The 111723-nt window shown below is 75.1% G+C and carries 110 protein-coding genes (2 of these 110 only partly in view); 54 read left to right on the top strand and 56 right to left on the bottom strand.

Annotated features, from left to right (window positions below; translation table 11 throughout):
* From KSE_RS30805 to KSE_RS45130, 4 genes are all read right to left on the bottom strand, one after another.
* On the bottom strand, positions 1-3561 hold the 5' portion of the coding sequence (locus KSE_RS30805; RefSeq protein WP_106437760.1) for an nSTAND1 domain-containing NTPase. It extends 657 nt beyond the left edge of the window; the window shows 3561 of its 4218 coding nt (coding positions 1-3561); the start codon lies at positions 3559-3561; the stop codon falls past the left edge of the window.
* 4 nt (positions 3562-3565) lie between these two features.
* Complete coding sequence (locus KSE_RS30800) at positions 3566-3928, bottom strand: CU044_2847 family protein (protein WP_014139287.1); 363 nt, start codon at positions 3926-3928, stop codon at positions 3566-3568.
* 138 nt (positions 3929-4066) lie between these two features.
* Positions 4067-4852, bottom strand: a complete 786-nt coding sequence (locus tag KSE_RS45135; RefSeq protein WP_014139286.1) for a peptidyl-tRNA hydrolase — start codon at positions 4850-4852, stop codon at positions 4067-4069.
* A 17-nt stretch (positions 4853-4869) separates the two neighbouring features.
* On the bottom strand, positions 4870-5784 hold the full coding sequence (locus KSE_RS45130) for a hypothetical protein (RefSeq protein ID WP_014139285.1): 915 nt from the start codon (positions 5782-5784) through the stop codon (positions 4870-4872).
* A gap of 143 nt (positions 5785-5927) precedes the next feature.
* Here KSE_RS45130 and KSE_RS30780 point away from each other — a divergent pair, with 143 nt between their 5' ends.
* Positions 5928-6299: a YbjQ family protein gene (locus tag KSE_RS30780; protein ID WP_014139284.1), complete on the top strand. Its 372-nt coding sequence runs from the start codon at positions 5928-5930 to the stop codon at positions 6297-6299.
* Positions 6300-6364: 65 nt separating this feature from the next.
* Here the strand turns inward: KSE_RS30780 and KSE_RS30775 are convergent, their stop codons facing one another.
* Positions 6365-7468, bottom strand: a complete 1104-nt coding sequence (locus tag KSE_RS30775) for a vWA domain-containing protein (protein WP_014139283.1) — start codon at positions 7466-7468, stop codon at positions 6365-6367.
* A 217-nt stretch (positions 7469-7685) separates the two neighbouring features.
* Complete coding sequence (locus tag KSE_RS30770) at positions 7686-8906, bottom strand: MFS transporter (RefSeq protein ID WP_014139282.1); 1221 nt, start codon at positions 8904-8906, stop codon at positions 7686-7688.
* A gap of 329 nt (positions 8907-9235) precedes the next feature.
* On the opposite strand from KSE_RS30770, the gene KSE_RS30765 reads away from it, so the two are divergent.
* Both KSE_RS30765 and KSE_RS30760 read left to right on the top strand, forming a co-directional pair.
* On the top strand, positions 9236-10117 hold the full coding sequence (locus KSE_RS30765; protein ID WP_014139281.1) for an ATP-grasp domain-containing protein: 882 nt from the start codon (positions 9236-9238) through the stop codon (positions 10115-10117).
* Positions 10118-10238: 121 nt separating this feature from the next.
* Positions 10239-11327 carry an FAD-dependent oxidoreductase gene (locus KSE_RS30760; protein WP_014139280.1) on the top strand — a complete coding sequence of 363 codons (1089 nt, stop codon included), beginning with the start codon at positions 10239-10241 and terminating at the stop codon, positions 11325-11327.
* Positions 11328-11376: 49 nt separating this feature from the next.
* On the opposite strand, the gene KSE_RS30755 is transcribed toward KSE_RS30760, so the two are convergent.
* Together KSE_RS30755 and KSE_RS30750 are read right to left on the bottom strand one after the other, a co-directional pair.
* Complete coding sequence (locus KSE_RS30755) at positions 11377-12891, bottom strand: hypothetical protein (RefSeq protein ID WP_014139279.1); 1515 nt, start codon at positions 12889-12891, stop codon at positions 11377-11379.
* A gap of 349 nt (positions 12892-13240) precedes the next feature.
* Positions 13241-14272: a helix-turn-helix transcriptional regulator gene (locus tag KSE_RS30750; protein ID WP_014139278.1), complete on the bottom strand. Its 1032-nt coding sequence runs from the start codon at positions 14270-14272 to the stop codon at positions 13241-13243.
* Between the two features lie 139 nt (positions 14273-14411).
* Here KSE_RS30750 and KSE_RS30745 point away from each other — a divergent pair, with 139 nt between their 5' ends.
* Entirely contained in the window at positions 14412-15098 is a 687-nt protein-coding gene (locus tag KSE_RS30745) for an alpha/beta fold hydrolase (protein ID WP_014139277.1), read from the top strand.
* 19 nt (positions 15099-15117) lie between these two features.
* On the opposite strand, the gene paaE is transcribed toward KSE_RS30745, so the two are convergent.
* From paaE to KSE_RS30715, 6 genes are all read right to left on the bottom strand, one after another.
* A complete protein-coding gene (gene paaE, locus KSE_RS30740; RefSeq protein ID WP_014139276.1) occupies positions 15118-16185 on the bottom strand; it encodes a 1,2-phenylacetyl-CoA epoxidase subunit PaaE in 1068 nt (355 codons plus the stop codon).
* Positions 16185-16679: a 1,2-phenylacetyl-CoA epoxidase subunit PaaD gene (paaD, locus tag KSE_RS30735; protein ID WP_014139275.1), complete on the bottom strand. Its 495-nt coding sequence runs from the start codon at positions 16677-16679 to the stop codon at positions 16185-16187. The genes paaE and paaD overlap by 1 nt, the downstream gene beginning before the upstream one ends.
* Positions 16673-17554, bottom strand: coding sequence for a 1,2-phenylacetyl-CoA epoxidase subunit PaaC (gene paaC, locus KSE_RS30730; protein WP_014139274.1), 882 nt, complete (start codon positions 17552-17554; stop codon positions 16673-16675). Before paaC ends, paaD begins: the two co-directional genes overlap by 7 nt.
* A gap of 32 nt (positions 17555-17586) precedes the next feature.
* Entirely contained in the window at positions 17587-17880 is a 294-nt protein-coding gene (gene paaB, locus KSE_RS30725) for a 1,2-phenylacetyl-CoA epoxidase subunit PaaB (RefSeq protein WP_033257582.1), read from the bottom strand.
* Positions 17877-18914 (bottom strand): 1,2-phenylacetyl-CoA epoxidase subunit PaaA, encoded by a 1038-nt coding sequence (paaA, locus tag KSE_RS30720; protein ID WP_014139272.1) that lies wholly within the window; start codon positions 18912-18914, stop codon positions 17877-17879. Before paaA ends, paaB begins: the two co-directional genes overlap by 4 nt.
* 129 nt (positions 18915-19043) lie before the next feature.
* A complete protein-coding gene (locus KSE_RS30715; protein ID WP_197540721.1) occupies positions 19044-20414 on the bottom strand; it encodes a M20 family metallopeptidase in 1371 nt (456 codons plus the stop codon).
* A gap of 710 nt (positions 20415-21124) precedes the next feature.
* Between KSE_RS30715 and KSE_RS30705 the strand changes: the two genes are divergently transcribed.
* Positions 21125-22030 carry an ADP-ribosylglycohydrolase family protein gene (locus KSE_RS30705; RefSeq protein ID WP_014139270.1) on the top strand — a complete coding sequence of 302 codons (906 nt, stop codon included), beginning with the start codon at positions 21125-21127 and terminating at the stop codon, positions 22028-22030.
* Between the two features lie 104 nt (positions 22031-22134).
* Here the strand turns inward: KSE_RS30705 and KSE_RS30700 are convergent, their stop codons facing one another.
* The 6 genes from KSE_RS30700 to KSE_RS30675 form a co-directional block, all read right to left on the bottom strand.
* The gene (locus KSE_RS30700; protein WP_014139269.1) at positions 22135-22401 is read right to left on the bottom strand and encodes a GlsB/YeaQ/YmgE family stress response membrane protein; all 267 of its coding nucleotides are present in this window, start codon (positions 22399-22401) and stop codon (positions 22135-22137) included.
* A gap of 137 nt (positions 22402-22538) precedes the next feature.
* Positions 22539-23609, bottom strand: a complete 1071-nt coding sequence (locus KSE_RS30695; RefSeq protein ID WP_014139268.1) for a terpene synthase family protein — start codon at positions 23607-23609, stop codon at positions 22539-22541.
* A 243-nt stretch (positions 23610-23852) separates the two neighbouring features.
* Positions 23853-24182 (bottom strand): hypothetical protein, encoded by a 330-nt coding sequence (locus KSE_RS30690; RefSeq protein ID WP_014139267.1) that lies wholly within the window; start codon positions 24180-24182, stop codon positions 23853-23855.
* Complete coding sequence (locus KSE_RS30685; RefSeq protein ID WP_014139266.1) at positions 24179-24736, bottom strand: RNA polymerase sigma factor; 558 nt, start codon at positions 24734-24736, stop codon at positions 24179-24181. Before KSE_RS30685 ends, KSE_RS30690 begins: the two co-directional genes overlap by 4 nt.
* A gap of 241 nt (positions 24737-24977) precedes the next feature.
* Positions 24978-25451, bottom strand: a complete 474-nt coding sequence (locus tag KSE_RS30680; protein ID WP_148283180.1) for a MarR family winged helix-turn-helix transcriptional regulator — start codon at positions 25449-25451, stop codon at positions 24978-24980.
* Between the two features lie 187 nt (positions 25452-25638).
* Positions 25639-26007: a VOC family protein gene (locus KSE_RS30675; RefSeq protein ID WP_014139264.1), complete on the bottom strand. Its 369-nt coding sequence runs from the start codon at positions 26005-26007 to the stop codon at positions 25639-25641.
* Positions 26008-26131: 124 nt separating this feature from the next.
* Between KSE_RS30675 and KSE_RS30670 the strand changes: the two genes are divergently transcribed.
* The 14 genes from KSE_RS30670 to KSE_RS38920 all read left to right on the top strand — a co-directional run bounded on the left by KSE_RS30670 (position 26132) and on the right by KSE_RS38920 (position 39124).
* Positions 26132-26548, top strand: coding sequence for a DUF4440 domain-containing protein (locus KSE_RS30670; RefSeq protein ID WP_014139263.1), 417 nt, complete (start codon positions 26132-26134; stop codon positions 26546-26548).
* Positions 26549-26633: 85 nt separating this feature from the next.
* Positions 26634-27371 carry a response regulator transcription factor gene (locus KSE_RS30665; protein WP_014139262.1) on the top strand — a complete coding sequence of 246 codons (738 nt, stop codon included), beginning with the start codon at positions 26634-26636 and terminating at the stop codon, positions 27369-27371.
* Positions 27368-28822, top strand: a complete 1455-nt coding sequence (locus KSE_RS30660) for a sensor histidine kinase (protein WP_014139261.1) — start codon at positions 27368-27370, stop codon at positions 28820-28822. Before KSE_RS30665 ends, KSE_RS30660 begins: the two co-directional genes overlap by 4 nt.
* Before the next feature lie 149 nt (positions 28823-28971).
* Complete coding sequence (locus KSE_RS30655; protein WP_014139260.1) at positions 28972-29352, top strand: hypothetical protein; 381 nt, start codon at positions 28972-28974, stop codon at positions 29350-29352.
* Positions 29349-29561, top strand: a complete 213-nt coding sequence (locus KSE_RS30650; protein WP_014139259.1) for a hypothetical protein — start codon at positions 29349-29351, stop codon at positions 29559-29561. The genes KSE_RS30655 and KSE_RS30650 overlap by 4 nt, the downstream gene beginning before the upstream one ends.
* Before the next feature lie 418 nt (positions 29562-29979).
* A complete protein-coding gene (locus tag KSE_RS30645) occupies positions 29980-30567 on the top strand; it encodes a cysteine dioxygenase (RefSeq protein ID WP_014139258.1) in 588 nt (195 codons plus the stop codon).
* Positions 30567-30959, top strand: coding sequence for a rhodanese-like domain-containing protein (locus tag KSE_RS30640; protein WP_033257579.1), 393 nt, complete (start codon positions 30567-30569; stop codon positions 30957-30959). The genes KSE_RS30645 and KSE_RS30640 overlap by 1 nt, the downstream gene beginning before the upstream one ends.
* An 88-nt stretch (positions 30960-31047) precedes the next feature.
* Positions 31048-32139, top strand: a complete 1092-nt coding sequence (locus KSE_RS30635) for an ABC transporter ATP-binding protein (RefSeq protein ID WP_014139256.1) — start codon at positions 31048-31050, stop codon at positions 32137-32139.
* Positions 32126-32788: an ABC transporter permease gene (locus KSE_RS30630; RefSeq protein ID WP_014139255.1), complete on the top strand. Its 663-nt coding sequence runs from the start codon at positions 32126-32128 to the stop codon at positions 32786-32788. The genes KSE_RS30635 and KSE_RS30630 overlap by 14 nt, the downstream gene beginning before the upstream one ends.
* Entirely contained in the window at positions 32785-33582 is a 798-nt protein-coding gene (locus tag KSE_RS30625; RefSeq protein ID WP_014139254.1) for an ABC transporter permease, read from the top strand. The genes KSE_RS30630 and KSE_RS30625 overlap by 4 nt, the downstream gene beginning before the upstream one ends.
* Positions 33579-34511, top strand: a complete 933-nt coding sequence (locus KSE_RS30620; RefSeq protein WP_014139253.1) for an ABC transporter substrate-binding protein — start codon at positions 33579-33581, stop codon at positions 34509-34511. Before KSE_RS30625 ends, KSE_RS30620 begins: the two co-directional genes overlap by 4 nt.
* A gap of 328 nt (positions 34512-34839) precedes the next feature.
* A complete protein-coding gene (locus KSE_RS30615) occupies positions 34840-36885 on the top strand; it encodes a glycosyl hydrolase family 18 protein (RefSeq protein ID WP_014139252.1) in 2046 nt (681 codons plus the stop codon).
* Positions 36886-37074: 189 nt separating this feature from the next.
* A complete protein-coding gene (locus KSE_RS38925; protein ID WP_051055436.1) occupies positions 37075-38085 on the top strand; it encodes a hypothetical protein in 1011 nt (336 codons plus the stop codon).
* A 145-nt stretch (positions 38086-38230) separates the two neighbouring features.
* On the top strand, positions 38231-39124 hold the full coding sequence (locus tag KSE_RS38920) for an LPXTG cell wall anchor domain-containing protein (RefSeq protein ID WP_014139250.1): 894 nt from the start codon (positions 38231-38233) through the stop codon (positions 39122-39124).
* Positions 39125-39225: 101 nt separating this feature from the next.
* Here KSE_RS38920 and KSE_RS30600 read toward each other — a convergent pair whose 3' ends face one another.
* From KSE_RS30600 to KSE_RS30590, 3 genes are all read right to left on the bottom strand, one after another.
* Positions 39226-40488, bottom strand: a complete 1263-nt coding sequence (locus KSE_RS30600) for a multidrug effflux MFS transporter (RefSeq protein WP_014139249.1) — start codon at positions 40486-40488, stop codon at positions 39226-39228.
* A gap of 108 nt (positions 40489-40596) precedes the next feature.
* Positions 40597-41052 (bottom strand): hypothetical protein, encoded by a 456-nt coding sequence (locus KSE_RS30595; RefSeq protein WP_014139248.1) that lies wholly within the window; start codon positions 41050-41052, stop codon positions 40597-40599.
* Positions 41053-41247: 195 nt separating this feature from the next.
* Positions 41248-42426: an acyl-CoA dehydrogenase family protein gene (locus tag KSE_RS30590; RefSeq protein WP_014139247.1), complete on the bottom strand. Its 1179-nt coding sequence runs from the start codon at positions 42424-42426 to the stop codon at positions 41248-41250.
* Positions 42427-42610: 184 nt separating this feature from the next.
* Between KSE_RS30590 and KSE_RS30585 the strand changes: the two genes are divergently transcribed.
* On the top strand, positions 42611-44023 hold the full coding sequence (locus KSE_RS30585) for a class II fumarate hydratase (RefSeq protein ID WP_014139246.1): 1413 nt from the start codon (positions 42611-42613) through the stop codon (positions 44021-44023).
* A gap of 52 nt (positions 44024-44075) precedes the next feature.
* Here KSE_RS30585 and KSE_RS30580 read toward each other — a convergent pair whose 3' ends face one another.
* Positions 44076-44525, bottom strand: a complete 450-nt coding sequence (locus KSE_RS30580) for an SPW repeat protein (RefSeq protein WP_014139245.1) — start codon at positions 44523-44525, stop codon at positions 44076-44078.
* A 139-nt stretch (positions 44526-44664) separates the two neighbouring features.
* Here KSE_RS30580 and KSE_RS30575 point away from each other — a divergent pair, with 139 nt between their 5' ends.
* The 8 genes from KSE_RS30575 to KSE_RS30540 all read left to right on the top strand — a co-directional run bounded on the left by KSE_RS30575 (position 44665) and on the right by KSE_RS30540 (position 53105).
* Positions 44665-45966 (top strand): phosphoribosyltransferase family protein, encoded by a 1302-nt coding sequence (locus KSE_RS30575; RefSeq protein WP_014139244.1) that lies wholly within the window; start codon positions 44665-44667, stop codon positions 45964-45966.
* A 133-nt stretch (positions 45967-46099) separates the two neighbouring features.
* The gene (gene hppD, locus KSE_RS30570; RefSeq protein WP_014139243.1) at positions 46100-47311 is read left to right on the top strand and encodes a 4-hydroxyphenylpyruvate dioxygenase; all 1212 of its coding nucleotides are present in this window, start codon (positions 46100-46102) and stop codon (positions 47309-47311) included.
* A gap of 34 nt (positions 47312-47345) precedes the next feature.
* On the top strand, positions 47346-48533 hold the full coding sequence (locus tag KSE_RS30565; RefSeq protein WP_014139242.1) for a homogentisate 1,2-dioxygenase: 1188 nt from the start codon (positions 47346-47348) through the stop codon (positions 48531-48533).
* A complete protein-coding gene (locus KSE_RS30560; RefSeq protein WP_014139241.1) occupies positions 48512-49324 on the top strand; it encodes a hypothetical protein in 813 nt (270 codons plus the stop codon). The genes KSE_RS30565 and KSE_RS30560 overlap by 22 nt, the downstream gene beginning before the upstream one ends.
* Positions 49321-50550 (top strand): fumarylacetoacetase, encoded by a 1230-nt coding sequence (fahA, locus tag KSE_RS30555; RefSeq protein ID WP_014139240.1) that lies wholly within the window; start codon positions 49321-49323, stop codon positions 50548-50550. Before KSE_RS30560 ends, fahA begins: the two co-directional genes overlap by 4 nt.
* 276 nt (positions 50551-50826) lie before the next feature.
* Complete coding sequence (locus KSE_RS30550; protein WP_157850033.1) at positions 50827-51006, top strand: hypothetical protein; 180 nt, start codon at positions 50827-50829, stop codon at positions 51004-51006.
* Between the two features lie 92 nt (positions 51007-51098).
* Positions 51099-52184 (top strand): enoyl-CoA hydratase/isomerase family protein, encoded by a 1086-nt coding sequence (locus KSE_RS30545; protein ID WP_014139238.1) that lies wholly within the window; start codon positions 51099-51101, stop codon positions 52182-52184.
* A 144-nt stretch (positions 52185-52328) separates the two neighbouring features.
* Positions 52329-53105, top strand: a complete 777-nt coding sequence (locus KSE_RS30540) for an enoyl-CoA hydratase (protein WP_014139237.1) — start codon at positions 52329-52331, stop codon at positions 53103-53105.
* 45 nt (positions 53106-53150) lie between these two features.
* Here the strand turns inward: KSE_RS30540 and KSE_RS30535 are convergent, their stop codons facing one another.
* The 3 genes from KSE_RS30535 to KSE_RS30525 form a co-directional block, all read right to left on the bottom strand.
* On the bottom strand, positions 53151-54233 hold the full coding sequence (locus tag KSE_RS30535; protein ID WP_014139236.1) for a hypothetical protein: 1083 nt from the start codon (positions 54231-54233) through the stop codon (positions 53151-53153).
* Between the two features lie 138 nt (positions 54234-54371).
* The gene (locus KSE_RS38915) at positions 54372-55466 is read right to left on the bottom strand and encodes a VanZ family protein (protein WP_051055434.1); all 1095 of its coding nucleotides are present in this window, start codon (positions 55464-55466) and stop codon (positions 54372-54374) included.
* Between the two features lie 131 nt (positions 55467-55597).
* A complete protein-coding gene (locus KSE_RS30525) occupies positions 55598-57499 on the bottom strand; it encodes an NAD-binding protein (RefSeq protein ID WP_014139234.1) in 1902 nt (633 codons plus the stop codon).
* A 178-nt stretch (positions 57500-57677) separates the two neighbouring features.
* Between KSE_RS30525 and KSE_RS30520 the strand changes: the two genes are divergently transcribed.
* Positions 57678-58277 carry an HdeD family acid-resistance protein gene (locus KSE_RS30520; RefSeq protein ID WP_033257577.1) on the top strand — a complete coding sequence of 200 codons (600 nt, stop codon included), beginning with the start codon at positions 57678-57680 and terminating at the stop codon, positions 58275-58277.
* Between the two features lie 139 nt (positions 58278-58416).
* Positions 58417-58755, top strand: a complete 339-nt coding sequence (locus KSE_RS30515; RefSeq protein WP_014139232.1) for a hypothetical protein — start codon at positions 58417-58419, stop codon at positions 58753-58755.
* Between the two features lie 29 nt (positions 58756-58784).
* Here KSE_RS30515 and KSE_RS30510 read toward each other — a convergent pair whose 3' ends face one another.
* A complete protein-coding gene (locus KSE_RS30510) occupies positions 58785-60119 on the bottom strand; it encodes a lipase family protein (protein WP_014139231.1) in 1335 nt (444 codons plus the stop codon).
* Positions 60120-60278: 159 nt separating this feature from the next.
* Here KSE_RS30510 and KSE_RS30505 point away from each other — a divergent pair, with 159 nt between their 5' ends.
* Positions 60279-61622 carry a helix-turn-helix domain-containing protein gene (locus KSE_RS30505; protein WP_014139230.1) on the top strand — a complete coding sequence of 448 codons (1344 nt, stop codon included), beginning with the start codon at positions 60279-60281 and terminating at the stop codon, positions 61620-61622.
* Between the two features lie 22 nt (positions 61623-61644).
* On the opposite strand, the gene KSE_RS30500 is transcribed toward KSE_RS30505, so the two are convergent.
* Complete coding sequence (locus tag KSE_RS30500; RefSeq protein ID WP_014139229.1) at positions 61645-62274, bottom strand: LysE family translocator; 630 nt, start codon at positions 62272-62274, stop codon at positions 61645-61647.
* 148 nt (positions 62275-62422) lie between these two features.
* Between KSE_RS30500 and KSE_RS30495 the strand changes: the two genes are divergently transcribed.
* Positions 62423-62893, top strand: coding sequence for an Lrp/AsnC family transcriptional regulator (locus KSE_RS30495; protein ID WP_014139228.1), 471 nt, complete (start codon positions 62423-62425; stop codon positions 62891-62893).
* Positions 62894-62936: 43 nt separating this feature from the next.
* On the opposite strand, the gene KSE_RS30490 is transcribed toward KSE_RS30495, so the two are convergent.
* Positions 62937-63275 carry an antibiotic biosynthesis monooxygenase family protein gene (locus tag KSE_RS30490; RefSeq protein ID WP_014139227.1) on the bottom strand — a complete coding sequence of 113 codons (339 nt, stop codon included), beginning with the start codon at positions 63273-63275 and terminating at the stop codon, positions 62937-62939.
* Positions 63276-63465: 190 nt separating this feature from the next.
* Here KSE_RS30490 and KSE_RS30485 point away from each other — a divergent pair, with 190 nt between their 5' ends.
* Positions 63466-63723, top strand: coding sequence for a hypothetical protein (locus KSE_RS30485; RefSeq protein ID WP_014139226.1), 258 nt, complete (start codon positions 63466-63468; stop codon positions 63721-63723).
* Between the two features lie 19 nt (positions 63724-63742).
* On the opposite strand, the gene KSE_RS30480 is transcribed toward KSE_RS30485, so the two are convergent.
* From KSE_RS30480 to KSE_RS30470, 3 genes are all read right to left on the bottom strand, one after another.
* Positions 63743-66250, bottom strand: a complete 2508-nt coding sequence (locus KSE_RS30480) for a tetratricopeptide repeat protein (protein WP_106973178.1) — start codon at positions 66248-66250, stop codon at positions 63743-63745.
* Positions 66251-66268: 18 nt separating this feature from the next.
* Positions 66269-67477 carry a cytochrome P450 gene (locus KSE_RS30475; protein ID WP_014139224.1) on the bottom strand — a complete coding sequence of 403 codons (1209 nt, stop codon included), beginning with the start codon at positions 67475-67477 and terminating at the stop codon, positions 66269-66271.
* A gap of 65 nt (positions 67478-67542) precedes the next feature.
* Entirely contained in the window at positions 67543-68463 is a 921-nt protein-coding gene (locus KSE_RS30470; protein WP_014139223.1) for an EI24 domain-containing protein, read from the bottom strand.
* Positions 68464-68562: 99 nt separating this feature from the next.
* Between KSE_RS30470 and KSE_RS30465 the strand changes: the two genes are divergently transcribed.
* Complete coding sequence (locus KSE_RS30465; RefSeq protein ID WP_014139222.1) at positions 68563-69024, top strand: nucleoside deaminase; 462 nt, start codon at positions 68563-68565, stop codon at positions 69022-69024.
* A 67-nt stretch (positions 69025-69091) separates the two neighbouring features.
* Here the strand turns inward: KSE_RS30465 and KSE_RS45990 are convergent, their stop codons facing one another.
* Together KSE_RS45990 and KSE_RS30455 are read right to left on the bottom strand one after the other, a co-directional pair.
* Positions 69092-70963 (bottom strand): hypothetical protein, encoded by a 1872-nt coding sequence (locus KSE_RS45990; protein ID WP_157850032.1) that lies wholly within the window; start codon positions 70961-70963, stop codon positions 69092-69094.
* A 271-nt stretch (positions 70964-71234) separates the two neighbouring features.
* On the bottom strand, positions 71235-72722 hold the full coding sequence (locus KSE_RS30455) for a lipase maturation factor family protein (RefSeq protein WP_014139220.1): 1488 nt from the start codon (positions 72720-72722) through the stop codon (positions 71235-71237).
* 316 nt (positions 72723-73038) lie between these two features.
* On the opposite strand from KSE_RS30455, the gene KSE_RS30450 reads away from it, so the two are divergent.
* On the top strand, positions 73039-74058 hold the full coding sequence (locus KSE_RS30450) for an EamA family transporter (protein WP_014139219.1): 1020 nt from the start codon (positions 73039-73041) through the stop codon (positions 74056-74058).
* Between the two features lie 160 nt (positions 74059-74218).
* Positions 74219-75319, top strand: coding sequence for a sugar ABC transporter substrate-binding protein (locus KSE_RS30445; RefSeq protein WP_014139218.1), 1101 nt, complete (start codon positions 74219-74221; stop codon positions 75317-75319).
* On the opposite strand, the gene KSE_RS30440 is transcribed toward KSE_RS30445, so the two are convergent.
* Positions 75313-76665 (bottom strand): MFS transporter, encoded by a 1353-nt coding sequence (locus KSE_RS30440; protein WP_014139217.1) that lies wholly within the window; start codon positions 76663-76665, stop codon positions 75313-75315. The genes KSE_RS30445 and KSE_RS30440 overlap by 7 nt on opposite strands.
* Before the next feature lie 212 nt (positions 76666-76877).
* Here KSE_RS30440 and KSE_RS30435 point away from each other — a divergent pair, with 212 nt between their 5' ends.
* Positions 76878-77369, top strand: coding sequence for a hypothetical protein (locus KSE_RS30435; RefSeq protein WP_014139216.1), 492 nt, complete (start codon positions 76878-76880; stop codon positions 77367-77369).
* On the opposite strand, the gene KSE_RS30430 is transcribed toward KSE_RS30435, so the two are convergent.
* A complete protein-coding gene (locus tag KSE_RS30430) occupies positions 77359-78366 on the bottom strand; it encodes a DMT family transporter (RefSeq protein WP_014139215.1) in 1008 nt (335 codons plus the stop codon). The genes KSE_RS30435 and KSE_RS30430 overlap by 11 nt on opposite strands.
* Positions 78367-78410: 44 nt before the next feature.
* Here KSE_RS30430 and KSE_RS30425 point away from each other — a divergent pair, with 44 nt between their 5' ends.
* On the top strand, positions 78411-79838 hold the full coding sequence (locus tag KSE_RS30425; protein WP_014139214.1) for an aminotransferase-like domain-containing protein: 1428 nt from the start codon (positions 78411-78413) through the stop codon (positions 79836-79838).
* Positions 79839-80008: 170 nt separating this feature from the next.
* Here KSE_RS30425 and KSE_RS30420 read toward each other — a convergent pair whose 3' ends face one another.
* A complete protein-coding gene (locus tag KSE_RS30420; RefSeq protein ID WP_014139213.1) occupies positions 80009-80857 on the bottom strand; it encodes a DMT family transporter in 849 nt (282 codons plus the stop codon).
* A 184-nt stretch (positions 80858-81041) separates the two neighbouring features.
* Positions 81042-81587, bottom strand: a complete 546-nt coding sequence (locus tag KSE_RS30415; RefSeq protein WP_014139212.1) for an NUDIX hydrolase — start codon at positions 81585-81587, stop codon at positions 81042-81044.
* Between the two features lie 356 nt (positions 81588-81943).
* Here KSE_RS30415 and KSE_RS30410 point away from each other — a divergent pair, with 356 nt between their 5' ends.
* From KSE_RS30410 to KSE_RS30395, 6 genes are all read left to right on the top strand, one after another.
* Positions 81944-82876 (top strand): 1-phosphofructokinase family hexose kinase, encoded by a 933-nt coding sequence (locus KSE_RS30410; RefSeq protein ID WP_014139211.1) that lies wholly within the window; start codon positions 81944-81946, stop codon positions 82874-82876.
* A 48-nt stretch (positions 82877-82924) separates the two neighbouring features.
* Positions 82925-83263 (top strand): hypothetical protein, encoded by a 339-nt coding sequence (locus KSE_RS45115; RefSeq protein ID WP_014139210.1) that lies wholly within the window; start codon positions 82925-82927, stop codon positions 83261-83263.
* Between the two features lie 98 nt (positions 83264-83361).
* On the top strand, positions 83362-83493 hold the full coding sequence (locus tag KSE_RS45985) for a hypothetical protein (protein WP_014139209.1): 132 nt from the start codon (positions 83362-83364) through the stop codon (positions 83491-83493).
* 16 nt (positions 83494-83509) lie between these two features.
* Complete coding sequence (locus KSE_RS45110; protein ID WP_014139208.1) at positions 83510-83878, top strand: alpha/beta fold hydrolase; 369 nt, start codon at positions 83510-83512, stop codon at positions 83876-83878.
* Positions 83879-83938: 60 nt separating this feature from the next.
* Positions 83939-84295, top strand: a complete 357-nt coding sequence (locus KSE_RS45105) for a hypothetical protein (RefSeq protein WP_014139207.1) — start codon at positions 83939-83941, stop codon at positions 84293-84295.
* A gap of 81 nt (positions 84296-84376) precedes the next feature.
* Positions 84377-85324, top strand: a complete 948-nt coding sequence (locus KSE_RS30395) for an ROK family protein (RefSeq protein WP_014139206.1) — start codon at positions 84377-84379, stop codon at positions 85322-85324.
* A gap of 27 nt (positions 85325-85351) precedes the next feature.
* On the opposite strand, the gene KSE_RS30390 is transcribed toward KSE_RS30395, so the two are convergent.
* On the bottom strand, positions 85352-86344 hold the full coding sequence (locus KSE_RS30390) for a YdcF family protein (protein WP_014139205.1): 993 nt from the start codon (positions 86342-86344) through the stop codon (positions 85352-85354).
* A gap of 88 nt (positions 86345-86432) precedes the next feature.
* Positions 86433-88496, bottom strand: a complete 2064-nt coding sequence (locus tag KSE_RS30385; RefSeq protein ID WP_014139204.1) for an MDR family MFS transporter — start codon at positions 88494-88496, stop codon at positions 86433-86435.
* 110 nt (positions 88497-88606) lie between these two features.
* Between KSE_RS30385 and KSE_RS30380 the strand changes: the two genes are divergently transcribed.
* Both KSE_RS30380 and KSE_RS30375 read left to right on the top strand, forming a co-directional pair.
* The gene (locus KSE_RS30380) at positions 88607-89134 is read left to right on the top strand and encodes a SigE family RNA polymerase sigma factor (RefSeq protein WP_014139203.1); all 528 of its coding nucleotides are present in this window, start codon (positions 88607-88609) and stop codon (positions 89132-89134) included.
* A gap of 71 nt (positions 89135-89205) precedes the next feature.
* A complete protein-coding gene (locus KSE_RS30375; protein ID WP_014139202.1) occupies positions 89206-90402 on the top strand; it encodes a hypothetical protein in 1197 nt (398 codons plus the stop codon).
* Positions 90403-90411: 9 nt separating this feature from the next.
* Here the strand turns inward: KSE_RS30375 and KSE_RS30370 are convergent, their stop codons facing one another.
* Complete coding sequence (locus tag KSE_RS30370; RefSeq protein WP_051055433.1) at positions 90412-92133, bottom strand: protein kinase domain-containing protein; 1722 nt, start codon at positions 92131-92133, stop codon at positions 90412-90414.
* A gap of 227 nt (positions 92134-92360) precedes the next feature.
* Complete coding sequence (locus tag KSE_RS30365) at positions 92361-93290, bottom strand: helix-turn-helix domain-containing protein (protein ID WP_106438077.1); 930 nt, start codon at positions 93288-93290, stop codon at positions 92361-92363.
* Positions 93291-93377: 87 nt separating this feature from the next.
* Between KSE_RS30365 and KSE_RS30360 the strand changes: the two genes are divergently transcribed.
* Positions 93378-94370 carry a LacI family DNA-binding transcriptional regulator gene (locus tag KSE_RS30360; RefSeq protein WP_106437754.1) on the top strand — a complete coding sequence of 331 codons (993 nt, stop codon included), beginning with the start codon at positions 93378-93380 and terminating at the stop codon, positions 94368-94370.
* Positions 94371-94613: 243 nt separating this feature from the next.
* Here KSE_RS30360 and KSE_RS30355 read toward each other — a convergent pair whose 3' ends face one another.
* Positions 94614-95051 carry an ATP-binding protein gene (locus tag KSE_RS30355; RefSeq protein WP_014139198.1) on the bottom strand — a complete coding sequence of 146 codons (438 nt, stop codon included), beginning with the start codon at positions 95049-95051 and terminating at the stop codon, positions 94614-94616.
* A 280-nt stretch (positions 95052-95331) separates the two neighbouring features.
* Complete coding sequence (locus KSE_RS30350; protein WP_033257575.1) at positions 95332-95814, bottom strand: Lrp/AsnC family transcriptional regulator; 483 nt, start codon at positions 95812-95814, stop codon at positions 95332-95334.
* A gap of 111 nt (positions 95815-95925) precedes the next feature.
* On the opposite strand from KSE_RS30350, the gene KSE_RS30345 reads away from it, so the two are divergent.
* Both KSE_RS30345 and KSE_RS30340 read left to right on the top strand, forming a co-directional pair.
* Positions 95926-97176, top strand: coding sequence for a trans-sulfuration enzyme family protein (locus tag KSE_RS30345; RefSeq protein WP_014139196.1), 1251 nt, complete (start codon positions 95926-95928; stop codon positions 97174-97176).
* Between the two features lie 275 nt (positions 97177-97451).
* Positions 97452-97958, top strand: coding sequence for a fascin domain-containing protein (locus KSE_RS30340; RefSeq protein WP_014139195.1), 507 nt, complete (start codon positions 97452-97454; stop codon positions 97956-97958).
* Positions 97959-97992: 34 nt separating this feature from the next.
* Here the strand turns inward: KSE_RS30340 and KSE_RS30335 are convergent, their stop codons facing one another.
* The 5 genes from KSE_RS30335 to KSE_RS30315 form a co-directional block, all read right to left on the bottom strand.
* A complete protein-coding gene (locus KSE_RS30335) occupies positions 97993-98799 on the bottom strand; it encodes a DUF1028 domain-containing protein (protein WP_014139194.1) in 807 nt (268 codons plus the stop codon).
* 128 nt (positions 98800-98927) lie between these two features.
* On the bottom strand, positions 98928-99239 hold the full coding sequence (locus tag KSE_RS30330) for a GNAT family N-acetyltransferase (RefSeq protein ID WP_014139193.1): 312 nt from the start codon (positions 99237-99239) through the stop codon (positions 98928-98930).
* A gap of 22 nt (positions 99240-99261) precedes the next feature.
* Entirely contained in the window at positions 99262-99894 is a 633-nt protein-coding gene (locus KSE_RS30325) for an FMN reductase (RefSeq protein ID WP_014139192.1), read from the bottom strand.
* Positions 99891-100985 (bottom strand): LLM class flavin-dependent oxidoreductase, encoded by a 1095-nt coding sequence (locus tag KSE_RS30320; protein WP_014139191.1) that lies wholly within the window; start codon positions 100983-100985, stop codon positions 99891-99893. Before KSE_RS30320 ends, KSE_RS30325 begins: the two co-directional genes overlap by 4 nt.
* A 66-nt stretch (positions 100986-101051) precedes the next feature.
* Positions 101052-101672: a PadR family transcriptional regulator gene (locus KSE_RS30315; RefSeq protein ID WP_014139190.1), complete on the bottom strand. Its 621-nt coding sequence runs from the start codon at positions 101670-101672 to the stop codon at positions 101052-101054.
* Between the two features lie 111 nt (positions 101673-101783).
* On the opposite strand from KSE_RS30315, the gene KSE_RS30310 reads away from it, so the two are divergent.
* Positions 101784-102215, top strand: a complete 432-nt coding sequence (locus KSE_RS30310) for a PH domain-containing protein (RefSeq protein WP_014139189.1) — start codon at positions 101784-101786, stop codon at positions 102213-102215.
* A gap of 46 nt (positions 102216-102261) precedes the next feature.
* Here KSE_RS30310 and KSE_RS30305 read toward each other — a convergent pair whose 3' ends face one another.
* Complete coding sequence (locus tag KSE_RS30305) at positions 102262-104268, bottom strand: NADPH-dependent 2,4-dienoyl-CoA reductase (RefSeq protein WP_014139188.1); 2007 nt, start codon at positions 104266-104268, stop codon at positions 102262-102264.
* A 97-nt stretch (positions 104269-104365) separates the two neighbouring features.
* On the opposite strand from KSE_RS30305, the gene KSE_RS30300 reads away from it, so the two are divergent.
* The gene (locus KSE_RS30300) at positions 104366-104758 is read left to right on the top strand and encodes an RNA-binding S4 domain-containing protein (protein WP_014139187.1); all 393 of its coding nucleotides are present in this window, start codon (positions 104366-104368) and stop codon (positions 104756-104758) included.
* Positions 104759-104781: 23 nt separating this feature from the next.
* Here the strand turns inward: KSE_RS30300 and KSE_RS30295 are convergent, their stop codons facing one another.
* Positions 104782-105276, bottom strand: coding sequence for a hypothetical protein (locus KSE_RS30295; protein ID WP_014139186.1), 495 nt, complete (start codon positions 105274-105276; stop codon positions 104782-104784).
* Between the two features lie 194 nt (positions 105277-105470).
* Here KSE_RS30295 and KSE_RS30290 point away from each other — a divergent pair, with 194 nt between their 5' ends.
* Complete coding sequence (locus KSE_RS30290; RefSeq protein WP_014139185.1) at positions 105471-105899, top strand: YchJ family protein; 429 nt, start codon at positions 105471-105473, stop codon at positions 105897-105899.
* A 9-nt stretch (positions 105900-105908) separates the two neighbouring features.
* Here KSE_RS30290 and KSE_RS30285 read toward each other — a convergent pair whose 3' ends face one another.
* Both KSE_RS30285 and KSE_RS30280 read right to left on the bottom strand, forming a co-directional pair.
* Entirely contained in the window at positions 105909-106940 is a 1032-nt protein-coding gene (locus tag KSE_RS30285) for a GNAT family N-acetyltransferase (protein WP_014139184.1), read from the bottom strand.
* 22 nt (positions 106941-106962) lie between these two features.
* Positions 106963-107895: a polysaccharide deacetylase family protein gene (locus KSE_RS30280; protein WP_014139183.1), complete on the bottom strand. Its 933-nt coding sequence runs from the start codon at positions 107893-107895 to the stop codon at positions 106963-106965.
* Positions 107896-108163: 268 nt separating this feature from the next.
* Here KSE_RS30280 and KSE_RS30275 point away from each other — a divergent pair, with 268 nt between their 5' ends.
* Positions 108164-110653 carry an ATP-dependent Clp protease ATP-binding subunit gene (locus tag KSE_RS30275; protein ID WP_014139182.1) on the top strand — a complete coding sequence of 830 codons (2490 nt, stop codon included), beginning with the start codon at positions 108164-108166 and terminating at the stop codon, positions 110651-110653.
* A 93-nt stretch (positions 110654-110746) separates the two neighbouring features.
* Entirely contained in the window at positions 110747-111388 is a 642-nt protein-coding gene (locus KSE_RS30270; RefSeq protein WP_014139181.1) for a hypothetical protein, read from the top strand.
* Between the two features lies 1 nt (position 111389).
* Here KSE_RS30270 and KSE_RS43460 read toward each other — a convergent pair whose 3' ends face one another.
* Entirely contained in the window at positions 111390-111557 is a 168-nt protein-coding gene (locus tag KSE_RS43460) for a hypothetical protein (RefSeq protein WP_014139180.1), read from the bottom strand.
* A 91-nt stretch (positions 111558-111648) separates the two neighbouring features.
* A protein-coding gene (locus KSE_RS30265; protein WP_014139179.1) for a PRC and DUF2382 domain-containing protein crosses the window boundary here: on the bottom strand, positions 111649-111723 show its 3' end. Its footprint extends 987 nt past the window's final position; 75 of the gene's 1062 nt are visible here — the last part of the coding sequence; its start codon lies off the right edge, out of view; the stop codon is at positions 111649-111651.

The following is a 111723-nucleotide window of genomic DNA, read 5'->3' as shown; positions in this document are numbered from 1 at the left end:
GGTGGCGAGGGTCCGCCCGTCGGGGCTGAACGCCACCGAGACGACGGCGATGGTGTGGCCGGTCAGGGTCGCGGTGGTCCGGCCGGCGGCCACGTCCCACAGCAGCGCCGTGCCGTCCTCCCCGCTGGTGGCGAGGGTGCGCCCGTCGGGGCTGAACGCCACCGTCTCCAGCGCGCTGTGGCCGGTGAGGTTGGCGGTGGTCCGGCCGGTGGCCACGTCCCACAGCAGCGCCGTGGTGTCGCCGACGGTGGCGAGGGTGCGTCCGTCCGGACTGAACGCCACCGAGGCGAGGGTGGTGGTGTGGCCGGCGAGGGTGGTGGTCGGGCTGGGGGCCGGGTCCCACAAGCGCACGGTCTTGTCCCAGCTGCCGGTGGCGAGGGTGCGCCCGTCCGGGCTGAACGCCACCGAGGCGACGGTGCCGGTGTGGCCGGCGAGGGTGGCGGTGGTCCGGCCGGCGGCCACGTCCCACAACCGGACGCTGTGGTCCCAGCCGCCGGTGGCGAGGGTGCGTCCGTCCGGGCTGAACGCCAGCGAGAACACGGCGCCGGTGTGGCCGGTCAGGGTCGCGATGGTCCGGCCGGTGGCCACCTCCCACAGCAGCGCCGCGCCCTCGCCGCCGCCGGTGGCGAGGGTCCGCCCGTCCGGGCTGAACGCCACCGCGCCCACGGGGCCGGAGCTGTTGGTGAAGGTCGCGGTGGTCCGGCCGGTGGCCACGTCCCACAACCGCGCCGTGCCGTCCTCGCTGGCGGTGGCGAGGGTGCTCCCGTCCGGGCTGAACGCCAGCGAGGCGACGTTGGCGGTGTGGCCGGTGAGGGTCGCGGTGGTCCGGCCGGTGGCCGGGTCCCACAACCGCACGGTCCGGTCCCAGCCGCCGGTGGCGAGGGTCCGCCCGTCCGGGCTGAACGCCAGCGAGAACACGGCGCCGGTGAAGCCGGCGAGGGTCGCCGTGGTCCGGCCGGTGGCCACGTCCCACAGCAGCGCCGCGCCTTCGCCGCCGGTGGCGAGGGTGCGCCCGTCGGGGCTGAACGCCACCGAGAACACGGGGCCGGAGCGGTCGGTGAGGGTGCCGGTGGTCCGGCCGGTGGCCATGTCGCGCAACCGCACCGCGTGGTCCCAGTCGGCGGCGGCGAGGGTCCGTCCGTCGGGACTGAACGCCACCGCGTCGACGCCGTTCTTGTGGCCGAGCCGCCGGCGCAGCGGCAGGGCGGCGGCGGCGCTGAGGGCCCGGGCGGCCTCCGAGGTCGGGTCGGTGCGGTAGGCGGCGACGGCCAGCAGCGAGGCGAGGTCCGGGTCGGTGGCGAGGAGCGAGCCGGACTCGACGGCGAGCTGCCGGGACTGGGCAGTGTGCTGCCGGGACTGGGCGGTCCCCTGGGCGGCGACGGCTTCCCGCTGGGCGGTGACGGCCGTCTGCCGCTGCCAGAACGCCAGTCCGGAGGCGAGCAGGGCGAGGACGAGGAAGGTCGCCAGGATCGCGTTGAGGCGCCTGCTGCGCCGGACCGCGGCTTGCTGGTGGCGCCGGCCCGCGTCCAGGAACGCCGCGAGCTCGGCGGGCATCGGGTGCCGGCGCGCCAGGTCCGCGCCCTCGGCCAGGAACGTTCCCGCGGGCAGGTCCTGGGGGTTGCGGTGCTCCTGCCAGCGGGCGTACTGGATGCGGGCCCGGTCGAGCCATTCCTGGTACCGGGCGACCGGCTCCATCCAGAGGCGCAGGGTGGGCCACTCGCGGATGAGGGCGTCGTGGATCAGTTCGGCCATCGGTGTCCCGGTCGCCGCGTCGGCCGACCCCGGCGACGCGTGCACCCGGTCGGTCGTGATGACGCGGTGCCGGGAGAGCACGGCCAGGACTTCGTCGACGGCCTGCCACGCCCGGGGCGTGCCGTCGGCGGCGGCGAGTTGGCGCAGTTCGTCGAGTCGGAGCTGCTGGCGTGCCGCCGGGGTGTTCAGGGCCTGGTTGGCGGGGCGGACCAGGGCGGTGAGGACCTGTCGGGCAACGAGCACCTGCTGTCCGTCGAGTTCGCGCAGGGCGGCGTCGCACCAGCTGGCCAGGGCTCCGGTCACGGTGCCGATGCCGAGGTAGGCCTCATGGGTGAGGAGACCGCCGTGGCGGAGGCGGCTCTCCCACAGCCGGCTGAGCGCGACTTCCAGCAGCGGCAGCACGGTGACCGGGGCCTCGAAGCGGGCGGCGCCGCGGGAGGGGAGGGACAGGACGTCGGAGACGATCCGCTGGGCCAGCCCTTCCTCGAAGTCGACCCGCAGGTCGGCGGCGGGCGCCGTGACGATCGCGGCCAGTTCCGTACTGGTCAGCGTGGCAGGCACGTTGAGCACGCCACGCGCACCCAGCAGGGCCTGTAGCAGCTCGGGGGCCAGGACGGACAGCTGGGGGTAGAAGTCGTCGCGCATGACGAGCACGAGGACGGCGTCGGCGGCGGCGGAGCCCGCGGCGGCCGACGCCCCGGCCGCAGTGGAAAGGATCGCGCGGGCGAGCGCGGTGAGTGCTCCGAGGTCCTCCACCCGGGGCTCGCCAGTGGGTGCGAGGGGTTCCTCGGCGGGGGCGAGGAGTTCCTCGAACTGGTCGACGACCAGGACCACACGCTCCCGGGCCGGCCCGGCTCCCGGGCCGCCGACCGGGGGCGCATCACCTCCCGCGAGCGGTCCGGCCGGTCCGAGGGCGGCCCGCAGGTCGGGGCCGGGGCGCACCAGCACCTGGCGCCAGCGGTCGCTGCCCGGCAGCCGCCCGGCAGCCAGCTCGGGCAACACCCCGGCCTGGACCAGGGAGGACTTCCCCGCTCCCGAGGGCCCGAGCAGCAGCAGCACTCGCTGTCCGCCGCCCAGCGCCTCCATGGCCTGGCGCACCGCCTCCTCGCGGCCGCGGAACCAGCGGGCGTGCTCGGCGGCGAACGGCTCGAGCCCCCGGTACGGCGACACGTCGCTCACCCTGAGCGCGGGCCAGGCCTCCCGCAGCACCTCGGTTGGCGTGGCGTAGGCGATGCCCTGGCCCCGGTCGTTGCCGTCAGGCGACGTGATCGCGGTGACCATGCCGACCACCAGGCCGGTCGTCTCGTCGAGGACGGGTCCGCCACTGAACCCGGTGGTCAGGTCGTTGGCGCCGGTCAGTTGCAGCAGGTCGCCGACCCGGTCGGCGGCGGGCAGCAGTCCGAGTACCGCGCCGGAGCCGAAGTGGCCGCCCGGCGGGGCCTGGGTGGGGAAGCCGAGCGAGCGGACCCGATGCCCGCGGCAGCCCGCGGCCGATCCCAGCCGGAGCGGGGCCGTGCCCGTCGGCACGCCGTCCAGCAGGACCAGGGCGGTGTCCTGCTCCTGCGGGTCGCGCCACCCCTCCGTCAACACCCGGCCCGTCGGCTCCGGGGCGCCGGGCAGCCGCGGGAAGCACACCCGCACGACGTGCCCGGGGCGGTAGCCGCCCGCGGCCAGCACGTGCGCGCAGCTGACCAGCAGGTTGTCGGCGACCAGGAAGCCCGTACCCAGGACCTCCCCGTTGGCGCCGCAGATCTGGGCCACCGCGGCTGCCAGCGCGTCGGGCCTGCCGGCCCCGGGCACGGCGTCCACGGGATCAGTCCGTCCCCGCGCTGTCCGGCGCCTGGGCGGGGGCGCTCTCGGCCTCTTCCTTGCGCCAGGTCAGCTTCACGGTCAGGTGGCAGTTGGCGGCCGTCTTGGTGATCACCACCCCGGCCTCCGTGGCGAGATCGACCCCGAACTCGACCTCCAGCTCCGCCGGTCCCGCGTCGCGCAGCCGCGCCAGCACCGTGCGGGCCAGATCGGTGACAGGCTCCAGGGCCGCGCCCAGCCCCACCGGCAGCTCACGGATCGCGTCGCCCATCCGGCTGGCCTTCAGGGGCCCGACCGCACCGTCCACGGCTTCGACCAGGATCGATCCCCCGCCGTCCAGCGGTACCCGCGCCAACTGCTGCCCCATCGGATTCCTCCCCCTGTCGCCGCCCCTCGGCGACCACACCGACAAGCTACTCGCGCCGGGGCGGCGGCACGGAGAAACGGACGAACCGGCGAGAGGGGATCCGTCCGGGCCGTTCCCCTGCTCCGTCCGCGTCGCGCGTCAGCGGGCGTGCAGGGCCGGGTGGTCGGCGACGACGGTGGCGCTGCCGGGGGCGATCTCGGTGAATCCGGCGTCGCGGACGACCGGGAGGCGGCCGTCGGTGAGGGCGGGCCAGGCGGCGGTGGGGGCGGTGCGGACGGCGAGGGGGAAGCCGTCGGCGGCCCACTTCCCGCGGTGGGCGTCGTCGAGGGCCCACCAGGCGAGCTGGGCGGCGTGGCCGGTCTGGGCCATGGTCTTGCCGGCGCTCATCTCGAGGGTGGGGTTGAGCCAGAGGACGGGGACGCCGTCGGGAACGGGGGCGGGGGGCTCGGGGTCGTCGAGGTCGGTGCCGGAGACCTGGAGCTTGGCGAGTTCCTTGGGCCAGCCGTCCAGCGGGATCGGCGGGAAGACCCGGACCTCGGCGCCGCCGGGGCCGGTGACGGTGATGCCGGGGAGTTCGCCCGCCTTGCGCCACTCGCCGCCGCGGGCGCGCCGGACCACCTTGCGGATCCGGGCGTCCTCCCAGGCGGCGACCCGCTCGGTCCACTCGCCGTCCGGGTCGGTGGTCCGGGGGTCGGCGAGCAGGGTGAGGACGGCGCGGGCGGAGGTCTCCAGCGCGTCGGTGCGGGCGGGCGGGTCGGCCCGTTCCAGCCGGACCACCAGCGGCAGCACGTACTGCGGGCGGGTGTCGCGGTCCTCGGCGGCCCCGCCCACGGCGGGCGCGGGCGCGGGCGCGTCGGAGGCGGTAGCGGGCGCGGGCGCGTCGGAGGCGGCAGCGGCGGCGGGCAGGTCGAAGGGTGAGCTCACCCGTCCAGGATGCCAGTTCAGCGGCGGTAGCCCCGGCCGGGGTCGCGTTCCTCGGCGTCCTCGTAGCCGAGGAACCAGCCCTCGGGGTGGGTGGCGGCGAGCAGCCGGTCGATCCGCTGGCCCGCGTCGAGGTCGCTGTCCTCCTCGTCGGGGCCGTAGACGCCGAACAGTTCGTCGGCGCAGCCGTCCCAGTCGTAGTCGTACAGGTCGGCGGGCAGGTCGCCCATCATGTCGGCGACGGATTCGGGCTGGGCGCCGAGCAGGGTGCGGGCGTCGGCCAGCGCGAGGCGCAGCGCGACGTCCTCGGCGGGACAGCGGGGCAGCGGCCACTCGCCGAGGGCGAGGTCGTCGGCGAGGTCGTCGAAGGCGCGGGCGAAGGCGCGCCGCCAGCCGCGGTGGAGGTTCCAGGTGCGCTGCTGGAGCCGGCCGAAGACGGTCCAGTCGCCCTCGTCGGCGACGGTGACGGGGTCGTCGCCGTGGTCGTCGAGGTCCTCGTAGCCGGCGTCGGAGAGGCTGATCAGCTGGGTGTGCAGGAGGCAGGCGGTGCGCGGGGTGAGGGTCCAGTCGCCGGTGTCGCCGTCGTCGAGCGGGAAGAGCTCGGCGAAGTCGGGGGCGAAGTCGTCGGTGACGCTGATCTCCAGGGTGCCGCCGAGCGCTTCGATGCCGGGCAGCGCCGCGACCAGGCGGTCGGGGTGGAGCAGCGCGCCGAGGGCGGCGTTGGGGTCCTCGGCGACTTCGCGGAGGAGTTGGGCGCGTTGGCCCTCCGGGTCGATCCCGGCGAAGTCGAGTTCCTCGACGGCGGTCCTCGCGGCGGCCCGCAAGGCGGGCCAGTCGGTGATCCGCAGGCCCAGTACCACCGTGGCCTCGATCTCCTGTGCGCCGGATTCCTCCGCCGCGTGCGGCCCCTGTGGCTGATCGTTTCGCTCGCCCATGCGACAAGGTTGACAAACCCGGTGCCCGGTGTCCATCAGCTCTCGTGATCCGGTGGGTGGCGGCGGTGGCGCGCGGGCGCGGAACGGCTCCGCCCGGCGCGCCGGGGTAGCCGACGGGCCGGGTCGGAGGGGAGGCTGGGGGCATGAGCGAACTGAACGATTTCGGCGGCGGGCAGGACCCGGCCGGCGGTGTGCTGGTGGTGACCACGAACGACGTGCCGGGGCACCGGGTGGTCCGGGTGATCGGCGAGGTGTTCGGACTGACGGTGCGCTCGCGGCACATCGGTTCGCAGATCGGCGCGGGCCTGAAGTCCCTGATGGGCGGCGAGCTGAAGGGACTGACGAAGACGCTCGTCGAGACCCGCAACCAGGCGATGGAGCGCCTGGTCGAGCAGACGAAGGCCCGGGGCGGCAACGCGGTGCTGATGATGCGCTTCGACGTCACCGAGGCGGCGGACGTCGGCACCGAGGTCTGCGCGTACGGCACGGCCGCCGTCATCGAACCGATCGGCTGACCGGACCGCCGCCGACCCGGACGGCCCCGGAGCGCGCTCGCTCCGGGGCCGTCGGCGATCAACGGCTACAGCATGACGAGCAGCCGGGTGCCGGGCAGCAGCTTGCGGTTGACCGAGGTCGACTGGACGAAGACGGTGTAGGCCGGGTTGTCGCCCGGCTTGACCGCGGCCTCCGCGGCCGGCAGGCCGAGCAGGTCGCGGGCGGCCGGGCCGGAGAACACCCGGCCGGTCAGCTCGCCGGTGACCGGGTCCTTCTCGGCGACGGCGAGCCGCTTGGTGGCCTGGATCCTCTCCCGCTTGGTCAGCTCGTAGTACGAGCAGCCGGTCTTGTACGGGTGGCCGGAGCCGGTGACGAACTCCCGCAGGGCGGCCTGCCGGTCGACCGGGACGAGGGCGTAGGAGTCGGCGGCCAGCGCCTCCAGGCTGGCCTCGACCGCGTCGGCGCTGAGGTCCTGGCCGGTGGTGAACAGCGTCCGCGTGCCGCGCACGCCCTTCTCGCGGCCGCGCAGGAAGCTGGTGGCGGCGGTCTTGACGGTGTCGATCGCCTCCTCGACGCCGCCGCTGGAGTCGGCGTCCCAGATCGCGATGTTGCCGGCCGGGAAGCCGTACTCCTGGGCGGTGCGCTTGGCCAGCGAGTTGGGGACCAGGATCGCCGAGGTCCAGTGCTCGGGGAGGTCGGCCAGCTCGCGGCGGATCCGGTCCATCCAGCCGTGCAGGACGGCCTTGCCCTCGGCCTTCTTCATCCGGGCGTGCATCCGGCCGTGCTCGGAGCAGCCGGAGGCGTTCTCCTCGCCGTCGGTGACGACGACCTGGAGGAAGGAGTGCTCGCCGTAGCCCTCCCAGACGTGCTTCAGGTCGTCGACGGACTTCACCGCCGCCTCGATCAGCGCCGTCGCGCCGTTCTCCACCGCGTAGAGGCCCTTGAGCGACGGCAGGTGCTTGACGTCCATGTCCCACACCAGGTTGTGCACCTCGTGGTCGAAGGCGTAGAGGCTGATCCGGGTCTCGTGGCCGAGGCGGTCGGACTCCTCCTGGAGGCCCTTCACGAATTCGTCCACCACCCGGATCAGCTGCGCCTCGTGGCGCTGCATCGAACCGGATTTGTCGACCACCAGCGAAACGTGGTTGACCTTGTGGTGGATGCGGTTCGCGGAGATGTTCGCGGACATGATTGCGCCCCTTTTCCAACGCCCCTCGCGACGCCATTCCCGGCGCCCCCTCCAGCGTTGTTCCCACACTACGGCCCGCCACTGACAGTCCCGCCGGGGCCGACGGGCCGTCAATTCCGTCGAACGAGTGGGATTTCCGCGGAATATCCGGAGGGGGCCCGGAGAAATCGGGCCAGAGGAGATGAAATGCGGCACGTTCCGGTTTTCCGGTGCGAGGTCACCGGCGCCCGCGGCGGGTACCGGTGGCCGGGGAGAGCGCGGCGGCGGCGAGGGCGAGCAGCAGGACGGGGAGCATCGCGGCGCGCAGGCCGAGGTGTTCGCCGAGCAGGCCGAGCAGGGGCGGGCCGGAGAGCAGGGCGGCGTAGCCGATCCGGGAGGTGAGCGCGATCCGGCCGGTGGTGTCCGGGCCGGAGTCGCCGGCGGCGGAGAGCGCGAGCGGGAAGCCGAGCGCGGTACCCAGGCCCCAGAGCAGGACGGCGCTCCCGGCGGCGGCCGGGGAGTCGACGAGGGAGACCAGGGCGATGCCCGCGGCGGTGAGCAGCGCGCCGCCGCCGAGCACGGCGGGCCGGCCGAGGCGGGCGACCACCGGGCCGCCGGCGAACCGGCCGAGCGCCATGGTGGCGGCGAACCCGGCGTACACCGAGGAGCCGAGGCCGGCGGGCATGTCGTGGCCGTCGACCATGAGCAGCGGCAGCCAGTCGGTGGCGGCGCCCTCGGCGAGCGTCGTCGCGAACACCACGCCGCCGATCATCAGCAGTCGCGGGTCGAGGTACAGCCGGCGCTCGCGGCCGCCGTCCGTCCGCGGCCCGTCCGGGTCGGGGCCTGGCCGGCCCAGGCCGGGGCGCAGGCCGGGGAGCGCGGCGGCGAACAGTCCGGTGACCAGCAGCAGGACGGCCGCCAGGTGCCAGGGGACGGGGAGGCCCGCGGCGGCGCCGGCCACGCCGAGGACGGCGCCGAGGACCGTGCCGAGGCTGTAGCAGCCGTGCAGGGCGGGCAGCACGGGGCGGCCGTACTCGCGTTCCACCAGGGCGCCGTCGACGTTGCTGGCGACCTCGGACAGGCCCATGCCGGCGCCGATCAGGAACAGTCCGGCGGTGACCAGCGGCGCGGAGGCCGTCGCGGTGCCGAGCCCGGTCACCGTGACGCTGGCCAGCACCAGGAGCATCCCGGTGGCGACCACCGGCCGGGTGGCGAACCGGGCCACCAGCGCGCCGGCGACCAGGATGCCGAGCATCGAGCCGACGGCCATGCCGGAGAGCACCAGCCCCATCCCGGCGGTGGAGGCGCCGAGCCCGTCCCGGACGTCGGGGGTGCGGGTCACCCAGGTGGCGAGCGCCAGGCCGGGGATCGCGAAGCACAGTTGCAGGGAGCGGCGGTGGCGGCGGGCCGCGCGGGAGGGGGCGACGGGCGGGGGGCCGAGGACGGAGGTGGCGGGCATGGGGGGGTGCGGCGCTCCGGTGCGGGACGGTCGGGCGGGAGTTCCACGTACCCTAACCATCCGCCGGGGCGCCCCCGCCGGGCGGGGTTCGCGGGGCGGGCGGGCGCTCGCGGGCGGTCACGCACCGGCACCGGCCGACCCCGCAACGATCATTTCGTCAGACCGTATGCCAAATGGATTGACACTGGTCAGGGGCACGTTGGAGGCTCGCACCGCACCGCACCGCACCGCACCGCACCGCACCGCACCGCACCGCACCGCACCACACCGCACCACCCCGCACCGCCCGGGTCCCCTTCCCCCGGACCCATCCGATGCCTGGAGCCACCGTGAGCACCGCCCTGCAGCCGCCCGTCCCCCGTCCCGCCCGGGTCGGGTACGCCACCTGCCGCGGCGTGGAGGACGTCGAGGCGATGCCGGTGCTGGCGGCGTTCGCCCGGCGCGGGGTGAGCGCGGAGGCGGTGTGCTGGAACGATCCGGCGGTCGACTGGGCGGGCTACGACCTGGTGCTGGTGCGCAGCGTCTGGGACTACGTCCAGTGCCGCCCGGAGTTCCTGGCCTGGGCGCGCCGGGTCTCCGCGCTGACCCGGCTGGCCAACCCGGCGCGGGTGCTGGAGCGGAACACCGACAAGGCGTACCTGCGCGGCCTGGCCGCCGCCGGGCTGCCGGTGGTGCCGACGCTGTGGGTGGGCCCGGGCGATCCGCCGGACGCCGTCGCGGCGGCCGACTGGCCGGAGCTGGTGGTCAAGCCGACGGTCTCCTCCGGCGCGCGCGACACCGTCCGCAGCGCCGACCGGGCCGAGGCGCTGGCGCACGTCGCCGCGCTGACGGCGGCCGGGCGGACGGCGATGGTGCAGCCGTACCTGACGATGGTCGAGGACGAGGGCGAGACCTCGCTGCTGTACCTGGGCGGGGAGTTCAGCCACGCGGTGCGCCGCGGGCCGATGCTGGGCGGCGGCTTCGCGGACGTCGCGCGCGAACCGGCCGCCGACCAACTGGCGCTCGCCGAACGGGTGCTGGCGGTGGCGGCGGAGCCGGGCGAGCTGCTGTACTCCCGGGTCGACCTGGTCCGGCTGGCGGACGGCACGCCCGCGCTGATCGAGCTGGAGCTGACCGAACCCCGGCTCTTCCTCGACCTCTGCCCGGACGGCCCGGACCGGCTGGCCGCCGCGGCCTGCGCGCTGCTGCCGCGCCCGGTGGCAGGCCGGTGACGCGTCCGGCACCGCACCCGGCGGCGCGCCCGCCAGCGCGCCCGCCAGCGCGTCCGGCGGCGGGGAACAGCCGGCCCCGCCCCGATGTTTCACCGGTGTGACTGTTGAGCGTGCAAGCACCGTGGAAGCCCCCGCCGCCGCGGGCCCGGCCCGCGAGGTCGACGTGCTGGTGATCGGCGCGGGCCAGGCCGGCCTGTCCGCCGCCTACCACCTGCGCCGCCGCGGCTTCGCCCCGTACACCGGCTTCGTGGTGCTCGACGCGGACGACGCCCCGGGCGGCGCCTGGGCGCACCGCTCGCCCTCGCTCACCATGGCGACCGTGCACGGCTTCCACGACCTGCCGGACTTCGAGCTCCCCGCCACCGACCCGGCCACCGAGGCCCGGGTCGCCGTCCCGGGCTACTTCGCCGCGTACGAGGCGCGGCACGCGCTGCCGGTGGTCCGGCCGGTCCGGGTGCTGGCCGTGCGCGAGGGGACGGACGGGCGGCTGCTGGTCGAGACCGACGCCGGGCGCTGGGCCGCCCGCGCCCTGCTGAACGCCACCGGCACCTGGACCAGGCCCTTCCTCCCGCGCTACCCGGGCAGCTTCGCCGGGCGGCAGCTGCACTACGCCGACTACCGGGGCCCGGCCGGGTTCGCCGGGCAGCGGGTGGTGGTGGTCGGCGGCGGCGCCTCGGCCGTGCAGGTGCTCTCCGAGCTCGGCGCCGTCGCCGAGACGGTGTGGGTGACCCGCACCCCGCCGGTGGTCCACCAGGGGCCGTTCACCGAGGAGTTCGGCCGCGAGGTGGTCGCCAGGGTGGACGAGCGGGTGCGGGCCGGCCTGCCGGTGCGCAGCGTCGTCTCGGTGACCGGCCTGGGCCCGAGCGTCGCCTACCGGCGCGCCGAGGAGCTCGGCGTGCTGAACCGCCGCCCGATGTTCGACCGCCTCACCGAGCACGGAGTCGCCTGGGGCGACGAGGAGTTGCCCGTCGACGCGATCGTCTGGGCGACCGGCTTCCGCCCCGAGCTCACCCACCTCGCCCCGCTCGGCCTGCGCACCGCGGGCGGCGGCATCCGGATGGACGGCACCCGGGTCGCCGACGACCCGCGGATCCACCTGCTCGGCTACGGCCCGTCCGCCTCCACCGTCGGCGCCAACCGCGCGGGCCGCGCGGCCGTCAACGAGGTGGTCCGCCTCCTGGGGGTCCCGACCCAGCCCGCCGCGGTCTGACCCCCGCCCTGCCGGCGACGCCGAAGCACGCCCGAACTCCCTTTCAGGTTCAGCCGATCCGCTCCAGGGACGTCCGGGCCGCCGCGCACAGTTCCTCGTCGAGGGCGATGGTCGCGCCGTGGCGCAGGCCGGCGGCGAGCAGGGCCCGCAGCGGGGGCGCGGCCGGGGCGGCGGGGGTGCCGATCTCGCCGAGCAGCCGGACCGCCCGCAGGGCGGGTTCGCCGTCCTGCGCCCGTGCCGGGCCGGGGAGTTGGCGGAGCAGCACGGGCAGGACGGGGGCCGGGTCGCCGGTGATCCGCCACCAGGCTTCGGCCGCGCCGATCCGGCTGAACTCGCCCGGAGCGTCGAGCAGTTGACGGACGGGTTCGGCGAATTCGGCGGCCAGTGGGCCGAGTTCGGCGAGGTAGCGGTGGACGGGGTGGCCGAGGCCGGCCCGGGCGGCGGTGCCGACGACCCGCAGGGCGAGGTCCGGGTCGCCGGTGGCCCGCCAGTGCGCCCGGGCGGCGGTCTGGGCGCCGTGCCAGCGGTGTTCGGTCGCGAGCCGGGCCAACTGCCTTGCGGCAGTCGCTGCTTGCGGGCCGATCTCGCCGAGCGCCTCGGCCGCCGCCCGGGCGGTCAGGCCGGGGGCGCCCAGCAGTGCGGTGAGTTCCGGGACGGCGGCCGCGGCGGCCGGGCCCCAGCCGCGGGCCACCCGCAGCGCCTCGTCCAGCCCTGGCACCTCGTCCGGCCGGTGGTGCTCCGCCCGCTCCAGGACGGGGCGCACGGTGGGGAGCAACTCCGGTGCCCAGTCCGGCGGGAGTGCGTCGGAGCGCATCCAGTACGCGTCGATCGCGTCCCGGTAGTGCGGCAGCGCGCGCCGGTCGCCGAGCCGGACCAGCGCCAGCAGGGCGCCCTGCCGGAGCCACGACCCGCGCTCCCCGTCCTCCAGCAGGCGGGCCAGTTCGTCGGCGTACGGGGCGGCGGCCCGGCCGCTGCCGGCCAGGACCGTGCGGCACTCGTACCGGTCCCGCCGGGCGTCGAGCAGCACCCGCCAGTGCGCCTCGGCGGGGTGGCGCCGGAGCCGCAGCTGCTCCAGGGCCACCCCGACCGCGGCGTCCTGCCGAGCGGTCGCCACGGTGACGAACCGGGCCGCCTCGCGGGGTCGGTCGCGCAGCGCGCGGCCGAACGGGCCGGCCGGCGGGTGGGGCTTCGCCTCCCAGGTGCCGGGCAGCTCGGCCAGTCGCGCGGCCGACTCGCCGAGCCCCTCGACGTCCTCGTCCGGGCCCGGGAGTTCCAGCAGAGCCAGCACGGCGGCCAGCCGGACCCGCGGCCGGGGATCGTCCAGCCAGGGGCGCAGCCAGGCGGCGGCCGACTCCCCCGGGCCCTGCGCGCCGACGGCGGCGAGCAGCAGGGCCAGGGTCTCCGGCGCGGGTTCGACCGCGGCCCGGGCCTTCAGCGCGGCGGTGGCCGCCGGCTGCCCGGGCCGGGTGGCGGCGAGCAGGCGGGCGGCCTGGCTCCGGGTCGCGGGCCGTTCGTCGTCGAGCAGGGCGGCGGTCCGCCGCCACTCGGCGGCGTACGGCCGCATGCCGGGGGCGTCGCCGGTCGGGTGGTCGCGGCGGAGCAGGGCGGCCCGGTCGGCCAGGGCCGCCAGCAGCGCCCCGGCGCGGGGCGGTGGCGGTGTCCAGCAGCCGGAACAACGCCGTTACCAGCCAGTCCAGTTCGGGCGCGCGGCCGCAGAGCGGGATCGGCCGCCAGGCCCGCTCTCCCTCCCAGCCCCGGCCGGCGGCGAGTTCGCCGACCCAGGCCGCGAGTTCGGCGCGCGACCGCGCCTGCGGCTCCGGCTGCGGCTGCGGCTCCGGCTGCGGCTCCGGCTGCTTCTGCGGCTCCGGCTGCTTCTGCGTCATGACCGCGAGCGTAGCCCGCCGACCTGCGGCTCAGCCCGGCGCGTCGGGCGGCGCCACGGCGGCAGCGGCGGCGGCAGTGGCGAAGCGGTTCGCCAGGTCGGCGACGGCCGACCGGAGTTCGGGGCCTTCCAGGATCCGGAACGGGAACGGGACGGCCGCCAGCCACTCGCCGGCGTACATCGCGGGGTTGCGGGTGCTGCCCTCCAGGACGCAGCGCTCGCCGTCCGCCCGGAGCCGTCCCATGGTCGGGCCGACCCAGGGCGCGACCCGCTCGACGGGTGCGTCGAACAGCACCCGGGTGCGGAACGCCCAGCCGCTGCCGAGGTGTTGTTCCAGGACGGCGACCGGGTCGAGGTCCTCCGGCATGGTGAACGGCGTCGTGCCGTAGGCGGCGGCGCGGACCCGGTCGATCCGGTAGGTGCGGACGGCGTCGGCCCGGTGCGAGTGGCAGAGCAGGTACCAGCGGGCCCGGCGCACCACGACCGCCCACGGGTCGACCTCCGCCTGCCACTCTCCGCCGCCGTCACCACCCCCACCTGCGCCTCCGCCTCCGCCTCCGCCTCCGCCGGGCCGGTAGGTGATCACCGCGCGGCGGCGCGCCGCGATCGCCTCCACCAGGGTGCTGGCGACCGCCGGGTCGGGGTGCGCGGGGTAGGGGTCGGGCGCGGCGGCGGCGTGCGCGCGCAGGGCCGCCGCCTGCCGTCCGATCGCCTCGGGCAGGGCCCGGACGACCTTGCCGAGCGCGGATCCGACCAGGTCGTCCGGGTCGGTCGCGGCGGGGCGGCCGTCCAGCACCGCCATCACCAGGCCGAGCGCCTCCTCCTGGGTGAAGGAGACCGGTGCCAGCCGGGCGCCCCGTCCCAGCCGGTAGCCGCCGTACGGCCCCCGCTCGGAGTCGACCGGCACTCCGGCCTCCCGGAGGATCGCCACGTACCGCCGCGCCGCCCGGTCGGTGACCCCGAGCCGCTCGGCCAGCTGCTCCGAGGTGGTCCCGGGCCGGTCCCGCAGGATCTCCAACGCCCGCAGCGCCCGCGCGGTGGGGCTGCTTCCTGTACTCGCCACAGCGGCCAGCCTAGGGCCCGTCCCCGCAGCCCCGGCGCGGCCCGGCAACCCGCTCCGCATTCAGGAAGCCGATCGTCCGGAACCGCTCCTAGCATGGGCACTGACCTGCTCGAACGGATGAAGAGAAGGGGTCCTCACCATGGACGTCCTGTTGATCGGCGGCCTCTGGCTGGACGGCACCGCCTGGGACGCCGTCGTCCCCGCCCTGGCCGGGCGCGGCCACCGCCCGGTGCCGCTGACCCTGCCGGGGCAGGGCGACGGCCGGTCCGAGGCGGTGCTGGCGGAGCAGCTCGCGGCGGTGCTGGCGGCGGTCGACGCGGCGGACGGGCGGCCGCTGGTGGTGGCGCACTCGGCGGCGTGCTCGCTGGGGTGGATGGCGGTGGACGCCCGGCCGGCCGGGGTGGCGGGGCTGGTGCTGGTGGACGGCTTCCCGGAGGCGGACGGGAACCCGTACGCGGGCCACTTCCCGGTGCGCGACGGCGTGGTGCCGTTCCCGGGCTGGGAGCCCTTCGCGGGGGCGACCGGCGCGGACCTGGACGCGGCGTGGCGGGCCCGGATCGAGGCGGCGGCGGTGCCGGTCCCGGCGGGCGTCGCGCTGGCGCCGGTCCGGCTGGCGGACGAGCGGCGGTTCGGGGTGCCGGTGACGATGCTGTGCGCCGAGGCCCCGGTGGCGGAGGTCCGGGGGTGGATCGCGGGGGGCGCGGCGCCGGAGGTGTCCCGGATGGAGCGGATCGAGTTCGTCGACCTGGACTCCGGGCACTGGCCGATGTTCACCCGTCCCGTCGAGCTCGCCGCCCTGATCGACGCGGCGGCCGCCCGGAGTTGAACCCCGCCGTCGGGAGCCGCTACCGGTCGTAGTCGACGGTGACCCGGTCGGAGACCGGCCTGGCCTGGCAGGTGAGGACGTAGCCGGCCGCCAACTCGGCCTCCTCCAGGGCGAAGTTGCGCCGCATCTCGACCTTGCCGTCGCACACCAGGGCCCGGCAGGTGCCGCAGACGCCGCCCTTGCAGGCGAACGGCAGGTCGGGGCGGGCGCGTTGGGCGCCGTCCAGGATGGAGCGGTCGCGGGGCAGCGCGAGGGTGCTGGCCCGGCCGTCGAGGACGAGGGTGACCTCGCTGGCGGCGGCGTCGGGCCCGGGTTCGGGGTGGCGCTCCTCGGGGCGCTCGTCGTCGGCGTGGAACAGTTCCTGGTGCACCCGCCCGGCGGGGACGCCGAGTTCGGCGAGCAGCCGCTTCGTCCCGACGACCATCCCGTACGGGCCGCAGAGCCACCAGTGGTCGACGGCGGGGGCGTCGACCAGGGCGCCGAGCAGCGCGGCGACCCGGTCGGGGTCGAGCCGGCCGCTGAGGAGTTCGGCGTCGCGGCCCTCCCGGGAGAGCACGTGGACGAGCTGGAAGCGTTCCAGGTAGCGGTCCTTGAGGTCGGCGAGCTCGTCGGCGAACATCACGGTGTCGCTGCGCCGGTTGCCGTACAGCAGGGTGACCCTGGAGGCGGGGTGGCCGGCCAGGACGGAGGCGGCGATGGAGAGCATCGGGGTGATGCCGGAGCCGGCCGCGACCAGCACGTGTTCGCCGGGTTCGGCCGGGTCGGCGGCGAACGCGCCTGCGGGGGGCAGGACTTCGACGCTCTCGCCGGTCTTCGCCTCGCTGACCAGCCAGTGCGAGAACAGTCCGCCGGGCACCTCGCGGACGGCGATCCGCAGCGGGCCGCCGACCGGGGAGCAGAGCGAGTAGGAGCGGCGCTCGTCGGCGCCGTCGACGATCCGGCGCAGGGTGAGGCTCTGGCCGGGGCGGAAGGCGAACTCGTCGGCCAGGTCGGCGGGGACGTCGAAGGTGACGGCGACGGCGTCCTCGCAGAGCCGTTCCAGGGCGCCGATCGGCAGCGGGTGGAACCGCGGGCGGTGGACGGCCATCAGATCTCCTTGATCCGGTCGAAGGGTTCGCGGCAACTGCGGCACCGCCACAGCGACTTGCAGGCGGTGGAGCCGAACCGGGAGAGCTCCTCGGTGTCCTGGGAGCCGCACTGCGGGCAGGCGGCCACCAGCCGCCTGGTCGGGCCGAGTCGCAGCAGCCCGCCGGGAGCGGGCGGGGCGATGCCGGCCGCGGCGAGCTTGCGGCGGCCCTCGGCGCTGATCCGGTCGCTGGACCACGGCGGGTCGATCCGCAGCCGCACCTCGACCTCGTCGAACCCGGCGCCGCGCAGCCGGCGGGCCACGTCGGCGGCCATCTCGGCGATCGCCGGGCAGCCGGAGTAGGTCGGGGTCAGCCAGGCGGTGACCGTGCCGTCCGCCTCCCCGACCTCGACGCCGGCCAGCACGCCGAGGTCCGCCAGGGTGAGCATGGGCAGTTCGGGGTCGGGCACGGCGGCGGCGACCTCCCGGGCCCGCTCCAGCCGGGTGCTCACCACGTCGCCCCCGGGTGGGCCCGGGCCAGCACCTGCAGTTCGGCGAGCAGCGGGCCCATCGCCTCGGTGTGCACGCCGTGCCGTCCGGCCCGCCCGTTCACGTACGCCCGGCCGGGCAGGTCGGGGACGGGCAGCGTGGCCTCCGCCAACACGGCTGCCAGCGCGGCGCGTACGGGTTCGCGCAGCTCGGACGGGTCGACGCCGAGCCGGAGTTCGACCTCGTGCGGGGTGAACAGCTCGTCCAGCCAGGGCCAGAGGGCGTCCAGCGCGTCGCGGGTCCGCCGGTGCGACTCCTCGGTGCCGTCGCCGAGCCGGACCGTCCAGGAGCCCGCGTACTCCCGGTGGTACGCCAACTCCTTGGCGCCGAGCGCCGCGACGGCCGACAGCACCGGGTCGGGGTGGTCGGCCAGCCGCCGGTACAGCACCTCGCGGGCGGTGGCGAACAGCAGCAGCCGGACCACGCACTGCGCGAAGTCGCCGTTCTCCAGTTCGGTCAGCCGCACGTTGCGGTACGCGGACTCCTCGCGCCAGTAGGCGAGTTGGTCCTCGTCGCGGCCGCTGCCGTCGAGCTGGCCGGCCCGGGTGAGCAGTCGGCGGGCCTGGCCGAGCAGGTCGAGGCCGAGGTTGGCGAGCGCCACCTCCTCCTCCAACTCCGGTGCCCGGGTGACCCACTGGATCAGCCGCTGGGAGAGCACCAGCGCGTCGTCACCCAGCATCAGGCAGTACGCGGCGAGGTCGGCCGGGTCGATCCCGGCCGGCGGCGCGGCGTCCACGCCGAGCAGCGGATCGGTGAACCCCGTGCCGTACGCCCAGCGGGCCTCGCCGGCCGGCTCCTGACCGGCCTCGGCCAGCGAGAGGTACACGTGGTCGTCGCTCATGTCGCCTTCCCTGCTCGGTTCCTGACCTGGCGTCAGATGTGCGGGACGTCCTCGGGGATCGGGTAGAACGTCGGGTGCCGGTAGACCTTGTCGCCGCTCGGCGCGAAGAACGGGTCCTGCTCGTCCGGGCTGGACGCGGTGATCGCGTCCGAGCGGACCACCCACAGGCTCACCCCCTCGTTGCGCCGGGTGTACAGGTCGCGCGCCGCGAGCAGCGCCATCCGGTCGTCCGCCGCGTGCAGCGATCCCACGTGCACGTGGTTCAGCCCGCGCCGGGGCCGCACGAACACCTCGTACAGCGGCCAGGAGGCCCGCTCCCCGCTCATCCCGAACTCCCTTCCCACTCAGCCTGCTTGACCTGACCGGCCTTGTCCGCCCGCTCGGCCCGCTCGGCCCGCTCGGCCCGCTCGGCCCGCTCGGCCTGCTTGGCGGCGTGGGCGGTGGCCGCCGCGCGCACCCAGGCGCCGTCCTCGTGGGCGGCCCGGCGGCGGGCGACGCGCTGGGCGTTGCACGGGCCGTTGCCCTTGATCACCTGCTGGAGCTCCGACCAGTCGGGCTCGCCGAAGTCCCAGCCGCCGCGCTCCTCGTTCCAGGCGAGCGCCGGGTCGGGCAGCGTCACGCCGAGGTGCCGCGCCTGCGGGACGGTCATGTCGACGAAGCGCTGCCGCAGTTCGTCGTTGCTGTGCCGCTTGATCCGCCAGGCCATCGAGCGCTCGCTGTTCGGCGAGGCGCCGTCCGGCGGGCCGAACATCATCAGCGAGGGCCACCACCAGCGGTCCACCGCGTCCTGCACCATGGCGCGTTGGGCGTCCGTCCCGGCCATCATGGTCATCAGCAGTTCGTAGCCCTGCCGCTGGTGGAAGGACTCCTCCTTGCAGATCCGCACCATCGCCCGGGCGTACGGCCCGTAGCTGCACCGGCAGAGCGGCACCTGGTTGCAGATCGCGGCGCCGTCCACCAGCCAGCCGATCACGCCGACGTCGGCGAAGGTCAGCGTCGGGTAGTTGAAGATCGAGGAGTACTTCTGCCGGCCGTCGATCAGCTTCTCGGTCAGCTCGGCCCGGTCGACCCCGAGGGTCTCCGCCGCCGCGTACAGGTACAGCCCGTGCCCGGCCTCGTCCTGCGCCTTGGCCAGCAGGATCGCCTTGCGCCGCAGCGAGGGCGCCCGAGTCAGCCAGTTGCCCTCCGGCTGCATGCCGATGATCTCCGAGTGGGCGTGCTGGGCGATCTGCCGCACCAACGTCGCCCGGTACGCCTCCGGCATCCAGTCCCGGGGCTCCACTCGCGCGTCAGCGGCGATCACCGCCTCGAACTGCGCCTCCACGACCCACCTCCCGACTGACCGTTCGGTCGGTTCCATTCTGTACACAGCGGCAGCACCGTGACAAGCAAGGCGGCGGAACGGAGAGCGGCCGAACGGCGGCCGGGGCCCGGAAACGCGGCGGGGGCCGGAAGCGACGGAACGCTTCCGGCCCCCGGGAGGGCGGCCTCAGCGGTCGCGCAGCCTCGGCAGCGGGACGGCCAGCAGCGCGGCCAGCAGCGCGATGCGGGGGCCCAGCTGGTCGACCCGGAGGTGCTCGTGGCGGGCGTGCGGGCCGGCGCCGACCGCGCCGAGGCCGTCCAGGGTGGGCAGGCCGCGGGCGCCGGCCAGGTTGGTGTCCCCGGCCCCGCCGGCGGGTGCGCCGTCGAGGTGCTGGCCGAGAGCGGCGGCGAGCGAGCGAACGTGGCGCAGCAGCGGGTTGCCGGTGCGCTCGGGCCAGGCGGGGCGGCTGGAGAGGACCTCGGTGCGGACGTCCGCGCCCGGCCGGTTCGCGGTCAGGTGGGCGAGGTTGTCGAGGGTGCGGCGCTGGGCCTCGGTGGTGGCGAAGCGCAGTCCGAGTTCGGCTTCGGCGTGTCCGGCGACGACGTTGGCGCGGGTGCCGCCGTCGATGCGTCCGGTGTTGAGTTCGGTGCCGGGTTGGCGGGTGAGGCCGCGGACGGTGATCAGCTGGTCGACGAGTTCGTCGATCGCGGAGACGCCGTCGACGGCGTCGTTGCCGGCGTGGGCCTCGCGTCCGGTGACGGTGAGCCGGATCCGGGTGGAGCCGCGGCGGGCGGTCTTGAGCCGGCCGTCGGGGTGCCCGGGTTCGAGGCCGAGGACGGCGGCGGCGCCGCGCAGGTGCCGTTCGACCAGGCTGCGGCCGTCGGGGCTGCCGATCTCCTCGTCCGAGACGATCACCATCCGGACCGGCCGGTGCGGCCGCTGCCCGAGGTCGGCGAGGAGCGCGAACGCGCCTTCGAGCAGGGCGAGTCCGCCCTTCATGTCGAGGATGCCGGGGCCGGTCAGGCGCCCGTCGCGCTCCTCGATCGGCCAGTCGGCGAGGGTCCCGACCGGCCAGACGGTGTCGTGGTGGCCGACCACCAGCAGGTGCGGGAGGTCCTCCTGCTGTCCCGGCCAGTCGAGGACGAGGTGGTCCCCGTGGTCGCACCGCCGGCGGACGGCGGTGGCGCCGGTCGCCGCGTAGCCGGCGGCGAGTTCCTCGGCGAGGGCGTCGAGCCGGGCCGCGTCGCCGGACGGGGACTCGATCCCGGCGAGGTCGGCGCAGCGCTTGCGGACGGCCGCGGCGAGGGTCCGGGCCCGCGTGGTGAGGGTGCGCGGGAGGCCGGGCAGGGCGGCGGTGGCGGTCGTCGCGGTCGCGGCGGTCGCGGCGGTCGTGTTCACGGCCGTTGCGGCGCCGGGCGGTTCGGTGTCGGCCGCGCGCTCGGCGCGGTCCGCGGCGGGCGGGGTGGCCGCCGCGGTGGCCGTCGCGATGACTGCCGGGGTGACTGCCGGGGTGACTGCCGGGGCGGGCGCCCCGGCCGGGTGCGGATCCGGGGCCACGGTATGGGGACTCACCGTTCACCCCCGGCGGGTCGGGCGGTTCGGGCGGTTCTCGCGGTTCTGGTGGTTCGGTGGGCGCTCGACGGTATCGGCGGGGTGAGCGGCCGGGGGGTCCTGCGCGGCGTCGGGCTGGGTCGCTGCGTACGGTGCGACCTCGGGCTGGGCAACACTGCGTCCTCCTCGCTCGGTCCGCGGCTCCGGCTCGGCCCGGGGCCCGGGGACGTCGGTCTCCGCTCCTCGGCGCGGACGGGCACCGTGGCAGGGGACCGATGAGCGAGCCTAGAAGATCGGTTCGCCTCCCTGCGAGGTGGCCTGCCGCTCAGCGCGCCGCGACGGGCCGGGGGGCGCGTGCCCGGCGGACGGCGTCCGTCGGGGCGCGTGCGCGGGCCCGGACCTGGCACGGCGAGCGGGACGCGATCTTCCGAGTGCGTCCTGCCCCCACCTTGGACCCCCGGGGGCGCTTCGGCAGCACGAACCGCCCACGATCGAGCGAACCCCGTCACATCGGGTGTCCGCGCATCAGCCTTTGGTACCAGTCGGATGGCCCCGGGCGCCGACGGGATGACTCCGGGTAGCGACCGCCGTCGCTCACCGCCGCGGGTCGCCGCCGACCGCCACCGGCCGCCGCGGGCCGGGGAATCCGTCGGCGGGCGGCCGATCCGGAACGGGACAATCCTCCCCACCAGCCCCGATCCCCCCTGGAGTGCCCGGTGTCCGCCGTCCGTCCCGTCCCGCCGCCCGCCCTCGACAGCCTCCGCGGGCTGGCCCTGGGCGACGCGTTCGGTGACCGCTGGTTCCACCCGCCGGTCGACCAGGACCCGGCGGAGGTCGCGGCCCGGACCGTCCGCCCGGCGCCCTGGCCCTGGACGGACGACACCGCGATGGCGATCGTCCTGGTCCGGCACCTGCGGGGTCGCGGCGAGGTCGAACCGGCCGCGCTGGCCCGGGAGTTCGCGGCCGAGTACACGGCGTTCCCGGACCGGAAGTACGGGCCGTCGATGCACCGGGTGCTGCGGGCCGTGCAGGACGGGGCGGACCACCTGGCGGTGACGTCGGCGCTGTTCGGCGGGCAGGGGTCGCACGGCAACGGGGCGGCGATGCGGGTCGCCCCGCTCGGCGCCTGGTTCGCGGACGACCTGGCGGCCGTCGCCGAGCAGGCCGGACGCTCCGCCCGGGCCACCCACGCGCACCCGGAGGCGGCGGCGGGCGCGGTGGCGGTGGCGCTGGCCGCCGCGCTGGCCGTCCGCTCGCGGGGTGCGGCCGCGCCCGGCCGGGCCGCGTTCCTGACCGGGGTCGCCGACCTGCTGCCGGAGAGCGACGTCCGCTCGGGGCTGCGGATCGCGGCCCGCTTCCCGGCCGGGATGAGCGTGCGGCACGCCGCGACGGTGCTCGGCTCCGGCTTCCGGGTCTCGGCGCAGGACACCGTCCCGTTCGCGCTCTGGTCCGCCGCCGGGCACCTCGACGACCCGGTCGAGGCGCTCTGGCAGACCCTGGCCGGCTGGGGCGACCTGGACACCACCTGCGCGATCGCGGGCGGCGTGGTCGCGGCCCGCACCGGCCTCGGCACCGCCCCGGCGGCCTGGCTGGAGGCGCAGGAGCCCCTGCCGCCGCTCTGAACGCGCGGGTGCCCCCGGCCTCGCCCGCCCGCCTCGCGAACGAGCGGGTGGGCGGGCGGCCGGGGGCACCCGGTCAACGGCGCGGTCAGCCAAGCGACTTGCGGTCAGTCGCGCGACCTGCCGAAGACCAGTCGGTAGGCGATGAGCAGGACGAGTGCGCCGGCGATCGCGGAGATCCAGGTCGGCAGGTCGAAGAAGTGCACGTTCACCGACTTGTGCAGGATCTTCGAGGACAGCCACCCGCCGAGGAACGAGCCGGCGATGCCGATCAGGGTGGTGACGATCAGGCCGCCCGGGTCCTTCCCGGGCAGCAGGAGCTTGGCGACGGCTCCGGCGAGGAGCCCGAGGATGATCCAGCTGAAGATTCCCATGGCGTTCTCCTGCCCGGCGTTCCGGCGGGCAACCCCGTGCGCCCGTCCACCCCGGAGGACGCCCGCCCCGACCCGCCCGGTTCCGGCCGCCCGCCGCCCGCGCGAACCGCCCGCCGCCCGCCTGAACGGACCCGCTGTCAGCCGCCCCGGGGCGGCGGCACCGCCTCGGGGCGGTAGCGGACGCTGCTCGCCGTCCAGTGCAGCAGGGCGTGCGCGAAACGGACCAGCGCCCGGACGTAGCAGCGCACCTGGGGCGGCCAGTGCGAGCCGCGGGCGACGCCGTCGGCCAGGAACTCGAACGTGTCGAGCTCGGCCGCGCAGAGCGCGGCGACCTTCGCGGCGGCGGCGCCCCGGGGCAGCCGCTCGTGCACCTCCAGTGCGCTCAGCAGGTTGTTCCCGTGGCCGACGGCGGCCTCCACCCGGTACGAGCAGAGGTCGTTGGCCCAGCCGACCAGGTGGTCCAGCCGGGCCCGCAGGTCGACCAGTTGGGGGTGGTCGTGGAACAGCGCGGACAGGTCGAGCCGGTGCGCCAGCTCGACCGCCCCGGCGGCGCAGCGGACGGCGCCGTCCTGGTCCCGGTGCGAGAGGTACTGCGGGACGGTCGGCGTGGTGCCGTGCAGCCGCCGGAAGTCCAGCGAACTCTCCAGGTAGCTGCGGAAGTCGGCGGTCTGCCGGGCCCGCCAGGCCGGTCCGGCGAGTGCGATGCTGTCCTGCCACAGGGTGCGGAAGGCCCTGGCCAGCGCGGTCCTCGGCGCGGTCGCGACCGCGCCGGGGGCGAGTTCCGGGGCCAGCAGCGCGGCCAACTCGCGTACCGTGCGGTCCGGTTCGTCGGACGGGTCGTCGAGCCACTGCCGGTCGAAGTGGTCGTCCAGGATCCAACCGAGCAGCAGCCACTGCACGCCGGCCCGCAGCGCCGGTCCGAGCGGCACGTCGCCCCAGCAGCGCGACGCCAGCTCCAAGTGCTCCTGCTCCAGCAGCCGTTCGATCCCGTCCCGGTCCAACAGCCCGGTACCGGCGAGCCAGTTCGCGGCCTCGTCGCGCAGCGCCCCGGCGTGCGGGTGCGGCTCCGGCACGGGGATCCGCCCGATCAGCGCGTCCAACACCCCGCCGGAAACGGCCGAAACGGTCGAGCCGGTCGAGCCGGTCGAAAGGGGGTGCGGAAGCTGCGGGGCCTCGACCTGGAGGCGGTACGCGGGGGCTGGGCTCATGGCGGGTCCTCCGGCCGCTCGGCTGCCTCCGCCGGGCGCACTCCGGCCACCCGGCGGGACGGGGGCCGCCCGTCAACCCGAGTCTGCTGGACCACCCGCCCAGGACGACGCAGAACCGTCGGCCGTTCCCCCACCCGGCGGATCAGCCCGCTCATCCGACAATCCGCCCGCCGGCCCCCGGCGTTGCCCCGCCACCGCGCCGCGCACCACCCCCGTCGGCGCGCGGCCGGCGGCGTCCGGCGGTCAGCCCTCCTTCGGCCGGGGCGCCACCCGGCAGACGCCGTCCCGGCAGTCGCGTCGCAGGCGGCCCCGGGAGAGCGTCTGCAGCAGGCCGATCGTCCAGCACATCGGGCAGCCGCGGAGCGCGAACAGGCCGACGGGGACGAGCAGGAGCGCGAACGGGCCGAGGACCGGCACGAGGCCGAGCCCGGCGGCGATCGCACCGAAACCGGCGGCGCCGCGGAGCAGGTGGCGCGCGAGGGTGGCACTGGCGAAGTCGGCGCGCCCGCCGACCGTACGTCCGCCGACCGTACGCCCACCGTCCGCGCGCCCGCCGACCGCGCGGGCGCTCACCGCCGTTCCTCCGGGTCGCCGCCGAGTTCGGCCCGGACGGCGGTCCGGGCCCGGTGCAGCCGGGACTTCATGGCGGCGGTGCTGAGTCCGAGCGCGTCGGCGACGGCGCGGCCGCCGAGGCCCTGGAGGTCGCGCATGATCAGCACGCGGCGCTGGTCGGCGGGGAGCGCGGCGATCGCGGCGGTGACCCGCCGGACGTCGAGCCGCCGCAGGGCCTCCTCCTCGGCGGAGGCGGCCGGCCCGCCGGGGGCCTCGTCCGATGCGGTGTCGGCGGCCGGACGGAGCGTGCGGGCCCGGCGCAGGCACTCGTTGCGGACGATCCGGAACAGCCAGGAGGCGAGCGCGCCGGTCGCCCGCAGCATGCCGATCCGCCGGTAGAGGATGATCAGCGCCTCCTGGGCGGCGTCCTCCGCGTCCTCGGGGCTGGCGCACAGCGAGTGCGCGAAGCGGCGGACGTTCGGGTGCGCGCCCTCGACCAGGACGGTCAGCGAGTCCCGGTCGCCGCCGCGCGCCGCGGCGATCACCTCCTCGGCGGGCCAGCGGGTCTCAACCACGGCTCCCCCGCTTCCGCTTGAGCACCAGCACGCAGGTGCAGAGCAGCACCGCGCCCGCACCGACCAGAACCGCGACCGTCATGGCGTCCTCCGGGTTGTCCGTGCCGTCCGGTGTCCGTGACCGTCGGCGTCGTACCCATGAGAGGACCGGGCCGCCGGAAAGGATTCACCCCGGCCCACCGGACGGCTGCCGGACGGCCCGGGGAGGCGGCGGTCGCGACCGCCGCCTCCCCGGGCGTGCTCACGCCCCGCGCACCACCGGGCCCGCCTTCCCCAGCAGGGCCAGCAGCGCCGAACGGTCGGCGGCCGACAGCGGGCTGAAGATCTCGGCGGCGAAGGCGTCCCTGGCCTCCTCGATCCGCCGCATCAGGGCCTGGCCCCGGGTGCTGACGGTGACCAGGGTGACCCGGCGGTCGGCCGGGTCGGTGGTCCGGTCGACCAGTCCGCGCTTCTCCAGTCCCTCGACCAGCGAGGTCATCGTCCGCGGCGCCACACCGTGCAGTTGGGCGAGCGTCACCATCCGCTGCGGGCCGCCGCGCTCGTGCAGTTCGGCGAGCAGGCCGGCCTGCGAGAACGGCACCTTGTGCGCGGCGAAGATCTCACCCGTCCGTTCGAGCAGTGGCCCGACCAGGCCGGTCACCGCCTTCAACAGCGCGCGCAGTGCTGGCTGTTCCGCGCTGTCGTTCGTCTCCCACGTCCCCATGTGTTCCCCCACGATTCCGAATCCCTGCCCCACGATGGGCAGGTGAACACGCTGAGATCATAGATAGTGACAGTACGTGGTCAAATGCGGGCACGGAAAAGCCGCCAACACCCCACCCCCCGACGGAACTTCGGCCACCCTACGACGGCCCGCCCACCATCCGCGTCCGAAACCCGCGCCCGGGGCCCGGGTCCGGGGCTCAGAGCCCGCGCTCGCCCTTGCTGCGCTCCACGCAGAACTCGTTGCCCTCGATGTCTGCGAGCACCACCCAGCCCGTGCCGTCCGGCCGCCGCTGGTCGGCGACCCGCGTCGCGCCCAGCGCCAGCAGCCGCTCGACCTCCTCGTCCCGGGTCCGGTCCTCGGGCTGGAGGTCGAAGTGGATCCGGTTCTTGCGCTCCTTGCCCTCCGGGACGGTCACGAACAGCAGGCCCGCCGCCTCGATCAGCGCCTGCGGGTCGCCGGGGAAGTCCTCCTCGTGCAGCGGCTGGCCGAGCACCTCCGACCAGAACGAGGCGAGGCGGTACGGGTCGAGGCTGTCGATGGTCACATGGCGGATCACAGAAGTCATGCCGGGGATTCTCGACCGCCGGGGCGGGCACCGGCAACCGGGTTCCCGCCGTTCCGCCGCAGGTCTCCCGCAGGTCTCCCGCAGGCCTCCCGCTCGGCGGGTGTGCAATGTTACTGTGCGGGCCATGTCTGCGAGCGACCCCACGGCCAAGGCCGAACTCGACCGGATCACCGCCGAGTTCTACGCCGCGTTCGACAACCGGCACGGCGGCCCGGCCGACGTCGGGCGGCTGCGACGGCTGATGCTGCCCGGCGGGATCATCGTGGCCACCGGCCCCTCGTACACCGCGTACACCGTCGAGGAGTTCGTCGCCCCGCGCGAACTCCTGCTGTCCGACGGGAGGTTGACCGACTTCCACGAGTGGGAGGTCGACGAGCGCACCGACATCGCCGGCCGGGTCGCCTCCCGGACCGGCGGCTACCGCAAGTCCGGTGTGCTCGACGGCGAGCCCTACGAGGGCGGCGGCACCAAGACCTTCCAGTTCGCCCACACCCCGGACGGCTGGCGCATCACCGCCTTCTCCTGGCACGACGAACCGTAAAGCCCCCGCCCCCGCCGCCCCGCGGCGGCCGGCCCCGTGCGACAGTCGTGGCCGCGGGAACGCGGGCTGAGCGGAGGTGCGGCGGATGGCCGGGCGGGTGCTGGTGGTGGACGACGACGCGGCGATCCGGCGGAGCCTGGAGCGCGGGCTGCGGCTGAGCGGCTTCCGGGTGGAGGTCGCGGCGGACGGCGCGCAGGCGCTGTCCCGGCTGGCCGGGGACGCCCCGGACCCGCCGGACGTGCTGGTGCTGGACGTCGGGATGCCGGGCCTCTCCGGGACGGACGTCTGCCGGACGCTGCGGGCCCGGGCGGACGACACCCCGGTGCTGATGCTCTCCGCGCTGGACGAACTCGCCGACCGGGTCGCCGGGTTGCAAGCGGGCGCGGACGACTACCTGGTGAAGCCGTTCGCACTGGAGGAGTTGGTGCTGCGGCTGCACGCGCTGCTGCGCCGCCGCCCGCCGCAGCCCACCGACCTGATCCGGGTCGGGCCGCTGCGGATCCACCCGGAGACCCGACAGGCTTTCTGGGAGGAGGACGAACTCCGGCTGACCAGGCGCGAGTTCGAACTGCTCGCCCAACTCGCCCGGAACGCCGGACTGGTGCTCTCCCGGGAGGTGCTGCTGGACCGGGTCTGGGGCTACGACTTCGAGGTGCGCAGCGACGCCGTGGACACCTTCGTCTCCTACCTGCGGCGGAAGTTGGAGGCCGGCGGCCGCCCCCGGACGGTGCACACGGTGCGCGGCGTGGGGTTCGTGCTGCGCGCGCCGAACACCGACAGCACGCCGGGCGGGGCAGGCGGCGAGGGCGGGCCGGGCCGGTGAAGCTGTCGACCCGGATCGCGATCGGGGCTGCGGTGCTGGTGCCGCTGCTGGTGGCGGCGGCGGGGCTGTTGCTGCTGCCGCTGGTCGACGCGGACCTGCACCGGCGCCAGGACGCCCAGTTGAACAACCGCGCGGCCGCCGTCCTGCCCAACGCCCGGGCGCTGCTGGCGGCCGACAGCCGGGGGCGCCCGAAGGCCGAGCAGAACCAGCAGCGCAAGCTGATGGACGCGGCGCTGGACGCGGGCATCCGGCTGACCGCCGCGGACGGCACGGTGCTGCTGACGGCGGGCTCGCAGCCGGACGATCCGGGGCTGCTGCCGGACGCGCCGGGCGGGAAGGCCGTCACGGTCGCCCAGGACGGCGCGTCCTGGCGGGTGCTGACCGTCCGGGTGAACAGCGGGAGCACCGCCGGGACGCTCTGGGTGCTGGCCCCGGCCGGGGAGCCGGCCGAGGAGCTGCGGGCGGTGCGGCGGCGGGTGCTGCTGGTGGCGCTGGTCGCGGCACCGCTTTCGGGGCTGGTCGCCTTCGGGCTGGCCGAGCGGGCCACCCTGCCGCTGCGCCGGCTGGGCCGCCGGGCGGCGGCGCTCGACCCCCGGACGGGGCACGCCGCGTTCGCGCACGCCCGGACGGGCACCGCCGAGGTGGACGAACTCTCGGGCGCGATCGCGCTGTTGCTGTCCCGCTACGACGAGCAGGCGGCCCGGACGGCGCAGGCGCTGGACACCGCGCGGTCGTTCTCCTCGGCGGCCTCGCACGAGTTGCGCACCCCGCTGATGAGCCTGCGCACCAACCTGGACGTGCTGGCCGCCCACCCCGGCCTGCCGGCGGACGAACGCGCCGAGGTGGTGGCCGAGTTGCAGCAGGACCACGCCCGGATGCTGGACCTGCTGAGCGCGCTGTCCGCGCTGGCCCGGGGCGACCTGGTGGAGGTCTCGGCGTTCGGCCCGGTCGACCTGGCGGAGCTGGTGGACGGCGCCGTCGCCGAGGCCGCCCGCCACCACCCGGACACCGTCTTCCGCACCGAACTTCCGATCGAGGCACGGGTGTTCGGCTGGGACGCGGGCCTGCGCATCCTGCTCGCCAACCTGCTGGGCAACGCGGCCGTGCACGGCCGGGTCGCCGACCGCCCGGCCGAGGTGGCGGTCCGGCTGCGGGTCGAGGGCACCACCGCCCGCCTCACCGTGGACGACACCGGCCCGGGCGTCCCGCCCGCCGAGCGGGCCGCGGTCTTCCACCGCTTCCACCGGCGTCCGGACAGTCCGGGCTCCGGCCTCGGGCTGACCCTGGTCGCCCAACAGGCCGCCCTGCACCGGGGATCCGCCCTGCTCACCGACCGCCCGGACGGCCCGGGCTGCCGCCTGGAGATCCGGCTGCCGCTGCTCCGGCTCGACGCGCCGACCGTGCAACTCCCCTCCCTCCGCGACTGGTTGAGCGAGGACCGGCGCCCCTGAAGCCACTGCGGCCCGGCTGGCGCGGGTGGACCGCGTCCGGGCGGGCCGCTCGGTGTTCCACAGGGTTTCCACAAGAAGGCTCCCTACTGTCGTGCCCGGCCGGGGGATCCCGGCCGGAGTCCGAGGGAATTCGAGCGAAGGGGACACCCATGCGCATCAACCGTGCGGCGGCGGCCGTCGGGGTGTTGGCGTTGGCGGGCGCGTTGCTGGCCGCGGGGCCCGCGCAGGCGGCCGGCGCGCCGAAGGGAGACGGGGCGAAGGCGGTGTGCAAGCGGCTGCCGAAGACGCAGGAGCGGGTCGACAAGGCGCTGGCGCGGCTGAACGGCGACGCCGGCGTGGTGGGCTCGGTGGCGCGGCTGCAGCAGCGGGTGGACAACGCCCACAAGGCGGGGCACGCCGAGATCGAGAAGTACCTGAACGACCGGCTGACCTTCCGCCGGAGCCTGCTGCCGACGTTGCAGACCCGCAAGGCGGACCTCGGCCAGGTGGCCGACTGGTGCGCGAAGAACGCCCCGGCGGCCGCGAAGTGAGCCGTCGGCCCGCGGCCCGGGCGGCGCTCGCCGCGGTGGCGCTGGCCGCCGTCGCCCTGCTGGCGGCGTGCGGCCCGACCCCGGGCGGCCCGTCCGGTGGCGGCGGCGCCCCGGACGACGCGCAGGTGCAGCAGCAGCGGCAGAAGGTGGACGCGGCGGACAGCGCCGCCGCGCAGGCCGACGACAACGCCACCCAGGACGACCAGTGACCCGGTGAGCATCCCGAGAACCCCCGACGGCCCGCGCCCTCCCCGGAGCGCGGGCCGTCGGCGCGTCCGGGATCCGGGACCGTGGAGTCCACGATGCGGCCATCCGCGTGGCGGAACTTGACGGGCCGCCGTCGGGTCGTGAACCATCGGCGGCATGAACTCCGGCACCTTCCTGGTCTGCCGCCTGCACGTCGATCTGCGACGCCAGGCGAGCGACATGTGTGCCTGCTGTTGTTGACGCTCTCCGCGTAGCCTCCGCGCCCGCCCTGTGACGCCCCCAGGGTCCGGCGCACCCCGTCAGCCGCCCCGAGCAGTCCCTTTCCCGCCGTCCGCGCGCTCCGTCCGCCGTACCGTGCCGTGCCCCGCGCACCCGCACCCGCGGCGGCGGCCGCGCCCCCGGCGCACCCCGGAGGACCCCATGAGCATCGACCTCGCCCCCGAGCGCAGCGGCAGCACCACCGTCGAGCGCGGCAGCAGCGGCAGCGCCGGCGCCGGCACCGCCGTCGAGCGCGGCCCCGCCGCGTACGCGGCTCCCGGCGGTACCGCCCGCCCGCCGCTCTCGCCGAACGCGCTGCGCCGGATCGTCCGCGACCTGGCCGAGCGGCCGGAGCGCTGGCTGCACCGGGTGCGGCTGTCCGCGGAGAACCGCTGGTACGAGCGGTTGGAGCTGGCGGAGGACTACGAGGTGTGGGTGATCAGTTGGCTGCCGGGGCAGTCGACCGGGTTCCACGACCACGGGGGTTCGCGCGGCGCCTTCACGGTGGCGCTGGGAGAGTTGGAGGAGCTGGCGCTGGCGGGTCCGGAGCACGGGTTGACGGTGCGCCGGCTGTCGGCGGGCAGTGAGCGGGCGTTCGGCCCGCAGTACCTGCACGACGTGCGCAACACGGCGCAGGGGCCGGCGGTGACGCTGCACGCGTACTCGCCGCCGCTGAGCGAGATGTCGCACTACGAACTGCGGGTCGGCGGCCTGGTGAAGACCTCCACGGAAGGGGCGGAGCAGTGGTGATGACGGTGGACCAGTTGCTGGCGAAGGCGCGGGTGGGCCTGGACCGGCCGGATCCGGTCCGGGCCCGGGCCGAGGTGGCCGAGGGCGCGCGGCTGGTGGACATCCGGCCGGCGGCGCAGCGGGCGCGCGAGGGGGAGATCCCGGGGGCGCTGCTGATCGAGCGGAACGTGCTGGAGTGGCGGCTGGACCCGACCGGCAGCCACCGGATCCCGGAGGCGGTGGACCACGGGGTGCGCTGGATCGTGGTCTGCTCGGAGGGGTACGCGTCCTCGCTGGCGGCGGCGTCGCTGCGGGAGTTGGGGCTGTACCGGGCGACCGACCTGGACGGCGGTTTCGTGGCGTGGGCGGCGGCCGGGCTGCCCACGCGTTCGGTGGATCAAGGTTTGCGGTGAGGAAGCGGCGGGAAGCCGGACAGACGATGCGCCCATCCATTCATTCGATATCCAGGCCGGCTCAGGCCGGCCCCCCGAGGACCTCCCGGTGATCAGATTCGAGGGCGCCGCCAAGCGCCACCCCGACGGCACGGTCGCCGTCCGCGGCCTGGACCTGGAGGTGCCCGCCGGGAAGACCACCGTGCTGGTGGGGCCGTCCGGCTGCGGAAAGACCACCATCCTGCGGATGGTCAACCGGATGGTGGTACCGACCGCCGGCCGGGTCCTGCTGGACGGCACGGACGTCGCGGGCCTGCCCGCGGCCCGACTGCGGCGCGGCATCGGGTACGTGATCCAGCAGGCGGGCCTGTTCCCGCACCGCCGGGTGATCGACAACGTGGCGACGGTGCCCCGACTGCTCGGCTGGGACCGCAAGCGGGCCCGGGCCCGGGCCGCCGAACTGCTGGAGCTGGTCGGCCTGCCGCCGGAGACGGCCCGCCGCTACCCGGCGCAGCTCTCCGGCGGCCAGCAGCAACGGGTCGGCGTGGCACGGGCGTTGGCGGCCGACCCGCCGGTCCTGCTGATGGACGAGCCGTTCAGCGCGGTCGACCCGCTGGTCCGTTCCGGCCTTCAGGAGGAACTGCTCCGGTTGCAGGCCGAGTTGGGCAAGACCGTGCTGTTCGTGACGCACGACATCGAGGAGGCGATCCGGCTCGGCGACCGGGTGGTGGTGCTCCGCGAGCACGGCGAGATCGCCCAACTCTCGGATCCGCACACCCTGTTGACCGCCCCGGCGGACGCCGGCGTGGCCGCCTTCCTGGGCCGCGACCGCGGCCTGCGCGGCCTGGGCCTGCGCGGCGCCGCCGCCGTTCCACTGACCCCGCTCCAACCCTCGTACGACGGGTGGGAGTTGCTGCTCGACCAGGACGGCCGGCCGGAGCACTGGGCGCGCGGCACCGAACGGCACCCGGCCCCGGCCTTCGCCCCGGCCCGGGACTCACTGCGCGCGGCGCTGGACGCGGCCCTGCTCGCCGCGCCCGGCCACGCCGTCGCGGTGGACGCCGACGGGCGGGCGGTCGGCACCGCGAGCCGCGCCGCCGTCGTCGAGGCCCTGGCCACCACCCCGGCCCCGACCCCGGCCACCGGTACAGCCACGGCCCCGGCCGACGCCCCCGAGCGGGTGCCGCATGCTGGACGGTGAGCCGCTGGTCCGCTGGCGCTGGCTCGGCGACCACCTCGGCTACCTGGCCGACCTGACGGCGGACCACGCGGTGATCGCACTGGTCCCGGTGCTGCTCGGGCTGCTGCTGGCGGTGCCGCTCGGTCTGGCCTGCGCGCGCTTCCCGCGGCTGTACCAGCCGCTGGCGGCGGTGTTCAACGTGGTGTACGCGCTGCCCTCGCTGGCGGTGTTCGTGGTGCTGATCCCGTACACCGGGCTGGCCACCCGGGAGACCGTGATGGTGCCGCTGACCTGCTACGCGCTGGCGGTGCTGCTGCCGACCGCGGTCGACGGGCTGCGGGCGGTGCCGGAGCCGGTGCGGCAGGCGGCCGCCGCGATGGGGTACGGGCCGTGGCGGCGGCTGGCGGCGGTCGAGTTGCCGGCGTCGGTGCCGTACCTGATCGGCGGGCTGCGGGTCGCCGCGGTGTCGTCGATCTCGCTGGCGGCGGTCGGCGCGCTGGTCGGCCGGGGCGGGCTGGGCTACCTGTTCGTGGACGGCTTCCAGCGGACCTTCCCGACCCCGATCCTGGCCGGGATCGCGCTGGTGGCGCTGCTGGCGCTGGCCACCGACCTGCTGTTGGTGGCGGCCCGCCGGGTGCTGGCGCCGTGGGCCCGGGGGGTGGCGCGGTGAACTGGCTGGGCTGGCTGCACGACTTCTTCGCCGATCCGGCGCACCACTCGGGCCCGGACTCGATCGCCCACCGGGTGCTGGAGCACCTGGCGTTCTCCGCCGAGGCGCTCGGCCTGGCCGCACTGGTGGCGCTGCCGCTGGGGCTGCTGATCGGCTACTCGGGGCGCGGCCTGTTCGTGGTGACGGCGCTGGCCGGGGTGGCCCGGGCGCTGCCGACGCTGGGCCTGGTCACGCTGGCGGTGCTGCTGGTGGGCGTCGGTGACGCGGCGGTGCTGCTGCCGCTGACCGCGCTGGCCGCGCCGCCGATGCTGGTGGCGGCTGCCGAGGGGGTCCGCGGCACCGTCCCGGACGTCCGGGACGCGGCCCGCGGCATCGGCCTGACCCATCCGCAGACGCTGCTGCGGGTGTGCGTGCCAGCGGCCGCGCCGACCCTGCTGGCGGGGGTCCGGACGGCGGCGGTGCAGGTGATCGCGACCGCGACGGTCGCCGCCTACGTGGGCCTCGGCGGCCTGGGCCGGTACGTGATCGACGGGCTGGCCACCCGGAACTTCCCGACCACGGTCGGCGGCGCCCTGCTGGTGGTGCTGCTGGCGGTGGCGGTCCAACTGCTGTTCGCCCTGCTCATCCGGCTCGCGTCGCCGCCCGGCAGCCGCACCGGCACGGGCGCCGGAACCGGCCGGCGCCGGAACCGCGACGCGACCCCCGAACCACCCGCAGCACCCGAACCCACCGCAGAACCCGCAGTACTTGACGATCCCGCGGGCTCCCCCGCACTCGCAAAGGAATCCACATGACGACCCGTCCGGTCAGAATCGCCCTCGCCGCCCTGCTGCTGACGGGCGCGGCGGCCTGCTCCTCCTCCGGCGGCGGCGACCCGCTGGCCGCGAAGTCCTCCGCCCCGGCGGCGTCCGGCTCCTCGGGGGCGGCCGCGTCCGGGAAGACCGTGGTGGTCGGTTCGGCGAACTTCCCGGAGAACGTGCTGCTCGCCTCGATCTACGCGCAGGCCCTGAAGGCGAAGGGCGTGAAGGTCGAGGAGAAGTTCAACATCGGCAGCCGGGAGGTGCTGTACGGGCAGGTGCAGTCCGGCGCGCTGACCGTGCTGCCGGAGTACAACGGCGCGCTGCTGGGCTACCTGGACGCGAAGTCCACCGCGACCGGCAAGGACGCGGTGAACACCGAGCTGAAGGCGAAGCTGCCGGCCGGGCTGGCGATCCTGGACTCGTCGGCGGCCGAGGACAAGGACTCGCTGACGGTCACCCAGGAGACCGCCGACAAGCTGGGCGTGAAGTCGATAGCCGACCTGGCGGGCAAGGCCCAGGACCTGGTGGTGGGCGGCCCGCCGGAGTTCAAGTCGCGCCGCGAGCAGCAGTTCAAGGACGTCTACGGGCTGACCTTCAAGGAGTGGAAGCCGACCGGTGAGACCACCGCGAACGCGCTGAAGGACGGCGGGATCCAGGTCGGCAACGTGTTCACCACCGACCCGAAGATCGTCCAGCTGAAGCTGGTCTCGCTGGCCGACCCGAAGAACGTGTTCAGCTCGCAGAACGTCACCCCGCTGGTGAACACCGCCGGGCTGGACGCCACCGGGACGGCGGCGCTGAACGCGGTCTCGGCGAAGCTGGACACCGCCGGGCTGACCGCGCTGATGAAGCGCGTCGCGGTGGACAAGGAGGACCCGGCGGCGGTCGCCAAGGACTGGCTGAAGAGCAGCGGCCTGAGCTGACCCGTACGCCCCGAGTGCCGTCCGTCGGCCCCGCACCGAGCAGTCGGGTGCGGGGCCGACAGCACGTCAAGGGCCTTGTCACCAAGGGTTGGTAAAGCTCTGCCGACCCCTTGGCAGTGAACTGTAAAGAGTCTTGACAGACGCAGTGGTCCAGACCAACCATGAGTCCCGCTGTACTTCCCGACCGGAACGCATCGTGGGGGTGTGACCACCGGCCGGGGCGATGTATTGCCCCGCACCACCCCGGCACTCCCTGTACCAGGCCGAACCCCGCCCCGTGCCCGAACACCGGCACGCGGGCCATCCTCCCATGCCTGATGGAGACTCGATGCGCCTTCACCGACCACTCCAAGCGCTGCTCGCCGCCGGCGCGATGGCGGCCGCCTCGCTGGGGCTGATCTCCGCCCCCGCGCAGGCCGCCACCCCGCTGCCGCAGCACGTCTTCGCCCCGTACTTCGAGGCCTGGACCGGCGAGAGCCCGGCCGCCCTGGCCGCGCAGTCCGGCGCCAAGCACCTCACCATGGCGTTCCTGCAGGCCGCCACCAAGGGCTCCTGCACCCCGCTGTGGAACGGCGACACCGCGATGCCGGTGTCCAACTCGATCTTCGGCGCCGACATCGCGACCATCCGCGCCAACGGCGGCGACGTGATCCCGTCCTTCGGCGGCTACACCGCCGACAACACGGGCACCGAGATCGCCGACTCCTGCACGGACGTCAACCAGATCGCCGCCGCGTTCGAGAGCGTCATCACCACCTACGACGTCACCCGGATCGACCTGGACATCGAGGACAACTCGCTGACCAACACGGCCGGCATCGACCGCCGCAACAAGGCGATCAAGATCGTCGAGGACTGGGCGGCGGCCAACGGCCGCACCATCCAGTTCAGCTACACCCTGCCGACCACCACCAGCGGCCTGGCCTCCAGCGGCCTGGCGGTGCTGAAGAACGCGGTCACCAACAACGCGCGGATCGACGTCGTCAACATGATGACGTTCGACTACTACGACAACGCCGCGCACGACATGGCCGCGGACACCCAGACCTCCGCCCAGGGCCTGTACAACCAGCTGGCGAAGCTGTACCCGACCAAGACCCCGGCCCAGCTGTGGGGCTCGATCGGCATCACCGAGATGGTCGGCATCGACGACTTCGGCGCCGCCGAGACCTTCACCGTCGCCAACGCCACCACGGTCTACAACTGGGCCGTCGCCAAGGGCATCAACACGCTGTCCTTCTGGGCGCTGCAGCGTGACAACGGCGGCTGCGCGGGCACCGGCGGCCGGGACGACTGCTCGGGCATCGCCCAGGGCAAGTGGGACTTCAGCCACATCTTCTCCCAGTTCACCAGCTCCACCGTGCCGGCGAACGACTTCTCGGTGTCGCTGAGCCCGGCCTCCGGCTCGGTCGCGGCCGGCGCGTCCACCTCGGCCACGGTCAACACCGCGGTCACCTCCGGCTCGGCCCAGAGCGTCAACCTGTCGGTGACCGGCGCCCCGGCGGGCGTCACCGCCTCGCTGAGCTCCTCCACCGTCACCGCGGGCGGCTCCGCCACCCTGAACCTGTCGACCACCTCGGGCGTCGCGAACGGCAGCTACCCGCTGACCGTGACCGGCACCGGCGCGAGCGGCACCCACGCGGCGACCTACACCCTGACCGTCACCGGCGGCACCACCGCCTCGGACTTCTCGGTCGCCCTGTCGCCCGCCGCCGGCTCCGTCCAGGCCGGCGCGTCCGCCACCAGCACCGTGAACACCGCGGTCACCTCCGGCACCGCCGCGACCGTCAACCTGACCGTCTCCGGCGCCCCGGCGGGCGTCACCGCCTCGCTGAGCTCCTCCACCGTCACCGCGGGCGGCTCCGCCACCCTGAACGCCGCCACCACCTCGGCGGCGGCCCCGGGCACCTACACCCTGACCGTCACCGGCACCGGCGCGGGCAAGACCCACACCGCCACCTACGCGCTGACCGTCACCGGCACCACCCCGCCCACCGGCCTGGCCAACGGTGACCTGGAGACCGGCAGCCTCGCCCCCTGGACCTGCCAGAGCGGCGGCGCGGTCGTCTCCTCCCCGGTCCACGGCGGCTCCAAGGCCCTCCAGGCCACCCCGACCGCCGGCACCACCGGCCAGTGCGAGCAGACCGTCACCCTGGCCCCGAACCACGCGTACACCCTGACCGCCTGGGTCCAGGGCCCGTACTCGTACGTCGGCGTCAGCGGCGGCGCCACCGCCTCCTCCTGGGCGAACGGCTCCTCCTGGACCAAGCTGACCATCCCGTTCACCACCGGCGCGAACGGCACCGTCACGGTCTACCTGCACGGCTGGTACGGCCAGGGCGCGGTCTTCGGCGACGACTTCTCGATCGCCTGACACCGCCCGGGCAACGCCCGGGCAACGCCCGGGCAACGCCTGAGCACCGCCCGAGCGCGGCCTGAGCACCGCCTGAGCGCGGCCTGACGCCCGCTCAACCGCACGGCCCGGCCCGGACGGTGGCACCCCGCCACCGTCCGGGCCCGGTGCGTTCGGACGGGTGTTCCAGGTGTTCTAGGATCAGCGACCATGACCAACGGGTGGGGAACGAACCAGAACGGGCAACCGCCGCCCCCGCAGGGCGCCGTGCCGGGCGCGGTGCAGTTCGACGAACCGGACTGGGCGGCCCTCGCCGACCAGCACCAGCGCGAGCAGTCGCGCCGCAAGCGGCTGCGGACGGCCGGCATCGTCACGGCGGCCGTCGTCGCGGTCGGCGGGATCACCACCGTCGCGGCCCTCGCCTCCGGGCCCGGCACGCCGAAGGCCGACCCGACCGTGCTGGTCAGGGCCGACTCCCCCTCGCCGGGGCAGCCGGAGGTCGGCGGCGACAGCGGCGGCGACCCGTCCCCGACCGTCTCGCCGAGCGATCCGGGCGCTTCGCTCTCGCCGTCCGCGTCCGGCCCGGCGTCCGGCTCCGCGTCGGCGTCCGCGTCGGCGAGCAGGTCCGCCACGCCGTCGCGGAGCGCGAGCGGCAGCCCGGCGAAGAGCCCGTCCGCCTCGGCCGCCCCCACCCCGTCCGGGCCGCCCGACCCGCTGACGGTGATCTCCGCGGCGGCCACCGACACCGCGCCGCTCACCCCCGCCGGGCTGCTGCCCGCCGCGACGGTGCAGGTCGGCGGCAAGACCTGGACCCGGCTCGCCGACGCCCAGACCGCGACCTGCTGGCAGGCCACCACCGGCGGCCTCGGCAACGTGCTGGCCGCGCAGGGCTGCCGGTCGCTGCTCCGGGTCACCTACACCTCGGGCAACAGCGCCGTCACCATCGGCGTCGCGGTGCTCGACAGCAAGGCGCAGGCGGACGCGGTGGTGGCCGGCTTCCAGGGCCAGGTGCAGGGCCTGGTGCCCAGCGGGCACACCTCGTTCTGCACCGGCTCCGGCTGCGCGGGCACCCACGCCGCGATCGGCCGGTACGTCTACCTGACCGTCTCCGGCACCCAGAACCCGGGCGGCACCGCGGCGGACGCCACCGCCACCGCGGCCGGCCCGTCCTTCGCCGCCACCGCCCGGGACCGGCTGCTGGCCCGGGGCAGCGCGCACTGAGCGCCGCCCGGTCGGCCCGGAGCAGGCGACCCCCCGTCCCGTGCGGTCACACGCGTGTGTATCGTTCACGCGCGCAACACAGTTCGCACAGTGACCTCAACGGGTGAAACACCCGTTCCATCACGCTTCTTGGGGGGATCTTCCCATGCGCCCCATCCGTCTGCTGGCCGCCTCGGCGGCCGTCGCCACCGCCGCGCTCGGTCTCGGCACCGCCACCGCCTCGGCGGCCGTGCCGGTGAAGACGTCGTGCTTCGGCGGCGTCCAGAACCACCCCGAACTCACCACCACCTGGCCGGGGTTCCCGACCGAGCTGGTCAAGGGCGGCCCGGCCGTGGAGTCGACCGTCACCTTCCGGAACTCCGTGAACCACGACGTCAAGGACTTCCGGACCTCGCTCTACGTCGCCTACCTGCACGCCGAGCTGCCGGCCGGCTCCTTCGCCGTCGAGGTCAAGGCGCCCGGCGGCAGCTGGAAGAAGGTCGACTTCGGCACCGGCGACCTCTCCTCCATCGTCAACTCCGGTGAGTACCAGATCCCGAAGGGCGGCTCGCTGACGCTCGACCTGCGCATCGCGGCCACCGCCAAGGCGCTGGTCGGCGACTACCAGGCCACCGAGAGCGGCGGGTCGGCGGTCCTGGAGGACGACAGCGACACGTTCCTGTCCTGGACCGCCCCCTCCGACCAGCCCGCCGCCGACCAGAACGGCACCGGGGTCTGCACGCAGTTCGTCGGGTACGCGACCCACGACTTCGCCGTGGTGGACAGCGCCACCTCGGCCTCCCCGTCGGCCGAGCCCTCGCCCTCTCCCTCGGCGCCCGCGTCCTCGCCCGCCGCCGCGCCCACCAGCACGCCGACCGGCAGCACGCACACCGCCACGCCGACCGCAGCGCCGACCACGCAGGCCGCCCACCAGGGCCCCGAGCTCGCCGAGACCGGCGCGGGCAACACCACGGGGATCGCCGTCGGCGGTGCCGCGGCCCTGGCGCTCGGCGCCGGGATCCTGGTGGCCGTGCGCCGCCGCCAGGGCTCGCACAGCTGATCCGCTCCGGCCCGTCCGCCGCCGACCGGAGCGTCCGGCGGCGGACGGGCCGGCGGACGGGCCGGCAGCGGGTCAGCGGCGGGCGGATCGGCGCCGGACGGTCACTTGCTCCGGCACAGCGGCAGGAACGCGGCCAGCGCCAGCAGGGCGCAGCCCAGCACGACCGTGCCGAGCGCGGTCACGGACGGGTGCCCGCCCAGGCTGCTGAGCGGGGCGACCACCGCGCCGCACAGGTAGGTGCCGGTGCCGAGCAGCGCGGACGCGGAGCCGGCCGCGTGCGGGGCCATGGTGAGCGCCTGGCCGTTGGCGTTCGGCAGGATCACGCCCATCGCACCCATCAGCAGGGTCAGCGCGGGCCACACCCCGGCCAGGCCGGTGTCCCACACGGTGGTGCAGAGCACCACGGTGGCGCCGGCCAGCGCGGCGGCGGTCAGGCCGGAGACCAGCAGCGTCCGCTCGGAGTAGCGCTGCACCAGGACGCGGCCGTTGAGCTGGGTGCCGGCCAGCAGCGCGATCGAGTTGACCGCGAACACCAGGCTGTAGGTCTGCGGGCTGATCCGGTACACGTCCTGCAACACCACCGAGGAGCCGCCGACGTACGCGAACAGCGCGCCGAACGCGAAGGTGCTGGTCAGCAGGTAGCCGAGGAACACCCGGTCGCGCAGCAGCCCGCCGATCGCCCGGACGGTGGTGCCCAGGCCGCCGCCGTGCCGCCGCTCGGGCGGCAGCGTCTCGCCGACGCCGAGCGCGCAGGCGGCGGTCAGCACGGCGCCGAGCAGGGCCAGCGCGACGAAGGTGCCGCGCCAGTCGGTGACGTGCAGCAGTTGGGCGCCGGCCACCGGGGCGACGATCGGGGCGAGCCCGGATATCAGGCCCATGGTGGCCAGGAACCGGATCATCGCGGTGCCCTCCAGCCGGTCGCGGACCACCGCCCGGGCGATCACCAGCGCGACGGAGCCCGCCGCGCCCTGCAGCATCCGGCCCGCGACCAGTACCGGCATCGAGTCGGCGAGCGCGCACAGCAGGCTGGCGGCGGTGTACGCGACCAGGCCGGCCAGCATCGGGCGGCGGCGGCCGAGCCGGTCGCTGAGCGGGCCGAACAGCAGTTGGCCGACCACCATGCCGAGCAGCGAGCTGGTCAGGGTGAGCTGGGCGGCGGGCGCGGTGGAGTGCAGGTCGGCGGTCAGGTCCGGCAGGGCGGGCAGGTACAGGTCGGTGGTGAACGGTCCGAGCGCGACGAGGCTGCCCAGGGTGATGACGGTGGCGGTGGCGAAGGGGGCGCCCTGCGGGGTCGCCGCGCCGTCCCCCTTCGGCCGCAGGGGGACGGTCTGGTCGCCGTCGGGTCCGACGGTCGGGCCTGGCAAGATGGGGCTCCTCTGGGGTGGCGGGTACGCACCCGTCCTATCCCATCCGCCCGTCCGTGCGAAAGCCGGAGCCCGCCTCAGTGGCCAGTCGGCCCGGCCGCTACCCGCTCAGTGCCCGGTCGGCCCGGTGGTCCGGCTGGCCGCGACCACGGCGGCGTCCTGCCAGCCGTACAGCTGGTCGCCGACCAGCGCGACGTCGTACAGGCCGCAGTGCGCGGTGGCCCGCTGCGGGGTGTCGCGCGGGAACCAGGGCGCCCGCAGGTGGACGTCGCCGAGCGGGCGGCCGGCGGTGCAGTCGGCGGGCAGCGCGCGCTCGGGCAGGGTGGCGCGGATCAGCCGGTCGTTCTGCCGGTCGGAGCCGAGGAAGGCGACGCCGGTGGCCGTGTCGGGCAGCCAGCGCGGCACCTCGGTCCGGTCGGCCTTGGCGGCGGCGCCGCTGGCGTAGCGGGCGGTGTGGTCCATCCGGTCCTGCACGCGCTGGACGGCGGCCGGTGCCACCATCACCGCGAGCAGCACCGCGGCCACCGCGCCCAGCACCACCGTCGCCACCCGTCCGCCGTTCATCGCCCCGCGCCCCTTCCGTGCCGTTCCCCGTCCCTTTCCATGGTGGTCGGCCCCGCCGGGAGGATCCATGCGCACCAGGTACCGAACGGGGTCCGCCGGAAGTCTGACCCGGCGCCCCGGATCCCCGACTTCCGGCGGACCCCGGGCCGCCCCGCGGGTGGAGCCGGCAGGGGGGAGCACGGTCCCCCGGCGGGCTCAGCGGTAGGCGGACTCGCCGGTGATCGCCTCGCCGAGGACCAGGGTGTGGATCTCCGCGGTGCCCTCGTAAGTGAGCACCGACTCCAGGTTGTTGGCGTGCCGGAGCACCGGGTAGGCGGTGGTGATGCCGTTGGCGCCGAGGATCGTGCGGGCCGAGCGGGCGATCTCCAGCGCGGTGCGGACGTTGTTGAGCTTGCCGAAGGAGATGTGCGCGCTCTGGGCGCGGCCCTCGTCCTTGAGCCGGCCGATCCGCACCGCGACCAGGTACGCCTTCTCCAACTCCAGTGCCATCTCGACGAGTTTGGCCTGGGTCAGCTGGAATCCGCCGATCGGCCGGCCGAACTGGACGCGGTCGCGGGCGTACTGGACGGCGGTGCGGTAGCAGTCGCGGGCCGCGCCGACGGTGCCCCACAGGATGCCGTAGCGGGCCTCGCCGAGCGAGGAGAGCGGGGCGCGCAGGCCGCGGGCCAGCGGCAGCATCGCCCCGGCGGGCAACCGGACGCCGTCGAAGGCGAGTTCGCTGGTGACCGAGGCGCGCAGCGAGAGCTTGCCGGGGATGTCGCGGGCGGTGAAGCCGGGTGTCCCGCGCGGGACGAGGAAGCCGCGGACGCCCTCCTCGGTGGCCGCCCAGACCACCGCGACGTCGGAGACCGAGCCGTTGGTGATCCACGCCTTGGCGCCGTCGAGCACCCAGTCGGTGCCGTCCCGGCGGGCCCGGGTGCGCATCGACGCCGGGTCGGAGCCGGCCTCCGGCTCGGTCAGGCCGAAGCAGCCGACGGCCTGTCCGGCGGCCAACTCCGGGAGCCAGCGCAGCTTCTGCTCCTCCGAGCCGAACGCGTGGATCGAGCGCATCGCCAGCGAGCCCTGCACCGAGACGAAGCTGCGCAGCCCGGAGTCGGCGGCCTCCAGCTCCATGCAGGCCACCCCGTACTCGGTGGCGGTCGACCCGGTGCAGCCGTAGCCCTCCAGGTGCATGCCGAGGACGCCCAACTTGCCCAGTTCGGGCGCGAGTTCGCGCACCGGGAAGGTGCCGGCCTCGTACCAGTCGGCGAGCCCGGGCCGGACGTGCCGGTCGGTGAAGGCGCGGACGCTGTCGCGGATCAGCCGTTCGTCCTCGGTGAGCAGGTCGTCGACGCCGAGCAGGTCCAGCGGGTCGAGCGGGTCGGGGGTCGTCACAGCGGGGCTCCTCGGAGGGTGCGGGCGGAGTGTGCCACCGCTGTCCCTACCGGCCGGTACGCCGCCGGGTCAAGGGCGCCACGGCGGCGGCCGTCCGCGACGCCGGTCCGCGGGGCCCGGGCGGGGCGCGCCGGGAATGCCGGGCGTCCGTGGAAGGCTGACCGGTCCAGGAGGTGTACCGACCATGGCGGACGGACAGCACGAACAGCAGTGGCGGATCGAGCACGACTCGATGGGCGAGGTCCGCGTCCCGGCGGCGGCCAAGTGGCAGGCGCAGACCCAGCGGGCGGTGGAGAACTTCCCGGTCTCCGGGCAGCGGCTGGAGCGCGCGCACATCGCGGCGCTGGCCCGGATCAAGGCGGCGGCGGCGGTGGTCAACGCCGAGTTGGGCGTCCTGGACGGGGAGACCGCGGCGGCGATCCGGTCCGCGGCCGAGGAGGTGGCCGAGGGCCGCTGGGACGACCAGTTCCCGGTGGACGTGTTCCAGACCGGCTCCGGCACCTCGTCCAACATGAACGCCAACGAGGTGATCGCCACCCTGGCCGCCGAGCGGCTGGGCCGCCCGGTCCACCCGAACGACCAGGTCAACGCCTCGCAGTCGTCGAACGACGTCTTCCCGTCCTCGATCCACGTCGCGGCCACCGGCGCCGTGCTGCACGAGCTGGTCCCGGCGCTGGAGCACCTGGCGCACGCGCTGGAGGAGAAGTCCGCCGCGTTCGCGACGGTCGTCAAGTCCGGCCGGACCCACTTGATGGACGCCACCCCGGTCACCCTCGGCCAGGAGTTCGGCGGCTACGCGGCGCAGGTCAGGTACGGCGTCGAGCGGCTGTACGCGACCCTCCCCCGGGTCGCCGAACTGCCGCTCGGCGGAACGGCGGTGGGCACCGGCATCAACACCCCGCCGGGCTTCTCGGCCGCCGTGATCGCCGAGGTCGCCCGGGCCACCGGCCTGCCGCTGACCGAGGCCCGCGACCACTTCGAGGCGCAGGGCGCCCGGGACGGCCTGGTCGAGCTGAGCGGCCAGCTCCGCACCATCGCCACCGGCTTCACCAAGATCGCCAACGACCTGCGCTGGATGGGCTCCGGCCCGCGCACCGGCCTCGCCGAGATCAACCTCCCCGACCTGCAGCCCGGCTCCTCGATCATGCCCGGCAAGGTCAACCCGGTGCTGCCCGAGGTGGTGCTGATGGTCGCCGCGCAGGTGGTCGGCAACGACACCACCGTCACGGTGGCCGGCGCGAGCGGCAACTTCGAGCTCAACGTGATGCTCCCGGTCATCGCCCGGAACGTGCTGGAGTCCGTCCGGCTGCTCGCCTCCTCGGCCCGGCTGCTGGCCGACCGCGCCGTCGCCGGGATCACCGCCAACGCCGAGCGGGCCCGCGAGTACGCCGAGTCCTCCCCCTCGGTGGTCACCCCGCTCAACCGCTACCTCGGCTACGAGGAGGCCGCGAAGGTCGCCAAGCAGTCCCTGGCCGAGCGCCGGACCATCCGCCAGGTCGTCCTGGACCGCGGCTACGTCGAGCGCGGCCTGCTCACCGAGGCCCAGCTCGACGAGGCCCTCGACGTCCTGCGGATGACCCGCCCGGAGCGGGAGTAGACCCCGCCCGGGGGCCCCGGCCGGGGCCCCCGGGCTCCCCCGCCGTCCCCCGCTACCTGCTGTGCCGCCCGGCCATGCCCATCCCGGCGAAGACCATGCCGACGGCCGCGAGGGCCAGGCAGGTCATCAGGCCGCCGGTGACGGTGTTGGTCAGGATGGTGCGGCGGACGTGCGCACCGCCGTTGACCGCCCAGGGGGCGACGACCGTCCAGGCGCCGATCGCCACGCAGGCCCAGGCGCGGGCGTGGGTGCGGCCGAAGGCGGAGCCGTAGCCGGCCATCAGGACGGCGTAGGCGAGGCCGAGGACCAGGTTGCTGACGGTCAGGCCGGCGAAGCCGGTGAACCCGACCACCCAGGGGGAGATCGCCAGGAAGAGGCCGGCGCAGATGGCGAGCGCCTCCGCGCCCTGCCCGGCGGTGGTGGACGTGACGCGCTCCGCGTGTTCCCGCAGGGCCAGGATGTCCGGATGGTGTTCCATGCCCGACGACATGTGGGTCGACACCGGAACCACCTCCTCGTAGTCGGTGTGTACGAACCACTTGGTCGCTACCCGCCCTGACCGCTCTGTAACGCTACCCACGGGTTTGTCCTTATTTTTTCCTTACCCACGCGCGTACCGTGGAAGGCGGAGAGGTTCCGCCATGCGCTTCACCGACCGCACCGACGCGGGCCGCCGCCTCGCCGAGGCGCTGACCCGCGCGGACCCCGGCCTGCGCGGCGCCGTCGTGGTCGGGCTGCCGCGCGGCGGGGTCCCGGTGGCGGCGGTGGTGGCGGCGGCGCTGGGCACGGAGCTGGACGTCTGCGTGGTGCGGAAGCTGGGCGTGCCGGGGCAGCCGGAGGTCGCGATGGGCGCGGTCGGCGAGGACGGCGCGCGGGTGGTGAACCAGCGGGTGGTGGACGCGGCGGCGGTGCCGCCGGAGGCGTTCGCCGCCGTCGAGGCGCGCGAGCGGGCCGAGCTGGCCCGGCGGGCGGCGGTCTACCGGGGCGGGCGGGAGCCGGTGCCGCTGGCGGGGCGGACGGTGCTGGTGGTGGACGACGGGGTGGCGACCGGGGCGTCCGCGCGGGCGGCCTGCCGGATCGTCCGGGCCCGGGGCGCGGCCCGGGTGGTGCTGGCGGTGCCGGTCGCCCCGCCGGGCTGGGCGGCGCTGCTGGCCGACGCGGCGGACGCGTACGTGGCGGTGCGCACCCCGGCGGGGTTCCGGGCGGTCGGCGAGTCGTACCGGGACTTCCGGCAGGTCCCGGACGCCGGGGTGCTGGCCGCGCTGGAGCGCCCGGCGGCGGGGGCGGCGCCGGAGACCGTCCGGTACGAGCCGGCGTCGGCGTCCGGCCCGGCCGTCCTGGAGGTGCCCGAACTCCCGTCCGGCGTGGTGGTGTTCGCGCCCGGCGACGGTGCGGGGCATCCGGCGGTCGCGGCGCGGCTGCACCGGGAGCGGCTGGCGACCGTCCGGTTCGGCCCGTCGGCGCCCGGCGGGGATGCGGCGGAGCGCCGGGAGGTGTCCGGTCCGGGGCCGGCGGGCGGGCGGTTGGCGGCGGCGACCCGGGCGGTGCTGCGGCACCCGGCACTGGCGGGCCTGTCGTACGGCTGGTTCGGGGCGGGCAGCGGCGCGGCGGCGGCGCTGGGGGCGGCGGCCGGGCCGGACGCGCCGGGCGGCGGTCCGGCCGCGATCGTCGCGTGCGGGGTCCGGCCGGAGTCGGCGGCGGTCCGGCTGTCGTCGGTGACCGCGCCGACGCTGCTGGTCGCGGGCGGGGCGAACCCCGAGGTGGTGGAGTGGAACCGGCGGGCCAGGGCCGAGCTGGGTGGCGAGAGCGCGCTGCGGATCGTCCCGGGCGCCGGACAGCTGTTCGAGGAGCCGGGCGGGTGGGAGGCGGTCGCCGAGCTGGCGGCCGGCTGGTTCGCCCGCCGGCTGCCCGGACGGTCGGGAGGCGAACGAGCCGAACGCTGAGCAATCCGTACAGCCCGGACACCCCGGCCCTGCTCATCTTGTACACATTGAGCAGCCGGAATCGGACCTGTTGCCCACCCCACCGAGCAGGAGCAAGCTCTCCGCAACCGACCTCGACGTGGAGGAATGCCCCATGACCGCCGAAGCCGCCGTTGAACTGACCCCCGAGGAGCTGCAGGCCGGCCTGACCGCCGAGCAGCTGCGGACCCTGGTGGGCCTGGTCGAGTACGACGCCTCGACCGACCCGTTCCCGGTCACCGCCCAGGACGCGGTGGTCTTCGTGGTGGGCAACGCGACCCAGACGGCGCAGTTCTACCAGGCCGTGTTCGGCATGGAGCTGGTCGCCTACTCGGGCCCGGAGACCGGCCGCCGGGACCGCAAGGCGTTCGTGCTGCGCTCGGGCTCCTGCCGCTTCGTGATCAAGGGCGGTGTCTCGCCGGACAGCCCGCTGCTCGACCACCACCGCCGGCACGGCGACGGCGTGGTCGACCTGGCGCTGGAGGTCCCGGACGTCGACAGGTGCATCGCGCACGCCCGCGCCCAGGGCGCCACCGTCCTGGAGGAGCCGAACGACGTCACCGACGAGCACGGCACGGTCCGCCGGGCCGCGATCGCCGCGTACGGCGAGACCCGGCACACCCTGGTCGACCGCTCCCGCTACACCGGCCCGTACCTGCCGGGCTACGTCGCCCGCAAGTCGACCGTGGTCCGCCCCGAGGGCGCGCCGAAGCGGCTGTTCCAGGCGCTGGACCACGCGGTGGGCAACGTCGAGCTCGGCAAGATGGACGAGTGGGTGTCGTTCTACAACCGGGTGATGGGCTTCGTGAACATGGCGGAGTTCGTCGGCGACGACATCGCCACCGACTACTCGGCGCTGATGTCGAAGGTGGTGGCGAGCGGCAACCACCGGGTGAAGTTCCCGCTGAACGAGCCGGCCGTCGCGAAGAAGAAGTCGCAGATCGACGAGTACCTGGAGTTCTACACCGGCCCGGGCTGCCAGCACATGGCGCTGGCCACCAACGACATCCTGACCACGGTCGACGTGCTGCGCTCGCGCGGCGTCGAGTTCCTCTCCACCCCGGACTCCTACTACGAGGACCCGGAGCTGCGCGAGCGGATCGGCCACGTCCGGGTCCCGATCGAGGAGTTGCAGTCGCGCGGCATCCTGGTCGACCGCGACGAGGACGGCTACCTGCTGCAGATCTTCACCAAGCCGATCGGCGACCGGCCGACCGTCTTCTACGAATTCATCGAGCGGCATGGTTCGCTGGGCTTCGGCAAGGGCAACTTCAAGGCCCTCTTCGAGGCGATCGAGCGCGAGCAGGACCGGCGCGGCAACCTCTGACGGCTGGGCACGGACGAGAGGGAGAACCAGGGCGATGGCCTACTACCGGCAGCTGGGCTCGGTGCCGCGCAAGCGGCACACCCAGCACCGCACCCCCGAAGGCGGCCTGTACTACGAGGAGTTGATGGGCGAGGAGGGCTTCTCCTCGGACTCCTCGCTGCTGTACCACCGGCACATCCCCTCGGCGGTGACGGCCGCGTCCGTCTGGGAGCTGCCGAGCCAGGCGACCACCGCCAACCTCCCGCTGCTGCCCCGCCACCTGAAGCTGCACGAGCTGTTCCCCGGCGAGGAGTGGAAGGCGGCGGACGCGGTCACCGGCCGCCGGCTCGTCCTCGGCAACGCGGACGTCCGGATCTCCTACGTCGCGGCGGGCGCGCCCAGCGCGCTGTACCGCAACGGGCTCGGCGACGAGTGCGTGTACGTGGAGTCCGGAACGGCCGTGCTGGAGACGGTGTTCGGCACGCTGGAGGTCGGCCAGGGCGACTACGTGCTGATTCCCCGGGCCACCACCCACCGCTGGGTGCCGACCGGGGACGCGCCGCTGCGCGCGTACTGCATCGAGGCGAACAGCCACATCACCCCGGCCCGCCGCTACCTGTCGAAGTTCGGCCAACTGCTGGAGCACGCGCCGTTCTGCGAGCGCGACCTGCGCGGGCCGGAGGGTCCGCTGCTGGTCGACGGCGGCGAGGTCGAGGTGCTGGTCAAGCACCGCGGCCCGGGCGGCGTGGTCGGCACCCGCTACACGGTGCCCCACCACCCCTTCGACGTGGTGGGTTGGGACGGCTGCCTGTACCCGTACGCGTTCAACGTCGCCGACTACGAGCCGATCACCGGGCGGGTGCACCAGCCGCCGCCGGCCCACCAGGTGTTCGAGGGCAACAACTTCGTGATCTGCAACTTCGTGCCGCGCAAGGTGGACTACCACCCGCTGTCGATCCCCGTCCCGTACTACCACGCGAACGTGGACAGCGACGAGGTGATGTTCTACTGCGGCGGCGACTACGAGGCCCGCAAGGGCTCCGGCATCGGACAGGGGTCGATCTCGCTGCACCCGGGCGGCCACACCCACGGGCCGCAGCCGGGCGCCTACGAGCGCTCGATCGGCGCGGAGTTCTTCGACGAGCTGGCGGTGATGGTGGACACCTTCCGCCCGCTGGAGCTCGGCGAGGCCGCCACCGCGAGCGAGGACCCGAACTACGCGTGGACCTGGGCGAGGCGATGAACGTACCCGAGCTGTACCGGGGGCTCTTCGACGACGCGGCGGTCTTCCCGCCCGGCGACCTGCCGCTGGCCGAGGCCGTCCCCGCGCACCGGGCGCACCGCGCCGCCTGGTACGCGGGGGCGGTCGGCCCGCTGCTCGCGCCGGTCGACCGGCTGGCCGAACTGCGCGCGCTGGAGCCGGAGTTCGAGGTCGGCCTGGTGGTCGGCCCGGGCCGGCTGGCCGAGGCGCTGAAGGCGGCGGACGGCCTGCGGGTCGCCACCGTCGAGTACGCGGCGGGCGAGGACGTCCGAGCCGCGGTCGCCGAGCTGGACGCGCTGCTGCCGGAGGGCGTCGGCGCGGCCGTCGAACTGCCGCGCTCGGAGCGGCTGGAGGACGGCCTGGACGCACTGGCAGGCAGCCGCTACCGCGCCAAGTACCGCACCGGCGGCCTGGGTTACGCGGCCTTCCCGTCGGTGACCGAGCTGGCCGGCTTCCTGCTGGGCTGCGCCGAGCGCGCCCTGCCGTACAAGTGCACGGCGGGGCTGCACAACGCGGTGCGGCACACCGACCTGGGCACCGGATACGAGCACCACGGCTTCCTCAACCTGCTGCTGGCGGCCGGGAGTTCCGACCGCTCGCAGGCCGTCGAACTGCTCGCCGAGCGGGACGGCGCCCGACTGGCCACCGCTGTCGAGTCCCTGACGGAGCATCAGATCGCCGCTGTCCGGGCCTCGTTCACCTCCTTCGGCACCTGTAGCATCGCCGAGCCGCTGGAAGACCTCGCCCGACTCGGCCTCCTGGAGACCCCGTGAGCACCACCACACCCGCCACCTGGCTCGACCACCTGCCCGCCGACTCCCCGTTCGGCGTCCACAACCTGCCCTACGGCGTGTTCACCGCCGCCGGCCGGCCCGGCCGGCGGCGGATCGGCGTCCGGATCGGCGAGCTGGTGCTGGACGCCGGCGCGGCCGCCCGGGCGGTCGGCGCGCCGTCCGCGCTGCTGGACGCGGACAGCCTCAACCCGCTGATGGCCTCCGGCCGTTCGACCTGGCAGGCGGTGCGCGCCGCGCTCACCTCCTGGCTGACCGACCCGGCGCACCGGGCGGCCGTCGAGCCCTGCCTGCTGCCGCTGGCGGACGTCCGGCTGCACCTGCCGTTCGAGGTCGCCGACTACGTCGACTTCTACGCCTCCGAGCACCACGCCACCAACCTCGGCAGGATCTTCCGGCCGGGCCAGGAGCCGCTCACCCCCAACTGGAAGCACCTGCCGATCGGCTACCACGGCCGCTCCGGCACCATCGTGGTCTCCGGCACCCCGGTGACCCGCCCGCACGGGCAGCGCAAGGCCCCGGCCGACGCCGCGCCGACCTTCGGCCCGTCCCGCCGCCTGGACATCGAGGCGGAGGTCGCCTTCGTCGTCGGCACCCCCAGCTCGATGGGCAGCCCGGTCGCGCTCGGCGGCTTCGCCGAGCACGTCTTCGGCGTCTGCCTGCTCAACGACTGGTCCGCGCGCGACCTCCAGGCGTGGGAGTACGTGCCGCTCGGCCCGTTCCTCGGCAAGTCCTTCGCCACCTCGGTCTCCCCCTGGGTGGTCCCGCTGGACGCCCTGGAGCACGCCCGGGTCGCCCCGCCGGCCCGCGACGTCGAGCCGCTGCCCTACCTGGACGACCGGGACGCCGAGCCCTGGGGCCTGGACCTCGCCCTGGAGGTCTCGCTGAACGGCCGGGTGGTCTCGCGCCCGCCGTTCGCCGGGATGTACTGGACCGCCGCCCAGCAGCTCGCCCACCTCACCGCGAACGGCGCCAGCCTGCGCACCGGCGACCTGTACGCCTCCGGCACCGTCTCCGGCGCCGAGCCGGAGACCCGCGGCGCCCTGATCGAACTGACCTGGAACGGCGAGCACCCCCTCAAGTTCCCCGACGGCACCAGCCGCACGTTCCTGGAGGACGGCGACGAGGTGTCCATCACCGCGACCGCCCCCGGGCCGGGGGGCTTGCGGGTCGGGTTCGGCGAGGTCACCGGCACGATCGCCGGCTGACCCCGCCGCCGTGGCGACCGGCTGACCTGACAGCCGGCCGGTCGCCCCGCCCGCTGCGGGCGCGCCGCCGGCGCCGTGCGACAGCCGGCGTCAACGGCGCGTCCGCAGCACGCCGCCGAACGGGTGAGGTTCCGGGCCCGCACACCCCTCCGCCACTAGAAGTTGACCCGACAGAACGACCGCGGCCACCCCCGAGCCGGGCCGCCCACGCCCGGCGCCGAAGGGACCGGCCGCAGCCGTTCGCGGACGACTCTCTTCCCCGGAGGACCCCCGATGATGAAGCTGCGCACCCTGGTCTGCGGAGCCGCCCTGGCCGCCGCCAACCTGCTGATGCCCGTCCCGCAGGCCCAGGCCCTGCCGCTCGTCCCGCACCCCGTGCAGCTCTGCGGCTTCTCGCCGCGCCCGCTCGCCCCGGCCGTCCCGGTGCTGCTGGCGACCCCGGTGCGCCCCTGCTGAAGGGGTCCCCGCCGCCGGCCGCGGCCGCGCTCCCGTCCGCTACGGTGCTCCGGAAAGATCTTCGTACCAACCGACAGGCGGGAGCGACGACCATGGCCACCCCGGAGCACCAGCAGGACGTGCTGATCGAGCGGACCGGACCGCTCGGGCGGATCACGCTCAACCGGCCGCGGGCGCTCAACTCGCTGACCCGGCCCATGCTGGAGACCGTCCGCGCCGCCCTGGACGGCTGGGCCGACGACGACCGGGTGAGCGCCGTCCTGCTGAGCGGCGCGGGCGAGCGCGGCCTGTGCGCGGGCGCCGACATCCGGGCCGTGCACGACGACGCCAAGCTCGGCGGCGCGGGCACCCGGGCGTTCTTCCGGGTCGAGTACCCGCTGAACGAACTGGTCTCCCGCTACCCGAAGCCGTACGTCGCGCTGATGGACGGCATCACGATGGGCGGCGGCGTCGGCCTGTCCGGGCACGCGGGCGTCCGGATCGTCACCGAGCGCTCGGCCGTCGCCATGCCGGAGACCCGGATCGGCCTCGTCCCGGACGTCGGCGGCAGCCGGCTGCTCGCCCTCGCCCCCGGCGAACTCGGCACCCACCTCGGCCTCACCGCCGCCACCATGACCGCCGGCGACGCCCTGCACTGCGGCTTCGCCGACCACTTCGTGCCCGCCGCCGCGCTGCCCGGCCTGACCGCCCGGCTCGCCGCCGGCCAGGACCCGGCCGCCGCCGTCGCCGCGCTCGCCGAACCCGCCCCGCCGTCCGACCTCGCCGGGCAGCGCGAGTGGATCGACCGCTGCTACGCCGCCGACAGCGTCGAGGAGATCGTCGAACGGCTGCGCGCCACCGGCCTGCCCGCCGCGAAGGACGCCGTCGAGCAGCTGCTCGGCAAGTCCCCCACCATGCTGAAGGTGACGCTGGCCGCGCTGCGCCGGGCCCGCGCGCTGCCGTCGCTGGCCGCGACCCTGGACCAGGAGTACCGGATCTCCTGCGCGGCGCTGGCCCACCACGACCTGGTCGAGGGGATCCGCGCCCAGGTCGTCGACAAGGACCGCGACCCGCACTGGTCCCCCGCCACCCTGGCCGGGGTCTCCGCCGCCGACGTCGCCCGCTTCTTCGTGCCCCCGGCCGACGGCGACCTGGGCCTGGCGGCCGGCCCGGCCGGCCCGGCCGACCCGGCCGGATGAGCACGCGGTGACCGCTCTGGCGACCGCTCTGGCGACCGCTCTGGTGACGATCGTCTCGCCTGTCGAGACTGGCGTCCGGAGCCGGGTTCGGAGATCGTATCCAGCGGCAGAGGTTCCGCTCGACGTGGAGAGGAAGAAGCGGCGATGACCGAGTACGAGACGATCCTGGTGGACCGCAAGGACCGGGTCGGCATCATCACCCTGAACCGGCCCGAGGCGCTGAACGCGCTCAACAACCGGCTGATGAACGAGGTGGTGGCGGCCGCCAAGGCGTTCGACCGCGACCCGGGGATCGGCGCCCTGGTGATCACCGGCTCGGCGAAGGCGTTCGCCGCGGGCGCCGACATCAAGGAGATGCAGGACAACCGCTTCCCCGCCGTCTACCTCGACGACTGGCTCGGCCCCTGGGACGAGCTGGGCCGGGTGCGCAAGCCGATCGTCGCCGCCGTCGCGGGCTACGCGCTGGGCGGCGGCTGCGAGCTGGCGATGCTCTGCGACATCCTGATCGCCGCCGACACCGCGAAGTTCGGCCAGCCGGAGATCAAGCTGGGCGTCATCCCCGGCATCGGCGGCTCGCAGCGGCTGACCCGCGCCGTCGGCAAGGCCAAGGCGATGGACCTCTGTCTGACCGGCCGGACGATGGGCGCCGAGGAGGCCGAACGGGCCGGCCTGGTCTCCCGGGTCGTCCCCGCCGAGCAGCTGCTCACCGAGGCGCTGGCGGTCGCCGAGACCGTCGCCGCGATGTCGCTGCCCGCCGCCGTGATGATGAAGGAGTCGGTCAACCGCGCCTTCGAGACCACCCTCGCCGAGGGCGTCCGGTTCGAACGCCGACTGTTCCACGCCGCGTTCGCCACCGCCGACCAGAAGGAGGGCATGGCGGCGTTCGCCGAGAAGCGCCCGGCCGTCTTCGGCAACGAGTAGGCCGCCGCGCGGCGGAGGGCGCCCCGCGCCCTCCGCCCGCTCGGCTCACTCCCCCGGCTCTCCCGCTCGGCCCTCCCAGTCGGCGAGCGCCGCCGCGATCGCCTTCAGGGTCGACTTGTACGCCAGCACCCCGGCCAGCCGCTCCAGTTCGTCCCGGGCGTCCGGCCCGCCGAGGGCGCCCAGGGCGCGGACGGCGGCGGTCGCGGTCAGCGGGGAGCGCGGGCCCAGGCCGCGGACCGGGAACAGCGCGGCCTCGGCCAGCGAGCCCAGCGCCCGGCTGCTCTCCGGACGGGCCGGGGTGAGCCCCAGCAGCGCGGAGAGTCCTTGCAGGGCACACCAGTTGTACGGGTCCGCGTCGTACAGGGCCGGGCCGGCCCGGTGGAAGGACACCACCGCGTCCCGGCGCGGCTGCCCGGCCAGCGGGAACCACCCGGCGGCGAACCCGGCCAGCCGGTCCGGCCCGACCTCGTCCAGCAGCGACTGTCCGGCCCGCAGCCACTTCACGGTCGGCTTGGCGCCGGTGACGGTCACCGCGTGCTCGATCAACCTCCGCCAGGCGGCGGCGTCCCGGACCTCGGCGAGGTCGGCGAGCACCCGATCGGCCCACGGCTCACCGGGGTTGACCGGAGGGCCGGCGAACTCGCCGACGAAGGACGAGAGTTCGGCCGGCACGGTGGCGATCAGCGCCGAGCGGCGGGCGGTCGCCACCACCGCGGCGGGCAGCGCCCGGCCGGCCTGGTGGTCGGCCTCCAGCAGGGCGGTCAGCCGCCAGCCCTCCCAGACCGCCATCCGGCCGGCCGCCTCGGCGAGCAGCGGCTCCCGCCAGGGCGCCAGCTCCTCGGCCGAGAGCCCCTGCGCCAGCAGCACGTTGAGCGCGGCCAGGCCCCGGCATTCGAGCGGGGCGTGCACCGCCTTCTCCTCCAGCGCCCCGCTGAGCCGGACCAGCAGCCGGACCCGGCTCTCCACCGGCATGCCCTGGAGCAGCCGGACCAGCCCGCCGCCGTCCAGCGTCCAGTCGCCGCGGCAGGCCGCGTTCTCCTGGTGCAGCCGGCCCACGAGCCGGTCGAGGTTCTCGGCGGCGACGAACTGCCGGACTGCGGAAAGCCGATCGGTGGATTGTTGCGACACTGCCTACTCCCCGCTGTCGTTCCTCGACACGAACACGAACACGAACACGAACACGATCCCGATCACGGACAGGGTCACGCGCAGGATCCCGTAGGCGATCACCCGCACCCTACGCCCCGGCACCGGCATACCGAGCGGTCACTTTTGCCCGAACCAGAGCACCGTACCGTCGTCGCCGACGTCCACCGTCCACGAGGTACCGCCGCCGGTGTAGCCGAACCGGTAGCGGCCGTTGGTCCCGTCCAGCGGGGAGAACTCCGGCTCGGTGCCCGCGCCGCGTCCGACCAGCCACTGCGCGGCGAACCGGTCGGCGGCGGCCCGGGCGGCCGCCTCGCCGACCGGCACGACGCCCGTCCCGGTGGCCGTCCCGGGGGCCTGCCCGGGAGTCTGCCCGGGGGCGCTCGGCGGCCGGCCGGCGACGAAGCCGACCAGGTCGCCGGACGGCCACCGCACGTTGAAGGAACCGGCCTTGCTCATGACCGCCAGCACCTCGGGGTAGCCCTCCTCGACGAAGCGCTGCACCCTGGTCACCTCGGTGCCCGGCGCGAGCAGCGCGTCGGCCCGGCGCTGTGCGAACGCGCGCTGCTCGGCGGTCGGGTCGAGCGCCCCGGCCACCCCGACCGGGGTGAACACGAACGCCTGCAGCAGCACGACCGGCACCGCGATGCCCGCCGCCAGCGCCCCGCCGAGCTTCCACTCCCGCCGGTCCGGCCCGAGCCGCCGCCCGGCCCCCGGGTCCGCCCCGGTGCGCCGCCGCAGGGCCGGCCCGAGCGCGCAGCCGGCCAGGACGCCGAGCAGGCCGCCGACGGTGTTGGCCGCGAAGTCGCCGGAGTCGCAGGCCCGGCCGATCCCGGGGAGCAGGCCCTGCCCGGTCTCGGTGAGCGCGCTCAGCCCGACCGTCCCGACCGCCGCCAGCAGCGGGCGGCCGAGCGCCAGCACCGCGAACAGGCCGACCGGGACGAACATCAGGATGTTCATCCACCCCTGCGTGGCGTCGAACACGAACCCCAGGTCGGAGCTGATCCCGCAGACCGGGTGGGTGCCGCCGCCCCCGCCGGTCGGGTAGAAGGTCGCGGTGAGCTCCCCCGCCAGCGAGACGCCGAGCAGGGCGGCGAACAGCGGGGGCAGCCCGTACCGGCGGGCCGCCCGGAGCGCGGCCCAGCCGAGCAGCAGGGCGAGAACGGCGAAGGCCGGGATCATCCCCGGGCTTCCGTTCAGGATGGCGCTGATCATCGTCACTCCGTCGGGGCGTCACACCGGAGGCTTTCCGGCGGATCGGTGAACTTGCTTGGTGGACAGGCCACTTGACGATACGTCAACTCATCCTCCGCCATCGAACGATTCGCTCCGCCGGATCCCTCCCGTTACTGGATGACGCGGGCGAGTCCGGCCCGGGTGGCGGCGATCACGATCCGGTCCCCGGGGGCGAGCCGCCGGGAGCGGTCGGCGAAGTTCCACTGGTAGTCGTGGCCGCGGCGTTGTAGCCGGACGGCCAGGATCCGGACGCCGCCGGGGCGTTCCAGGTCGCCGACGTTCTGCCCGTCCGGCACCGTGCCCTCCTCGACGGCGAGTTCGGCGACCAGCAGGACGTGCCGGAACACCGAGAGGGTGCCGAGCACCTCGCGGCCCATCAGGGCGGCGGCGAAGGCGGGCGCGGCCAGGTAGGAGACCGAGCGGGAGGCGACGTTGCCGAGCGTGGCGTACACGTGGTGGGCGAAGTCGTCGTCGAACAGCCGCACCACGATCCGGACTTCGGGCCGCACCGCGCGGGCCTCCAGCGCGGCCTCCAGGTTGGCGGCGTCGTCGGAGGTGACCGCGACCACGGCCCGGGCGTGCTTGACCCGGGCCTGCCGGAGCTGGGCCTCCAGCGGGCCCTCGCCGATCAGCACGGGGATGCCCAGCGAACGGGCGGCGGCGATGCCGCGGGCCTGCGGGTCGCGCTCCAGGCAGACCACCGGCAGCCCGGTGGCGCGCACCAGGGCGGCGACCCGGGTGCCGACGTTGCCCAGGCCGACCACGATGACGTGGTCCCTGGTCCGGGCGCCGGGCGGGCGGGGCAGGCCGCGGCGGCCGCTGGCCAGCGCCTCCACCACGATCGCGGTGGCGACCGGGACGAAGGTGATCCCGCAGAAGGTGATCAGCACCTGGGCGGCCCGGGCCCAGGCGTCGCCCGTCACCTGCTGCCCCGGCACGTCGGGCTGAACGGCGCCGGCCGCGTCCAGCAGCGTGAAGTACAGCGTCCAGCCGAAGCCGTGCGAGCTGTCGCTGTGCAGGGACAGCACCAGCCCGCCGAGCAGGATCGCGGCGAACGCGGTGATCAGGATCATCCGCAGCCGGGTGTTGGTGAAGTGCTTGAGGCCGTCCAGCAGCCACCACTTGACCCGCTTGCGCAGCGGCTGGCGCAGCGGCGGCTCGGTGTCCAGGGTCTGCAGCGCGGCCAGCCCACCGGGCTCCCGGAGCGGCCCGAGCTCCGGCCGCCCGGCCGCCCCGGAGCGGCCGCCGGGGCCGAACCCCTCGCCGCCGCCCAGGAGTTCGGCGATCCGGATGAAGTCGGCGGCCCGCCCCCCGGTCTCCGGGAGCAGCCGGAGCCGGGTCAGGTCCTGCCGGTCGATCCGGTCGGCGACCAGGCAGATCTGGTTCGGCCGGATCTCGCCGTCGTACGCGACGTACAGCTGCCGGCCGCCGACCTCGACGGTGTGCGGCCGCCCGAGCGCGCCGTTGGCGAAGGCGGGCGCGGCGGTGGCCGAACCGGAGAGCGCCGCGCAGTTCGGGAGCAGCTTCTCGATGTGCTCGCCGAGCCGCTGGTTGAAGATCCGCAGCACGATCCGGACGCCGGGGTTGCGGTTCTCGGCGGCCAGCGCGGCGTGGATGTTCTCCTGGTCGGTGCCGTCCATCAGCGCGATGCCGCGGGCCCGCCCGACGTCCGCCGCGCCGAGCGCCTCGCCGGTGACCGTCGAGTGCTCCAGGACGGCGCGGACCCCGGGTATCTGGGCGATCGCCGGCCCGTGCTCGCGCGAGCGGTCCGGGACGACGGCGACCACCGGCACCTCGTACTGCTCGGTGAGCTCCAGGATCAGCCGGTGCGCGAGCGAGTTGCCGCCGCAGACGATGTAGTGGCCCCCGCCGCCGTCCGGGCCCTCGTCGACCGCTCCGGGCTCGCCGACCCCCTCGGCGCCCTCGGCGCTCTCGGCGCTCTCGGCGCCCTCTGTATCCGTCCCGCCCGGTTCCGTCCCGTCCGCCGGGCTCCCCCGCCCCTGGTCCGTCATAGCGTCAGATGGTAGTCCGCCCGCCAGGGCCGGTGGGTGAACGGACGGTAGCGGATCCGGGTGCGACCCGGGCGGCCCGGTTCGTCCGTCCGGCGGATCCCGCCGCGCCCCGGGGGTGGTGGGGCGCGGAGGGTGGAGGGGTGAGGTGTCCGTTCCGTCCCGTCCCCTCGGAGGAGCCATGAGTGCCCCGTACCGGATCGATTCGCGCGACGACCTGCCCGGGCCGTTCCAGCAGCTGGCCCGGATCGCCTGGCAGGCGGTGCTGGCGGGTGGGCTGATCTCGCTGGCGCTGGGGGTGGTCGTGCTGGTGTGGCCGAAGCAGACGCTGTGGGTGATCGGCGTGCTGTTCGGCCTGTACCTGCTGGTGATCGGCGTGGTGCAGCTGGTCGGCGCGTTCGGCACGCACGCGTCGACGGCGCTGCGGGTGCTGGCGTTCGTCAGTGGCGCGATCTGCGTGCTGCTGGGGTTGCTGTGCTTCCGCTCGGCCGCGCAGTCGGTGCTGCTGCTGGCGCTGTGGATCGGCATCGGCTGGCTGTTCCGCGGGATCACGCAGCTCGCGGCGGTCGCCTCGGACCCGATGATGCCGGCCCGCGGCTGGCAGGGGTTCGCGGGCGGTCTGAGCGTGCTGGCGGGCATCGTGCTGATGGTGTGGCCCGCGCACTCGATCACCGCGCTGGCGATCCTGGCGGCCTGCGGGCTGCTGGTGATCGGCGTCACCGAGATCGTCGCGGCGCTGCGGATCCGCAGCGGCGCCAAGCAGTACCCGCACGACCTCTGACCTCCGTACCGCGCAGGGGCCCCGAGTAACGGTGTGACGCACGTCTCACCGTCACCCGGGGCTTCGATGTCACGGATCCGGCCGCCGCCCGCTCTCAGTCCCGGAAAGTTTCCACCGGTTCTGGAGAGAGATCACTGGCATGGAGATCCTGCGGTACGTCCTCCTCGTCTTCCACCTGTTCGGCTTCGCCGCGATCCTGGGCGGGGTCTTCTACCAGCTGCGCGGGAAGGACCCGGTGGTCGGCGGCTACGTGCTGACCAGCGCGGTGGTGCAGCTGGTCACCGGCGCCGGGCTGATCGCGGTCCGGCACGCGCTGGACCTGCCGGTGTCGGACCCGAAGATGGCCCTCAAGCTGGGGCTGGACGTGCTGATCGCGGCGGTGGCCGTGGCCGGCGTCCGCGACCGGCGGGCGTGGCCGTTCTTCACGGTGGCCTCGCTCACCGCGGCCGAGGTGGTCGTCGCCGTCGCCTGGACGTGACGACCGCCCCGGCCCCCGCCCCCGGCGGCTCACCCCGCGAGCGGGGCGGGCCGCTCGGGGGCGAGCGAGTTGCCGGCCGGGATCCGGCCGCAGTCGGACGGGGCGGCCTTCCCGGCGAAGCGGTCGTTCAGGTAGAGCACGGCGGTGGGCGCCCACGGGACGGCCGCGCCGAGGTGGCTGAGCAGGTCGTACTGCTGGTACTTGACGCTGCCGTTGCCGGTCGCGCAGTACTGCCGGGCCAGCGCGCGGACGTCGCCGGCCACCATCACGCCGTCCCCGGTGCCGATCCCCGCCAGGTTGCCGAAAGTGCCCTCCAGGACGCCGCCGTCACCCTGCGCGAGGTAGCCGGGGACGGTGGGGGTGGGGGCCGAGCCGAGGTTGACCTTGTTGACGGCGGCCAGGTACTCGGGGATCGAGTTCGGGTCGGCGTACGCGGGCTTGGCGAGCTTCTGCCAGGTCAGGCCGGGGTACTGGCCGAGCGCGTTGACGATCGAGGCGTCCCGCGTCTTGGCGAACACCTGCTTGCCGTAGTCGCTCAGGTACGGCTGCAGGTCGAAGCCGTAGGCGCGGGCCACCCCGGTGATCGCCATCGGGATGACCCCGGGCCACACCACGCCCCCGGCGACGTACTTCAGGTTGTGCGCGGGGTCGACCAGCAGGCCGCCCTCGGCGAAGCCGACCAGCCGCCGGTTGACGTCGGGCGCGTACGAGGGGGCGAGCGCGGCGGCCCAGTTGGTGGCGATCGCGCCGCCGGAGTAGCCGATCAGGCCGAACCGGGTGTCCGGTCCCAGCCCGGTCGCGGGCGAGGCGGAGGCCGCCCGGATCGAGTCGAGCGTGGTGGTGCCGTACTCGGGCCCGGCCGCGAAGTCGGCGGTCTGCCCCTCGGTGTCGGGGATCACCACGTCGTAGCCCTGCAGCACGAACGGGACGACGAACAGCGCCTCCGCGTTGGCGATCGCCCCGCCCAGGCTGACGTCCCCGGCGACCGCCCGGGACGGCCCGTCCGCCGGGTTCAGCGAGTCGTAGAACGACTGGTACGAGACGGCCCGGCTGCCGTCGCTCCCCAGCCCGCGCACCACCGTGGTGACGCCCGCACTGGGCCGCCCCTGCGCGTCGGTGGTCCGGAACAGCACCTGCACCGCCCGCACCGGGGTGGCCAGGCCGAGCAGGTGGTACGAGAGGGTGCGGGTCTTCAGCACGGCGCCGGGCGCGTACGAGGACAGCGGGGCGGCGCCGTCGTACGCGTAGAACGGGTCGGCGGCGGTGGTCGCCGCGGCGGCGGGGCCGGCGGTGACCGCGGGGGCGGCGGCGGCGACCGCGGCGGCGGCGAGGGCGGTGGCGATCAGCCGGGCGGCTCGGTTCATGGCGGGTCCCGTCTCTGAGGGGGGGTGGGGGTGCGCGACCTGAACAACGGTGGGGGATCGCAGGAGTTACCTACGGGTAGGTAACCTCCGGGGAACCATCATGAACGCGTCGCCCGCCCCCGTCGCCGGGCCGCCGCCCAGAGATTCGCGAGGTGTCTTGTGACCGCACCCAACGCCGAACTCCCCTCCCTGCCCGCCGAACTCGCCTCTCCGCCCGCCGAACTGCCCTCCCCGCCAACCGAACTCGCCTCCCCGCCCGCCGAACTCGCCTCCGACGGGCCCCGGTTCGGCGGCCGTCCGGTCCACCTGCGGCTGCTCGCGCTGGCCCCCGCGCTGGCCGGCGAGGTGATGGTCCGGCTGCTGGACCGGCTCCCGGCCTACCACGCGCTGCCGCCCGAGCAGCTGCGCGGCGAGATCACCCGTCAGGTCGAGCGCGGCATCCGGGCGTTCGTCGAGGTGATGCGCACCGGCGTGCTGCCCGGCGAGGCCGAACTCGCCCGGATCCGCGAGTCCTCGGCCCGCCGCGCCGACGAGGGCGTGCCGCTGGAGTCGGTGGTCGGCGCCTACCACCTGGGCGCCCAGCTGTGCGCGGCCCGGGTGCTGGCCGAGGCCGCCCCCGCCGACCTGCCCGACGTCGCCACCGCGCAGGACCGCCTGCTCGGCTACCTGCGGGTGGTCAGCTGCGCGGTCGCCGCCGGGTACGTGCAGGAGCGGCAGGCCGCGCTCGGCGACGAACAGGTCTCCCGGCAGGCCCTGCTCTCCCGGCTGCTGGAGGGCGGCGACCCGCGCGCCGCCGCCGACCGGGCCGGCATCCGGCTGCCCGCCCGCTACCTGGTGCTCTCCCTCGCGATCGGCCCGCACCCGGACGAGACCCGCCCCGGGGTCAACCGCTCGGTCGTCGCCCGCCGCAAACTCCGGCGGCTGCGCGCCGAGTTGGAGCGCCGCACGGACGGCGTCCCGCTGGCCGCACTGACCGCCGACGGCGGGCCGGTGCTGCTCCCCGACGACTCCCCGCACCCCTCCCCCGTCCCGGACCGCGCCGCGCTGGCCGCCCTCCTCGAACGCCTCGCCCGCGCCTGCGGCGCCGAACTGACCGCCGGCGCCGCGACCGCCGCCCCGGCGGAGGTCGCCGACGCCGCCCGGCTGGCCGCCGACGTCCGCCGGGTCGCCACCGCCACCGGCCGCGGGCCCGGACCGCACCTGCTCACCGACGTCCTGGTCGAGTACCAGCTCAGCCGCCCGGGACCGGCCCGCGACGCTCTCGCCGCGCTGCTCGCCCCGCTCGCCCCGCGCCCCGAACTCCTGGCCACCCTGCGGGCGTTCCTCACCCACGACCTCGACCGCCGCCGCACCGCCACCCACCTCCAGGTGCACCCCAACACCGTCGACTACCGCCTGCGCCGCACCGCCGCCCTCACCGGCCTCGACGCCGTCCGCGGCCCCGACCTGCTCACCCTCCGCGCCGCCCTGGCCGCCCACGACACGGCGCCGGCGCGGCCCTGAACCGCGCGGCGTCCCGGCGGGGTCACGCCGCGGCGGTGACGCCCGCGACCGCCAGCAGCAGGACCGCCGAGACGGCGGAGAGGCGGCGGGCGGCGGTGGGGGTGGCGCCGAGGCGGCCGCCGAGGCGGGCCGCGCCGAGGGCGACGGCGGAGTAGACGGCGGCGCAGCACAGGACGTTGACGGCGCCGAGGGCGGCGACCTGGCCGCCGACCGGGAGGGTGCCGTCCGGGGTGACGAACTGCGGGACGAGCGAGAGGTAGAGCAGCAGGCCCTTCGGGTTGAGCAGCGCGGTGAGCAGGGACTGCCGCAGGACCGTCCGGGCGGGTTGCGGTCCGGTGGCCTCGACCGTGCGGACGGGGGCGCCGCGGCGGAGGGCGAGGAGCATGCCGGCCGCGAGGAAGGCCAGGTAGCCGGCCCCGGCCAGGCGCAGCGCGGGCAGCAGGGCGGGGACGGCGCGCAGCGCGGCGGCGAGGCCGGCGGCGGAGAGCAGGGTGTGCACGGCGTAGCCGGCGCAGACGCCGGCGACGGCGGTGAGCGCGGTGCGGCGGCCCTGGCCGAGGCCGCGGGCGACGATGTACAGCCAGTCGGGGCCGGGCGTGCAGACCATCAGCACGTCGACGCCGAGGAAGAGCAGCAGGGCGTGCGGGTCCATGACACCTTCGGCGAGCGGTTCGGGGAGCGGTCCGGGGACTGCCCCGGATTGGCGGGAAATCTCAGCAGCTGGACGCTAGCGGTCCGCCGTTGGCAGCCGATGTCCGGTTTTCGCTGGTCAGGGCCGTGCTCTGGCAGAATGTTGCGCCATGGACCGCATCGACCGCAGAATCCTCCACGAGCTCCAGCAGGACGGCCGGATCAGCAACGCCGACCTGGCCGACCGGGTCGGCCTGACCCCGTCGCCGTGCCTGCGCCGGGTGCGGCACCTGGAGCAGCGGGGCGTGATCCGCGACTACCGCGCCCGGCTGGATCCGGCGGCGGTGGGCCGGGGGTTCCAGCCGTTCGTGACGGTGGTGATGCGGCACGAGGACCGGGCCACGGTGAGCGAGTTCGAGCGCCGGGTGGCCGAACTGCCGGAGGTGGTCGAGGCGCACCGCCTGTTCGGCGACCCGGACTACCTGCTGCGGATCGCGGTGGCCGACCTGGCCGCGTACGAGCGGTTCGTGACGGACGTGCTCTCGGGGCTGCCGGGCATCGCGCAGGTGCACTCGCACCTCACGATGAAGCAGGTGAAGGCGGACGCGGGCATCCCGGTCGACCCCTCGGCCCGCGCCTGAGCCCTCCCGCGCCCGCGCCCCACCGCCCCGCCCCGCCGCTCGTTCAGCCGGCCGCGGCGGGCCGGGCGGCCTCGCGCTCCCGGCGGCTCAGCGAGTGGAAGTGCGCCACCGTCGGCGGGTGCTCCAGTTCGTGCAGTTCGCCCTCCGACCAGACCGGCCGGATCCGCCACATCGGCCCCGCGTACGCCCGCAGCGCCTCCTCGTCCCGCCAGCGGGTGATCATCCGCACCCGGTGGTCCCCGTCGGAGCAGGCCCGGAGCAGTTCGCCGCCGAGGAAGCCGTCCCACGCGTCGAGGCCGGGCAGCACGCTGGCGGCGAGCCTGGCGCAGAAGGCGTCGGCGCGCTGCGGGGCGACCTGCGCCTCCCAGATTCGGATGATCATCTCGGCCTCCTAGGCTGTCACCCCGCCCCCTGCCGCCCGGCCGCCCGCCGTCGGACGACCGTCCCCCTCCCTCTCCCCTGGTTCTCCCCCCTTTTCGCCCCGGGCTATCCGTTCGGACCGCCGCCGATTGCCGCCGGGCCGCGCCGGTCCGAGACTCGGCGGTGGACCCGTACGGCGAGAGGAGCCCGACATGGCGGTCTGCGTGGTGTGCCAGAACGACTACTGGCTGTCCTTCGAGATCAAGACGATCACCGGTGACACGTACGTCTTCGACAGCTTCGAGTGCGCGATGGAGAAGCTCGCGCCGCGCTGCGAGCAGTGCACCGTCCGCATCGTCGGCCACGGCGTCGAGGTGGCCGGCCGCTTCTTCTGCGGCGCCCACTGCGCCCGCGCCAACAGCGTGCTGGGCGCCGAGATCCGCGACGCGGTGGGCAGCCACCCGTCCTGACACCGGCCGGCCGGGGCGGTCAGCGCGCGGAGCGGTGACCGCCCCGAACGTTTTCCCAGGTCTGCACCTGTCTGCCCCGAGTCGTCCTGCCGCGCTCCAGCAAGTCGCGGGCCGCTGCCGCGGCAGAGCCGTCCGCCCTGAAGGCTTCGATCGCGTCCTGGAGGTCCGCACGGGCTTCGGCCCGGCGGCCGAGGGCGCTGAGCGCCATCGCGCGACGCGCCAGACCTCGGCCCCACAACAACTGGTCGTCGAGGTCCGCCCAGCGCTCCGCGACCTCGGTCCAGCAATCGACTGCTGCCGCGAACCGGCGGGCACCGACGTAGAGCATGCCGAGCGTGTCCAGCGCCGCACACTGCGTGCGCAGATCCTCCAGTTCGACGCCTGCGGCCAGGACCTCGTGCAGGACCCGCATCGCGTCGTTCCAGCGCGCGGCCTTCACCAGCGCCACACCGAGGTGACAGCGGACCTGGGCAGCCCTGTACCCGTCTCCCAGCCGATCCATGGCCTCGGCGGTCTCGGTGAGGCCGGTGATGACCGTCGTCAGCTCCTCCGCACCGGCCAACCCCCGCACGAGGGCGAGGTTGGCGCCCGCCTGCGCGGCCAGGTGGTGATCCTGCGACGCACGAGCCGCCCGCCTCGCCGCCTCGAAAGCGGACACCGCCTCGGCCCCGCGGTTCTGGTCGCGCAACACCATGCCCAGGTTGTTGAGTGTGATCGCCTCTCCACGGCGGTCGTGGATCACCCGGCAGATGTCGAGGTCCGCACGGTAGGCGTCGGCCGCCTCGGGCAACCGGTGCAACTGGTGCAACGCCCTTCCCAGATTGGTGTACGCCATCCCACGCTCCCGCAGGTTCCCGTCTGGCGGGAAGGTGGCCAGCGCCTCGTGCAGCACCTCCACGGCTTCGGCCGGCCGCTCCATCTCCTGGTAGGTCAGCCCGAGGTTGCTGAGGACGGTCGCCTCGGTCGAGGTCTCGCCCCGCGCCGCGTAGAGTTCCCGCGCCTTCAGATAGCAGGCGACGGATTCCGTGAAACGGCGCGACTCGCGTTGGACCGTGCCCAGGTTGTTCAAGACGTCGGGCAGTACCTCCCGGATCGCGGGATCGTTCGAGGTACGCACCACGTCGAGGGTCCGCTGGGCGATGTCCTCGCAATCCGCCAGGTGGCGCCTCAGCATCTGGTAGTCGAGCAGCGCGATGTGCAGCAGCACGATGACGTCAGGACGCCCCAGTTCCGGTGCGGCCATCGCTGCGGCTTGGAGGTTGGGGTACTCGGCCTCCAGCCAAGCGAGGGCGGCGGCACGGTCGGGGAAGTACCTACCGGGCTCGGGCCCCGGCTGGATCTGCTGGTCGGCCTCGAGTGCGAGGTGGCGATAGGACTCCAGCATCCGGTCTGCGGCGAGCTTCCTGGTTCTGGCTGTCTCCTTCTCCCGGCACAACTCCTCCGCGTACAACCGCATCAGGTCGTGCATCCGCCAACGGCCGTACACACTGCCCGGTTGGGTCAGGTGGGCGCGGGTCAGGGCATGGACGAGGAGTTCTGCCTCCTCGGCCGGGAGATCGGCGAGACGGGCGGCGATCTCGGTGGAAACGTCAGGGCCGGGATTGAGGGAGAACAAACGGAAGAGACGGGCCTGATCGGCCGGGAGGTGGCGGTAGGAGAGCTGGAAGGCGGCACGAACGGCAAGGTCCTCGCGCGTCAGGCGAGCGAGGCGGCTGCGAGTGTCGCGCAGGGCTTGGGCCATCGAGGTCAGCGGGCGGGCGGGGAGGTCGCCCAGCAGAGCGGTGACCACTGCGAGGGCGAGCGGGAGGCCGCCGCAGAGTTCGGCCACCTCCCGTGCGGCATCCGGCTGTTCGGCAGCCCGGTGGTCACCTGAGTCGAGTTCGCGGAGGCCTCGGGCGAGCAGTTCGACACCGGCGTCGACATCCAGTACCGGCAGGTCGAGGATCGGCAGTTGCAGGTCGCTGAGGGTGTGCCGGGAAGTGACCAGCAACGGGATCCCGGGATCGCCCGGCCGCAGGTCGCGAACCTGGGCGCTACTGCTCGCATTGTCGAGCAGCACCAGCAAAGGATTGTGGTGCGCACGCTCGGTAAGTTTGGTGCGGTAGAGCGCGCGGCGCTCCTCCGTCTCCGCGGGCACCTGATCGTCCGGGACACCGAGCGCTCGCAGCAGCGAGCCGAGGGCGCGGTGCGGGCCGACGCGACGGTCCTCGTCGTAACCGTGCAGGTCGAGGAACAGCACCCCGCCCGGATAGCGCCCGGAAGCGAGCGCGCGGCGCGCGGCGTGCACGGCGAGTTCGGTCTTGCCCACACCCGGCAGGCCGGTGATCAATCTCCCGGTCGGCCCGTTCCCATGGAACCCCCGTGCCAGTTCGGCAAGTTCCGCATCCCTCCCGATCAGTGCAGGAGAGGGGGAGGGCAGTCCGCCGGGGGCCGACTGCGGCAGCGTGGGCAACACCGCTGTCGCGTTGTCGCTCCGAACAACCGGCCCGACGAACGTCCCGTTGTTGATCGTGTTGCGGTTCTCCACAGCGCCCCCAACCCTTCGTCAGAACGTGAACTCCAGCGCGCGCACCCGGTGGCCGAAGGAGGACGGGACGGTCTCCGGGGCGGCGGTGGAGCGGAGCTCCGGGAGGCGGGTGAACAGTTCGCGGAACATGACGCGCAGCTCCTGGCGGGCCAGGTGGGCGCCGAGGCAGAAGTGCGGGCCGCCACCGCCGTAGCCGAGGTGGGGGTTGGGCGAGCGGGTGATGTCGAAGGCGTCGGGGTCGGCGAAGACCGCCTCGTCGCGGTTGGCGGAGCCGTAGCACAGCACCACCTGGTCGCCGGCCGCGAGCCGGATGCCGGACAGCCGGTGGTCGACGGCGACGGTGCGGCGGCGCTGGACGACCGGGGTGGAGTACCGGACGATCTCCTCGACCGCGCCGCCCAGGTGCGCGTCGAGGTCGCCGAGCAGCAGGGCGCGCTGCTCGGGGTGGGCGGTCAGCAGGTGCAGGCCGTGGGCGAGCGCGTCGCGGGTGGTCTGCACGCCGGTGACCAGCAGCAGCGCGAAGAACGCGCCGAGTTCGCGGGAGCTCAGCTTCCGGCCGTCCGCGTCGGCGGTGACCAGCGCGGAGAGCAGGTCACCGGCCGGACGGCGGCGCCGCTCGCGGCCCAGCGCGGCCGCCGTCCAGCGCATCGCGGCCAGCGTCCGCAGGTCCGGGCGGTCCGGCCCGGCGGGGGTGGCGGCCCGGTCCGTCCGGGGCCGGATCCGGCGGCGCCGCTCGGGCGGGACGCCCATCATCGTGCAGATCACCCGGAACGGGAGCTCGGCCGCGACCGCGCCGACGAAGTCGGTCGGGCGCTCCCGTTCCAGCCGGTCGACCAGTTCGGCGGCGGTGTCCCGGACGTCCCGCTCGACGGCGGCGAGCAGCCGGGGCGTGAACGCCCGCCCGACCACCCGGCGCAGGTCGGCGTGCCGGGGGTCGTCCAGGTTCGCCATCGAGTCGCCGAACACCGCCCGCACCCAGCGGGCCGGCTCCGGCCCGCCCGCCCCCGACAGGTACACCTCCGGCGCCCGGCTCGCCGCCGTCACGTCCGCGTGCCGGACCAGCGCCCAGCACCGCCGCCCGGTCGCCCGGTCGGTGAACCCCACCGGCCCCGACCGCTCCCGCAGCCGGGCGAACGCCGCCGCCCGCAGCTCCGCGGGCAGCCGCCAGAACGCGGGATCACCCAGATCGACGCCGCGCACGGCGGCGGACTGCACGGAAACGGCCATGGGGACGTTATCGCGCAGTCCGTGACGCTACGTCAAATCACGGTCGCGATCGGTGACGGGTTCGATCATCCGATCTGCGGATCGGCATACGGATTCGAGCCCTGGTACGGGTTCTGCTGGTACGGGTTCTGGCCCGGGTACGGGTTCTCGTACGGGTTCTGCCCCGGGTACGGCTGCTGCGGGGCCTCCCCCTCGCCCTCGCCGCCCCCGTCGTCCTCGTCGCTCCCGTCGCCCCCGGGGCCCTCCACCTCGTACGGGGAGATCTCCCGGGCCAGCAGCGTCGCGCCGGCCACCGCGCCGGGCATCGCCAGCACCGTGACCACCGGGATCAGGAACAGCAGCGTCAGGCCCGTACCGAACCCGAGCGCCATCGACATCCGGGAGCGCAGCAGTCGCAGCCGCTCCTTCTGGGTCAGGCCGCGCTTCTGCAGCGGCGTGCCGGTCAGCTCGGCGGTCAGGAAGAAGCCGGACACGCACACCGCCAGCACCGGGACGATCGTCTGCCCCACCACCGGGATGAACCCGCACAGGAACAGCGCGATCCCGAACGCCGCCGCCCGCAGCAGCACCGCCAGGCTGTCCCGCGCCGCGTTCCACAGCTCACGCCACAGCGGGAGGTCCGACTCCGGCGGGCCGCCGCCCTCCGTGGCCTCCACCCGGGCCGACAGCGACTCGTAGAACGGCTCACCGATCAGCAGCGTCACCGCCGTGAACGTCAGCATCGCCAACAGCCCGCCCGCGCCGACCGCCACCACCGCGACGCCCACCCGCACGACGGTCCGCCACAGCTCGCTCCACCCGTCCGCGAACGGCGTCGCCCACTCGGCCAGGTCACCCGCGTACGCGATCAGCACCGCCAACGCGGCCACGTACCCGACCAGGGCGATCAGCGCCGGGATCATCCCGAACCCCCACCACCGCCCGTGCCGTGCCACCCACCGCTGCCCGCTGAACAGGAACCGCAGTCCCACCCCGAAATCTCGCATGCCCGCACCTTAAAGGAAACGTCAAATCCGCCGGACACCGGACCGGTCCCGGCCCCCCGTACCGCACGGACCGGAAGAGTGGACGCCGGAGGTGACCGCATGGGCACGGGAGTGACAGCGGAACAGGCACGGGCGTGGCTGGACGTCGCGCTGGCGGAAGCGGAGACCGGACTCGCCGAGGGCGGCATCCCGATCGGGGCGGCCCTGTTCCGACGCGACGGCGAACTGCTCGGCCGCGGACACAACCGGCGCGTCCAGGACGGCGACCCGTCCATGCACGCCGAGACCTCGGCCTTCCGCGCCGCCGGCCGCCTGCGCGGCTACCGCGACACGGTGATGGTCACCACCCTCTCGCCGTGCTGGTACTGCTCCGGCCTGGTCCGCCAGTTCGGCATCGGCCACGTCGTGATCGGCGAATCCACCACCTTCACCGGCGGCCACGACTGGCTCGCCACCCACGGCACCGGCATCACCCTGCTCGACGACCCGCGCTGCGTCCGCCTGATGACCGACTTCACCACCGCCCGCCCCGACCTCTGGTACGAGGACATCGGCGAGTGAACACGCGTACGCCCGTCGTCGCACCACCGGCACAACGACGGGCGTACGCACTGCTGTTGACGATCCGTCAGCCCCGGACGGCGGCCACCGCCGCGCCCAGCGCCTCCTTGATCCGCGGCCCGAGCCGGCCGAAGCCCAGCTCCTTCATCGCCGCCCGCAGCAACTCGTCATCACTGCGCTTCACCCCGTCCGCGTCCAACCACGCCACCAGCGCGACCAGTTCCTCCGCGGAGTACCCGGTGATCGGCTTCCCCGGCACCAACTCCGGCTTCACCGGCCCACCAGCAACCACCGGCTCCGCCACGACCTCAGCCACGGGTGCAGCCACCGGCTCGGGCTCCGGCTCGGCAACAACCTTGGGCTCAGCTTCGACAACCGCCTCGACCTCGGCCACCGGCTCCGGCTCGGCAACGACCTCGGCCGCCGGCTCGGGCTCCGGCTCCGGCTCCGGCTCCGGCTCCGGCTCCGGCTCCGGCTCCGCCACAACCTCAGCCACCGGCTCGACAGCAACCTCGACCTCGGCGACGACCTCGGGCTCGGCTTCGACAACCGCCTCGACCTCGGCCACGGGCTCCGGCTCTACGACCGGCTCCACGGCAACCTCAGCCACCGGCTCGACCACGGCCTCCGCCTCAACCTCCACGACGGCCTCGGGCTCGACCTCGGGCTCAGCCTCGACAACCGGCTCCGCAGCCTCGGCCTCGACGGCCTCGGTCTCCACGACGGCCTCGTCCTCGGCCACCGGCTCCTCGACGGCCTCCGGCTCGACGGTCTCCTCGGCGACCTCAACCTCAACCTCAGCCTCGGCCTCGGTCTCGGTCTCGGTCTCGGTCTCCGGCTCCTCGACCTCGACAACCGCAGTCTCGGCCTCAGCCTCGACGACCACAGCCTCGTTCTCGTTCTCGTTCTCGTTCTCGGTCTCGACCTCGACCTCGACCTCGGCCTCTTCAGCCTCAGCCTCGACGACCTCGACCGCCTCCGCGGCCTGTCGCGGTCCCGCCGCGAGCGCGGCCTTCGCGGCGACGTGCCGGTCGTAGGCGGCGAGCGCAGCGTCCTTGTCTGCTTGCCGCTCGTTGAGTTCGCCGAGCAGTTCGGTGAGTCCCTGTTCGGCGAGTTCGAGGCGGAGCTGGCGAAGGGCGGAGAGGCGGTAGAGGGTGCCTTCGTCGGCGGCGAGGCGGTCGACGAGGTCGGCGAGTTCGGTGAGGGGGAGGGCGTCGAGGGCGCGCTCGGGGAGGAGGCGGGTGAGGGTGCGGACGGCGTCGGCGAGGGATTCGACGACGTTGGCGGTCTCGGTGAGGAGGGCGCCGTCGACGGGGACGGCGGGGCGGGAGGAGGCTTCCGCGATGGCGGTCCAGTCGCGGTGGGCGGCTGCGGCGGCGACGAGCGCGGTGTGCAGGTCGGCGCGGCCGGGGCGGGTGCCGGTGGCGGCGAGGGCGCGGGCTTGGGCGCGGAGGGTGCGGCGGCGGTTCCAGCCGAGTTTGGCGCCGTTGTCCTTGCGGTAGGCGGAGGTGCCGGTGGCGGCGGCGAGTTCGGCGAGGTTCTGCTGGTAGACCTCGGTGCGCAGGGTCGCGGTGGTGGCGTGGACGCGCTGCAGGAGGTCGAGCAGGGTGGTGAGGCCGCCGAGGGTGTCGGGGATGTTGAGTCCGGCCTTGGTGGCGATGGCGTTGGCGGCCTGGCCGACGGCGCGGGTGTCGCGGCTGCGGAGTTCGGCGAGGACGGTGGAGGCGGCGCGGGCGTCTTCGGGGCCGGTGAGCGTCTCGGCGGCTTCCAACCAGGGGTTGGCGTCGGCGGTGAGGGCGAAGCCGCCCTGTTCGGCGAAGCGGCCGAGTTCGTCACGGGTGCTCTGGCGGGTCTCGCCGTCCGTCGCGGACGTGGTCGCGGACGTGGTCGCGGTCTCGGACGCGGAGTCGTCGGCGTCGTTCAGGGTGCGCACTGTCATGTGAAGTCCGGTTCGTGGCGTTTGGCGGGCAGAGGGGCTGGCGTGGCGGGTGGGGTGGGCGCGGCGGCGGTGGCGTCGCGGGAGGCCAGAATACGGGTGCGCGTTCGAGCCGTGCACGCGGTGGACCCGGTGGGATCGCGGTGGGCCGGACCGGGCCGCGGCCCGGGTTCGGGGCCCGTCCGCACGGTTCGCGCGGTTCGCACGGTCCGTAGGGTAGGGAGCGGCACCGACAGTACGCCCCGCCGGGGTGGGGGTCGGGAGTTGGGTGGGTTCATCGTGGCCGTCCCGCCGCGCCGGGGGGCGCGTACCGGCCGAGTTCGGCGAGGCCGACGGGCGGTTGCCGGTCGCGGACGTGGCGGCGGTGCCACCAGGCGCCGGTGGCGCGGAGTTCGGGGCCGTCGGTGAAGCGGTAGTGGTAGAGCCGGGCCCGGACGAGGGCGGGCGGGGTGTCGGGGAAGGGGTTGCGGCGCAGCAGGCGGAGGGTGTCGGGGTCGTTGACGAGCAGGCGGGCGAGCAGCGGGTGGAACCAGGGGCGGGCGTGGGCGGGGGAGATCGCGGCGAACCACATCAGCCAGTCGAGTCGCAGGTGGTAGGGGGCGAACTGGCGGGGCAGCCGCCGGACGGGTCCGGGTTTGCCGGGGAATTCGTACTCCTGCCAGCCGTCCAGGCCGTGGACGTCGCGGGTGCCTTCGAGGACGATCTCGTACCGGACCCGGCTGACGGTGCCGAACGCGCCGTAGCTGTTGACCAGGTGGAGGCGGTCCCAGGAGCGGTTCATCTGCTGGTGCGCGGAGAGCAGGTTGCGCAGCGGCCGCCAGGACAGCGCGAGCACCAGCAGCGCGTACCCGGCCACCAGGCCCTGGTACCAGCCGGGTTGCGGACCGTACGTCGAGCCGTACGCCGGGCCGTACGCCGGGTCGGGGCCGACCGGCAGGACGCGGCGCAGCGTGCCGGTGTCGAGGACGCCGAGGGCGAGGGCGACGGTGAGCCAGTTCAGCCAGGCGAAGTTGCCGGAGGCGATCAGCCAGAGCTGGGTGGCGATCATCAGCAGGGCGGCGCCGGAGGCGATCGGCTGCGGGAGGAACAGGCCGAAGGGGACGACCAGTTGGACGACGTGGTTGGCGGCGGCCTCGACCTTGTGGAGCGGGCGGGGCAGGTGGTGGAAGAACCAGCTGAGCGGTCCGGGCATGGGCTGGGTCTCGTGGTGGTGGTAGAGGCAGGTGAGCGCGCGCCAGCAGGTGTCGCCGCGCCACTTGATCAGTCCGGCGCCGAACTCGACCCGGAACAGCAGCCAGCGCAGCAGCCAGGTGCCGAGCAGCGGCGGGGCCGTCCGGTCGTTGCCGAGGAACACGGCGAGGGCGCCGGCCTCCAGCAGCAGGGACTCCCATCCGAAGGCGTACCAGGTCTGCCCGGTGTTGACGATCGACAGGTAGAGCACCCAGAGCAGCGCCCAGGCGGCCATCGCGGCGCCGAGCGGGAGCAGGTTCGCCGCGCCGGCGAGCAGCGCGGCGGAGAGCAGGGCGCCGGTCCGGGCGACGGCGGCGTACAGGCGGTCGCTGTAGTGCCAGTGGAACAGGCTGGGGGCGCGGCGGAACGGGACGCGGGCCAGGAAGCGCGGGATCGGGAGCATGCCGCGGCTGCCGAGCAGGGCGCGGAACTGGCGGGCGGCGGCGAGGAATCCGCAGCCGTAGACGAGGGCGAGCAGGCGCAGGAACAGCTCGCGGGCGAGCCGGTACTCGGGTGCGGCGAACCATGCCATGCGGCCGTCCTCCGTTCGGCTGCCCTCGGCCGCCCCCATGCCTACCATCCGGGGCGGCCGGGGCGGGGCGGCTGGGGTCGCGGTGGTGCGCCGGTTCATCCGGTCGGCCCTGCCCGGGGTGCGGCGGGCGGCGTTCGGCGGTAGCGGACCGGGCGCCGTGAGCACCCGGCGCAGCTCAAGCGCCCCGCGCGGCCCAAGCGGCCCGCGCGCGCCGCGCTCGCCCCGTACCGACCGGCGAAACCCCCTGCCGGGTGCGGGCGGAGTGTGGTGTCATTCCGCCGAACACGCCCGTCAGGACCAAGACCAGGAGACGCCCATGTCCGCGCCCTCTCCGCACTCCCCCGCCGACGCCGGGTCCGACTGTCCCGCCGACGCCGGGTCCGACTGTCCCGCCGACGCCGCGCCCGCCCACACCGCCGCCCCGGCTCAGGCGGCCGTCCCCCGGAAGCCGGCCGCCGGGCTCGGGGCGGCGGTGTGGGCGGCGCTCGGCATCGTGTACGTGGTGTGGGGGTCGACCTATCTGGCGATCCGGGTGGTGGTGGAGACGATGCCGCCGCTGCTGTCGGGCGCGCTGCGGTTCGGGGCGGCGGCGCTGCTGCTGGCGGCGGGGCTGGCGGCCCGGCGGGGGTGGCGGTCGCTGCGGGTGACGTGGCCGCAGTTCGGTTCGGCGTTCCTGGTGGGGGTGCTGCTGCTGGTCGGCGGCAACGGGATGGTGGTGCTGGCCGAGCGGACGGTGCCGTCGGGGCTGGCGGCGCTGCTGGTCGCGAGCGTGCCGCTGTGGGTGGTGGTGCTGCGCCGGGCGTTCGGGACTCGAACGGGCGGGCGCACGCTGGCGGGTGTGCTGCTCGGCCTGCTGGGCCTGGTGGTGCTGACCGCGCCGGGGCTGACCGGCCAGGTCGGCCTGTCGGGGCTGCTGCTGGTGATGGTCGCGGCGGTGGTGTGGGCGCTGGGTTCGGTGCTGGCGGGGCGGCTGCCGATGCCGGCCGACCCGTTCGCGGCGAGCGTGTACGAGATGCTGGCGGGTGCGCTGGGCGCGCTGGCGCTGTCGTTCCTCCGGGGCGAGCCGGGCGGGTTCGACCCGGCGGCGGTGTCGGCCGGGTCGTGGGCGGGGCTGGCGTACCTGGTGCTGTTCGGCTCGATTGTCGCGTTCACGTCTTACGCCTGGCTGTTGCAGCGCGCGCCGCTGCCGCTGGTGGCCACCTACGCGTACGTCAACCCGGTGGTGGCGGTCTTCCTCGGCTGGCTGTTCCTCTCCGAGGCCCTGACCTGGCCGATCCTGGTCGGTGGCGCGGTGGTGGTCGGCGGCGTGTTCCTGGTGGCGCGCAGCGAGCGCTGAACGCCTGCCACGCCGAACTCTCATCCAGCCTTCAAGAAGGTAACGACTTGGTCGACCCCCTCCGACCAATGCTTTACTTCTTGACGACAAAGGTCGGGTGGGTTTGACTCCCCTTCTCCGCCGTAGGGACAACGGCGCTGTCAGGGAGGCTCCACCCACCATGAACTCGATGACGCGTCGACTCGTCATCGGCACGGCCGCCGTGTCGATGACGATGTCGCTCGCCGCCTGCGGGGACGACAAACCCTCGTCGTCGTCCTCGGGCAACCAGTCCATCGGACTGCTGTTGCCCGAACGCTCCTCCTCCACCCGCTACGAGGCGTTCGACAAGCCGCTGATCGAGGCGTCCGTCACCGGGCTGTGCACCAAGTGCACCCTCGACTACGCGAACGCCGACGGCGACGAGAAACTGCAGAAGGAGCAGTTCGACGCACTGCTCGCGCGCGGGGTCAAGGTGATCCTGCTCGACCCGGTGAACGCCGCCGCCACCGCACCGTGGGTGGAGGCCGCCAAGGCGAAGGGCACCAAGGTCATCGCGTACGACCGGCTGGCCGCCGGCGACGTGGTCGCCTACATCTCCTTCGACAACCAGCGCACCGGCGAACTCCAGGGCCAGGCACTGCTGGAGGCGATGGCCAAGGGCGGCCGGAAGGCCGACGGCGCCGAGATCGTGATGATCAACGGCGCGGAGACCGACCCGAACGCCGCCGACTTCAAGACCGGCGCGCACCGGGCACTGGACGGCAAGGTCAAGCGGATCGCGTACGAGCAGTCCGGCGAGTGGAAGCCCGAGGTGGCCGGCGCCAAGATGGACGAGGCCGTCGCCAAACTCGGCAAGAACGGCTTCCAGGCCGTCTACTCGGCGAACGACGGCATGGCCGGCGCGATCATCGACTCGCTGCACAAGGCCGGCCGCACCGACGTGCCGGTCGGCGGCCAGGACGCCTCGCTGGACGCGATCCGCCGGATCATCACCGGCGAGCAGGCGTACACCATCTACAAGCCGTACCAGCCGGAGACCGAGGCCGCCGCCAACATGGCGGTCTACCTGGTGAAGGGCATCGACATCACCTCGGTGGCGTCGGCCGTCACCCAGTCCGACGGCCGGGAGATCCCGTCCCGGCTGCTCACCCCGGTGGTCGTCACCAAGGACAAGGTCGCCGAGACGGTCGTCGCCGGCGGCCTCTACAAGGCCGAGGAGATCTGCACCCCGCAGATCGCCAAGGCCTGCAAGGACGCCGGGATCCCCGGCTCCTACTGACCGGAGCGGGCGGCGCGACTCCTTGTGCGGGGGAGCCGCCCCGCCCGCTCCACCTCCGCCTCCGCCTCCACCGCCGGGAGCCGCTCGGCGGTGACCGCCCGCCAGACCGGCACCGCCAGCACCACCATCGCGGCACCGAACAGCAGGAAGGTGCCGGGCGTGCCGAGCAGGCGCTGCAGCAGCAGGCCGACGGCCGCACCGGCCGGCATCGCGCTCATGATCACCGCCCGGTAGGCGCCGCCGACCGCGCCACGGATCTCCGGCGGCGTCAGCCGCTGGCGGATCGTCACGGTCAGCACGCCCCACATGCCGCCCAGGCAGCTGCCCACCGTCATCGCGGCGAACAGCGGCACCCCGCGCAGGAACACCGGCGCGACGAACACCAGCCCCCAGCCCAGCCGGGTCGCGCACAGCACCACCGGGCCGCCGAACCACCGCTCGGCGCGGTGCGCGGTGAGCGAGCCGACCGCCGTGCCGACCCCGACCGAGCTGAGCAGCACCCCGTACCCGGCGTCACCGAGCCGCAGCGGGCCACTGGTCGCGTACACCACGAACAGCGCCAGGAAGGACGTGTTGGCGAGCGTGGTGAGCGCCCCGGCCAGCGTGATCACCCGCACCACCCGGCCGCGCGCCAGGAACGCCAGCCCGGTCCACACCCGCACCCGCCCCGCCGGCTCCGCCGGTTCGCCCGGCCCTCCCCACCCGACCAGGCCCGCGCCGCCCGGCAGCCCGACCAGCCCCGCGCCACCCGACAGCGCGGTCAGGCCCGCGTCGCGCGGCAGCGCGGTCAGCCGCAGCATCGAGCCCAGGTAGCCGGCGCCCGCGACCAGGAAGGTCACCGGGGCGGCCAGCGCGGTCAGCCAGCCCGCCAGGGCCGGGGCGACGAACTGGCCGGCGACCCGGACGGTGGTGGCCAACTGCCCGTTCGCCCTCGTCAGTTCGGACGCCGGGACGACCGTCGGCAGCACCGTCTCCGCGCTGGTGTTGAACACCGTCTCGGCCACCCCGACCAGGAACGCCAACCCCAGCAGCAGCGGCAGCGACAGCACCCCCGCCCAGGCCGCCGCCCCGATCCCGAGGATCAGCACCGCCCGCGCCCCGTCCGCCGACACCATCAGCGCCTTCCGCCGCCCCCGGTCGGCCAGCATCCCGGCCGGGATCCCGAACAGCAGCCACGGCACCGTCGTCACCGCCATCACCAGCGACGAGGCGTCCACCGACCCGGTCAGGCGCGCCACCACCAGCAGCAGCCCGAGGTGCAGCACCCCGTCACCGGTGTTGGCCAGCACGGACGCCCCCAGCAGGACGCGCAGCGGACGGTTCCCGGCGGCGGGCGAAGTTCTCACGCCCGAAAGCTAGTACCCGAACTTCCGGAGCGGAACGCCCCCTTGGCCGGTGCGAGGGAGATCACAGGACGGCGACCGGGCCCCCGCGGCGGCGCCGACTGTGATGCACTGGCCCTCTTGCGTGCACCGCCTTCGCCCACCTGGCGGCGCCCTGCCCTGCCTTGCCCTACCTTGCCTTGCCTTGCCTTGCCGAACGATGGGGAGCGTGCGACATGGACCTGCAGACCGACTACTTCCGGGCCGCCGACCAGGCCGCCGTCCAGAAGGTGATGGCCCGCGGCGACCGCCCGGCCGCCGAGTCCTTCGAATCCGTCCGCACCAAGGGAGTCGACCCGACCGTCGCCCTCCCCCACCTGGTGGTCGCCCTGCGCGGCGAGGGCACCCCGGTCAAGGACGGACCCGACCGCTCCGTCTGGCCCACCGGCCTGCAGCCCTGGCACCCCGAGGCCCCCGCCAAGGCCGTCGACTTCGAGGACCCCTGGATGACCGGCCCCTGGGTGGTCGAACTCCCCGACGAGACCCGGGACACCCTGGCCGGCATCGACCGCAAGCGCCTCCCCCAGCTCACCACCCTGTGGGGCCGAACCGACGAGATGAAGGGCGTCGAACGCGTCGAACTCATGCGTCTGATCCACCAGTTGGGCGTGCTGGCCCGCCGCGCCAAGCAGGACGGCCAGCACCTCTACTGCTCCCTCACCGCGTAGCGGACCCGGCGTCCCCGGCGGCCCGCCGGCCGGCCCACTGGGTGACCGCGATGCAGGCGACCACCGCCAGCGCCGTCGGCACGGCGCTGACCGGCAGCGCCTCGGCGAGCAGCAGCACCGCCCAGCAGAGCGTCAACAGCGGCTGGGCGAGCTGGAGTTGGCTGGCCCGGGGGACGCCGATGGCGGCCATGCCGCGGTACCAGACCACGAAGCCGCCGAACTGCGAGACCGCGCCCAGGTAGGCGAGTCCGGTGACGCCGTGCCAACTCCAGTGCACGGGCTCGACGGTGAGGGCGAGCACGCCGGTGAGCGCGGTGACGGGCAGCGCGGCGACCACGCCCCAGCCGATCACCTGCCAGCCGGGCAGTTCGCGGGCCAGTCGGCCGCCCTCGGCGTAGCCGAACGCGCAGACCAGCAGCGCGCCGAACAGGTACAGGTCGGCGGTGGTCAGCCCCGCGCCGCCGCTCTGCTGGACGGTGAAGGCGAGTACGGCGGCCGCCCCGGCCGTCGCGGCCAGCCAGAAGGCGCGCGGCGGGCGGGACTTGGCGCGGAGCGCGCCGACGGCGGCGGTGGCCAGTGGCAGCAGGCCGATCACCACGGCGGAGTGCGCGGTGGAGGAGAGCCGCAGCGCGAGGGTGGAGAGCAGCGGGAAGCCGACCGCGCAGCCGATCGCGACGGCGGCCAGTCCGGGCCAGGTCGAGCGGGGCGGGACGCGGGCGCCGGCGGCGAGCAGGCAGGCCCCGGCCAGCAGGGCGGCGAGGATGCCGCGCAGGCCGGTGACCGTCCAGGGGCCGAAGCCCTCCAGGGCCCAGGCGGTGGCGGGGAAGCTGAACGAGAAGGCGAGCACCCCGAGGGCGGCCTGCGCGGTACCCCCCGACCCGGCGAACCCGCCGAGCCCCCCGAACCGGCTCGTCCGGCTCGTCCGGCTCGTCCGGTCCGTCTCGTCCGTGCCGACCGCTATCGAGCGGAGACCAGTAGCGCTATCGTGTTCTGACATACAGGACGGTAGCAGTTGCCGCCCGCCTGCCGGAAGGGCCCGCGATGAGCGTGCAGGAGCTGACCGACGCGCTGCGCACCACCGTGTTGCGCTACTCGCCCGGGGAGCGGATCCCCAGTAGCAGGGAGCTGGTGGAGCACTACCGGGTCAGCCCGGTCTCGGTGTCCCGGGCGATCCGGGAGCTGGTCGCGGAGGGCGTGGTGGTGTCCCGGCCGGGCGCGGGCGTGTTCCGGGCCGAGTCGCGGCCGGTGCCCGCGCGGCAGGGCGACTTCTCCTGGCAGGAGGTGGCGCTGAGCGCGGAGGCGGGCGCGCCGCCGGCCCGGGTGGTGGACGCGTCGGGGGTGCTGGCGGCGCTCGCGCTGGCCCCACCGGAGGTGGTCGACCTGAACAGCGGCTACCCGCACGCGGCGCTGCTGCCGGAGCGGGCGCTGGCGGGCGCGCTGGCCCGGGCCGCCCGCCGGCCGGGCGCGTGGGGACGGCCGCCGTTGGAGGGGCTGCCGGAGCTGCGCGGCTGGTTCGCCCGCGAGGTGGGCGGCGGGGTGACGGCGGCGGAGGTGCTGGTCACGGCGGGCGGGCAGAGCGCGCTGACCTGCGCGCTGCGTTCGCTGGCCCCGCCCGGGGCGCCCGTCCTGGTCGAATCCCCCACCTATCCGGGCGTGTTGGCGATCGCCCGGGCGGCGGGCCTGCGTCCGGTGCCGGTGCCGGTGGACGCGGACGGGGTGCTCCCGGAGCGGCTGGCCGAGGCGTTCGCGGCGTCGGGGGCGCGGGTGTTCGTCTGCCAGCCGCTGTTCCAGAATCCGACCGGTTCCGTCCTGTCGGCCGAGCGGCGGCGGGCGGTCCTGGCGGCGGCCGAGCGGGCGGGCGCGTTCGTGGTCGAGGACGACTTCGCCCGGCTGCTGGCGCACGCCGACGCGGGCGAGCTGCCGCCGCCGATGGCCGCGGACGACCCCAACGGGACGGTGGTGCACGTCCGTTCGCTGACCAAGGCGGCCTCGCCGAGTCTGCGGGTGGGCGCGCTGGTGGCGCGCGGCCCGGCCCTGGCCCGGCTGCGCGCCGTCCAGGCGGTGGACTCGTTCTTCGTCCCGCGCCCGCTCCAGGAGGCCGCCCTGGAACTGGTCACCGCCACCGACTGGCCGCGTCATCTGCGCACACTGGCGAGGGAGTTGGCCGACCGCCGGCAGCTGTTCGCGACCGCCCTGGCCCAACGCGCCCCGGCCCTGCTGCCGGCCCGGCTGCCGCGCGGCGGCTTCCACCTCTGGCTGCCGCTGCCCGCCCAGCTCGACCCGGTCGCCTTCACCGCCGCCGCGCTGCGGCACGGCGTGGCGCTCTCCCCCGGCCCGAACTACTTCACCGCCGAGCCCGCACCGCGCGTCCGGGTCAGCTACGCCGCTGCCGAGACGCACAGCCGACTCACCTCCGCAGCACACCACTTGGGCGCAGCACTGGAGTCGCTCGGCTGCCCCGGCCGATGACCACGGGAGGCCCCGCCACACACGGCCCCGGTGCTTCGCCGACCGTCCGCGATATCAGCAGAGTGCCGCCCGGCGGGGGCTGTCGGGCCGCCGCCGCGGGCTCCGTCGGCATGCGGCGGCAGAAGCACCCCTCGGCCCGCCCTCGGACACGCCCGCCCACCCGCCCCCGCTCAGTGCGCGAACTCCAGCAGCGCGATGCCGGTCAGCACGGTCGCGCTGGCGGCCAGCCGCAGCGCGCCGAGGCGTTCGCGCAGCACCAGGGTGCCGATCAGGGCGGCGATCACGATCGAGGTCTCGCGCAGCGCGGCGATGGTCGGCAGGTCGCCGACGGTCTGCGCCCAGACCACCAGCCCGTACGCGGTCAGCGACATCAGGCCGCCCGCGACGCCGACCGCACCGCCCCCGCGCAGCGCGGGCAGCAGGGTGCGGCGGCGGACGGCGGCCACCGCGGCGAGCACGGCCAGGCCCTGCAGGACGAACATCCAGGCGATGTACCCGGCCGCCGAGTTCGCCGCCCGCACCCCGCCCGCGTCCACCACGGTGTAGCCGGCGATCAGCACGCCGTTTCCCAACGCGGCTCCGATCGCCGGGAGTTGGTCTCTCCCGGGGATGCCACCGACCAGTGCGAGACCGGCCAGGCCGAGCGAGATGACGGCGACGGCGGCCAGCTGCCCGGCGGGCATCCGGTGGCCCAGGACGGTCGCGGCCAGCAGCGCGACCACCGCCGGGGAGGTGCCACGGGCGATCGGGTACAGCTGCCCGAAGTCGCCGAGCCCGTACGCCCGGACCAGCAGCAGCTGGTAGCCGGTCTGGAGCGCGGCGGAGCCCAGCAGGTAGGGCAGCGCGGCCGGTCCGGGCAGCGGGACGAACAGCGCGAACAGCGCCCCGAACGCCACGAACACCAGGTTCATCTGCGCCACCCCGGCCATCCGGTCACGCACCCCGTGCACCAGCGCGTTCCACACGGCGTGCAGCAACGCGGCGGCCAACACCACCACCGGAACGGCCCCCTGGGTCACCGGCTCCCCTTCCGCCCACTCGCCAACCCCAAAAGATGTACAGCCAACTTAGCGCCCCGCCCTCCCCCGCGAACCACCACCCCCGAACGTTCGCCCACCCGTCGACCGGAGTTCGACCGCCCCGCGCACCCCACCATCGAGCGTCCGGCCGCACGGGTGTCCGCCACCGCTGGTCGGACTCCGGTCAGATCCAGGTGTAGTTCCGGTCGGTGATCGGCTCCAGCTCGAACCGGGTCACCGGGGCGGTGGGGCCGGCGAGTCCGGCGATCTGCCGGCCGATCGGCGGGAACAGCGGCAGGCCGCCGACCTTGCGGTAGTCGTGCCACTCGATGGCGCCGATCTCGTGGCTGCCGTCGGGGAGTTCGTCGAACTCCCGGATGGCGAGGCGGGCGCGGACCTCGGGGGTGACGTGGAGCCGGTAGACGAGGTGGAACTTGCGCGGCGGCGGGGTCGGGCCGGGGCGGCTGATCCGGGCGTCCGCGATCCAGATCAGCTCCGGCTCACCGGCCGCCAGGTCGGGCGTGAGGCCGAGTTCTTCTTCGAGTTCGCGCCGGACGGCGTCGCGGTAGTCCTCGCCGTCCCGCACGTTGCCGCCGATGGTGGTGTAGGGCACGGAGCCGGGCCGGTCCCGGCGCAGCAGCGCCACGTCGTCGCCGCAGAAGACCAGGCCGGTGACGCGGACCTTGATCCGGCCGAACGGCTGGGGCGTCGGCGCGTCGGTGGTGCCCATGGGGTTGGTTCTCCTTGCCGGGGATGGTGGCGTGCCGGGGATCCCGCTCCCCCCTCCCGGCTGAACGGCCTGGAGGGGGCGGCGGGTTGGGAGGTTCCAGCCTGCCCCGGGGAAGCCGTGGGCGGCAGGCCCACCGCCCGGACGGCATCCGCTCGGTCGAGGTCCAGGACGCCGTCCACGCCATGCGGGCCCGCCCCTCTCCGCGTGCCCCTCCCTCCCCGTCCGAACCTTCACAAATCCCCCATTGCTGCTCGAAGCTGCGCGAAAACCGATATGATCACGCAGATCCAGTCAGTCGGGCCCGTCGGCCCGGCGCAGCGAACGACAAACGACGAACACCATGGGGGGCGTCCGCCGTGATCCTCACCGTCACGCCGAATCCGGCATTGGACGTCACCTACGCCGTGCCCGGATTCCGTCCGCACGCCAGCCACCGGGTCGCCGAGGTGGCTGCCCAGGCGGGCGGCAAGGGCGTCAACGTGGCCCGGGTGCTGGGCGCGCTGGGTCGGCCCGCCCGCTGTGTGCTGCCGCTGGGCGGGCCGACCGGGGAGAGCGTCCGTGCCGAGTTGGCCGCCGCCGGGCTGGATCACGCCGAGGTCCCGATCGGCGGTGACACCCGGCGGACCGTCACCGTCTCGGACGGCACCGACGCCACCGCCCTGAACGAACCCGGCCCGGTGCTGACCGCCACCGAGTGGGACGCCCTGCTCGGCGAGACCGCCCGGCACCTGCCGCAGGCGTCCGTCCTGGTGCTGGCCGGCAGTCTGCCGCCCGGCGCGCCCGCCGACGGGTACGGCCAACTCGTCGCGCTGGGAAGGCAGTTCCACCTGCCCGTGGTGCTCGACGCGGACGGTCCGGCGCTGCTCGCCGCCCTCCCGGCCCGCCCGACCGTGATCAAGCCGAACGCCGTCGAACTCACCGCCGCCACCGGCCTGCCGGACCCTCGCGACGCCGCCCGGGTGCTGATCCGGCGCGGCGCCGAGTCCGTCCTCGCCTCGCTCGGCCCGGACGGCCTGCTCGCCGTCGACCGCCAGGGCGCCTGGCGCTGCGCCCCGCCCGCCGCCGTCGCCGGCAACCCCACCGGCGCGGGCGACTCGGTGGTGGCCGCCCTCGCCGCCGGCCTGTCCGGCAACGCGGGCTGGCCCGCCGTCCTCCCCGACGCCGTCGCCCTGTCCGCCGCCACCGTCCTGCACCCCCGGGCCGGCCACTTCGACGTCCCCGCCTACCGCCGCCTGCGCGCCTCGCTCACGGCCACCCGGGTCGGCGGCCTCGCCCCGCTCGGCCTCTGAACCCACCTCGCTTGCGGACCGGCCGGGCCGCCGTGGCATCGTTCGCCCATGAGCCAGGCCACGACCCCCGCCGCCACGCCCCCCGCCGCCACGACCATCACGACCACCCTCGCGTACGGCCCCGAGCGCCGGCCCGTCGACGTGCACCGCCCCCGGGCCGGCTCCGCGTCCGGCCCGCTGCCCGCCGCACTGCCCGCCGTGCTGCTCTGGCACGGCCGGGGTGCGGACGAGCGCGAGGTGCTGGCGCCGCTGGCCCGGGCGGCGGCCGCGCTCGGTGTGCTGGTGGTCGTCCCGGACTGGCGGCCGGACGGGCCGGACGGCGGTCGGGCCGACCTGCTGGCGTCGGCGACGTCCCCGTCCACCTGCTGCACGGCACCGCGGACCTGATCGCGCCCGCCGAGCGTTCCCGCGCCCTGCACGCCGCGCTGCTCGCCCACGGCCACCCCGTCACCCACCGCGAACTGCCGACCGACCACGCGGGCCTGGTGCTCGCCGAGTTCTCCCCCGAGGTCGGCCGCTGCGTGCCCGCCACCGGCCCGCGCGCCCTCGCCGCCGGCCGGGTCGCCGCCGAGACGCTGGCTGCCGCAGCCAATTCGGTTGCGCCGCACCCGAATTGATCACACCCTGTCCTTCATGACCCTCCCCCCGCCCCGAGACGGCCTGCTCGCGCTCGACGACGGCGGCAGCGTGTGGTGGGCGGACAGCGGGGGCGACGGGCCGCCGCTGGTGCTGCTGCACCCCGGCGTCGGCGACTCCCGGGTCTGGGACGCGGCGCTGCCCGCGCTGCTGGGGCGGTTCCGGCTGGTCCGGTACGACGTGCGCGGCTACGGCCGCTCCCCGCAGCCGGACCGGCCGTACTCGATGCTCGCGGACCTGCGCGCGCTGCTCGACCGGCTGGGTCCGGAACCGGTCCACCTGGTGGGTTGCAGCATGGGCGGCGGCTCGGCCCTCGGCCTGGCCCTGGAGCGGCCGGAGCGGGTCGCCTCGCTGGTGCTGGCCTGACCGGGCGTCCCGGGCTACCCGTGGCCGCCGGGGCCCGAGCAGGACCCGGCGTTCGTCCGGATGCTGGCGGCAGCGGACGTCGAGGGGCCGGCCGCGTTCGGGCTGCGCGCCTGGGCGGCGGGCGGCGACGATCCGGCGGCCCGGGCCCAGCTGCGGTCGGCAGCGGCCGCCTGGCCGCTGGAGGGCGTGCACCAGCGGCCCGACCCGCCGGTCTTCGACCGCCTGCCCGAGCTCGCCGGCCTGCCCGCCCGCGTCCTGATCGGCGATCTCGACCTGCCGCCCACCGTCGACTGCGCCGAGCGCACCGCCGAGCGCCTGGGCTGCGAACTGCTCCGCGTCCCGGGCGCCGACCACCTCCTCCCGCTGCGCGCCCCGGCCCGGCTGGTCGCCGCCGTGCTGGCCGCGGCCGGCCGCTGACCCGCCGCTGACCTGCGGGTTCCAGTAGCCTGGCCAGTCCGACAAGTCACCCGGAGTCGGACATGTCAGGAGGTGCGCACGATGACCGGCACTCCCTCCCCGCTGGTGGCCGCCGTCGACCTGGGCGGGACGAAGACCGCCGGCGCGATCGTCACCGGCGCCGGCGGGCTGCTGGCCCGCGCCGAGTGCCCGACGGCGGCGGACGGGGACGCCGAGGCGGTGTTCGCGGGCGTCGCCCGGGTGCTGGACGAGCTGTCCGGGCACCCGGCCTGGCCGGGCGTCGCGGCGGTCGGCGTGGGCAGCGCGGGGCCGGTCGACACCGTGGCGGGCGCGGTCTCCCCGGTGAACATCCCGTCCTGGCGCGGTTTCCCGCTGGTGCGGCGGATCGCGGAACGGACCGGTCGGCCGGTCCGCCTGCTGGGCGACGGGGTGGCGCTCGCCGAGGCCGAGCACTGGCTGGGCGCCGCCGCCGGGTACCGCGACGCGCTGTGCATGGTGGTCTCCACCGGGGTCGGCGGCGGCCTGGTGCTGGACGGCCGGGTGCACCCCGGCCCGAGCGGCAACGCCGGGCACATCGGCCACCTGAGCGTCCGGTGGGACGGCGACCCCTGCCCGTGCGGCAGCCGCGGCTGCCTGGAGGGCCTGGCCAGCGGCCCCGCGATCGTCCGGCACGCCCGCACCGCCGGCTGGCGCCCCGCCGGGGCCGGCCCGCCGACCGCCGTCGCCGTCGCCGACGCCGCCCGCACCGGGGACGGCGCCGCGCTCGCCGCCTTCGACCTGGCCGCCCGCGCCCTGGCCGCCGCGATCGCCGGCACCGCCGCGCTGGTCGAGATCCAGGCCGTCGTGATCGGCGGCGGCGTCGCCCGGTCCGGCCCGCTGCTCTTCGACCCCCTCGCCCGCCACCTCACCCGCTACACCGGGCTCCCCTTCACCCGCGGCCTCCACCTCCACCCGGCCCGCCTGGGCCCGAACGCCGGCCTGGTCGGGGCCGCGGCAGCCGCCCTGCGCGAGCTGCCGCCGCCCTCCTGAGCCCTCCGGCCGGCGCTCGGGACCTCCTCAGAAGCTCAGCGACTCCGCCACCAGCAGGGCGATCACCGCGAGGTTCGCCCAGCGGTAGACGACGATCAGCGCGACGAACTCGCGGATGGTCGCGCTGGGCCAGAAGTACGCGGCGGTGGGCGAGCCGACGACGTGCCCGCGGACGCCCTCGCGGCGGGCGAACACGGCGGCGCGGAAGGCGTGGAAGTTGTTGGTGACGACCACGCAGCGGTAGTCGGGGTCGGCGGCGGCCATGATCGCGTGGCTGAAGCGCAGGTTCTCCTCGGTGGTGGCGGAGCGGTCCTCGCGGACGATCCGGTCGGCCGGGAAGCCGCGCTCGACCAGGTACCCGGCCATCGCGTCGGCCTCGGGCAGCTGCTCGTCGCCGCCCTTGCCGCCGGAGACGAGCAGCAGCGGGGAGCGGCCGCGGTCGACCTGCCGCTCGTACAGCCGGCGGCCGCGGTCGAGGCGGCTGGCGAGCAGCGGCGGGACGCGGCTGCCGTCGAGCAGGCCGGCGCCGAGCACCACCACGTAGTCGACGTCCTCGCGGGGGATCAGCCGGCCGTACAGGTAGGCGTAGCCGACGAAGCAGGCGAACAGGAACGACAGGTAGCAGGCGACCGCGAAGACGGTGCGGGCGACCGTCACCAGGGTCGGCGAGTCGGCCCGGGTGGCGGCCAGCAGCAGGGCGACGACCAGCAGGATGCCGAGCCCGCAGAGCAGGGCGAGCAGGTTGGCGGGCCGGCGGCCCTCCTTGCGGACCATCCGCAGGCCGTTGGTGATCAGCAGCCCGGCCAGGACCAGGCTGCCCAGCGCGGGGACGAGCACCAGCACGATCAGCAGCGCCTCGGCGGCGACCGAGTCGGCCCGGTGCAGGGTGGCGAGCAGCGCGAGGGTGAACAGCGCGACGGCCAGCCCGAGGCAGACGGCGTTGCCGAAGCGGCGCCGGTCGCGCAGCATGCCGACGCCGAACAGCAGCAGGAAGACGGACCCGAGGGCGTACAGGAGCATGGGCGGCACCTAGACCGGATGCCCCGCCCCGCGCGGAAGATGCGGGACGGGGCAGGACGGGACGGGGACAGGACGGGACCGGGCGGGTTCAGCGCCGGCCGGCCAGCAGGCCGCCCTTCTCGGGGATCCCCTCGGCGAGGTCCTCGGCGAGGAGGCGCTTGGCGATGGTGTCGGCGGCGGCGCGCAGTTCGGCGCTGCGCGGGCGGCCGCGGTCCTCCTCCAGGCGCCGGTTGAGCCATTCGGACCAGGCGCGGGTGATCGTCCGGGCTTCCCGCTCGCCGGCCTCGGTGTGCTGGTAGAAGCCGTTGTGGGCGTCGAGGAAGCCTTCGGCGGCCATCCGGTCGAACACCGGCTGCAGGACCTCCGGGGGGATCCGGCGGCGGGCGGCGATCAGGTTGAGGCTGGCGTGGCCGACGGTGCGGGTGAACAGTTCGACCTGCATGACGGCCCAGGCGCCGGCCACGTCCAGCCGGGTGCCGGAGGAGTGGATGACCTGTCGGGCGGTGCCCAGGTCGACCCGGCCGAGCAGTCGGGCGACCGAGAGTTCGAGCAGCCGCTCCGAGTCGCCGGAGGACGGCTGGGCGAAGCCTTCGCCCATGTCGGAGGAGTTGGCCCGGGCGGTGTCGCGCAGCTTGACCTGCTTGAGGAAGAGCGCGACCACGAAGCCGACCAGCGCGACCGGGACGGTCCACAGGAAGACGGTGTGCAGCGAGTCGGCGTACGCCTGGACGATCGGCGCGGCCTGCTCGGGCGGCAGTTCGTGGACGCCGTGCGGGCTCTGCGCGGCGCCGGCGAGCTGCTGCGGGTCGGCGCCGGTGGCCTGGGCGGCCCGGGTGACGGCCCCGGTCAGGTTGGTCTTCAGCGCGTTGGTGTAGATGGTGCCGAAGACGGCGGTGCCGAACGAGGAGCCGAGGGTGCGGAAGAAGGTGACGCCGGAGGTGGCGGTGCCCAGGTCCGAGTAGTCGACGGTGTTCTGCACGGCGATGGTGAGCACCTGCATGGACAGGCCGATGCCGACGCCGAGCACGAACATGTAGAGGCTGGCGAGCCAGGCGCTGGTGCCGACGTCCAGCAGCGAGAGCAGGTACAGGCCGACGCCCATCACCACCGAGCCGACGATCGGGAAGATCCGGTACTTGCCGGTCTTGGAGACCACGTTGCCGGAGAAGATCGAGGCGATCAGCAGGCCGAGCACCATGGGCAGGGTGCGGACGCCGGAGACGGTCGCCGAGTCGCCGTCGACGTACTGCAGGAAGGTCGGCAGGAAGGTCAGCGCGCCGAGCATCGCGAAGCCGACGATGAAGCTGAGGATCGAGCAGACCGTGAAGACCTGGTTGCGGAACAGCCGCATCGGCAGGGTCGGTTCGGCGGCCCGGGTCTCCACCCAGCAGAACAGGGCGAGCGCGACGATGCCGGCCGCGAACAGGCCGATGATCACGGCCGAGTTCCAGGCGTACTCGTTGCCGCCCCAACTGGTGGCCAGGATCAGGGCGCTGGCGCCGATCGCGACCAGCGTGATGCCCAGGTAGTCGATGACCGGGCGGGACGCGGACTTGACCACCGGGATGTTCCGGGCCGCGGCGATCACCACCAGGACGGCGATCGGCACGTTCACGTAGAACGCCCAGCGCCAGGACAGGTGGTCGGTGAAGAGCCCGCCGAGCAGCGGGCCGATCACCGTGGAGACGCCGAAGACCGCGCCGATCGCGCCCTGGTACTTGCCGCGTTCGCGGAGCGGGATGACGTCGGCGATCAGCGCCATCGAGGTGACCATCAGGCCGCCGGCGCCGATGCCCTGGACGGCCCGCCAGATGATCAGCAGCAGCATGTTGGTGGACAGGCCGCACAGGAAGGAGCCGGTGATGAAGATGATCGCGGAGACCTGGAAGACCACCTTGCGGCCGAACAGGTCGCCCATCTTGCCGACCAGCGCCGTGGTGACGGTCTCCGCGAGCAGGTAGGACGTCACCACCCAGGACATGTGGGACGCCCCGCCCAGGTCGGCCACGATGGTGGGCAGCGCGGTGCCGACGATGGTCTGGTCGAGGGCGGCCAGCAGCATGCCCAGCATGATGGTGCCGAAGACGACGTTCCGCTGCCGCCGGTCGAGGACCGGCGGGGCTGCCTGGCTGGCTTCGCTGGAGGTGGTCACCTCCGCATCGTCACACTTCGTCCCCCTTTGCTCATCCCGACGGCCCGACACGCCGACACCTGCTCAGCCGATGGTGCGACAGGAAGCCCGGCCCGCCGCGTTAGAGGGGCATGGACAGCCCGACGAGAAGCGGCACCGACGGCGGCACCCCGGAGTTCCGGGACTTCGCCGCCGCCCGCGCCCGCCACCTGGTGCGCACCGCGTACCTCCTGACCGGCGGCGACGCCCACCTGGCCGAGGACCTCGCCCAGGAGGCGCTCGGCAAGCTGTACGGCAGCTGGCGCCGGGTCTCCCGGATGGAGAACCCGGCCGGGTACGCCCGCACCGTCCTGGTCAACACCTTCCTCAGCCACCGGCGCCGGCGCAGCAGCGGCGAGCACGTCACCGACACCTTCGCCGAGACGCCCGCGCCCGGCCCCGACCCGGCGCTGCGGATCGCGCTGCTCGACGCGCTCGCCGAACTCCCGCAGCAGGACCGGGCCGTGCTCATCCTGCGGTACTGGGAGGACCTCGGCGTCGAGGAGACCGCCACCGCGCTGCGGACCACCCCCAGCGCCGTCCGCTCCCGCGCCTCCCGGGCCCTGGCACGGCTGCGCACCCGGCTCGGCGACCAGCTCGCCGACCTCGCCCAGCCCTGACCCGCGCGCCCGCACCCCCTCGCCCGCACCCCCTCGCCCGACGCCACGCCACGGAGCCCTGGAGCCCTGCCATGCCCTCGCCCTCGCCCTCCGAAGAAGACTTCGCCCGCGCGCTGCGGGCCGGTGCCGAACTGGCGCCGCTGGTGCCCGTCGACGAGTTCGCGCTGGGCGCCGAGCGGCGCGGCCGCCGCCGCGTCCTGCGCCGCCGCGGCGGCGTCGCCTCGGCCGTCGCCCTGGTCGCCGCCGCCGTCCTCGTCCCCACCCTGCTGCCCGACCGGGCGTCCCACGACCCGGTGCCCGCCGCGAGCCCGCCGCGGGTCGACGACGCGTTCATGCTGGACACCCTGGTCTCGCTGCTGCCCCAGGACGGCACCGTCCGCGACGGGCGGGGCCGCGCCCCCGACCCGGGCGACCCCGGCCGGCTCCCGCAGGCGTACCTGGAGTACACCGCCGGGAACGGCCGCAAGGCCCAACTCCTGGTCTTCGTCGACCTGGTGGCGACCCCGGTCGGCGGCGACGAGCAGCGGCTGCTGTGCTACGAGCCGATCACGCCCGGCGGCGCCACCTGCGAGCCGGCCACCCGGCCGGACGGCTCCCGGCTGCTGACCAGCGGCTACGGCGGAGACGGCGCGGGCCCCCGCAGTCTGTTCGTGGCGTACACCCGGCCGGACGGGCGGCAGGTCCAGGTGCAGGAGGCCGACGGGGACCGCACCGGGCAGGAACTCCCGCTGGACCGGGCGAAGTTGACCGAGATCGCGACCGCTCCCCAGTGGCAGTCGGTGTTCGGCCCGCTGGGCACCGCCCCCTCGCGTCCGCCGGCCCGTCCGGCGCCGGCCGCCGACCGGATGCTCGCCGCCCTCACCCCGCTGCTCGGCGGCCTGCAGCCGGGCACCGCGCACACCTCCACCGACCTCCCCGGCCGCCTCCGGGTCGACCTCACCGTCGACGGCCGGACCAGCCCCCTCGTGCTGACCGTCGTCCCCGGCTGGCGCCGCAGCTACCCGGCCGACCCGGAGCTGTCCTTCCGGGCCGCCCACCGCAGCGTCAACCGCCTCGCCGACGGCACCCTGGTCAGCAGCACCGTGCTGACCGAGTCCCTCGACCCGTTCGGCGGCGGCACCGTCGCGGACGCCCTGCTCCCCGACGGCACCCTGGTCGGCGTCCGCCTCTGGGGCTCCGGCACCGCCGGCCAGCGCGCCGGCGACCCCGTGCTCACCGTCGACCAGCTCACCGCCGTCGTCACCTCCCCCACCTGGTCCGCCCTGTGAGCGGGCCCGTCAGGAGTTCCGCGGCAGGTCACCCGTGTAGTTCTGCTGGACGAAGTGCAGCGACCCGTCCCGGTTGGGCGTCAGCACCCCGTCGCCGGGCAGCGCGGTGCAGCCCGCGCTGACGCTGGCGGGGATGGCGCGGAAGACCAGCCGGGTCCTGCTCGCCGAGACCAGCTGCGCCTCGTTGGTGCAGGCGACCTGGTTGGTGCCGAGGCCGCCGTCGGTCTCGACGAAGCCCAGCGCCTCGCCGACCGCGCCCTGGTGGATGGTGAACCGGACCACGACCCGGACCGAGTTCCCCGGGGCGCTGGTCGGCCCTTCGAAGGTGCCCAGGAACACCTCCGGGACGACCGCGTCCTGGTCCACCGTCGCCGACGGGGAGGGCGACGGCGAGGGGGACGGCGACGCCTCGGGCTTCTTGCTGTCGTGCCCGGCCGGGGTCGCGGGGACCACCGCGCCGGTGCCCCTCCCGGTCGAGGACGCCGAACCGCCGTCCGGACCGGAGGCCCGCCGCTCCCCGCCGGAGTCCCTGGTCGCGGCCCACACCCCCGCCCCCGCGAGCACCGCCGCCACCACCGCGACGGCGACCAGCGGCCCCGCCCTCCGCTTGGCGGGCCGCGGCTGCGGCTGCGGCACGAGGACGGGGTACGGGTAGGCGCCCGGCGGCGTCGACGACAGGTACGGGTTCGGGCCCTGGTAGGGCGCGGTCGGCGCCTGGTACGGGGCGGTGGGCGCCTGGTAGGGGGCGGTGGGCGCCTGGTAGGGCGCGGTCGGCGGGGCGGCCGGGGCCTGCGGCGCCTGCGGGGGCTGCGCGGGGGCCTCGGGGCGGGACTCCAGGTCGAGCAGCGCGACGGCCATCCGCGCCACCTCCTCGGAGACCGCGCCGGGCAGCCAGCCGCGTTCGCCGAGCCGGGTCTCCCCGTTGGCGCTGCGGGCCAGCAGCTCGCGGACGGCGGCGGGGCCCGGCCGGCGCTCCGGCTCCTTGTCCAGGCAGCGGCGCACCAGGTCGAGCAGGTCGCCGCCGAGGCCGCCGAGCTCCGGCTCCTCGTGGACGATCCGGTAGAGCAGTCCGGCGGCGCTGTCCTGCTCGCCGAACGGGGCCCGCCCGGTGGCGGCGAAGGCGAGCACCGCGCCGAGCCCGAACACGTCGCCGGCCGGGCCGGACGGGCGCCCCTTGGCCTGCTCGGGCGACATGAAGCCGGGCGAGCCGACCACGTACCCGGAGCGGGTCAGCGCCGAGGTGGCGTCCAGCGCCCGGGCGATGCCGAAGTCGATCAGCCGGGGGCCGTCCAGGGCGAGCAGCACGTTCGACGGCTTGACGTCCCGGTGCACCAGCCCGAGCGCGTGCACCGCCTCCAGCGCGTCGGCCAGGCCGGTGCCCAGGGCGCGCACGGTGACCGGCGGCAGCGGGCCGAACTGCCGCACCGCGTCCGAGAGCGAGGGGCCGGCGACGTAGCCGGTGGCCACCCAGGGCTGCGGGCCCTCGGTGTCGGCGTCCAGCACCGGCGCGGTCCACCGCCCGCCGACCCGCCGCGCCGCGGCCACCTCCTGCCGGAACCGCTGCCGGAACTCCCGGTCCCCGGCGAACTCCTGACGGACCGTCTTGACCGCGACCGTCCGCCCGCCCGCCGTCCGCCCGAGGAACACCTCGCCCATCCCGCCCGCCCCCAGCCGCCCGAGCAGCCGGTACGGCCCCACGACCTGCGGGTCACCCTCGCCGAGAGTCTCCAACGTTCCTTGCTCCTAGGCCGCTTGCCGCGTCAACAGCGAGGACCCGCGATCGCTCACGAGACCTTCACAGCGCACCCTAGAGGCCCACCGCCCCAACCGGCACCGATCACCCGATTTCCGTACCGGATCGGAACCTGACGGTGACTCATCCCCGACGCGCCCCCGCACCGCCGTCCGCAAGCCCTCCCCCTCCTCCCCCGCCGGAGGCGTCCCTTCCCCCTCTCCTCTCACCCCGCCCCGCCGGAGGCCGCCGCCGTGCCCCGCACCGCCGTGCGGAACGCGATCGGCGTGGTCCCCGTCCGCTGGTGGAAGAACTTGGCGAAGTTCGCGGCGTCGGCGAAGCCGAGGTGGTCGGCGATCCGGGCGGCGGAGCTCTCGCTGTGGGCGAGGAGGCGCTTGGCCTCCAGGACGACGCGGCGGTCGACGAACTCCTTGGCGCCGACGCCCGCCGCGGCGAGCGTCGCGCGGGAGAGGGTGCGCGGGGAGTAGCCGAGCAGCCGCGCGTAGTCCTCGACGCGGCGGGTGCGGGTGTAGTGGTGTTCGACGGCGTGCCGGAAGCGCCGGTAGGTCTCGCCGGGTTCGGTGGCGGCGCTGCCGCAGGGCGCGGCGGGGTGGGCGAGGCGGAGCAGGAGCGCGGCGAGCAGGTGGCGGAGCAGGGCGTGGTGGATCTCGGCGGGGAGGTCCGCGCCGGAGGCGTACTCGCGGTGGAGGTGCCGGACGGCGTGTCCGAGGGCTTCGCGGTCGGGTCCGGCGGTGTGCAGGACGGCGGCGGCGAAGGGGTCGTCGAGGCGGGCGGCGGCGACCGTCGCGGGGTCGGGGAAGCCGGGTTCGAACAGGACGAGGGTGCCGTCGGCGTCGCCGAGTTCGCCCCACTGCTGGACCTGTCCGGGGCGGACCCAGAGCCAGCTGCCGGGTTCGACGGTGTGCGCGGTGAAGTCGACGGTGTGCCGCAGGGTGCCGCGGTCGAGGGTGAGCAGGTGGTGGAAGGCGGGCCGCTGGGGCCGGTGGAAGTCGTCGGCGGGGGCGGTCGCGGCGGCCCGGCGGGCGCGGAGTTCGGCGAGGGTCATGACCTCGACGCCGACCGGTCCGCCGGGTGGCGCGGTGAACGGGACCTCGGGGATCGCCGTCCCGGACGCCTGGGTTTCGCTCGCTCGCATGGTCACCACATCCGCTGCCAGGCTACCTCCGGTCGATCTTCCGCCGGGAGGGCGGCGGTACGGTCGGGGTGAGCAGCGGTGGAGGGAGTGGGGATGGAGCGGCGGCCGACCTTGCACGACGTGGCGGGCGAGGCGGGGGTGAGTGCCAAGACGGTGTCGCGGGTGCTGAACGGGGACGGGCCGGTGGCGGCGGCGACCCGGGAGCGGGTGCTGGCGGCGGTGCGGCGGCTGGGGTTCCGGCCGAACCTGATGGCGCGCAGCATCCGTACCGGCGGGCCGGACTCGACGGTCGGGCTGGTGCTGCCGGACCTGGGCAACCCGTTCTTCGGGGCGTTGGCGGGCGGGGTGGAGGAGGCGGTGCGCGGGCGCGGGCTGACGGTGCTGCTGGGCTGCTCGGGCTGGGACGGGGCGCGCGAGGCGGAGGTGGTGGGGGCGTTCCTGGCCCGGCGGACGAGCGCGCTGCTGGTGGTGTCGGCGGGCGGCGGGGAGGCGCTGGCGGCGGCGGAGGCGGCCGGGGTGCCGCTGGTGTACCTGGACCGGCCGGGCCCGGGCGCGGACTGCGTGGTGTCGTCGAACCGGGCGGGGGCCCGGGAGGGGGTGGCGCACCTGCTGGCGGCGGGGCACCGGCGGGTGGGGTTCGTCGGCGACCTGCCGGCCGCGATGTACACCCGGCGGGAGCGGCTGGCGGGCTGGCGGGAGGCGCTGGCGGCGGCCGGCCTGCCCGCCCCGGACGAGCTGGTGGCGGGGGCCCGGACGGTCGCGGAGGCGGAGCGCGCGGTGCTGGCCCTGCTGGCGCTGCCGGAGCCGCCGACGGCGCTGTTCGCGTCGAACACGAACGCGGCGACCGGCGCGCTGCTGGCCCTGGGCCGCTCGGGGCGGCGGGACGTGGCGCTGCTGTCCTTCGACGACCTGCCGCTGGGGGAGGTGCTGGACCCGCCGCTGTCGGCGGTGGCCCAGGACCCGGCGCTGCTCGGCGCGACGGCGGCCCGGCTGGCGCTGGCCCGGCTGGACGGCGACGCGACGCCGCCGCGCACCGAGACCGTTCCGACCCGGCTGGTGCTGCGCGCGCCGCGCGGGTGAGCGCCCCCGGCGCCCGGAGCCACCTTCGGGGCCACCTTATTGCGAGTTAGTTGCAATAACTCCATACATGCAGCAGAGTGGGCGGCGCGGGGTCGTCCGACGATCGTCTTCCCAACCGGCGTCCGCCGGGACGCGGCGCCGGCCCCGCGCCAACCTTCGGGCGCGCGCCCCCGCCCTGCCCCCGCACCACCCCCGCGCCGCGCCGCCGCGCACCACCCCACGCCGCACCGCCGCGGAGCGGTCTCAGCCGTCCAGCGGGAGCCGCACCAGCATCGTCTTGCCGCCGCCGTCCGGGTCCGCGACGGTCTCCACCAGGCCGCCGGAGAGCGCGGCCAGTTCGTGCACCAGGCTCAGGCCCCAGCCGCCGCTGCCGTCCTCGTGCGGCACCTCGGGGGGCCGCGGGCAGTGCGGATGGCGGTCGTGCACCCGGACGGTCAACTCCCGTGCGGAGAAGTCGAGTCGGAGCGTGGCCCGGGGCGAGCGCGGGGCGGCGTGGCGGACCGCGTTGGTGACCAGTTCGCTGACCACCAGCAGCACGGTGTCGGTCAGCGGGTGGTCCGCGTCCAGCCCGCGGGCGGCCAGTTCGGCGCGCGCGCCGCGGCGGGCCGCCGGTACGGACGCGGGCACGGTGTCCAGGCTCAGCTGGTAGCGCACGGTCTGGGGTGGGTCCGCGACAGCCATGGTCGGTCCCTTCGACAACAGGGGCGACCGGGTGGGAGCGGGAGGGAGCCGTCGTCCGGCCGCGTCGGGGCTCGGCAGCCCTGCCCCGTCCGTGGCGAACCGGACAGATGACCGATACTCAGTACGGTAAGGCCGAACCCGCCGGACTGCGGCGGCGGATGCTGGACAGTGGCCACAACTCGCCACGGCCCGCGCCCCCTGGGGGCACGCCCGGCGACCTGCTCCGGCAGCGGCGGCGAAGGCCGGAAGGACCGCTGCGGACAGGTCACTTGACGAGGCGTCAGACCACCTGGCTGGCGCCGGGGATCCGTTCGAAGACCAGGTTCGTCCGGGTCTGGGCGACCGCCGGATGGGTGGTCAGGTGCTCGACCACGAAGCAGCGCAGCGCGTCCGGGTCGGCCACCGCCACGTGCAGCAGGTAGTCGTCGCTGCCCGCCATGTGGAACACCGCCAGCACGCCCGGCAGTCCGGGCGCGACGGCCCGGAAGCTGCCGTTCTGCTGCCGGGTGTGCGCCCGCAGCCGGACCGAGATCATCGCCTGCAGCGGCAGTCCGACCGCGGGCAGGTCCAGCTCCGCGTGGTAGCCGGCGATCACCCCGCGCTCGCGCAGCCCCCGCACCCGCGCCAGGCAGGTGGACGGGGCGACGCCGACCTGCTGGGCCAGCGCGTTGTTGGGGATCCGGGCGTCGGCCAGCAGCACCCGGACGATCGCCCGGTCGACGGCGTCGAGCTCGGCCGCGCGGGGCCGTGGAATGTTCGGCATCCGACCAGCGTGGCGGCCGGTGCCGAACATCCGCAAGAGCGCCTCCGGGCGGGCCGAATCATCTGCCGCCGCCCTGGTCATTCAACTCTTTCAACTTCACCATCGGGCGCCATGAGCCGACTCGACACCCGAGCCGTGCACGCCGGCCGCGAGGACCTCGCCGGACTCGGTGCGCACGTCCCCCCGCTCGACCTGTCCACCACCTACCCCGTGCCGGACCTCGCCGCCGGCGGCGACGCCTACCAGGCGCTGGCCTGCGGCGGCCGGCCGCCCGCCGAGGGCGGGCTGGTCTACCAGCGGCTGTGGAACCCCACGGTCGCCCGCTTCGAACAGGCGCTGGCCCAACTGGAGGGCTGCGCCGAGGCGGTGGCGTTCTCCTCCGGGATGGCGGCGCTCTCCGCCTGCCTGCTGGCGGCCGCGGCCGAGGGCCGCCGGCACGTGGTCGCGCTGCGCCCGCTGTACGGCGGCTCCGACCACCTGCTGGACTCCGGGCTGCTCGGCACCGAGGTGACCTGGGCGGCGCCCGGCACGCTGGCCGCCGCGCTGCGCCCGGACACCGGCCTGGTCCTGGTCGAGACGCCCGGCAACCCGACCCTGGACCTGGTCGACCTGGCCGCGGTCGCCGAACGCTGCGGCGGCGTCCCGCTGCTGGTCGACAACACCTTCGCCACCCCGGTGCTCCAGCGGCCCGCCCGGCACGGCGCCACGCTGGTCCTGCACTCCGCCACCAAGGCGATCGGCGGGCACGGCGACGTGCTCGCCGGGGCGGTCGCCTGCACGCCGGAGTGGGCGGCCCGGCTGCGCCGGGTGCGGGCCGTCACCGGGGCCGTGCTGCACCCGCTGGCCGGCTACCTGCTGCACCGCGGCCTGCAGACCCTGCCGCTGCGGGTGCGCGCCGCGTCCGCCTCGGCCGCCCGGCTCGCCGACTGGCTGGCCGCCCGGCCCGAGGTCGCCGCCGTGCACTACCCGGGCCGCTCCGGTTCGCCGCTGCTCGGACGCCAACTGCTGGGCGGGGGAAGCACGCTGGCCTTCGAGGCGGCCGGCGGCTTCGCGCACGCGGCGGCGGTCGCCGAGCGCTGCGGGCTGATCACCCACGCGGTGTCGCTGGGCGGCGCCGACACCCTGATCCAGCACCCGGCCTCGCTCACCCACCGCCCGGTGGCCGCCGCGCACAAGCCGGGCCCGGCGCTGCTGCGGCTCTCGGTCGGCCTGGAGGACCCCGACGACCTGATCGCCGACCTGGAGCAGGCCCTGGCCCTCCGACCGGAGTCGACGCTCCCGGGCACCGACCACCGACCGGAGCCGACGCTCCCGACCGCCGACCGCCGACCGGAGCGGACCGCCCCCGGCGCCCGCCACTGACCGGAGCGTCCGGTCCCCGGCGTCCACCGCGGGCCGGACGCCGGGACCGGGCGTCCTCGTACGGAGCACGGACGGAAGGCCGTCGTCCGGTTTGGGACACCTGCCCGGAACGCGGCCGTCACCCCTGCTCGGCCCCGGGGACGCCCGGTCAATACGCGGATCTGCCGGTACCCCGGAGGCGGCGGCGGGAGACAGGGTGTCACCGCACGGCCACGCGGAGTACCGCACCCGACCGGCTCCGCGACCCGACCAGACGGAAGTGGGGAAGTCCAAGCATGCCTCTGACCGCAGCGGACCTCGTGAAGCTCGGCGACGTGCCCGTCGCCATCCAGTCCGCCTTCTTCCACAACATCTTCGTGCGCCTGGACGGCACCGGCGTCACCTCCGCGACCGACGCGGGCGGCGGCGTCGTGAACGCCCAGTACGGCCTGGGCCCGCTGACCACGTTCAAGGTCCGCGCGCAGGCCGACGGCTCGTTCGCCTTCGAGTCGACCGCGTTCGGCAACGTGTTCCTGCGCCTGGACGGCACCGGCGTCCCGGCCGGCCAGGCCGGCGGCGGCAAGGTCAACGCCCAGTTCGGCGCCGGCCCGTACGAGAAGTACCGGGTGCTGCCGCAGGCCAGCGGCACCGCCTCGTTCGAGTCGGTGGCCTTCCCCGGCACCTACCTGCGGCTGGTCACCGGCAGCGGCGTCACCGCCGCGACCGGCCCCGGCGGCACCGTGAACGCGCAGGTCAACGCGAACGGCGGGGAGAACGAGACGTTCTACTTCGTGGTCGCCTGACCGGCCCACCGCCACCGCCTGCGGTCGGCCACCGCTAGCCGGCGGCCGACCGCAGGCGGTTCAGCACCAGCGGGTCGATCCGGCCCTCGGCGAGGCGGCCCTCCAGGTTCTCGATGCCCGCCCAGCGGTCCAGCGAGTCGTGGCCGAGCCCGCGCAGCAGCGCGCCGACCTCGGCGGCCAGCTCGCCCTCCAGCGGCAGCAGCGTCTCCGGGTCGGACGCGCCGTGCAGCACCTCGTGCACGGCCAGCAGCCGGCCCAGCTCGGCCACCGGGTCGGCGTGGTCGTCGACCCGCAGGTCGTACGCGGTGTCGCCCCAGCCGCCGACGCCCCGGCCCGGGTCGACCACGTACAGCGCGGCGCTCTGCCGCCCGCGGGCGTCGCCGCCCGCCGCGTCGCCCGCCGCGAGCGCGGCCAGCAGCCGTTCGGCGAACGGCCGTCCGGCGGAGGCCAGCCAGGCGGCCTCCATGTCCCGGACCACCTCGGGCCCGGTCAGGATGTTCCCCTGCACCGCGTAGCCGTCCCCGGCCAGGCCGCCCGCCCAGGACAGGCACTCCTCGCCGGTGTGCGTCACCGCGGTGCCGTCCGCGCCGACCACGCCGAGCTGCCGGTGCGCCCGGCCCTCGTCCGCCGCCAGCAGCGCCGCCAGCACCCCGGCCGGACCGACCCCGCTGCGCAGCAGGGCCATCCCCTGCGGCCGGTACGCGACGTTGGCCCAGGCCTGGGTGGCCAGCGCCCCGGCGCCGACCTCGGCGGCGGGCACCAGCGCGCCGACGGACAGGAACTTGCTGGCCACGGCGACACCGAGAGCGGCGCCCTGCCGGGCCACGATGGAGAAGGTCACGAGCGGCGACGATAGCCCGCACCGGGCGGTTCGTCCACGCCCCGCCCGCCTGACGGCAAACCCTGGCAAGGCACCGGCGGGCGGGCGCGCGACAGCCGGCCCCGCGCCCGCGCTCGCGCCGACGCCCGCTACAGCTCGAACTTGGCCCGCTTGTCGGCCGGCACCAGGTCGGTGTACTCCGGGTGCTTGGCGATCCAGCCGCGGATGAACGGGCAGTACGGCAGGACGCTCGCGCCGCGCTCGCGGACGGTGTCCAGGGCGGCGCGGGCCAGCTTGCCGGCCAGGCCCTGGCCCTCGAAGGCGGGCTCGATGACGGTGTGCACGAAGGCCACCGTCCTTCCCCCGTCGCGGAGTTGGTACTCGGCGAAGCCGGCGAGGCCGGCCTCGGTGCTGATCTCGAAGCGGGACTGCTCGGTGTTGTCGCGGACCTGGGGTTCCATGGCCGTGCGTACCTCCTGGGTGTCAGCGGGCGCGGAGCGCCGCGAGTTGCTGGGCGAACGGGACGACCTGTTCGGCGGCCCGGGCCCGGGGGGCGGCGGGGCGGCCGGTCAGGCTCTCGGCGAGTTCGCCGGCGGCCCGGGCGATCCGGCCGGCCAGCGAGCCGTCGGTGCCGTGGGAGCCGTCGGCGCCCCAGTCCTCGGAGGCGGCGAAGACCGCGGTGGGCAGGACGACGGCCCGCAGGTAGGCGAAGAGCGGGCGGACGGCGTGTTCGAGGGCGAGGCTGTGCCGGGCGGTGCCGCCGGTGGCGGCGATCAGCACGGGGGTGCCGGTGAGCGCGTCCTTGTCGAGGACGTCCACGAAGGACTTGAACAGCCCGCTGTAGGACGCGGAGAAGATCGGCGTGACGGCGATGACCCCGTCCGCCTCCTCGACCGCCCGGACGGCGTCGGCCAGCGCGGGCGGCGGGAAGCCGGTGACCAGGTTGTCGGCGATGTCCCGGGCGAGTCCGCGCAGTTCGACGACCCGGACGTCCACCTCCCGGCCGGCCTCCCGCAGCTCGCGGGCGGCGGCCTCGGCGAGCCGGTCGGCGAGCAGCCGGGTGGAGGACGGGACGCTCAGCCCGGCCGTCACCACGACGAGCCTGAGGGCGCTCATTCGGCCGCCACCCCCTCCGCCTGCCGGGCCGCGACCCGCGCGGCGTGGGTCGGGCCGTCGGGGACGTCGGCCGGCCGGTTCTTGGCGAACTCGGCGCGCAGCACCGGGACGACCTCCTCGCCGAGCAGGTCGAGCTGCTCCAGGACGGTCTTGAGCGGGAGCCCGGCGTGGTCCATCAGGAAGAGCTGGCGCTGGTAGTCGCCGAAGGTCTCGCGGAACGAGAGGGTCTTCTCGATGACCTCCTGCGGGCTGCCGACGGTGAGCGGGGTCTGCTCGGTGAACTCCTCCAGCGAGGGGCCGTGGCCGTACACGGGGGCGTTGTCGAAGTACGGGCGGAACTCGCGGACCGCGTCCTGCGAGTTCTTCCGCATGAAGACCTGGCCGCCGAGGCCGACGACCGCCTGCTCGGGGGTGCCGTGGCCGTAGTGGGCGTAGCGCTCCCGGTAGAGGTCGATCAGCTGCTGGAAGTGCTCCTTGGGCCAGAAGATGTTGTTGGCGAAGAAGCCGTCGCCGTAGTAGGCGGCCTGTTCGGCGATCTCGGGGCTGCGGATGGAGCCGTGCCAGACGAACGGCGGGGTGTCGTCGAGCGGGCGCGGGGTGGAGGTGAAGGACTGCAGCGGGGTGCGGAAGCGGCCCTGCCAGTCGACGTTCTCCTCGCGCCAGAGCTGGTGCAGCAGCGCGTAGTTCTCGACGGCGAGCGGGATGCCCTGCCGGATGTCCTTGCCGAACCAGGGGTAGACCGGGCCGGTGTTGCCGCGGCCCATCATCACGTCGGCCCGGCCCTCGGCGAGGTGCTGGAGCATCGCGAAGTCCTCGGCGATCTTCACCGGGTCGTTGGTGGTGATCAGCGTGGTGGAGGTGGAGAGGATCAGCTTCTCGGTGCGGGCCGCGATGTAGCCGAGCATCGTGGTCGGCGAGGACGGGACGAACGGCGGGTTGTGGTGCTCGCCGGTGGCGAACACGTCGAGGCCGACCTCCTCCGCCTTGAGCGCGATGGCCACCATGGCCTTGATCCGCTCGTGCTCGGTGGGGGTACGCCCGTTGGTGGGGTCGGTGGTCACGTCGCCGACGCTGAAGATGCCGAACTGCACCGCTCTCAACTCCTTCGAAGTTGATTCAATATTCAACCACCTGCGACAACGGCGCGCCACCCACCCCTATTCCCGCCCCGCCCCTCCGTTTTCCCCGCCCTCTCCCTTCGCCCCGACCGCCCCCTTCGCCCCGACCGCCCCGCCTCCCCCGGCCGCCCCGACTCCGCCGGCCGCCGCCAGCGCCTCGTCCAGCCACGCCAGCCAGAACGACTCCAACTGGATGCCGCCGCGCAGCACCAGGTGCTGCAGCCGGTTCTCCCCGGCGGCCGCCCCGGGCGGGAAGTCCCGCCGCTCGATCTCCAGGTACTCCGCCAGCTGCGCCCGGTGCAGCTCCCGATGCCGGGCCAGCTCCTCCTCCAGCCCGTCCAGCCCGAGCACCGCGGCGGCCCGCAGCCGCAGCAGCAGCGGGTCGCGGACCGGCTTCGGGTCCTGCGGCAGCGCCGTCCAGCGGGCCAGCTCGGCCCGCCCGTCCGCCAGCACCTCGTACTCCTTGCGCTGCCCCCGCCCCGCCCCCGGGCCGGACGCCCGGACCAGCCCCTCCCGCTCCAGCCGGCCCAGCTCGCGGTAGATCTGCTGGTGGGTGGCCGACCAGAAGAACCCGATCGACCGGTCGAACCGCCGGGTCAACTCCAGCCCCGAGGACGGCTTCTCCAGCAGGGCGGTGAGGATCGCGTGCGGCAGTGACATGCGGCCGATCGTACGGTCCCGCCCCCGACCGCACGGATCCTTCACCGTTCCGTACACTTCCTTCACCCCCGCCGCCCGCCCCGCCCCGACCCGCCCCGACCGCAGGTGCCCGTGAAGAAGCACGTCGTGAAGAAGTACGTGAACCCGGCGTTCCGCCCGCTGCCCTGGCTGCTCGGCCCGGCCGGGGTCGCGATGCTGGCGGCCGCGGCCTCCCCGTCCGGCCCGTACGGCACCGTGCGGGAGGGGCTCCTCGGCGCCGTCGCGCTGTTCTACGCGGTGCGGACGGCCCGCCTCGGGGTGGTCGCCGGTCCGGACGGCGTGCGGGTCCGCAACCTGCACTCCGCCCGGACCGTCCGCTGGGAGCGGATCGAGGGCTTCGCCCTGGCCGGACACCTGGAGATCCGGCTGCGGGACGGCGGCACCGTCAGCGGCCGGGCCCTCGAACCGGGCCTCGGCTTCCCGCGCGAGCACCACACCGCCCGGGCGCTGGCCGAACTCGAAGCCGCCCTCGCCGCCCACCGCCCGGCCGCGCCCGCCCGGTAACCGCCGCGCCGTGACCGCCGCGCCGCCGCCGCGCGGCCGCCGCAGGTCAGAGCGCGGCGGCCAGCCGGGTGCCCTGGTCGATGGCGCGCTTGGCGTCGAGTTCGGCGGCCACGTCCGCGCCGCCGATCAGGTGGGGTTCGACGCCGCGCTCGCGGAGGGCGGCGAGCAGGTCGCGGCGGGGTTCCTGGCCGGCGCACAGGACGACGGTGTCGACGGGCAGGGTGCGCTCCTCGCCGCCGACCGTGACGTGCAGGCCGTGGTCGTCGATCCGGCGGTACTCGACGCCGGGGACGCTGACCACGCCGCGGTGGCGCAGTTCGGTGCGGTGGATCCAGCCGGTGGTCTTGCCGAGTCCGGCGCCGACCTTGCCGTCCTTGCGCTGGAGCAGGAAGACCCGGCGCGGGCTGGCGGGCCGCTCGGGTTCGGCCAGGCCGCCGGGGGCGGCGTAGGCCCGGTCGACGCCCCAGCGGGCGAGGAAGTCGGGGGCGTCCGCGCCGGGGTCGGTGAGGTACTCGGCGACGTCGAAGCCGATGCCGCCCGCGCCGATCACGGCGACGGTGTCGCCGACCTTCGCGCCGCCCTGGAGCACGTCCAGGTAGCCGAGCACGCTGGGGTGGTCGACGCCCTCGATGTCGGGGACGCGCGGGGTGACGCCGGTCGCGAGGACGACCTCGTCCCAGCCGGTCAGCAGGTCCGGGCCGACCACCGCGCCGAGGCGCAACTCGACGCCGGTGCGGGCGAGTTCGTGCCGGTAGTAGCGCAGCGTCTCGTCGAACTCCTGCTTGCCGGGCACCTTCCGGGCGACGTTCAGCTGCCCGCCGACCTCGGCGGCGGCGTCGAACAGGGTGACCCGGTGGCCGCGGTCGGCGGCGGCGGTGGCGAAGGCGAGGCCGGCCGGCCCGGCGCCGACCACGGCGATCCGCTTGGCGCGGCGGGTGGGGGCGAGGACGAGTTCGGTCTCGTGGCAGGCGCGCGGGTTGACCAGGCAGGAGGTGATCCTCGCGCTGAAGGTGTGGTCGAGGCAGGCCTGGTTGCAGCCGATGCAGGTGTTGATCGCCTCGGGGGTGCCCGCGGCGGCCTTGGTGACGAAGGCGGGGTCGGCGAGCATCGGCCGGGCCAGCGAGACCAGGTCGGCGTGGCCGGTGGCGAGCAGGTCCTCGGCGGTCTCGGGGGTGTTGATCCGGTTGGTGGCGACCAGCGGGATCCCGACCTTCCCCATCAGCTTCCTGGTGACCCAGGCGTAGGCGCCGCGCGGCACCGAGGTGGCGATGGTGGGGATCCGGGCCTCGTGCCAGCCGATGCCGGTGTTGATGATCGTGGCGCCGGCCGCCTCGACCTCCCGGGCGAGCCGGACCACCTCGTCGAAGGTGGACCCGCCGGGGACGAGGTCGAGCATCGAGAGCCGGTAGATCAGGATGAAGTCCGGCCCGACCCGCTCGCGCACCCGCCGGACGATCTCGACCGGGAAGCGCATCCGGTTCTCGTACGGGCCGCCCCACTCGTCGGTGCGGTGGTTGGTCCGCGCGGCGACGAACTCGTTGATCAGGTAGCCCTCGGAGCCCATCACCTCGACGCCGTCGTACCCGGCGGCGCGGGCCAGCTCGGCGCAGCGCGCGAAGTCCTCGACGGTCTGCTCGACCTGCTCGGCGGTCAGCTCGTGCGGGACGTGCGGGCTGATCGGCGCCTGGAGCGCGGACGGGGCGACCAGGCCGTCGTGGTACGCGTACCGGCCGAAGTGCAGGATCTGCAGCGCGATCCTCCCGCCCGCGGCGTGCACCGCGTCGGTGACCACCCGGTGCTCGGCGGCCTCCGCCTCGGTGGTGAGCTTGGCGCCGCCGCCCCAGGGCCGGCCCGCCTCGTTGGGGGCGATGCCACCGGTGACGATCAGGCCGACGCCGCCGCGGGCGCGCTCGGCGTAGAAGGCGGCCATCCGCTCGAAGCCGTCCGCCGCCTCCTCCAGGCCGACGTGCATGGAGCCCATCACCACCCGGTTCGGCAGGGTGGTGAAGCCCAGGTCGAGCGGGGCCAGCAGGTGGGGGTACGCAGCGGTCATCGACGCCTCCGGTCGGGATTTGTTACCCAACGGTAGGGCGCGGCGGACCGACCGTGCAACTAGTTGCAGAAAGGTGGGCGGGACTACAGTGCCTGCCATGAGTGCGGACGAGGCGAGCGTGCGGATCGACAGCTGGATCTGGGCGATCCGGCTGATCAAGACCCGCTCGGCGGCGGGCGCGGCCTGCCGGGCCGGGCACGTGAAGGTGAACGGGGCCACCGCGAAGCCCGCGCAGCACGTCAAGCCGGGCGACGACGTGCGGGTGCGGGTCGAGGGCCGCGAGCGGATCGTCCGGGTGGTGCGGCCGATCGCCAAGCGGGTCGGCGCCCCGGTCGCCGAGACCTGCTACGTCGACCACAGCCCCCCGCCGCCGCCCCGCTCGGAGCGGCCGGCCGCCGTCGCCCAGCGCGACCGGGGCGCCGGGCGGCCGACCAAGCGCGAGCGGCGCGACCTGGAGAAGCTCAAGGACGGCTACCGGCCGTACTTCTGACCGACCCGGCCGCCCGGGAGGGGTCAGCCCTGCGCGGCCTTCTCCTTGGCGGCCTGCACCTGCTCGGCGAACCGCTCGGCGGGGATCCGCTCCAGCGCGGCGCCGTACTTCGCGGCCAGTTCGTCGGCGGGCCCGCTCTCGTGCTCGACCAGGTCGACCACCAGCAGGGCCTTGCCGCTGTCGACCCGCGAGGAGAGCACGATCAGGCCCGCGCCGCCGTCGGTGATCTCGGTCTGCTCGGCGGCGTTGCCGATCGCCGCGCCCGCGGCGAAGCCCAGCAGCACGCCGATCGGGCCGCCGAGCAGGCCGACCAGGCCGCCGACCAGGCCGGAGCCGACGGTGGGGACGCCCGCGCCGCGGATGTGGCTCTCCGGGACGTCGACGATGCCCTCGGCGTCCCGCTCCAGCACCGCGACCTGCCGGGCACCGGGCAGGTGCATCGCCTCCTCGTAGGCCCGGCGGCAGCGCGCCTGGTCATCGAAGCCGAGCAGCAGCACGTTGTGGTGGTGGTCGCTCATCGCGGTTCCCTTCGCCTCGCCGACGGTCGTCCTCGCGGGTGCCGCGCCGGGCACGGCACCCGTCCATCCTGCCCGGGTAGGCCCGCGCCCGCCCCCGCGCCGCGCCGGGAACGTCCCGACCCGGCCCGATCCGGGCCGATGATCACACCGCAACGCTGCGGGAAGGGGCCGGAACGACGCGCGATAATGGCCCCATGGCCCGCCGACGCGTCCCCACCGCCCCCACCGCCCCCACCGCCGCCCCGACCGACTGCCCCTGCGGCCTGCCCGCCCGGTACGCCGACTGCTGCGGCCGGCTGCACCGCGGCGAGGCCGCCGCGGCCGGCGCCGAGCAGTTGATGCGCTCCCGGTTCAGCGCCTTCGCGGTCCGCGACGAGCCGTACCTGCTGCGCTCCTGGCACCCGGACACCCGGCCCGCGTCGATCGACTTCGACCCGGCGCTGCGCTGGGAGCGGCTGGAGGTCCTGGGCACCGGCGAGGGCGGCCCGTTCCACACCGAGGGCACCGTCGAGTTCCGCGCCCACTACCGGGCGGGCGGCCGGGCCGAGTCGCTGCACGAGCACAGCCGCTTCGTCCGCCACCAGGGCGAGTGGGTCTACCTGGACGGCGACGTCAGGGGCTGAGCGGAGCGCTCAACTCCCGCCGAGCAGAAGGTGCTTGAGGCCGAGCAGCGCCCCGCCCGGCCCGCGCGGGCGGAGCCAGCCGCGGTCGGTGCGGTCGACCGCGCCGAAGCGGTACTTGTAGGGCTCGTCGCCGCGCAGGAAGTCGAAGGTGCGCACACCCTCGGCCGCGCTGCTGCGGATCGCCGAGTCGACCAGGGCGGTGCCCAGCGAGTCGGCGGCCCAGCGCGGGTCCCAGCCGGTCTGGTAGTAGGCGAACCGGTCGGCCCACCGGAAGCCGTACAGCACACCGACCAACTCGTCCCGGTGCCGGGCGAGTTGGAAGGCCGGGCCGCGGCCGGGCACGGCCTGGGAGAGCAGCAGGCGGTGCAGCGGGAGCCGGTCCGCGGTGAAGCTGCTGGCGCCGCCGGCGGCTTCGCGGCGCAGCCGGTGCAGCCGCAGCAGTTCGTCCAGCAGCTCCGGTTCGGCGGTGCCGGGCGGCAGCCAGTGGAAGCTGAGGCCGGCGGCGGCGAGCCGGCGGTGGGCGCGCCGGTTGGCGGCCCGGAAGTCGCGGGAGCCGAGCCTGTCGGGGCCGTCGGTGAGGTCGGCGCGCGGGCAGGCGGTGCGGGCGACGGGGCGGCTGCCGGGGGGCAGCAGGCCGGTGTGGGCGGGGTCGAGGCTGGGGAGCCAGAGGGTCTCCCGGCGGGCCCGGTCGGCGAGCCAGCCGGCCACCTCGGCGCGCCGGTGCGGGCGGACGGCGGGGCCGCAGTGGTCGGCGGCGCCGGGGCCGGTGCCGAGCAGGGTGAGCACGGGGACCTCGACGGGCAGCCGGCGGTGCGCCCGCAGCCGGGCGGTGGCGAGCGGCAGCACGGCTTCGGCCCGGCCGTCGGGGCCGCGCCAGACGGCGATCTCGCCGGCCTGTCCGGCGCCCAGGGTGCGCCACCAGGCGAGCACCCAGTCCGGCCCGGCGAACCACGAGCCGTCCGGGTCCTGGTCGACCAGCTCTCGCCAGTCGTGGACGGTTTCGCCGTCCAGCTCGGGCGTCCGGTGGATCTCCGGCACCATCTCCCCCTCCCCTTCGCGGAGTTCAGCGGCCGCCGCGCAGCCGGTGCACGGCGGGGTGCAGCCCGGACAGGATGGTGTCGAAGCGGTCCCGCCCGGTGTGCGAGTTGACCCGCAGCCGGCTGATCCGCAGCCGCTGGGCGGGGACGAGCTCGGCGTGCCGGTGGTCGAACAGGAAGCCCGTACGGTAACCGAGGGTGCGCAGCACGCGTTCGGCGCGCGGGTCGTGGTTGCCGTTGGGGTAGGCGAAGGAGGTCGGCGGGCGGCCCAGCCAGCCGGTCAACTTGTCGTGGGCGCCGACGAGTTGGGCGTCGATGTCGGGGTCGGTGCAGTGGTCGAGGCAGGGGTGCGAGGCGGTGTGGTTGCCGATCGCGATGCCGGAGTCGGCCAGTTCGCGCAGTTCGCCGCCGGTCAACTGCCGCCGCCTGGGGGCCTGTTGCTTGGCGGTGGCGCGCAACTCGGCGAGGGAGCGCTGCCGTTCGGCGTCGGCGAGGTGCTTGAGCCGGCGGACGGCGGCGGCCGGGCCGAGGCCGCGGAGCGTTTCGGCCCGGCCGCCGTGGGCGACCAGGTGGGCGGCCTCGGTCCACCAGTAGGGCTGGTCGCCGTCGATCAGGTCGGTGATGACGTACGCGGCGGCGGGGATGCCGAGCCGGGCGAGCAGCGGCATGGCCACGCCGTGGACGGTGTGGTCGCCGTCGTCGAAGGTGACCAGCACGCTGCGGGCGGGCAGCGGGCGGCGGTGCTCGGCGGCCCGGGTGACCTCGTCGAGGCCGACCGGGCGGGCGGTGCGGGCGAGGCGCTCCATCTGGGCGCGGAAGGCGGTCGGGTCGTCGACGCCGTGGTAGGCGAGGACGGCGAGGCGGCGGGCGGCGCGGGCCCGGAAGACGGGCTGGAGCGGGGAGCGGCGCAGCAGGGCGTCGATGCCGCGCCGCCTGGCGGCGCGGTCCGTGGTCGGCATGGGCCTGTCCCCCTCCGGTGGCGCGTGCGGGTGCCCCGGACGGCGGCCCGGGGTGCCCGCTGGAGCGTGCTGGTCATCAGAATCCCATGATCAGGTAATGCCTGTCCCAAGTTCCTGGAAGCTGGCTGAGTTCCTGAGTCCTGGCTGGGAGGCGGCCGTGAAAGCGGGTGCACCACCTGTCCGGATCATCCCGCTGAGCGTGCCGGACCCCGGATTGGCATAGTTCGGGAGGACTGCTGCCCGTTCCGCCCATGGGAGTGTCCGCACGATGACCATGCCCGGCTTCGGCTCCTTCGGTTCCGACGACGCCTTCTCCGACCTGCTGAACCGCTTCTTCGGCCTCAATCCGGCCGCGTCCCCGCCCGCCGTCCAGCGCGTCCCGATCGGGCGGCTGCTGACCGAGTCCGCCCGCGACCTGATCGCCCGCGCCGAGCTGCGCGCCCAGGAGGACGGCAGCACCGATCTGGACACCCCGCACCTGCTGTGGGCCGCCACCCGGGTCGACCCGTCCCGCGGCCTGCTCGCCCAGGCCGGCGCCGACCCGGACGAGCTGGCCGCCGCGCTGGAGCGCAGCCTGCCGTCCGGCTCGGCCGACCCGTCCGTCGACCCGGGCCTGACCCCGGCGGCCAAGCGGGTGCTGATCGGCGCGCACGCCCGCTCGCAGGCCGCCGGCGTCTCCTACATCGGGCCGGAGCACATCCTGGCCGCGCTGCTCGGCGACCCGGACTCCGCGGCCGGCCGGCTGCTGAACGCGCAGGGCGCCGACCCGGCCCGGCTCCAGCGCGGCGCCGAGGTCGCCGCCCGCGGCGAGCGCGCGCCCGCGAAGGCGGAGAGCCGGACGCCGACCCTGGACGAGTACGGCCGCGACCTCACCGAGGACGCCAAGCTCGGCCGGCTGGACCCGGTGGTCGGCCGGGCCGAGGAGATCGAGCAGACCGTCGAGATCCTGTCCCGCCGCTCCAAGAACAACCCGGTGCTGATCGGCGAGCCCGGCGTCGGCAAGACCGCGATCGTCGAGGGCCTGGCCCAGCGGATCGTCACCGGCGACGTGCCGTCCACCCTGAAGGACCGGCGGGTGGTCTCGCTCGACCTGTCCGGCCTGGTGGCCGGCTCGAAGTACCGGGGCGAGTTCGAGGAGCGGCTGAAGAACGTCATCGACGAGGTCCGCGAGGCCGCCGACTCCACCATCCTGTTCATCGACGAGCTGCACACCGTGGTCGGCGCGGGCGCCGGCGGCGAGGGCGCGATGGACGCGGGCAACATGCTCAAGCCCGCGCTGGCCCGCGGCGAGCTGCACGTCATCGGCGCCACCACCATCGACGAGTACCGCAAGCACATCGAGAAGGACCCGGCGCTGGAGCGCCGCTTCCAGCCGGTGCTGATCCCGGAGCCCTCGGTCGAGGAGACCGTGCAGATCCTGGAGGGCCTGCGCGACTCGTACGAGGCGCACCACCAGGTCCGCTTCACCGACGAGGCGCTGCGCGCCGCCGCCGACCTCTCCGACCGGTACGTCTCGGACCGCTTCCTGCCCGACAAGGCGATCGACCTGATCGACCAGGCCGGCGCCCGGGTCCGGCTGCGCGGCCTGGGCCGCTCCACCGAGGTGATCGGCCGCGAGGACGAGCTGGCCAAGCTGCGCCGCGAGAAGGACGAGGCGGTGGCCGCCGAGGACTTCGCCCGCGCCTCCGAGCTGAAGGGCCGGATCGCCGACCTGGAGGCGCAGGCCGCCGAGATCGAGGAGCGCCGCGAGGGCGTGGTCTCGGTGACCGTCGACGACATCGCCGACGTGCTGTCCCGGCAGACCGGCATCCCGGTCTCCCAGCTCACCGAGGACGAGAAGGCCCGGCTGCTCAAGCTGGAGGACGAGCTGCACGCCCGGGTGATCGGCCAGGACAGGGCGGTGGTCGCGGTCTCCGAGGCGGTCCGCCGCAGCCGGGCCGGGATGGCCGACCCGAACCGGCCGGTCGGCTCCTTCCTGTTCCTCGGCCCGACCGGCGTCGGCAAGACCGAACTCGCCAAGGCCCTGGCCGAGTTGATCTTCGGGGACGAGGACCGGCTGGTCCGCTTCGACATGAGCGAGTTCCAGGAGAAGCACACCGTCTCCCGGCTGGTCGGCGCCCCGCCCGGGTACGTCGGCTACGACGAGGCCGGCCAGCTGACCGAGGCGGTGCGCCGCCGCCCGTACAGCGTGCTGCTGTTCGACGAGGTCGAGAAGGCCCACCCGGACGTCTTCAACGCGCTGCTGCAGGTCCTCGACGACGGGCGGCTGACCGACGCGCAGGGCCGCACCGTCGACTTCCGCAACACCGTGGTCATCATGACCTCCAACATCGGCTCGCAGCTGATCCTCTCGCACAAGGGCGAGACCGAGGAGATCCGCGACCGGCTGATGGAGGAGCTGCGCGGGCGCTTCCTGCCCGAGTTCCTCAACCGGATCGACGACATCATCGTCTTCGACGCGCTGGACGCCGACGACCTGCTGCGGATCGTCGACCTGATGCTCGCCAACTCCGAACGCCGGGTGAAGGCCCAGGGGTTGGAGCTGGAGGTCACCTCGGCCGCCAAGGACTGGCTGGTCGGCAAGGGCCACCAGCCCGAGTTCGGCGCCCGCCCGCTGCGCCGCACCATCCAGACCCAGCTCGACAACCGGCTCGCCACCATGCTGCTCTCCGGCGACCTCCAGCCGGGCGACACCATCGTGGCGGACGCGAAGGACGGCGAGCTGGTCTGCTCGATCGGCCGCCCCGAGCCGTCCTGACCCCTCGCCCCTGGCCGCCGGAGCCCCCGCCGACCGCCGTCGGCGGGGGCTCCGGCACACCCGCCGACAGTGCCGCCTGGCAGACTCCCGCCCATGAACATCACTGCCGCGCCCACGAGTTGGGACGCATGCGTCGCACTCTTCGACTCCCGCGCCCTGCCCGTCTCCAGCTACCAGAACCTCTACGACGAGACCTACGACGTGCACTCCGGCGCGCTCTCCGTCCCCGGCCCGCTCGACCTGGACGCGCTCGACCTGTACGGCACCGGGCTGGTCGTCGACGGCGACCTGACGGTCGAGGGCGCGATCCTCAACGCGGACGACGGCTGCCCGGCACTGGTCGTGCTCGGCGACCTGACCGCCTCGGCCGTGCACCTGGAGGGCGACGCCAAGCTGCTGGTGCGCGGGAGCGTCCGGGTCGGGGCGTTCGTCGGCCACATGACCGACAAGCTGGTGATGATCGGCGGCGACCTGGCCGCCGGGGTGACCGTGCTCTCGGCCGGCTTCTTCCCCGACCTGGTCGGCGGCGCCCTGACCGGCCCGGTCCTCGCCCCGCCCTACGCGCTGGCCGAACTCGGCCACGAGGTGGCCGCCCCGCCCGCCGCCGACGTCCTGGTCCCCGAGGTCCTGCTGGCCGACGGCGAGCGCGAGGACACCCCCTTCGACGCCCCGGGCGTCCACGGCGACCGCCTCTACGACCACCTGGCGGCCGGGCGCCCGGTGCTGCGCGGCTGACTCAGCGCGGGGTGGACCGCCCGGCGCGGCCCATCCGGACGCCCGCCACCAGCAGGGCGCCGACGAACAGCACCGCGCCGATCACCAGCAGCCACAGCAGGCCCTTCACCAGCACCCCGACGAACCCGCACACCACGGCGACCAGCAGAACCACCAGCAACCACGCCATCTCGGCCTCCCTCGGCCCGCTCGCTCGTGCCACCCGCGCCCGCACCCGCTCCGGCGGGACCCGGCCGCACGCCGGGTCCCGCCGGACGGGGTCACCGGTGGCGGCCCTGCCCCGGGGCGTCCTTCCCGGTGGCCGGCGGCGGCTTGCGCGCACCGTCCGGCCCACC

Source organism: Kitasatospora setae KM-6054, assembly GCF_000269985.1.
In the GTDB taxonomy this organism is placed as follows: Bacteria; Actinomycetota; Actinomycetes; order Streptomycetales; family Streptomycetaceae; genus Kitasatospora; species Kitasatospora setae.
This window is presented reverse-complemented; position numbering and strand designations above follow the sequence as displayed.

Excerpts from the sequence above, each read along its gene's own strand:
- KSE_RS30475 (WP_014139224.1), bottom strand. The coding sequence starts at position 67,477 with ATGGCCGTTTCCGTGCAGTCCGCCGCCGTGCGCGGCGTCGATCTGGGT.
- KSE_RS30340 (WP_014139195.1), top strand. The coding sequence starts at position 97,452 with ATGCCTCTGACCGCAGCGGACCTCGTGAAGCTCGGCGACGTGCCCGTC.
- KSE_RS30415 (WP_014139212.1), bottom strand. The coding sequence starts at position 81,587 with ATGGGCACCACCGACGCGCCGACGCCCCAGCCGTTCGGCCGGATCAAG.
- KSE_RS30355 (WP_014139198.1), bottom strand. The coding sequence starts at position 95,051 with ATGGCTGTCGCGGACCCACCCCAGACCGTGCGCTACCAGCTGAGCCTG.
- KSE_RS30350 (WP_033257575.1), bottom strand. The coding sequence starts at position 95,814 with ATGCCGAACATTCCACGGCCCCGCGCGGCCGAGCTCGACGCCGTCGAC.
- KSE_RS45990 (WP_157850032.1), bottom strand. The coding sequence starts at position 70,963 with ATGACAGTGCGCACCCTGAACGACGCCGACGACTCCGCGTCCGAGACC.
- KSE_RS30645 (WP_014139258.1), top strand. The coding sequence starts at position 29,980 with ATGAGCATCGACCTCGCCCCCGAGCGCAGCGGCAGCACCACCGTCGAG.
- KSE_RS30655 (WP_014139260.1), top strand. The coding sequence starts at position 28,972 with ATGCGCATCAACCGTGCGGCGGCGGCCGTCGGGGTGTTGGCGTTGGCG.
- KSE_RS30525 (WP_014139234.1), bottom strand. The coding sequence starts at position 57,499 with ATGACGGACCAGGGGCGGGGGAGCCCGGCGGACGGGACGGAACCGGGC.
- KSE_RS30745 (WP_014139277.1), top strand. The coding sequence starts at position 14,412 with ATGGACGTCCTGTTGATCGGCGGCCTCTGGCTGGACGGCACCGCCTGG.
- KSE_RS30755 (WP_014139279.1), bottom strand. The coding sequence starts at position 12,891 with ATGCGGCCGTACGCCGCCGAGTGGCGGCGGACCGCCGCCCTGCTCGAC.
- KSE_RS30520 (WP_033257577.1), top strand. The coding sequence starts at position 57,678 with ATGAGTGCCCCGTACCGGATCGATTCGCGCGACGACCTGCCCGGGCCG.
- KSE_RS38925 (WP_051055436.1), top strand. The coding sequence starts at position 37,075 with ATGACCAACGGGTGGGGAACGAACCAGAACGGGCAACCGCCGCCCCCG.
- KSE_RS38915 (WP_051055434.1), bottom strand. The coding sequence starts at position 55,466 with ATGATCAGCGCCATCCTGAACGGAAGCCCGGGGATGATCCCGGCCTTC.
- KSE_RS30315 (WP_014139190.1), bottom strand. The coding sequence starts at position 101,672 with ATGTCACTGCCGCACGCGATCCTCACCGCCCTGCTGGAGAAGCCGTCC.
- KSE_RS30700 (WP_014139269.1), bottom strand. The coding sequence starts at position 22,401 with ATGGGAATCTTCAGCTGGATCATCCTCGGGCTCCTCGCCGGAGCCGTC.
- paaE (WP_014139276.1), bottom strand. The coding sequence starts at position 16,185 with ATGGCCGTCCACCGCCCGCGGTTCCACCCGCTGCCGATCGGCGCCCTG.
- KSE_RS45130 (WP_014139285.1), bottom strand. The coding sequence starts at position 5,784 with ATGGGCGAGCGAAACGATCAGCCACAGGGGCCGCACGCGGCGGAGGAA.
- KSE_RS30445 (WP_014139218.1), top strand. The coding sequence starts at position 74,219 with ATGAACTCGATGACGCGTCGACTCGTCATCGGCACGGCCGCCGTGTCG.
- KSE_RS38920 (WP_014139250.1), top strand. The coding sequence starts at position 38,231 with ATGCGCCCCATCCGTCTGCTGGCCGCCTCGGCGGCCGTCGCCACCGCC.
- KSE_RS30395 (WP_014139206.1), top strand. The coding sequence starts at position 84,377 with ATGACCGGCACTCCCTCCCCGCTGGTGGCCGCCGTCGACCTGGGCGGG.
- KSE_RS30550 (WP_157850033.1), top strand. The coding sequence starts at position 50,827 with ATGAAGCTGCGCACCCTGGTCTGCGGAGCCGCCCTGGCCGCCGCCAAC.
- KSE_RS30615 (WP_014139252.1), top strand. The coding sequence starts at position 34,840 with ATGCGCCTTCACCGACCACTCCAAGCGCTGCTCGCCGCCGGCGCGATG.
- KSE_RS30430 (WP_014139215.1), bottom strand. The coding sequence starts at position 78,366 with ATGTCAGAACACGATAGCGCTACTGGTCTCCGCTCGATAGCGGTCGGC.
- KSE_RS30540 (WP_014139237.1), top strand. The coding sequence starts at position 52,329 with ATGACCGAGTACGAGACGATCCTGGTGGACCGCAAGGACCGGGTCGGC.
- KSE_RS30485 (WP_014139226.1), top strand. The coding sequence starts at position 63,466 with ATGGCGGTCTGCGTGGTGTGCCAGAACGACTACTGGCTGTCCTTCGAG.
- KSE_RS45110 (WP_014139208.1), top strand. The coding sequence starts at position 83,510 with ATGACCCTCCCCCCGCCCCGAGACGGCCTGCTCGCGCTCGACGACGGC.
- KSE_RS30375 (WP_014139202.1), top strand. The coding sequence starts at position 89,206 with ATGCCCTCGCCCTCGCCCTCCGAAGAAGACTTCGCCCGCGCGCTGCGG.
- KSE_RS30770 (WP_014139282.1), bottom strand. The coding sequence starts at position 8,906 with ATGCCCGCCACCTCCGTCCTCGGCCCCCCGCCCGTCGCCCCCTCCCGC.
- KSE_RS30695 (WP_014139268.1), bottom strand. The coding sequence starts at position 23,609 with ATGAGCCCAGCCCCCGCGTACCGCCTCCAGGTCGAGGCCCCGCAGCTT.
- KSE_RS30455 (WP_014139220.1), bottom strand. The coding sequence starts at position 72,722 with ATGGCATGGTTCGCCGCACCCGAGTACCGGCTCGCCCGCGAGCTGTTC.
- KSE_RS30280 (WP_014139183.1), bottom strand. The coding sequence starts at position 107,895 with ATGCCGACCACGGACCGCGCCGCCAGGCGGCGCGGCATCGACGCCCTG.
- KSE_RS30290 (WP_014139185.1), top strand. The coding sequence starts at position 105,471 with ATGGCCCGCCGACGCGTCCCCACCGCCCCCACCGCCCCCACCGCCGCC.
- KSE_RS30565 (WP_014139242.1), top strand. The coding sequence starts at position 47,346 with ATGGCCTACTACCGGCAGCTGGGCTCGGTGCCGCGCAAGCGGCACACC.
- KSE_RS30390 (WP_014139205.1), bottom strand. The coding sequence starts at position 86,344 with ATGCTCCTGTACGCCCTCGGGTCCGTCTTCCTGCTGCTGTTCGGCGTC.
- KSE_RS30275 (WP_014139182.1), top strand. The coding sequence starts at position 108,164 with ATGACCATGCCCGGCTTCGGCTCCTTCGGTTCCGACGACGCCTTCTCC.
- paaB (WP_033257582.1), bottom strand. The coding sequence starts at position 17,880 with ATGAGCGGGGAGCGGGCCTCCTGGCCGCTGTACGAGGTGTTCGTGCGG.
- KSE_RS30495 (WP_014139228.1), top strand. The coding sequence starts at position 62,423 with ATGGACCGCATCGACCGCAGAATCCTCCACGAGCTCCAGCAGGACGGC.
- KSE_RS30305 (WP_014139188.1), bottom strand. The coding sequence starts at position 104,268 with ATGACCGCTGCGTACCCCCACCTGCTGGCCCCGCTCGACCTGGGCTTC.
- KSE_RS30670 (WP_014139263.1), top strand. The coding sequence starts at position 26,132 with ATGTCTGCGAGCGACCCCACGGCCAAGGCCGAACTCGACCGGATCACC.
- KSE_RS43460 (WP_014139180.1), bottom strand. The coding sequence starts at position 111,557 with ATGGCGTGGTTGCTGGTGGTTCTGCTGGTCGCCGTGGTGTGCGGGTTC.
- KSE_RS30490 (WP_014139227.1), bottom strand. The coding sequence starts at position 63,275 with ATGATCATCCGAATCTGGGAGGCGCAGGTCGCCCCGCAGCGCGCCGAC.
- KSE_RS30800 (WP_014139287.1), bottom strand. The coding sequence starts at position 3,928 with ATGGGGCAGCAGTTGGCGCGGGTACCGCTGGACGGCGGGGGATCGATC.
- KSE_RS30470 (WP_014139223.1), bottom strand. The coding sequence starts at position 68,463 with ATGCGAGATTTCGGGGTGGGACTGCGGTTCCTGTTCAGCGGGCAGCGG.
- KSE_RS30780 (WP_014139284.1), top strand. The coding sequence starts at position 5,928 with ATGAGCGAACTGAACGATTTCGGCGGCGGGCAGGACCCGGCCGGCGGT.
- KSE_RS30435 (WP_014139216.1), top strand. The coding sequence starts at position 76,878 with ATGGACCTGCAGACCGACTACTTCCGGGCCGCCGACCAGGCCGCCGTC.
- KSE_RS30585 (WP_014139246.1), top strand. The coding sequence starts at position 42,611 with ATGGCGGACGGACAGCACGAACAGCAGTGGCGGATCGAGCACGACTCG.
- KSE_RS30325 (WP_014139192.1), bottom strand. The coding sequence starts at position 99,894 with ATGAGCGCCCTCAGGCTCGTCGTGGTGACGGCCGGGCTGAGCGTCCCG.
- KSE_RS30285 (WP_014139184.1), bottom strand. The coding sequence starts at position 106,940 with ATGGTGCCGGAGATCCACCGGACGCCCGAGCTGGACGGCGAAACCGTC.
- KSE_RS30595 (WP_014139248.1), bottom strand. The coding sequence starts at position 41,052 with ATGAACGGCGGACGGGTGGCGACGGTGGTGCTGGGCGCGGTGGCCGCG.
- KSE_RS30380 (WP_014139203.1), top strand. The coding sequence starts at position 88,607 with ATGGACAGCCCGACGAGAAGCGGCACCGACGGCGGCACCCCGGAGTTC.
- KSE_RS30575 (WP_014139244.1), top strand. The coding sequence starts at position 44,665 with ATGCGCTTCACCGACCGCACCGACGCGGGCCGCCGCCTCGCCGAGGCG.
- KSE_RS30675 (WP_014139264.1), bottom strand. The coding sequence starts at position 26,007 with ATGACTTCTGTGATCCGCCATGTGACCATCGACAGCCTCGACCCGTAC.
- paaC (WP_014139274.1), bottom strand. The coding sequence starts at position 17,554 with ATGAGCGACGACCACGTGTACCTCTCGCTGGCCGAGGCCGGTCAGGAG.
- KSE_RS30465 (WP_014139222.1), top strand. The coding sequence starts at position 68,563 with ATGGGCACGGGAGTGACAGCGGAACAGGCACGGGCGTGGCTGGACGTC.
- KSE_RS30665 (WP_014139262.1), top strand. The coding sequence starts at position 26,634 with ATGGCCGGGCGGGTGCTGGTGGTGGACGACGACGCGGCGATCCGGCGG.
- KSE_RS30365 (WP_106438077.1), bottom strand. The coding sequence starts at position 93,290 with ATGCGAGCGAGCGAAACCCAGGCGTCCGGGACGGCGATCCCCGAGGTC.
- KSE_RS30515 (WP_014139232.1), top strand. The coding sequence starts at position 58,417 with ATGGAGATCCTGCGGTACGTCCTCCTCGTCTTCCACCTGTTCGGCTTC.
- KSE_RS30345 (WP_014139196.1), top strand. The coding sequence starts at position 95,926 with ATGAGCCGACTCGACACCCGAGCCGTGCACGCCGGCCGCGAGGACCTC.
- KSE_RS30270 (WP_014139181.1), top strand. The coding sequence starts at position 110,747 with ATGAACATCACTGCCGCGCCCACGAGTTGGGACGCATGCGTCGCACTC.
- KSE_RS30620 (WP_014139253.1), top strand. The coding sequence starts at position 33,579 with ATGACGACCCGTCCGGTCAGAATCGCCCTCGCCGCCCTGCTGCTGACG.
- KSE_RS45115 (WP_014139210.1), top strand. The coding sequence starts at position 82,925 with ATGAGCCAGGCCACGACCCCCGCCGCCACGCCCCCCGCCGCCACGACC.
- KSE_RS30640 (WP_033257579.1), top strand. The coding sequence starts at position 30,567 with ATGACGGTGGACCAGTTGCTGGCGAAGGCGCGGGTGGGCCTGGACCGG.
- paaA (WP_014139272.1), bottom strand. The coding sequence starts at position 18,914 with ATGGAACCGACCGAACGGTCAGTCGGGAGGTGGGTCGTGGAGGCGCAG.
- KSE_RS30630 (WP_014139255.1), top strand. The coding sequence starts at position 32,126 with ATGCTGGACGGTGAGCCGCTGGTCCGCTGGCGCTGGCTCGGCGACCAC.
- hppD (WP_014139243.1), top strand. The coding sequence starts at position 46,100 with ATGACCGCCGAAGCCGCCGTTGAACTGACCCCCGAGGAGCTGCAGGCC.
- KSE_RS30295 (WP_014139186.1), bottom strand. The coding sequence starts at position 105,276 with ATGAGCGACCACCACCACAACGTGCTGCTGCTCGGCTTCGATGACCAG.
- KSE_RS30775 (WP_014139283.1), bottom strand. The coding sequence starts at position 7,468 with ATGTCCGCGAACATCTCCGCGAACCGCATCCACCACAAGGTCAACCAC.
- KSE_RS30300 (WP_014139187.1), top strand. The coding sequence starts at position 104,366 with ATGAGTGCGGACGAGGCGAGCGTGCGGATCGACAGCTGGATCTGGGCG.
- KSE_RS30545 (WP_014139238.1), top strand. The coding sequence starts at position 51,099 with ATGGCCACCCCGGAGCACCAGCAGGACGTGCTGATCGAGCGGACCGGA.
- KSE_RS30425 (WP_014139214.1), top strand. The coding sequence starts at position 78,411 with ATGAGCGTGCAGGAGCTGACCGACGCGCTGCGCACCACCGTGTTGCGC.
- KSE_RS45105 (WP_014139207.1), top strand. The coding sequence starts at position 83,939 with ATGCTGGCGGCAGCGGACGTCGAGGGGCCGGCCGCGTTCGGGCTGCGC.
- KSE_RS30330 (WP_014139193.1), bottom strand. The coding sequence starts at position 99,239 with ATGGAACCCCAGGTCCGCGACAACACCGAGCAGTCCCGCTTCGAGATC.
- KSE_RS30510 (WP_014139231.1), bottom strand. The coding sequence starts at position 60,119 with ATGAACCGAGCCGCCCGGCTGATCGCCACCGCCCTCGCCGCCGCCGCG.
- KSE_RS30500 (WP_014139229.1), bottom strand. The coding sequence starts at position 62,274 with ATGGACCCGCACGCCCTGCTGCTCTTCCTCGGCGTCGACGTGCTGATG.
- KSE_RS30450 (WP_014139219.1), top strand. The coding sequence starts at position 73,039 with ATGTCCGCGCCCTCTCCGCACTCCCCCGCCGACGCCGGGTCCGACTGT.